Genomic DNA, 111145 nt, shown 5'->3' with positions numbered 1-111145 from the left:
GCTGGTAGCTGGCCTGGCTGCGCGCAGCCAGTGCGTTGGCATGGCCAGTCCAGGCGTAGACAGCAGCGATCGCCACCAGGCCCAGGCCGCAGATCCACAGTGTGGCCTTGAGCTTGTTGGCCACGCTGAGCCGATGTGGCTGCAGCCAGCGCAGCAGCCCAGGGGACGCCGAGTGCAACGCAGCAAGGCGCGTGCGCAGGGACCGGAGGTGGGGGACAACGGCCGACATGACAGACTCCAGGTGGAAAGACGCACCTGTATCGGCCGTATGCGAAGAAACTTTAGGTCTAATTTTCTTCTTCGCGGATCCGATCTCGCTTCTTGTACCGGCAACAAGCGACGATGCGATGACAGAGATCACCTCCATTTCTCATCTCCTGAGAATCCCGACTGATAGAACTACGTTTCACACAACTACCTTGGAGCAACTGCAGCCATGCTTAGCAGCACGGTACTGAATCAGATTCAGACGCTTGGCATCCCTGTCGGGATCGGTACTGTCATAGTTGTCCTCGCAACTATCGTGCGCTGGTTCTTCGGACCTCCTATGGACAGTTTCCACCGCTGGAGAGAGTCAAAGCATCGGGATCGCGAGTACTTGCTGAAGATCGCGGATCATTCAGAGGATGATCTGGAAGCAAGCTGGGTAAAGGAGTCCACGTTGCAGGAGGCATTTCGAGGGCGCTATGGCCTCCTGGTCGGGCGCGAGGAGCGCCGGGCCTACTTCAACCTCATGCGCTGCTACTCGCCAAGCGTAAAATGGCGCCATATCAGGGGCATAAGCACACTGGCACGGCGCAGCATGGATGGCGCCGGCATTGAATTTCACATGCCCAAGCGAGAGCGCCGCTGGCGATACGCTGCCGCTGCTACTGGCATGATCTTCTATCTGTTCGGCAGCGTGCTTTGGGTTGAAGGCCTGCTTTCCGCCATGCATGGCTCTTGGGCGGGAATTGTTCTGGGGGTTCCGGTCGCAGTAATGGGCGCTTTCACAACGCGCGTATCCCTGTTCCCTCTGCAGAGCTACGACGCAGTTGGAAAAGTTATCCAGCCTAATGAGCGTAATGAGTTTCTTTTGATTCCGATCCCCGAGGCAAAGAAGCCAGAGCCCTCCTCTCTCAAGCCGGCGCCAATTGACGCTATTCCGCGCCACCGCGCTTGACCTCAACCCCGGTTGGGGGAGCACAGTGGACATCCCTTCCCCGCCCGGTGTCTCCATGACGACGCTCGATGTCCCCCGCTACCTGCAACGCCTGCAGCTGGATGCACCGCCACCGCTGACGCTGGCGGGCCTGACCCTGCTGCAGCAGCGCCACAACGCACTGCTGCCGTTCGAAACCCTCAGCTGCCTGCTGCGCGATGCAGTACCGATCGACCTGGACAGCGTGCAGCGCAAGCTGCTCGACGACCGTCGTGGCGGCTACTGCTTCGAACTCAATGGCGGCCTGCTGGCACTGCTGCAGGCGCTGGGCTTCGATGCACAGCCGTTGAGCGCGCGCGTGCTGCTGGCCGCCCAGGACGGCGAACTGACCGCACGCACCCACCTGCTGCTGCGCGTGCAGGTGGACGGCGATGACTGGCTGGTGGATGCCGGTTTCGGCAGCCTGACCCCGACCGTGCCGCTGCGCCTGCATGATCCGCAGCCACAGGCCACGCCGCACGAGCGCTACCTGCTGCGCCGACTGCCTGGCAACGGTGATTTCGTGCTGTCGGCCGAGTCCCACGATGGCTGGCGGGCGATGTATCGGTTCGACCTGCAGGCGCCGGCACCAATCGACAACGTGGTGGGCAACTGGTACGTATGCACCCATCCCGATTCCAGCTTCCCCGGCCAGCTGCGCGCATCGCTGACCGGGCCGGACTGGCGCCGCACGATCGGCAGCGGCAACTACACCGAGTACTGCCCCGGGCAGGCACCGGACAAGCGTCCGCTGCACGATGTGGGCGACGTGCGCGAGGTACTGCAGCAACGCTTCGGCATGCAGTTGCCCGAAGACCCGCGGCTTGACCCGGCGATCAATGACTGGCTGGAGCGCTCGCGCGCCGCAACCTTGTAGCGCCGAGCCCATGCTCGGCTGAGCTTGGGCTGCTGGGTCAACAGCAGCCGAGCATGGGCTCGGCTCTACGCAACCGCGCGCGCCTGCAGCGCAATACGGTTGCCTTCACTGTCGAAGATCTCGGCCACGCGCCAGTCGCCCGCGTCGGCCGGTCCGAAGCGCAGCGCAGCGCCCGCTTGCAGTGCACGCTCCAGGCTCACCTCCAGGTCATCGACGCCGATGTAGATGCGCGCACCGTGGACGGAGGGCAGATAGTCGGCCCCCCGCACCAGCGCCATGCTGGCACCGGCGGCCTCATCGGAAAACGGCAGGTAGGCCATCCGGCAGTCGTGCTGCAGGATCGGTTCGTCCACCGCCACCTGCAGCCAGTGCTGGTAGAACGTGATGGCCCGGGCCAGGTCAGTGACCGGTATCTCGACGTGCAGGATGGGGTTCATGTCCGCAGCATAACCGGACACTGGTAGCCCCTTGCAGGGCAGCAATGGCATGCTGGGAGCGCCCTCAGCGCGGAGTCCTGCATGTCCCTGTCCGACCATCGACGTACGCTGGCACCGCACGGCTTCCTGCGCGTGGCGATCAACCTGGGCAACCCTGTGCTGGCACAGGGCGATGCGCGCTCACCGCGCGGTCCATCACTGGAACTGGCGACCGCGTTGGCGCAACGGATGGGCGTGCAGGCCCGCTTCACCTGCCACGACGCCGCAGCCTCGGTGGTTGCCGCGGCCGCCGAAGATGCCTGGGATCTGGCCTTCCTGGCGATCGATCCGGCGCGTGCCGACCGCATCGCCTTCAGCGCCCCCTATGTGGAGATCGAAGGCACCTACCTGGTGCGCGAGGACAGCCCTGCGCAGCAGGTGGCCGACCTCGACCGCGAGGGGCTGCGCATCGCGGTGGGCCGCGGTGCAGCCTACGACCTGTTTCTCAGCCGTGAACTGCGCCAGGCGATGATCGAGCGAGCTGAGACGTCGGCGGCGGCCATCACCCTGTTCGATCAGCAGCGCCTGGATGCCGCGGCCGGTGTGCGTCAGCCGCTGGCGGCCTGGGCGAAGGCACATCCCGGCCATCGGGTGCTGGCCGACCGTTTCACCGTGATCCAGCAGGCGGTCGCGGCGCCGGCCTCGCGCCCCGCCGATGCACTGCGGGCGCTGTTCGAGGAAGTGGAAGCGATCAAGGCGGGCCCGTTGCTGGAGGAAGCGTTCGCGCGTGGCGGGCAGGCGGTCACGCTGGTACGGTGACTGCGGGACACATGCAGTCGAGCATGGCTCGACTCTACAAATGCGCGTCTGCCATGTGTCGCACATGCTCAGCAGCCTGCGCGTGCAACCAGTCGCGGAAGGCGAGGAAGCCGCGATGGCTGGCCGAGCGCTGCGGGTACACCAACCAATGCGGCCACGCCGTCTTCAGGCGCTGGCTGGACAGTGCGACCAGCTGGCCGGAGTCGAGCAGCAGCCTCGCCCGCGTCACTCGGCCGAGGGCCACGCCGTCCAGAGCGGCGCGATGGTGCGCCTCCGAATCATCCAGCACCGCCACGAACCGCGCCGGCGCACTCTGCCCACTCAATGCAAACCACGCGCCCCAGGCGCCGTCCGGATCACCCAGCAGCGGCCACTGGTTCAGCGGCACGCGCTCGATCCCTCCCATGCGTTCGATCAGCGCCGGGCTGGCCATCGGCAGCAGCCATTCATCGAACAACGGTTCCACCACCAGGCCCGGCCATTGCCCGCTGCCCAGACGCAGCGCGGCGTCGAACTGGCGCTGCCGCTCGAAATCGACCAGTCGCTCGCTCGACTGCAGGTTGATCTCGATCTGTGGGTGCTCAGCCACGAAATGACCCAGGCGCGGTACCAGCCACGCCGACGCCATCGACGGCACCGCGCTGATCGTCAGCACGTGCTCGGCACGCGCCGCATAGGGCTGGAAGGCTTCGTTGATCGCATCCAGGTGCGGCCCCACCTGGTCGAGCAGGCGCTGTCCCTCCAGGGTGAGCGAGACACCCCGCGGCCGGCGGATCAGCAGCGGCTGCCCGAGCCGCTCTTCCAGTTGCCGCATCTGATGGCTGAGCGCGCTGACGGTCAGGTTCATCGACGCTGCCGCACGCGACAGGTTGCCCAGCCGGGCGGCAGCCACGAAGCCCTGCAGGGCATGGAGCGGAGCACGGGACATCAGGCTTGAAATCCTCTCACGTCACGCTTGCGGAAATGTCGCTTCTTGCCGCTTCATGCTGCCCGTATCGTGCAATCCACTCAAGTGGAGGCGCGCTCATGAACATCTTCGGCGGTTTGTTGTTCCTGCACGGCCACGTGGCCAGCGCCGAGCTGGCACGCCAGCTGGCCGGCCCGTCCACACCGGCTCCGCCGCGCGCGCCGCAACCGGCCACGCCGGTTCAGCGGCCGCGAACCCGTTGAACGCTCTTCAACCTGCATACCAGCGTTGGACGTGTTCAGGCAGCCACGGCATTGGATCGATATCCAATGCCCGACAACCGTCGAGGGTGTCCCGCAGCACACCCTCGCCGGGGCCGCCCGGCATCCGCAGGCCTTCCTCTTCCGGAAGCTGCACCGCCGCCCAGTCGTGCAGCCGGTCCATGCGCAAGCGCAGCGCAGCCCGCAGCCATGCCTTCAGCGGGAAACAGCGATAGCCCTGTTCGCCCAACGCATCAACCGCGAGCAACAACGCCTGGTTGGCACCACGTACCCACTCGGTGTGGCCTCCGGCCTTGTCCTGGACCGTCATCGGCGCCGGTGCGCGGTGCGCCTTGAACGGCGAACGCAGCTGCAGCTCCAGATCCCGCGCATCGCGCTCGCTTTCCGCTTCCACCAGTGCACCGGCGTCGAGGTCGAAGAACTCGAACCAGCGCCGGTGCAATGCGCTGATGCGTCCGAGCGGATCACGTGAAAAGCCGATCTTCGCGTAGTCTTCCCACGCACAGGGGAAGACATAGGCAAAGACACGACCGTCGATGCGGATATCCGATTGCATGTGCGCAGGCTGCCTCGTCAACAGCCCGGGCGCAACCGGGCGGTACCGTGTGCACTGCGGCGCTTGGGCAGTGCGGCTTCATGCAGCCGCTGCGGACTATCCTTGCTGGCTGTCGCTGTCACCACCGCCGCCATGCCCTCTGCTGCACCTGCCCCCCCTACCGGCCTCGTCCATCACTCTGGAAGCTGCCACCTTTGCGGTGATTCACCGGTACAACGCGGACATCGCCAGGCAACCGGCTTCGCTGACCAAGCTGATGACCGCCTATGCGGCTTACGAATGTGTGGAAGAGCGCGGGCGTTCGTGGGACGACGAAGTCCCCATCGCCGCCGACGACGTGCATGCGGTCGCCGACGATGAAACGCGCATGGGCCTGGTGCCCGGCGAGACAATCTCCCTGGCGCGCCTGCTGGAAGGGTTGATGGTGGTTTCCGGCAATGACGCTGCATTGGCGATCGCGCGCCACCTGGACGGATCGCAGGCGGCATTCCTGGAACGCATGAACCGGCACGCACGCCAGCTCGGGCTGGGCAGCACCTGTTTTGCCAGCGTGTCGGGCATCACCACACCGCACCATGCCTCCAGCGCGCGCGACATGGCGGTGCTGGCCGCCCGCCTGTTGAACGATCATCCGCAGATCCTGGCGATCACCGCGCAGCGCGCGTTCGCCCATGGCAGCTTCAACCGCAGCAACCAGAACGCCCTGCTCGGCGAAGACGGCGTGGACGGCTTGAAGACCGGCTACACCCAGGCCGCAGGCTTCTGCCTGGCCGCCACCGCGTGCCGGCCAGTACCCGGGCGGGACCAGCCGGTACGGCTGATCACCGTGGTGCTGGGCTCTGCAAGCCGCGACGCGCGCGACGCACTGGTGCGCGACCGGCTGGCCGCGGGATTCGCCGCTCTGGCCGGCGGCTGACCGCTCGTGCGGCTCAGCGCCGCTTGACCGTCGCCACGATCAGCCGCTGCAGCTCGGCCACGGCACCGGCCTTGTCCAACGCGCCGGCAACAACACCCTCTGAAAGGGCTTCAGCCGCACCGAGGATGGCCCAGCGCCCCGCCAGCGACACCGTGCCGCCGGTTGCGAACGGGCCCAGCCAGACCTGGCAGTTGTCGATGAAATCCTGCTGGTAGCGCCGTCGCACCTCATACAGTTCCGGCGCCCCCACCAGCGCGGCGAGGATGCCTTGCACTTCGCTGCCCTGGCTGAGGACGCAGTCGATGTAGCCGGAGGCGATGGCCGCCGCCCGATCGACCAGTTGCGCCCGGGCGCGGCCGATGCGCTCGTGGAAGACCACGGTCTGGCGTCCGTCATAGTCATCGTAGAGCGCCGCCAGCAAGCCATTGCGGGTCACGAAGTGATCGTAGGCCACAGGCTTGGTCACGCCCGCCGCCTCGGCCAGCCGCCCCAGCGTCAACGCTCCGGTACCTTCTCCGCGAACCAGTGCCCAGGCCACATCCAGCAACTGGCGGGTGCGTTGCTCCCGGGTCATTCGGCGGCGCGTGGGGGTGGCGTTGGCGGGCATCGGCGGAGCACGGCGATCAGCGCATCGGAACACCGATTTTACGGCCGATCGCCAGCGCGGTCTGCAGATGCGCTTCAGCGGCACCGGTATCGGCGTCCAACAGCAGGTCGGACGACAGCACGCGTGCGCCGCAATAGTCGAAGATGCCCATGTCGATCTGCGTCCTCATTGCCGCGTCGTAGCCACGACGTTCGACCATGGCTGCGTCGGCGCCGCCCAGCGCCACCAGATGCACATTCAGGCGCTGCAGCTTCTTCACCAGCCTGCCCTGCGCGTCCTGCGCGTAGGCCCAGTCGTTGGTGAACACACGGTCGATCCAGCCTTTCAGCAGCGCCGGGAACGACCACCAGTACAACGGGAACACCAGCACCAGCGTATCGGTGGCATCCAGCCTCGCGTGCTCGGCAGCGACATCGGCGGGTACCGCGCCTGTGCTGCGGAACAACGCCTGGTCCTGCGGGTTGAAGCGCGGATCGAAGCCTTCGGCCATCAGGTCGGCATAGGCCACGGTGTTGCCGGTGTCGGCCGCGGCAATGGCATCACCGATGCGACGCGCCATCGCGTGGGTCAGTGAACCGGGCTCAGGGTGGGCGATGACAATGAGGCTGTGCATGGGGATCTCCAGACATCAATACCTACCAATGGTAAGTATCGATTCCGGGGAAACCAGCGCCACCGATGGGACGCTGTTTTCGCGTCCAACGTATAGTGCGGCGGTTCCCGCTGAGCTGCCCGACGATGCACCGGTATCTGCTTGCCCTTCTGCTGGCCCTGCCGATGGCAATGGACGTTACGCCCGCGCTGGCCGGTGAACTCAGTCCGGAAGACTCGGCCGCATTGCGCAAGGAGGTGCAGGCGATGATGGGCGCCTTCGCCCGTGGCGATACCGAGCTGATCATCGCGCGTACCCATCCCAGCCTGAAGCAGCTGGCCGGTGGCGACGAGGCCTATGCGCGGGCGACCCGCGACACGGTGAAGGCGCTGCGCAAGGCCGGCGTCACCATCATCAGCGACGAGGCAGGCGTGCCGGGCCGCACCTATGCGGCCGGTGACGAGGAAGTCTGCTTCGTACCGCGCCAGTCACTGCTGCGCGTGCGCGAAGCGCCGATGCGCAGCACGTCATTCATGGTTGCTGTGCGACGCGTCGGTACAACGCAATGGCGCTCTCTGGACGGCGCGGCGATGCTGGACAACCCGGCACTGCTGCGGCAACTGCTGCCGGCACTGGAGCCGGGCGTGACGCTGCCCAGGGGTGGGATGGAAGCGCTGTAGTCGCAGGCGCGCGTCCATCCACGCCCGGGCTGGATCCATTGCAGGCCTGGGTGTGTGTCAGCGGAACAGCGCGTTCAACGCCGCGCCCGAAGCCGCCTGCTGCAGGCCATCGAAGCGTCCGTCCTGCACGATCGGCTGGGTCGCCTGCATCAACCCACCCCACGCAGCTCGCGCCAGCGCACCGCCCAGGCTGACCCGTCGCACGCCGAGTGCGGCGATGTCCTGCAGGCTCAGCGGTGTCGGTCCACCCACCAGCAGGTTCACCGGCTTCGCCCCCGCAGCGGCAACCACCGCGCTGATCTGTGCGCGCGTGCTGATGCCCGGTGCATACAGCACATCGGCGCCGGCCTCGGCATAGGCGCGCAGGCGCTGCAGGGTGTCCTCCAGATCCGGCACGCCGACGAAGAAATTCTCGGCCCGCGCGACCAGCAGCACATCGCCCCCCGCGCGGTCGATGGCCGCACGTGCTGCACACAGTCGCTCGACCGCCTGCCCGATCGGCCGCAGCGGCGCATCGGCCACGCCGCTGGCGTCCTCGATCGACAGCGCCGCGATACCGGTGTCGATGGCCGCCGCCACCGCCTCGCCCACTGCCTGTGGCGTGGCGCCGAAGCCATCACCGAAATCGGCGTTCAACGGCAGCGGTGTCGCGGCCGCCATCAGCCGCAGATGTTCCAGTGTGGCCTGCAGCGAAACCGCCCCATCCGGCCGCCCTTCACTCCAGGCGCAGCCGGCACTGGTCGTGGCCAGTGCCTGGAAGCCCTGCCGCTGCAGGTAGCGGGCGCTGCCCACGTCCCACGGATTGGGCAGCACGAAGCAACCCTGCGCGTGCAGCTTGCGGAAAAACGCGCGCTTTTGCTGTGTGTCGGCATCGGGCGAGATCATGGAAGGTCTCCGGGGCGGCAGACCTGCACCCTAGCCCGCCCAGCGGCCACGCTCAACGACAACGGGGCGCACCTGCATGAGGTGATGCCCCCTGCTTATTGGACGCTGTGGATGCGGGTGCCCGAGCGTGCTTGCCTGCCCACACGATGCCGCCACGGAGCCCTTCATGCACCCGGACCCGCAGACCCTCACCGATGACACCCACTGGGCCGACCTGCTCTCGCCCGCACGCCGACGCCTGATCGCTTCGGCGGGTCTGGCCGCTGGCGGCCTGGCCAGTGCCTCGACCGCCGCCGCAGCACCGCGCGGCAACGACGCGGTGAACACCACCGAGCCTGGCCGCCCCGGCTTCCGCGCCATCGTGCCGCCAGCACCGGAAGGGCGCAGCCTCTGGGGCCAGGCCACGGCCAGCGAGCCTACCCCGCGCCCGGCCAGCGTGCGTCCCGGCGAGGCCACGCTTCCCACGCGCCCGCGCGCCTACACCGACATCAAGAGCTACCACGCTCACATCTACTTCGATGAGGACAGCTTCGAAAAGGCCGCGCTGCTACGGCGCTGGGCCGCCGAGCGATTCCCGGTGGAGCTGGGCAACTGGAACCTTGAGCCGCGTGGGCCGCATGTCACGCCCTCGTTCTATTTCGGCTTTACCAACGACCTGCTCCCCGTGCTGGTGCCCTGGCTGCAGCTCAACAGCCTGGGCCTGACCATCCTGATCCATCCCAACACCGGCGACGGTCGCGCCGATCATCTGCATTACGCGTTGTGGGTGAACCGCGCGCAGCCGGTGAACGCGTACAACTGGCCGGCACCGAAGCCTGGGGAACGGGAGCCGCTGGAAGAGGTGTTCCCGAACGTGGTGCCGACGGTGCCGCTGGAGACCTGACCCGCCCTTCCGGTGGGTGCGTGGCTTGCTGCATATGGAACTTCCTTCATCCACGCATGGCGTGGATCTACTGACCGCCGGCCCCGTCGCCCGCGCTTGGCGCGGATCCCCCGGCGTGGCCCTTGCCGCCATCGTCGGCCTACGTGCATCCATCCACCGCCCGCACGGCATTCAGCGCGCCTTGATCCGCCGCCCCGCATAGGGCCGCAAGCGCTTCCGCAGATTTCAAACGGTCGATTGAAACGCTGCAAACTTCGCCGAACTGGACAGCATCCGCCGGTTCCGCCAGACTGCCGCCCTTTCCCGTCTTCCGGATCCCATGGCGAAGCTGCTGGTCCTGCACGGCCCCAACCTCAACCTGCTCGGCACCCGCGAGCCGGAGGTCTACGGCCACACCACGCTGGCCGACATCGACCAGGCCCTGGTTGCCCAGGCCTCGGCCGCCGGGCACGCCGTAGAGAGCCTGCAGTCCAACGCCGAGCATGTACTGGTGGACCGCGTGCAGGCCGCACGCAACGACGGCACTGCCTTCATCCTGATCAACCCCGCCGCGTTCACCCACACCTCAGTGGCCTTGCGCGATGCGCTGGCGGCGGTGGCGGTGCCGTTCATCGAAATCCACCTGTCCAACCCGCATACCCGCGAACCGTTCCGCCAGCACAGCTACTTCAGCGACAAGGCGGTGGGCGTGGTGTGCGGCTTCGGTGCCGACAGCTACCGCTACGCGATGGACGCGGCGCTGCTGCGGGTATCCGCCACCTGATTGTCGACCCGGGCGCCCACGGCGCTCTCCTCACCTAGAAGAAACCAAAGAGGCCCTCATGGATCTGCGCAAAATCAAGAAGCTGATCGACCTGCTGGAAGAGTCGAACCTGGCTGAGATCGAAATCAAGGAAGGCGAAGAGTCGGTGCGCCTGTCGCGCGCGCCGGTGGCCGGCTACGCCGCCCCGGTCGCCGCCCCGGTGTATGCCGCTCCGGCCGCTCCGGCGGCGCAGGCGATGCCGATGCAGTCGCCGACCGAAGCCTCCACCGGCGGCACCGCCAAGCCGGGCCCGGCACTGCCGGAAGGCCACGTGCTGCGCTCGCCGATGGTCGGCACCTTCTACGCCTCGTCCGCCCCGGACAAGCCGGCCTTCGTTACCGTTGGCCAGCAGGTCAAGGAAGGCGAGACCCTGGCCATCATCGAAGCGATGAAGATGTTCAACCCGATCGAAGCCGACACGTCCGGCACCATCGTCGCCATCCTCGGCGAGAACGGCCAGCCGGTCGAATTCGACCAGCCGCTGTTCGTGATCGGCTGAGGGGCACGCCATGCTCGACAAAGTCGTCATCGCCAACCGAGGGGAGATCGCGCTGCGCATCCTGCGCGCGTGCCACACCCTCGGCATTCGCACGGTGGCCGTGCACTCCACGGTCGACCGCAACCTCAAGCACGTGGCCATGGCCGACGAGTCGGTCTGCATCGGTCCGGCGCCGTCGCCGCAGAGCTACCTCAACATCCCGGCCCTGATCGCCGCCGCTGAAGTCACCGACGCCCAGGCCATTCACCCGGGCTACGGCTTCCTTTCGGAGAACGCCGACTTCGCCGAACGCGTGGAGGAGTCCGGCTTCATCTTCATCGGCCCCAAGGCCGACACCATCCGCATGATGGGTGACAAGGTCGAGGCCATCCGCGCGATGAAGGCCGCCGGCGTGCCGTGCGTTCCCGGCTCGGGCGGCCCGCTGGGTGAGGACATCGTCGCCAACACCAAGATCGCCCGCGAGATCGGTTACCCGGTCATCATCAAGGCGGCCGGCGGTGGCGGTGGTCGCGGCATGCGCGTGGTGCACGCCGAAGCCTCGCTGAAGACCTCGATCGAAACCACCAAGAGCGAGGCCAAGGCCGCGTTCGGCAATGGCGAGGTCTACATGGAGAAGTTCCTGGAGAATCCGCGCCACGTGGAAATCCAGGTGCTGGCCGACGGCCAGGGAAACGCCATCCACCTGGGCGAGCGTGACTGCTCGATGCAGCGCCGTCACCAGAAGGTGGTGGAAGAAGCGCCGGCACCGGGCATCACCGCCGAGCAGCGCGAGCAGATCGGCAAGGTGTGCGTGGAAGCCTGCATCCGCATTGGTTATCGCGGCGCCGGCACCTTCGAGTTCCTGTACGAGGACGGCCGCTTCTACTTCATCGAAATGAACACCCGCATCCAGGTGGAGCATCCGGTCACCGAAATGGTCACCGGCATCGACCTGGTGGCCGAGCAGCTGAAGATCGCCGCCGGCCAGAAGCTGTCGATCAAGCAGAGTGACGTGGTGCTGACCGGCCATGCCATCGAATGCCGTATCAACGCCGAGGATGCAGAAACCTTCGTGCCGAGCCCGGGCACCATCACCGGCTTCCATCCGCCGGGCGGTCCCGGCGTGCGCGTGGACACCCACATCTACAGTGGCTACCGCGTGCCGTCGAACTACGACTCGATGATCGGCAAGCTGATCGTGCACGGCCCGGACCGCGAAACCGCCATTGCCCGCATGCGCGTGGCACTGAGCGAAATGGTGGTCGATGGCATCAAGACCAACGTCGCCCTGCAGCAGCGGATCATGCGCGACAAGGGCTTCCAGGCCGGTGGCCAGAACATCCACTACCTGGAAAAGCGTTTGGCCGAACGCAAGAACAAGCCGATCGCGCTGACCTGATCGGCGCCGCGTGCTGGACATGAAAAGGGCGGGGATATCCCCGCCCTTTTCCATTGCTGCAGCGCCGAGCCCATGCCCGGTGCTACAGCAGGCGCATCAGCGCTTGTCGGCAGCTTCGGCCGGGATCTGCGAGTTCGCCAGCGGACGCACGCCGTTGGGCGAGGTCGGGTCGACGATCACCATGGTCTCGGTCGAACCATCCGGCCACACCACCTGGAAGGTGCTGCCCGCCGGCAGCGACGCAAACGGCATGCCGCTCTGCGCCCGATAGACCGCAGCCACCTGGCTGGCACCGGCACGGCGCACGTCTTCCTGCGCCTTCACAGTAGTCAGTTCCACCTTCGACAGATGCCGGTAGCGATCTTCATAGGTATCGATCATCAACAGGCCAACGGCGCCGGCCGAGTAGGCCACGAACAGGGCCACCCAGAACCAGAACTTGGCCCCGTGCAGGAATCGGCGGTAGTTCATTGCTCGTTCCTCTTTCCAACCAATCGCTTGATCCATTCCTTCATCTTCCCAGCGCCCTGCCGCGATACCGCAGCGTCATACACGAAATCCCGGAAATCCTGCGTACCATCCTGCGAACAGATCCCTCCGTTCGCACAAAAACTGTTGACCAGCACACTGTCTGCCCCACACGGTAGACCGAGTTCGCAGGCCGCGAGCCGCCATGCGAGTTCACTCAGCTGCTCGCCCGCCACCAGCCCGCTGAGCGCGCGGTCACCCGAGGCACGCACGCCCATCCCCGGTGCGATGGCCATGAAGGCCTCCGGGTCACGCGAGGTGCGCACCCGTTCAACCAGGTCACGGCGGTACTCGGGGCTGTCCTGCAGCGGTTCGCCCTCGGCGAACAGCGCAGCCTCGGCAGCCAGGTTGCCCTGTGCAGCCGCCTTGCGCCGTTCGGACAGCACCAGGGCCGTGCCCAGCTTGTCGCCCGGCACGAACCCGCCGCAACGCTGCGCGACGCGTTCGCGCGCCTGCACCATCGCCGGTGCGGCAGTCAGGCCCAATCCGGCCAGCACGTTGTTGTCCAGGCGGTAGCCACCCGGATCGACCGCATACTGCGCGCAATAGTCGTAGACACGGCTGAGCATCCAGCGCGCCTCGTGATTGCCTTCGTCCGCCTGCGCACGCAACCGCTGTGCATAGGCGTAGAGGTCGGTGGCCTCTTCGAGATCAGCGCGGATATCCAGGGGCAGCCCGGACGGCAATGCACCGCCACGCTCGAAGGGTGCCAGCCGGCGCGCGAGCGCCTCCGGCATCACCGGCAGCGGTGCCGCACTGTCAGTGGCCGCCCCTCCAGCCGCCACATCCGCCGAGGCTACCGAAGAAGCCGGAGCATGGCCGCTGGCCCGATAACCGGCCACGCCCAGCACGGCCACGGCCGGCAGCACGAGCAACCAGGTTTTCAGGGTAGGAGCGAAGGCCATCGGCGGCGGCGGGCGATACGGCACACAGGAAAGCACGAAGTTTAGCAAGGCCCGACGGGCCTGTCTGAACGGGCTTCGTTCATCCAGGCACAGCATCTCAGGCAATACGGAGACGCTCCGATGGTCTAGCATGGCCCCCTTTCCCGCGATTGCCCCCACCACCATGCCGTTCCTGGAACTGACCCTGCGCTGCACCGAAGCCACCCAGCCCCGCTATGAAAATGCGCTGGAGGACGTGGGTGCACTGGCCGTGACCCTGCTCGATGCCGAGGCCGATACCAGCAACGAACAGGCCATTCTCGAACCAGGCGTGGGCGAGACCCCGCTGTGGGACACCCTGGTGCTGAGCGCGCTGTTCCCCGCCGACAGCAACGCGCTGTTGCTGCTGGCCGCACTGGAATCCTTCGATCCAGAACTGGACTGGAGCAGCGGCAGCTTCCGCGCGGTCGAGGATGAAGACTGGGAACGCGCCTGGCTGGACCAGTTCCAGCCGATGGATTTCGGCAGCCGTACCTGGATCGTGCCGTGGAATCACGAACTGCCCGACGCCGCACAGGCCGCCGACGCCGCCGTGGTACGGCTGGACCCGGGCCTGGCGTTCGGTTCGGGTACCCACCCGACCACCGCACTGTGCCTGCGCTGGCTGGACCAGTTGGCCGTGGATGGCCTGCTGCAGGGCCAGCGCGTGCTCGACTTCGGTTGCGGCTCGGGCATCCTTGCACTGGCCGCGCTGAAGCTGGGCGCCGCTGAAGCCATCGGCGTGGACAACGATCCGCAGGCGCTGGTCGCCACCGCCGACAATGCCGAGCGCAACGGCGAACAGGCCCGCATGCACGTGTACCTGCCGCAGGACGAACCGGCCGCGACCTATCCGATCGTGGTCGCCAACATCCTCGCCTCGGCGCTGGATGCGCTGGCCGAACTGCTGGCCGCACGCGTCGCCGCCGGCGGCCGCATCGCCCTGTCCGGCATCCTGCATGGCCAGGAAGGCGAACTGCTGCAGCGCTACGCGGCCTGGTTCGATGATCTGCAGGCCACCCAGGACGGCGACTGGATGCGCATCACTGGCGTGCGCCGCGCCTGATCGTGGTTGAATGACCGCTGGATCCGAGCCCGCGCCCTGAGCATGTCCGAGCCGAACCCACCCCGCCGCCCCCTGGCCACCTTCCTGCGCAAGACCCCGGAAGGTGAGGTTGCGCCTGCGTCCGATCCGCGCATGCAGGATCAAACCGGGCAGACAACGCCTGTGGAGCAGGTGCAGGCCGAGCCCAGCAATCTGGCGCAACCACCGGCCACACAAATGCGACACGACGATGACGCTGTCATCGTTGCTGAAGCTGCAGCCATCGAACCGGCGCTGGCCGCGGTGCAGGCAACAGCGGTCGCCAGCGATGCCCCCAGCTTCCTCGGCAGCGCACGCCAGCGCACGCAGCCAGCCCCCCGCTGGCACTGGCTGCTGGTCGCCGGGCTGGCGTTGTTGCTGGTCCTGCAGAGTGTGCTGGCCGACCGTGCGCGGCTGGCTGCCGACGCCGGCAACCGCGCATGGCTGGGTGCACTGTGTGGCGTGCTGCGCTGCATCCTGCCCGCCTGGCACGAGCCCGCTGCGTTCACCATGACCAGCCGCGAGATCCGCCCCTTGCCAGGCCAGGCCGGCGTGCTGCAAGTGCAGGCCAGCATCCGCAATGATGCGCGCTGGGCACAGGCGTGGCCGGACCTGCGGCTGTCATTGTCCGATGCCGATGGCCGGGTGATCGGCAGCGGCGTGTTCACGCCCGCGCAATACCTGGGTGAGAACCCCGGCGCAGCCCTGCTGGAACCGGGCCAGAGCGCGCGCGTCGCGTTCCGGGTACAGGAGCCCGCTGCGTCCACCGTCGCATTCACCTTCGACTTTCTCTGACCGGGGGCAGGCGACCAGCCGTGGCAGGCTGGGCACGCTCGCGCTAGACTGGCCGCCACCACCTCGTCCGGCCGCGCGCTCCGCGCGCACGGGCCAACCGAATCGGGAACCCCCTTGAACGCTGTCCTTTCTCGTCCTGACAACAGTCGTGGCGCTCCCCGGCCACCGCTGCGTGAACACGTCGCCCAGTCCGTGCGCCGCTACCTGCGTGACCTTGATGGCTGCGATGCGGACGATGTCTACGAGATCGTGCTGCGCGAGATGGAGATCCCGCTGTTCGTGGAAGTGCTCAACCACTGCGAAGGCAACCAGAGCCGCGCCGCGGCGATGCTGGGCATCCACCGTGCCACCCTGCGCAAGAAGCTGAAGGAATACGGCATCAGCGCGTAAGCGCGCGCCTGGGTGGCGCCAGCCGCTGGCGGGCAATCCAATGATGCACGATGGCACGATGTTGCAGTTGCCGGCCAGCGGCCGGCACTACCGGTAGATCCACGCGATGCGTGGATGGAAGCCGGCAGAATCAACCGCCGCCGCCCGCCTTCCAGTAATACCGCACCACGTGGAAGAACACCGGCGCGGCAAAGCACACCGAATCCAGCCGGTCGAGCATGCCACCATGGCCCTCGATCATGTGGCCCCAGTCCTTGATGCCACGGTCGCGCTTGATCGCCGACATCACCAGGCCGCCCCAGAACCCCATCAGGTTGATCAGCAGCGACAGGCCGAACGCCTGCAGCGGCGTGAACGGGGTGATCCACCACAGCGCTGCGCCCAGCGCGCTGGCACTCAGCACGCCACCGACGAAGCCCTCCACCGTCTTCGATGGCGACAGCTTCGGCGCAATCAGATGCTTGCCCAGCAGCTTGCCCCAGATGTACTGCAGCACGTCCGAGGACTGCACCACGATCACCAGGAAAGCGAACAGCAATACGTTGCGCGCCGGATCGTAGCCCGGCACGTGCAGGTTCAGCAGCAGCGGCACGTGCGAGATGCAGAACACGCAGATCATCAGGCCCCACTGCACCTTCGCGGTCCGCTCCAGGTAGTGCGTGGTGTCACCGCCGATGGTCGACAGGATCGGCAGGAACAGGAACGCATAGACCGGAATCAGCAGCGTGTACATGCCGTACCAGTCGATCCACACCAGGTAGTACTGCCACGGCAGGACGATGTAGAACGCGGCCAGCAGCGCGTAGTAGTCGCCCGAGCGGGTCGGCGCCAGCGTGATGAACTCGCGCAACGCAAACAGCGAGATGATCGCGAACAGCACGATCACCCCGGCACGTCCGAAGAACAGCGCCAGCCCGACCACGATCGCCATCACCCACCAGGCGCGGATGCGTGACACCAGGTTGGCGATGACTGCACTGGGCTGGCCGCGCTGGCGCCAGCGCAGGGTCTCGGCCACCAGCGTGGCCAGCACCAGCACCGCCCCCACACCGGCAAACAGCAGGCCGGTCTGCTGGCCGACACTCTGCGTTGCCAGATCGCCAGATACATCCAGCACGAAACTCATGCACGACCTCCATTCGGCGCCAGGTCCAGCAGCGCCTGTCGGCTGCGGGCCAGGAAGGCGGCCTTGTCCTCGTCAGCCTGCAGCCGCAGCGGCGTACCGAAGGTGGCCGTGCACAGCAGCGGCAGCGGCAGGAACCGGCCCTTGGGCATCACCCGCTTCAGGTTGTCGATCCACACCGGCACGAACTCCAGTTCCGGTCGTTGCCGTGCCAGGTGGTAGATGCCGCTCTTGAACGGCAGCAGCGGCTCATCGCCCACATTGCGCGTGCCTTCCGGAAACAGGATCAGCGAGCAGTCTTCGTCCACGGCCTCGCGCAGTACCTGCAGCGGATCCTGCTGACGATGCCCGGCCTCGCGCTCGACCAGCACACCGTTGAACACCGCGTCGATCAGGTAGCGACGCAGGCCGTCGCGCTGCCAATATTCGGCCGCGGCCACCGGGCGCACCTGCCGTCGCAATGCCGGTGGCATCGACGACCAGATCAGCACGAAGTCACCATGGCTGGCATGGTTGCCGTAGTACACGCGACGCTCGCTGGACGGCGCACAGCCGATCCACAGCGCGCGGGCGCCGGTCACCACATGGATCGCGCCACTGCAGGCGCTGGCAATCAGTTCGGCAAGCATCGGTCCCTCCCGTTCACGTCTGCGGCCACAACACGGCCACCACCAGCAGTACGAACTGCACTGCGGTCAGCAGGTACTGGCGCAGCAGCAGGCGGCGCATGCCGGCCCAACGCGCATCCCAGCCGCGCAGTTGTGCAGCGGGCGAGGCACGGCGCAGGCCACTGTCGTGCAGCAGCTGATCGGTGCGGCGCGCGGCGGCTTCGTCGTGCAGGCCCTCATCGCGCAGCAGCTGCAGCAGATCGGCATCCAGCCCCACACGCCACGCGTGGTAGGCCTGTGCGATGCCCGCGGCAACACTGAGCAGCAACAGCCCGGCAGCGATCATCGCCAGCCCCGTCTCGATGCCGAGCAGCAGCAACGCCACCAGCAACAGGCCCAGCGACAGGCATGCCGGCCAACGCCCCTGCCGCAGCAGCAGCTGCATGGTCGCCAGATCGGGAACGGTGCTCATGCGCGCGCTCCTGCTGCAGCGGTGATGGCATGCAGATGCGCCGCGCCCAGCACGATGCCGGGGCGTGCCACACGCACGATCGCGACCGCAGCGTCAGCATCGGCCGCACGACCGCTGCGCAGCAGCCAGGTGGCCACGCTGGCCGCACTGCGCGAATAGCCCAGCGCACAGCACACCAGCAACGGTCCGTGCGCATGGAGCCGCTCGATGGCCTCGACTGCCTCGCGCAGCTGCTCCGGCGTGGGCACTACCAGGTCCAGCATCGGCACACTGGCGTACGCCGCGCCTGGCGCGCGGCAGGACAGCTCGGCACAGGCATCCACCACGCCCGACAGTGGCGGCGGCAACGCGCCGTCGGGAATGCGCCCCAGCCACACGCCGTCCATCACCGGCACCGGCTGCGGCACACGCCGCGTCCATAGCCGCGAATTGATCCAGGCTGCACCCAGGTACGGCGCCAGCAGCCAGCGCGCGGCCACGGTCAGGCGACCATCGGCGCGTTTCTGGAACACCGCCGTACCCAGCCCGGCATAGGCCAGCGCCACCAGCAGCAGCGACACCACCGGCCACAGCAGCCAAAGCGCCGTGCCCCCCAGCACCACCACCGGCACCAGCAGCACCCCCGCGCCCAGCAGGTAGAACGAGGCCAGACGCCAGCGCTTTGGATCACGCGCCGTGCGCCAGGCCCGCAGTGGCGGCGTGCCCTGCTCGGGCCACAGCCAGACGCACAGCCAGCCGGCCAGCAGGCCGGTCGGGATATCGATGAAATGGTGCTGGAACGTGGTCAGCACCGAGACGCCGATCAGCAGCGCCCACACATGCAGCACCCAACGCCACACGCCGTGCAGATACTGCGCGAACTTCACCCACAGCACGATCAGCAGCACGATGTGCAGCGATGGCGCCTGGTTGAACGGCTTGTCGAAGCCCAGCAGCACATCGAACAGCCAACCGAACACGCCGCCGATCTCCGGCCGCTCGAAACTGAAGCGCAGCGGCCACAGCAGGAAGCAGGTGACCGCGATCAGCTGTGCACTGAACAGCCGCAGCGCATGCCGGTCCAGTTCGAGGCGCTGACGGCACAGGAAGAACGAGACCGCATAGAACAGGTCGATCGACCAGTACGGCACGATCGTCCACGGCACGAACGGGATGCGCGTCTCCCAGGCGAACGCCATCACCGGCAGCGTAGCGTGGCGGCCGGCCATCCAGTTGGCGAAGCCGTAGCTGGCAAAGAAGAACGGACCCAGCAGCGCCAACCACAGCAGGGCGCGCCGCCAAGGGCGCCCTTCCACGGCCAACGGGGTTGCGGCCAGCGTCGCCATCACGCGGTCCGGCGCGCCAGCGACACGGTGAAGATGCCGAAGTCATCGATGCGCTGCGCCACCTTCTCGAACCCGGCCAGGCGCACCAGCTCATCCATTTCCTGCTGGGTACGGCGGCGCATCACCCACGCGGCGCCGCCTCGATGGCTGGTCAGCGCGCGGGCGATGAATTCCAGCTGCGGGTGCCAGGGCTGGCCGGTGTAGGCCAGGTAGCCGCCCACCGGTACGGTTGCGGCGATGCCCTGCAGCGAGCGCAGCACGGCGTCGTTGTCGGGGAATAGTTCGTACAGGCCCGATACCACCGCCAGCGTAGGCGCCGGGTCCACCGCCGCCAGTTGCGCCGGATCGAACGCATCGCCCTGCTCGAAGTGGGCGATGTCGGCTGCACCGAGGCGCTCGATCAAGGCCTGGCCCTGGGTCACGTTCAGATCGCTGAAATCACGCAGCACGATGCGGTCGGCGCGCTGTTCGCCCTGGCCCAGCGCTTCCAGCACATAGCGGCCATGGCCGGCGGCCACGTCCAGCACGCGCACCGGCGTGCCCTGCCCGCGCAGGCGCTGGGCAGCATCGCGCAGCAGTTCCTGCAGGTGCTGGCCACGGATGCGGATGCCGCGCCAGCCGATTGCGTCCAGGTAATTGCGGTCGACCATGCGGCCCAGCGGGCCCTTGCCGCGCGCTTCGTTGCGATAGATGTAGTCGAGCGTGCTGCCGGAATCGAAACCGGTCTGCAGGCCCAGCGCAATGCCTTCGGACAGCGTGCCACCGAAGCGCAGGCCGCCGCGCACCACGCGCCAGCGCAGGTCGGCCAGGCTGTTGCGTTCGGGTGGCCACGCCAGGATCTCTGATTCCTCGAAGGTCGGTCCATGACGGTGCGCGTCACGCCGCGGCAGTTCGCGCAGCGGCTCGGCAAAACGCGCCTGGATGAAGCTGCGGATGCGCGCCAGTGCTGGTGCCCGATCGCGCTCGCCCAGCGTGTCGTGGAAGAAGCCCGGCAGATGCACCCGCTCCTTGATCGGGCTGGACAGGCGTTCATAGAAGCGATCCTGCGGGCCACGGTGCACCACGAAGTCCGAACCGGACACCAGCAGCTGCACCGGCACGCTGATGGCCTGCGCATCGGCGACGATGCGGTCAGCCGCTTCGTAAAGGCCCAGCAGCACGCGCACCGAGATCGGCCGGGTGATCAGCGGATCGGTACGGTAGCTTTCCACCCGCGCCGGATCATGGGTCAGCCACTGCGGCTTGACATAGCTGTTGACGAAGAAGTTGCCGCGCAGCTTCTGCATCAAGGCCAGGCCCGGGCGCGCGAACGGCACGTACAGCTTCACCTTGAACGCCGGCGAAGCCATCACCAGCGCACGCAGGCGCGGCGCGTAATCGTGCACCCAGGTCGCGGCGACCACCGCGCCCACGCTCTGCGCGATCACCACGATATTTTCCACCGCGATGCCGTGCTCGGCACCGATATGGGCAATGAAGCTATCGAGGTCGCGCACCAGCGCCGGGAAGCCCGGTGCATCGCCACGTGCGCCCGGCGAACGGCCATTGCCGCGCGCATCCCAGGCGAAGAAGGCGGTGTCGGGCAGGTCCAGCTCATCGACCAGGTGGGTGACCCGGCCGGAGTGCTCGTGGCCGCGGTGCAGCAGCACGATGGCCTTGGTGGCCGGGGTTGCGGTGGTGCCCGCCCAGTACCGGTAGAACAGCGGTACCTGGTCGAAGCTGTGGAATTCCCGTTCCTGCGCCTGACGCATGCAATCTCCTGATTGTCTTTTTGTATCTGCTTGATTAATTCGGCGAAACCGCCGCTTCCCGCAGTCCGCGACGGACGCGGTTGATCATCGTCAGCACGCACAACACTGCCATGGCTGCAGCCACGCCGCTGGCCGTCAGTGCACTGCCCCAGCCGAAGGCCAGCAGCAAGCCCAGCGCACCGATCACGAAGGCGCGGTCGCTCTTGCCCATCGGGCCGTCATAGCGGCGGCTGGCACCGACCATCAGCCCCAGCACGCCGGCGTACTCGCTCAGCGCCGCCGTCCAGGCCAGCAGCCACAGCGCCTCCGGGCGCACGCCGGGTACGCTGAGCAGGCTCAGGTACAGCGCCGCATCGGCGATCACATCGCACAATTCGTTCAGATAGGCGCCCAGCCGCGATTGCTGGCCGAATTCGCGCGCCAGCATGCCGTCCACCGCGTTGAGCGCCATGCGCAGCAGCATCCACAACGGCAGCAGCAGGTACAGCAGAGGCTGGGCAGGCGCGCAGCACCACACGGCCGCGGCCACCAGCAGCGAGACCAAGGCAGCGGCCACGGTCACCGTATTGGCAGTGATCCCCATGCGGAACAGACCGCGTACGGCCGGACGCAACAGGTCCTGGAAACGTCCTTTCAATGCGTAGATCGACATGATCCGTACCCGCTGATCCTTGGCAGTGCGGGGCACAGCCTACCCCATCGTTGGCAGATTCCAACAACCCTGCTCCGGTCCGCAGCCCAGCCCCCGGATCGGGCCGGATCGATGTGCCCGACCCGCCTTTACGTCAACTGCCACGGCAAATCTGCCCCTGCGGCGCCCGCCACCGGCCCCCACCGCCTACAATATCGGCCCCGCTCCGCTGCCGATTCCGTCCCATGACTGCTGATCTGTTGCCCGTCCGCCGGGCCCTCCTCTCCGTTTCCGACAAGACCGGTCTGGTCGAGCTGGCCACTGCGCTGGCGGCACGCGGCGTGGAGCTGCTGTCCACCGGCGGCACCGCCAAGGCGATCCGCGAGGCGGGCCTGGCCGTGAAGGACGTGGCCGAGGTCACCGGTTTCCCGGAAATGATGGACGGTCGGGTCAAGACCCTGCACCCGATGGTGCACGGCGGCCTGCTGGGCCGCTCCGGCCTGGATGACGCGGTGATGGCCGAGCACGGCATCGGCGCCATCGACCTGCTGGTGCTGAACCTGTACCCGTTCGAATCGGTCACCGCCAAGGCCGACTGCACCCTGGCCGACGCGGTCGAGAACATCGACATCGGCGGCCCGGCCATGCTGCGTTCGGCGGCCAAGAACTTCGCCCGCGTGGCAGTGGCCACCGACCCGTCGCAGTACCCCGAGCTGCTGGCCTCGCTGGCGGCCAACGACGGCCAGCTGACGGCTGCAACCCGCTTCGCGTTCTCGGTGGCCGCGTTCAACCGCGTCGCCCAGTACGACGCGGCGATCAGCAACTACCTGTCGGCGGTCACCGCCACCGACGCCGCCGTGCCGGTGCGTGCCGAGTACCCGGCACAGATGAACTCGACCTTCGTGAAGGTGATGGACCTGCGCTACGGCGAAAACCCGCACCAGAGCGGCGCGTTCTACCGCGACCTGTACCCGGTGCCGGGCACGCTGGCCACGTTCCAGCAGCTGCAGGGCAAGGAACTGAGCTACAACAACCTGGCCGATGCTGACGCGGCGTGGGAATGCGTGCGCCAGTTCGATGCGCCGGCCTGCGTCATCGTCAAGCACGCCAACCCGTGCGGCGTGGCCGTCGGTGCCGGCAACGGCGATGCCTACGAGCTGGCCTACGCCACCGACCCGACCAGCGCCTTCGGCGGCATCATCGCCTTCAACACGCCGCTGGACGCCGCCACCGCCAAGGTGATCCTGGACCGCCAGTTCGTGGAAGTGCTGATTGCCCCGGACTACGAGCCGGCCGCGCTGGAGTACGCGCAGAAGAAGGCCAACGTGCGCGTGCTGCGCATCCCGCATGGCGATGGCCTGAACAACTTCGACAGCAAGCGCGTCGGCTCGGGCCTGCTGCTGCAGTCGTCGGACAACCGCGGCATGACCCGCGACGAGCTGAAGGTGGTCAGCAAGCTGGCGCCGACCGACAAGCAGTTCACCGACCTGCTGTTCGCCTGGAAGGTAGCCAAGTTCGTCAAGTCCAACGCGATCGTCTATGCCAAGGACAACCGCACCATCGGTGTCGGTGCCGGGCAGATGAGCCGCGTGTACTCGGCCCGCATCGCCGGCATCAAGGCCGCCGATGCGAACCTGGTGGTGGAAGGTTCGGTGATGGCCTCCGATGCGTTCTTCCCGTTCCGCGATGGCATTGATGCCGCCGCTGCCGCCGGCATCAAGGCGGTCATCCAGCCGGGCGGTTCGATGCGCGATGCCGAAGTGATCGCCGCCGCCGACGAACATGGCCTGGCCATGGTGTTCACCGGCGTGCGCCACTTCCGCCACTGATCCGCATCACCAAGCCGGGCCCTGCCCGGCTTTTCTTTTCCGCACCCGAGAACCCTGTCCCATGAAGATCCTCGTCATCGGCTCTGGCGGCCGCGAACACGCCCTGGCATGGAAGCTGGCCCAGTCCTCCCGTGTCACCGAAGTGATCGTGGCGCCCGGCAACGCCGGTACCGCCAGCGAAGACAAGTGCCGCAACGTGGCGGTGAAGGTGACCGATATCGAGGGCCTGCTGGCGCTGGCCCAGGCCGAAGGCGTGGCGTTGACCGTGGTCGGCCCGGAAGTACCGCTGGTGGCCGGCGTGGTCGACCGCTTCCGCGCCGCCGGCCTGCGCATCTTCGGGCCGACCGCCGCCGCCGCGCAGCTGGAAGGCAGCAAGGCCTACGCCAAGGACTTCCTGGCCCGCCACAACATCCCCACCGCGTTCTATGCCGTGCACACCGACGTGGACGCTGCCCTGGCCTACATCCGCGAGAAGGGTGCGCCGATCGTGGTCAAGGCCGATGGCCTCGCCGCCGGCAAGGGCGTGATCGTCGCAATGACGTTGGCCGAGGCCGAAGACGCGGTGCGTGACATGCTCTCCGGCAACGCGTTCGGCGATGCCGGCGCCCGCGTGGTGATCGAGGAATTCCTCGATGGCGAGGAAGCCAGCTTCATTTCGATGGTGGACGGCGTGCATGCGCTGCCGATGGCCACCTCGCAGGACCACAAGCGCGTCGGCGACGGCGACACCGGCCCCAACACGGGTGGCATGGGCGCGTACTCGCCGGCGCCGGTAGTGACGCCGGAGGTGCATGCACGCGTGATGCGCGAAGTGGTGAACCCGACCGTGCAGGGCATGATCGACGACGGCATCCCGTTCACCGGTTTCCTCTACGCCGGCCTGATGATCGATGCCAGCGGCGCGCCGAAGGTAATTGAATTCAACGTGCGCTTCGGCGATCCGGAAACCCAGCCGGTGATGCTGCGCCTGCAGTCGGATCTGGTGGACCTGGTGGAAGCGGCGATTGATGGCCGCCTGGACCAGATCGAGGCACAGTGGGATGCGCGCCCGTCGCTGGGCGTGGTGCTGGCGGCGAAGCCCTACCCGGAAGCGCCGATCACCGGTGACGTGATTTCCGGCCTGGACGACGTGCCGGCCACTGCCAAGGTGTTCCATGCCGGTACCGCATTGGATGCGCAGGGCCAGGTGGTCAGCGCCGGCGGCCGCGTGCTGTGCGTGGCCGCACTGGGCGACAGCGTGCGCGACGCGCAGGCCAATGCCTATGCCGGCGTGGCCAAGGTGACCTGGGCCAACGAATTCCACCGCAACGACATTGGTTGGCGCGCGATCGCACGCGAGGGGTGAGGCTCCCCCGCTCCCATGCATGGCGCGGATTGAATACCACGGTAAAGCAAAGGCCCGGCATTGCCGGGCCTTTGCTTTACAGGACTGCTTCGAGACCCTTCCGATCAATCAGGTTAAGCAATTTCAGTGACGGTCCGCTGGGTTTCTTTTCGCCCTGCTCCCAGCTGCGTACGGTCGAAACGCTGGTATTGAGAACCCCCGCAAAGACCGGCTGACTGAGCTGCAGTGACGTACGCAGGGCACGGATCTGGGCACTGCTGTACTCAGGGACCGGCTCAAGGCAAAGTGCTTCGTAGCTGCTCAACCGACGTTTATCGATGAAGCCATGCGCGTGCAGACTCACAGCAGCATCATGCACCGCTTCAAGAAGCGCACTTTTCGCGCGCCGTCGCTCAGGGGTCTTCGTCATGGCCGATCTCCTGTAGATCCCCGTACTCCACGGCGCGATTCAGCTGCGCCGTACTCATTCTCAGGAACTCCGATGCGTACAACTGCAGCGCATCCCGTTCCGCATTCGTGATCGCAGAACGTTCATTCTTCTCGTAGCCGAAAAGGAAGAACCAATGCCCGCCTCGCTGTGTGGCGACGATGATTCGAACGCTCCCACGCTTTCCTCGCCCCGGCAACGGAACGCGCTTCTTGAAGATTCCGCCGCCAAGATCAGCATCCACCAGACCCGCTTCCATTTCACGTACCGACCGGTACAGCGCAGCGTCAGACAGGGTGGTCCTACGCATACTGCGATTGAAACTTCGTGTGCGGAAGACGCGTGGCATGATCATACCGTGCCACTGGGTGGTACGGCGTGAACATCAGCATCCAGCACATGACCCGGTCGGCACAATCACCGCTCTGGCGTCAGAGTAGAGCCACGCCATGCGTGGCTAAGGCCCACAAACGAAAAAGGCCCGGCAGTGCCGGGCCTTTTCATTGCTTCAACGCCATCCCGCCTTACGCGGTGAACAGCGCCTTCATCTTCTTCAGCGCGTTCGCCTCGACCTGGCGGATGCGCTCGGCGGACACGCCGTACTCGTCGGCCAGCTCCTGCAGCGTCACCTTGCTGTCGGCATCCAGCCAGCGACGACGGATGATGTCACGCGAACGCGCATCCAATTCGGCCAGGCCTTCGCGCAGCAGCTGCATCTGGTTGTCTTCGTTGTCCTCGCGCTCGTAGGCCATCGACGGGTCTTCATCATCGGCAACCAGGAACGCAGCCGGCGACGGCGGTGCGTGTTCGTTGTCCTCGTCGGACGGCGCATCGAAACCGATATCGCGGCCGGACAGGCGCGACTCCATTTCCATGACCTCGCGCTCGGACACGTTCAGATCCTTGGCCACCGCGCTGACTTCCGCCGCGTTCATCCAGCCCAGGCGCGTCTTCGACTTGCGCAGGTTGAAGAACAGCTTGCGCTGCGCCTTGGTGGTGGCGACCTTCACGATGCGCCAGTTCTTCAGGATGAACTCGTGCATTTCGGCACGGATCCAGTGCACGGCGAAGGAGACCAGGCGCACGCCCATGTCCGGGTCGAAGCGCTTGACCGCCTTCATCAGGCCGATGTTGCCTTCCTGGATCAGGTCGCCCAGGGCGAGGCCGTAGCCGTTGTAGCCGCGGGCCACGTGCACCACGAAGCGCAGGTGCGAATGCACCAGCTCGCGGGCGGCGTCCAGATCGTTGCCGTCGCGGAAGCGACGGGCCAGGTCCTGTTCGTCATCGACCGACAGCACCGGAATCTGGTGCACGGCACCGATGTAGGCGTCCAGCGAACCGAGCGCACTGGGAATCGGGAGATTGTTTGCCACAAGGGCAGTAGAGGTGTTCTGGCTCATAGGCACCCATCTTAGCAGTCCGGGATTTGGACTGCTAAAGGAGGAAAAAGTTCCAGCATCCTATTGATGCAACACTGGTCCCAAACAGAACCCTACCGTAGCGCGATTTGATGACAGTGGCGAGCACGCTTTTCGGGATTCACAATCCCTTGGAATTCAAGCAATTACCCACTGAAAACCTGCCGATTCCGGTCAAGCGGAGCTGAACGCGCCGTTCCGGAGGCCCATTCAGGACGGGGAACGTTGCCCGGCGTTCAGGCCCGGCCACTCGCCGGCGCTCAGAGCGCCGAGCGCGGCGGCAGCGACCAGTCGATCGGGGCCTGGCCGCGGCGCTGCAGGTACTCGTTGGCCATGGAGAAATGGCGGCAGCCGAGGAAGCCACGATGGGCCGACAGCGGCGACGGATGCGGGGCCTTCAGCACGCGATGGCGGCGGGTGTCGATGACCTTGCCCTTCTGCTGCGCGTAGGCGCCCCAGAGCATGAACACCAGGCCTTCGCGCTCGCGGTTGAGCACGTCCACCACATGATCGGTGAAGCCTTCCCAACCACGGCCCTGGTGCGCGCCGGCCTTGCCCTCCTCCACCGTCAGCACGGCATTGAGCAGCAGCACGCCCCGTTGCGCCCACGGGATCAGGCAGCCGTGGTCCGGGCGCGGGATACCGAGATCGCTCTCGATCTCCTTGTAGATGTTCAGCAGCGACGGCGGCACCGGCACGCCGGGCGGTACCGAGAAACTCAGGCCGTGGGCCTGGCCGCGCCCGTGGTACGGGTCCTGGCCGAGGATCACCACCTTCACCTGCTCGAACGGCGTGGCGTCAAACGCTGCGAAGATCTGCGGCCCGGGCGGGAACACCGCCGCACCGCTGGCCTTGCGCTGGCGCAGGAAGGCCGACAGCTCGCGCATCTGCGGCTGCAACAGGTACTCACCGACGTGCTGCTTCCAGCTCGGTTCCAGCTGGATCGTCGGGGTGTCGGTTACTTCATCGATCATCGCAACAAAGGTCCATCATTCAATCGAGCCAGGCGCAGCTGGAACAGCACCTTGGTGACCAGCAGCCGCTCTTCGATCGGCTTGAGCACCAGGTCGTTGGCACCGGACTGCAGCAGCCCGGTCTGGTTGTGGGGGTTGCCGTCGCCGGTCATCACCAGCACGGGCAGGCGGCGCTTGCCGTAGCCGAAGTCCACGCGCACGCGCTGCACCACGTCGCGGCCGCTCAGCTCGCCCTTCAGGGTGACGTCGGTCAGCACCAGGTCGATGCGGTGGCGGCTGCGGCCCAGCGACTCGGCGGTGAGCAGGGTGAAGGCCTCTTCGGCGCTGACCACGTGCAGCACGTTCAACTGCTGCCGCTCGAGCATGCGCTTGGTGGCCTCGGCCACTACGCGGCTGTCCTCGATATAGAGGATGGTGGCGCCGGGGATGGTCTGCGGCTGCACATAGCCACGGATGAAGGTCGCCAGCGCTTCATGGCCCAGGGATTTGTCGAAATAGTCGGTGACGTACTCGGTGAAGCGGCGCTGCTCCAGGTGCTGCTGGGCATCGCCGGAAACCACGATCACCGGCACATAGGCCTGTCCGGCCGCTTCGCGGACCATGCGCGCCAGCGCCAGGCCGTCGCCATCACGCAAGGTCAGCGAGGTCGTCACCAGGTCCACCGGGCCCTGCGCCAGCGCCTGCTGCGCGTCTTCGATGCTGTCGCAGCCAATCACCTCCACGCCCGGCAGGTCGCGCTGCAGGACGTCGGCGATCAGCTTGCGGACCAGCTTCGAGCCATCGACCACCATCACCCGCGTCGCGGGCCCTTCAAGGTGCTTCAGCGCTTGCGGTTGCATGCCGGTCTCAGGTATCGGTCGGGCGGGTCTGGCGGAGGAAGTGGCCGGTCACCAGCCAGGCACCCAGCCAGCCCAGCAGCAGCGTGCCGAGCAGGACCAGGCCACCATGCAGCAGGTCCAGGCCATGCAGCACGAACGGGCTGCCGTAGCTGCGCGAGAGTTCGGCCAGCGGCACGCGCAGCGCGGCACCGGCGGCGCCGATCAGGGCCAATGCAACCGCGCCTGCGCCCAGGCCATACCACGCACCCAGATACAGGAACGGGCGGCGGATGAAGCCATCGCTGGCGCCGAGCAGCTGCAGCACGCCGATCTCTTCGCGGCGGGCCTGGATGTCCAGGCGTACCGTGTTGCCGACCACCAGCGCGGCCCCCGCGCCGAGCAGTACCGACAGCACCTGCACCAGCCGCGCGCCGAACGCCAGCCAGGCATCCAGGCGCTGGCGCCACAGCGCATCGTGCTGCACCAGGTCGGCCTCGGGCAGGCTTTCCAGCGCGCGCGCCAGGCGTGCGTCATCCTTGCCCTGGCCGGGGGTGATCACCAGCAGCGAGGGCAGCGGATTGTCGTTGAGTGCGTCGATCGCCTCACCGAGGCCGGCATCGCGCAGTTCCTGCAGGCCCTGCTCCGGCGTGCGCACGTTCACTTCGGCCACGTCGTCGCGGTCGCGCAGCTGGCCCGCCAGGCGCAGCGCGCCGGGACCATCGACGTTGCCCTTCAGGAACACGTTGATGTCGCGCGACTGCTGCACGCTGCCGGCGAACTGCTTGAGGTTGTCCAGCGCGATCGACAGCCCCAGCGGCAACGCCAGCGCCAGCGCCATGACCATCACCGTCAGCAGGGTCGCCCACGGCTTGCGGCAGGCACGGCCCAGGCTGAACACCACGCTGTGCACGTGGTGCTGGAACCAGACGCCCACGCGCGAGGGGGCGGCGGCTTCGCTGTTTTCGTTCTTCGCCATGGTTACTCCGCCAGGTCCTGCGGCGAGATGTCATCCACCAGCCGGCCGTGGTCAAGGATCAGCACGCGCTTGCGCATGCGGCGCAGCAGCGGCAGGTCGTGACTGACCACCAGCACGCTGGTGCCGCGCGCGGGCAGTTCGGCGAACAGGGCCATGATCTCCGCCGCCAGGGTCGGGTCGAGGTTGCCGGTCGGCTCATCGGCCACCAGCAGCTTGGGCTCGCCGACGATGGCGCGGGCGATGCCCACGCGCTGCTGCTCGCCGGCCGACAGCTGCGAGGGCAGCGCCTTCTCGCGATGGCCCAGGCCCATCCGCTCCAGCACCGAGCGCACGCGCTTGCTGATGTCGCCACGGCGGGTGCCGCGCAGGATCAGCGGCAGCGCCACGTTCTCGGCGATGGAGCGGTCCATCAGCAGGCGGTGGTCCTGGTAGACCGCCCCCACCGCGCGTCGGTGGCGCGGCACGTCGCCGCCGCGCACCTTCAGCAGGTTGCGCTCGTCGAACACCACCGCGCCGCGGCTGGGCCGCTCGTCGAGGTGGATCAACTTGAGCAGCGTACTTTTACCCGCACCGGAATGGCCGGTGACGAACAGCATCTCGCCCGGCGCGACCTCGAAGCTGACATCGGTCAGCGCCTCGTGGCCACCGGCGTACTGTTTGCTGACATTGTCGAAGCGCAGGACACTCATGCCCCGATTATGCAGGACCGGCGCGACGTCGTGGAGACGGTGGGTGCCACCGGCCCCGCCTGGTGGGTGCCGACCGTTGGTCGGCACACCTTTCAAAGCCACCCGACCAACGATCGGGTGCTACCCGCTGATCGGCAGCGCCGATCAGCTGCCCGACAGCATCCGGCGGATCTTGCGGCCGATGCGGGTCAGGAACGAGTCACCGGTATCGGCGGCGGTACGCACCGGCTTGGCCACCACCTGCACCGGGGTCACCGGGCTGGCGCCGTTGCCGGCGTTGGCCTGTACACCCTCGGTACCTTCGACCGGACGGCCGTGGCGACGACGACGGCGCTTGCGCGGCTTGTGCTCACCGTCCACCGTAGCTGCCGGTGCGCCTTCGGCACGCGGCGGGCGCGGCGGACGCGGGGCCTGGGCGGCGGCGCCTTCGGCACCGGCAACCGCGGCGGCTGCGCCCTGCTCGCCTTCCACGCGCGGCTTGCGCGGGCCACGCGCACGGCGTTCGCCGCTGCGTTCACCGTCGCGACTACCGCGGCCACCACCACTGCCTGAGCGGCCGCCGCTGCGGCCACCGCCCCGACGCTCTTCCTCGGCGGCGCGGGCTTCGCGCGCTTCGCGGAAGATCTGGCCGACGCTTTCGTTGTCCTCGCCTTCCTCGCCTGCCGCCGGCGCCGGGCGTTCCGGGCGCGGCAGCGGGGTCAGCAGTTCCTTGGTGACCGGTTCGGACGGAATCTTCTGCTCGATATAGGCCTCGATGTCCGGCAGGCCCATGGCGTAGCGTTCGCAGGCGAAGCTGATCGCATCACCCTCCTCACCCAGGCGCGCGGTACGGCCGATGCGGTGCACGTAGTCTTCGGCGTCGAACGGCAGGTCGTAGTTGTAGACGTACTTGATGCCGTCGATGTGCAGGCCGCGCGCAGCCACGTCGGTGGCCACCAGGATTTCCAGCTGGCCCTTCTGGAAGCGGTTGAGCAGGCTCTCGCGCTTCTTCTGCGGCACATCACCGGACAGCACGCCGACACGGTAGCCGGCCTTTTCCAGCGAACGCGCCACGCGCTCGACGAACACCTTGGTGTTGACGAAGACCATGGTGCGCGCGCCTTCGCTGCGCGACAGCAGGCCCAGCAGCAGCGGAATCTTTTCGTCGTCGGCCGGGAAGTAGATGCGCTGGCGCACGCGCGCGGCGGTGATGGTCTCGGCTTCGACCACCAGCTTCTGCGGTTCGTTCATGTGCTCGTAGGCCAGCTCCAGCACGCGATGGCTGAGGGTGGCACTGAACAGCAGGGTCTGGCGGGTGGTGCGCTCGGGCATGCGGCGGAGCAGGAAGCGGATGTCCTTGATGAAGCCCAGGTCGAACATGCGGTCGGCTTCGTCCAGCACGCAGATCTCGCAGGCGTGCAGCGACACCACCTTGTGCTGCTTCACATAGTCGATCAGGCGGCCCGGGGTGGCGATGATCACGTCCACGCCCTGCTGCAGCAGTTCGCGCTGCTTGTCGTAATCCACGCCGCCGTAGACCAGGGCGAAGCGCAGGCCCAGGTCGGAACCGAACTTCACCGCATCCTTGTGGATCTGGATGGCCAGTTCGCGGGTCGGGGCGAGGATCAGCGCGCGCGGATCTTCCGGCTTGCGGTCGGCCAGGGCCGGACGCGTCAGCAGGCGGTTCACGACAGCGACCAGGAAGGCCAGGGTCTTGCCGGTGCCGGTCTGGGCCTGGCCGGCAACATCACCACCGGGCAGCGCGACCGGCAGGGTCAGCGCCTGGATCGGGGTGCAACGGGTGAATCCGGCTCCTTCAAGGCCGGCCTGCAGGGCCGGATGCAGCTCGAAGGAGGAGAAGGTCAAATCGGTCAGCGGTTTGTCGCTCATGAGTCCGTCTTGGTATGGCCGCCGGCCCGTGGGGCGGCTGGCACTTCAGCGTCTGGGGGCACCGTCGCAAACTGCGGCCCCTGCGGCGGGTTGGCAGGCTGGGACCACCTGGTCCGCGCGCCGCACAATGCCCCAGTTTACCGCACTCGGGCAGGCAAACCGGAGTGCGGCGTCTCATGGCATCCAGAGACGCTACCTTCACCCAGCCACACCGGACTTGAACGGCCTGCCCGGGTTCGCTGGTGTCGCCCACTGCCAGCCCCATGTACAGGAAGACAGTGAAATCCGACACATACCGGCCATCGAAGCGATCACGATACGCTGGGTTCCAACCGGCGCCTGTCCCTGCCCTGCGATAGGGGTACACTGCCGGCCGTGAGCGTCCAGGCATCCCGCCGAACGCACCGCGGCAGTGCGCCGCGAGGCAACGACGAGGGTCGCGCCACCGGGCATGGCCCAGTTCACCCACCTCCGGCATGGCCGGGTGCAATCCAAGACGAGAAACCAAGATGAGCGACAAGGTTGTACATGTCGGCGATGCCGACTTTGATAGCGCAGTGCTGAATTCCAAGGAACCGGTGCTGGTCGATTTCTGGGCCGAGTGGTGTGGCCCGTGCAAGATGATCGCCCCGGCGCTGGACGAACTGGCCGATGCCTACCAGGGCCGCGCCAAGATCGCCAAGGTCAACGTTGACCACAACCGTGCGCTGGCCGCCAAATACCACGTGCGTTCGATTCCGTACCTGGTCGTGTTCAAGGACGGCGAGAAGGTCGGCGAGCAGATCGGTGCGGTGGGCAAGGCCCAGCTGGCCGGCCTGCTGGACAAGGCCCTGGCCTGATCCTGCGGTTCTCCGGCAGCCGCCGAACGCGGCTGCCGGCGGCGCCCCTGCGCCCATGATGAATGCTGTTCCCGGCGACCCTTGCATGGCGCCGCAGGCCGATGATAGTGTCGGCATATCCGGCCGCGTTCGCGTGCCGCACCCTCTGGACGCAGTTTCTTCCAGACCCATTCCCAACGTTCGCCGCCCCAGCCGGGCGCTCGCACCTTCAAGCGAGGAATAACGCTCTTGTCCGATAACACTTCCGAAACCGGCAGCGCCGATGCGCCCGCCGAAAAGCGTGTGCGCAAGCCCCGCGTGAGCAAGGCCGCCGCCCCGGCAGCCGCCGAAACCAGCGCCGCTCCGGCGCAGCCGACGCTGCCGTTGGCCTCCGCGCCCGAAGCTCCCGCGCCGGCGCCTGCCGCAGCACCTGCACCGAGCGCGCCCGCCGCCGAGGCCCCTGCCAGCAGTGGCGGTGGCGAAGGCAGCGAAGGCCGCGAATCCGGCCAGCCGCGCCAGCAGCACAACCATCAGGGGGGCGGCCAGAACCAGGGCCAGAACCCATACAACCAGAATGGCCAGCAGGGCCAGGGGCAGGGCAACCGCCGCGACCGCTTCCGCAACCGCCGCGACCGTGACCGCAACAACCGCTTCCGCGACGAGGGCATGCCCAACGACGGCGGCGAGCAGCAGCCGTTCGTGCCGCGCCCGCACGCCAACGTGCCCGAGGGCTTCCCGGTCTATTCGCTGAGCGACCTCAAGCGCATGCCGGCACAGAAGCTGCTGGAAATCGCCGAGCAGCTGCAGATCTCCGAAGGCGTGGCCCGCGCCCGCAAGCAGGATGTGATCTTCGCCCTGCTGAAGGTGCTGACCCGCCACGGCGATGGCGTTGCCGCCGACGGTGTGCTGGAAATCCTGCCGGATGGCTTTGGCTTCCTGCGCGCGGCTGAAGCCAGCTACCTGGCCGGCCCGGACGACACCTACATCTCGCCCAGCCAGATCCGCCGCTTCAACCTGCGCACCGGCGACCACATCTCCGGCCGCATCCGCTTCCCGAAGGACGGCGAGCGCTACTTCGCGCTGAACATCGTCGACACCATCAACGGCGAGCCGATCGAAGCGTCGAAGAACAAGGTGCTGTTCGAGAACCTGACCGCGCTGTTCCCGCGCCGCCGCTTCACCCTGGAGCGTGGCAACGGTTCGTCGGAAGACATCACCGGCCGCATCCTCGACCTGATGGCGCCGCAGGGCAAGGGTCAGCGCTCGCTCATCGTGTCGCAGCCGAAGGCCGGCAAGACCATGATGATGCAGCAGGTCGCCACCGCCATCACCACCAACCACCCGGACGTGCACCTGATCGTGCTGCTGATCGACGAGCGCCCGGAAGAAGTGACCGAAATGCAGCGCACCGTGCGCGGCGAGGTCATCAGCTCGACCTTTGACGAGCCGGCCGCGCGCCACGTGCAGGTGGCCGAAATGGTCATCGAGCGCGCCAAGCGCCTGGTCGAGCACAAGAAGGACGTGGTGATCCTGCTCGACTCGATCACCCGCCTGGCCCGCGCCTACAACAACGTGGTGCCGAGCTCGGGCAAGGTGCTGACCGGTGGTGTGGACGCCAACGCCCTGCACCGCCCGAAGCGCTTCTTCGGTGCCGCGCGCAACGTGGAAGAAGGCGGCAGCCTGACCATCATCGCCACGGCGCTGGTGGACACCGGTTCGAAGATGGACGAGGTGATCTACGAAGAGTTCAAGGGCACCGGCAACAGCGAAGTGCACCTGAGCCGTCGTATTGCTGAAAAGCGCGTGTTCCCGGCCATCGACATCAACCGTTCCGGCACCCGCCGCGAAGACCTGCTGATCGAGCCGGAACTGCTGCAGAAGATCTGGATCCTGCGCAAGCTGCTGCATCCGATGGATGAAATGGCCGCGATGGAATTCCTGCTGGACAAGATGAAGAACACCAAGTCCAACGACGAGTTCTTCGGTTCGATGAAGCGCTGATCCGGCGTTGCATCGGAAGAAGCCTGCCGCTCGCTGCGGCAGGTTTTTTTTTGCCTGCAGGGCGACCTGTTTCACTTTGCCGCCTCCGACTTTTGGCGATAATTCGCCCTATACCCTGCCCGGCCCCAAGGGCGTGGCCACCGATTCCCGCTGTCGCCCCTTCCGGAGAACCGGTCGGGTCCAGCCTCCTGCCGGATCCGTCGACGCATGCGAACGCTGTCTCCCCGCCTCAACCTGGGCAAGCTGATCCTCGCCCTGGCCCTGCTCAGCGCCATCATCGCCCTGGCCAATACCCTGCTGGCCAGCTACCGGGTGCAGCGCGACCAGCTGGTCGGCAATACCCTGGAAGCCAACCGCGTCTATGCCACCAAGCTGGCCGAGACCACCCAGAACTTCCTGCTGGCCGCGCAGCAGGAGTTGGCGTATGCGGCCACCCGGCTGGGCCAGAGCAATCTCGATCCGGCACAGGCGCAGGACGAAGCCAGCCGCCTGCAGTTGCAGACCAACAGCTTCAATTCCTCGCTGGTGGTCGATGCCGATGGCCTGGTGATCGCCACCTCGCCACAGACCCTGCAGTTGCAGGGCGAGATCCTGCACAGCGTCGGCAACAACGCGGCACTGGCCGCGCGCCAGCCGATGATCAGTGACCCGTACCAGTCGGCCACCGGCAAGCTGCTGGTCTCGCTGTCGCACCCGATCTTCGACCGCCAGGGCCGCTATCGCGGCTACGTCAGCGGCACCCTCTACCTGCGCCAGCGCAGTGCGCTGCACACGCTGCTGGGCAAGCACTACTACCGCGACGGCTCGTACCTGTACGTGGTGGACCGCCATGGCCGCCTGCTGTACCACGCCGATGGCAAGCGGGTCGGCGACTACGTGGTCGGCAACCCGGCGGTGAAGGCAGTGGTGCGCGGTGAACGCGGTGCGCAGCAGGTCCGCAACAACCTGGGCGTGTCGATGCTGGCCGGCTATGCGCCGGTACCGGCCACCGGCTGGGGCATCGTCGCCCAGCGGCCGACCGAGGCCACGCTGCAGCCATTGTCGCGGTTGATGACCGCGGTGATCTGGAACGCGATCCCGCTCGGCCTGCTGTCACTGCTGGTCACCTGGTGGTTCGCCCGCCGCATCTCGCTGCCACTGTGGCAGCTCGCACGCAACGTGCAGGGCGGCGAAGACACCGGCAATGCGATCAGCCACGTCAGCGGCATCCGCGCGTGGTACTTCGAGGTCGCCCAACTCAAGCAGGCAGTGCTGCACAGCTTCAATGCCCTGCAGGACCGTATCGGTACGCTCAACCGTGCCAGCCGTACCGACCCGCTGACCGGCCTGCTCAACCGCCGCGGCCTGCAGCAGGCACTGGACGCGCTGCAGGTGCAGGGCATCCCGTTCGCGATCCTGGCGCTGGACATCGACCGCTTCAAGTCGATCAACGACAGCCATGGCCACGACGTCGGCGACGCCGCCATCGTCCACATCGCCGACCAGATGCGCCGCTATTCGCGCGACAGCGACATCCTCTGCCGCGCCGGCGGCGAGGAATTCCTGCTGCTGCTGCCGGGCATCAGTACCGACTCGGCCCGCCAGGCCGGTGAACGCCTGCGCCAGCACATCGCCGATCACCCATTCGAACCGGTCGGCACCATCACCGTGTCGCTGGGCGTGGCTCACTTCCCCAGCTTCCATGTCGACGCCGAGCAGGCATTGCGGCTGGCCGACAAGGCGCTGTACATGGCCAAGGAACAAGGCCGCAACCGGGTGGTGATTTACCCTTACGCCGACTGACGCGGAGCCGGGCTGCCCGGCTCCGCAGCGGGTCTCAGCTCTGTTGCAGCGGGGTCAGCAGGCGCAGGCCGCGCTTGGCGCCGTCCACCATGTAGACGCCGCCTTCCGGCAGCAGATCGCTGCCGGCCTGCTCGACCGGGTCGGCCTCGTGCCACGGCACGCTCTGCCGCGGCCCCGGAATGAAAGCGCGCCAGCGGCCATAGCGTTCCGCCTCTGCATTGGGATCATGGTTCAGGGCGAAGTTCACCGGGATGCGAACCGTCCAGCTGTCCCGGGTGCTGTCCTCCCCGGTGGTCGGTGGCTTGAAGGTCCAGGTGCGGGCGGTGCTGACGCTGGCTCTGGCCAGGATGTCGCGCATCTTGGCCAGGGTCCGCTCGGACGCGACCACAGCCATGTTCACCTGCTCGGCGGCCACGTCGGCCACTGTTCCGTCGCGCGCCACCTTGACCAGCAGCAGCACCTCACCCTGGCCACCGTTTCGGTAGGCCGCCTCCGGGTAGCGCGGCGGTGTCATGTGCAGCGGGGTCACCGAATCAGTGGCCTTCGGATCGTACTCGCTGAAGTCGACACTGGTCATGCTGATTTCATAACCGCCATCGGCCGCAGCCTTGCCACGCAGGCGAACGCGCAAAGGGGCCCTCGTGGCCACCGCCTGGCCATCGCGCAGCGTGGGCTCGAAGCGCCAGCCACCGATGGTGCCTTCGACGAAGGAGGCGATGCCCGGGGCGACCATGGCTTTCTGGTCCAGCACCAGCGAACTGACCGCGCCCTCCGGCGTGACCTCGATATGACCGGACAGCACCATGCTCATTTCCGCAGTCGCACGTACAGCGCGTGCGGTCTGCGCAGTGGCGTCACCTGCAAGCAGGGGGGCGCCGGCACCGACGGCCAGCGCGAGGGCGAGAAACAGTGGAGAACGCATCATTGCCGGATCCTTGGTGATGAACAGCGAGCGTACCTCAGCCCAAGCGCCCAGGACAGCCGGCTCAGGCCAGCCGGTGCGCGCCCGAATAGGGCGGCGTGTCCGGATAGTCACCTCGGCCGAAGCGTTCCTGCAGGCCCTGCCACCAGCCCGGGTCGAACAGGTGCCGGTAGTGCTCGCGCACCGCTGCCAGCTCTGCAGCGGGCAGGCCCATGAACGGGCCGAAGCGCTCGGGAAACACATCGCGCGGACCAACATGGAACCACGGCTCGTCGGACATCGCCTCCTCCGGCGTACGCGGCTGCGGCCAGGCGCGGAACACGCAGTCGCTGACCAGGCACAGCTCGTCATAGTCGTAGAACACCGCCCGGCCGTGCCGTGATACACCGAAGTTCTTCGGCAGCATGTCACCGGGGAAGATGTTGTTGCGCGCCATGTCGGTGATCGCCTGCGCATAGTCGAGCACCGCCGCCCGCACCGCCTCCGCGCCCTGCTCGCGCAGGTACAGATTCAAGGGACGAAAACGACGCTGCACATAGCACAGTGCGACTTCGACCTCATCGCCATCGATGCGTACGCTCTGCGCGCACTGCTGCAGCAGTTCATCCAGCAGGGCCGGCGCGAAGCGCTCGCGCGGGAAGCGCAGATGACGATACGGCTGTGCATCGAGCAGGCGGCCGACACGATCGAGGTTGAACACCAGCGCGTACTTCTCTTCCACCTGCTGTCGCGACATCGCCTTGGGCCACGCGAAGCGGTCGCGGATCAGCTTGAACACCAGCGGGTAACTGGGCAGGGTGAACACCGCCATGACCATGCCCGGCGTGCCTTCGGCATGCACCAGCCGCTCCTGCGGGTGCTCGTTGAAGTGGCGGAAGAAGGTGCGGTAGCGCTCGGTCTTGCCCTGCTTGGCACGTCCCAGCACCGTGTAGATCTCATCGATGGGCTTGCCCGGCAGCAGGCTGCGCAGGAACACCACGGCATCGCCCACCGTACCCAGATCGGCCTGGAAGTAGCTGCGTGACACGCCAAACAGATGGGCAACATCACGGCGCCGGGTCAGCACCGCATCGGCTCGCAGCCCGCGCTCATCGTTGACCAGGGCAATCACGCAGGGTGAGAAGCGGTGCTCGCCGAATACACGTCCAACCAGATAGGCGCGGCGCTCGCGGTAGAACACGGTATCGAGCAGCTCGATGCTGCGCACCGGCGTGTCACCCCAGTGGGCCAGATCATCCTGCAGGCGCACGGCGATGGCCGCCGCGCAACGCAACTGGTGCGCGTAGGGAATGTCGAAGCGGTAGTCGGCCAGCACGCGTTGCAGGGCCTCCACCGGCCGCGTCGGCGACACCGCGTAGGTATGCCGCGCGACGGGATGGGTGATCGCATCGGACGGCTCGACGTCGAAAGCGATGAATTCCAGCGCCGGGTCCACGCCACGGGTGGAGAACAAGCGCCTCGACAGCGTGTTGTAGAACGTCTTGTACAGCTCGGCGTCAATCAGGCCCTGCAGCAGCGCGCTGTACCGCGCGTGCACCTGCAGCCACAGCGCACGCTCGCCGATCGCGTCACCGGCGAGCCGACGCAACGCATCCATCTGCTCGGCGATGCACAGATCGTAGAGGGCGATGCGCTCGACTGCATCCTGTCGCGCACCGGCCCAGTCGCGCTGCTCGAAGCGCTGCCGCGCCCGCGCGGTGATCGCCGCGAAGCGGGCATGGTACTGCTCGAAACCATCGCGGATGGCACCGGCGATACGCGGCGCCAGCTCGGTAGCGATGTCAGGCTTGGACATGCATGGCTCACCCGGGAAGACCGGCTTTACCATACGCTGGCGTGGGGTTGCTTGTGTAGAGCCGAGCCCATGCTCGGCTGATCCAGGCAGAAGCAGCCGAGCATGGCTCGGCTCTACAGTTGCAAAGAGCAGTCGGGCGGGCTCGACTCTACCAAAGCCAATGGCTCAGATCGCCAGTTCGGCCTCCACGTCCTGCACCTTGCGTCGGGCCAGTGCAAGGTTGGACTTGGTCCGGTCCAGCACGATGTAGAAGAACAGTCCCTTCTTCTTCGCGACCGGTCGCATGATGTGGTACGCCTTGCCCAGCGAGATCAGGATATCCTCGATGCTGTCATTGAGGTTCAACGAGGCGGCGGTCTTCATCTTGGCCCGGATCACTTCGGTGTTGCCGGCAGCGGCCACCTCCATGTCCATGCCGGCACCGGCTTCGCCCAGCAGCATGCCGCTTTCGTAGTCGACCAGCGCCACTGCCTGCGCGCCGTCGATGCCCATCAGTGCGTTCAACGATTCATTCAATCCAGCCACGTCGCACCCCTTGTCGATGTTGGTTCGAGCCCCTCGTTCCCCTGCGGCCGGGCTCACGATCCGCCGAGTTCGGCCAGGATCGCCTGGCCACATTCCCTGCTCTGCCACAGCACCTGGCCGATCACGCTGCGCTGGTCGCAGGCCGCCATCAGCAGCAGCGGTGCACGCCCTTCGGCCTGGATTGCCAGCATCAGCACCTTCCCGCCCATCGCTTCCAGCATCAGCGTCTGCAGATCGCCCAGCACCAGTTCGCGCCCGACCGCCGCGGCCAGCGCCAGCATCGCGCTGGTCATTGCCGCCAGCCGTTCGCCGCGCCCTTCGGCACCAGCGCTGACCAGGGCAAAGCCATCGACACTGGCCAGCACTACCGTGCGCACGCCTTCCACCCGCTGCTGCAGGTCCTGCAGCAGCGGCTGCAGGCGCGCACGCTGGCCGGCATCGGGCAGCACCGCCATCTGCCCGTCAGCCATGCGCGGCCACCAGTGCGTGCGCTTCCATTTCGCTCATCAGTACATCCATCAGCAGCAATCCCTGTTCGCGGTCGCGGGCATCCACCGCCAGCAAAGGCAGCGGTTGATCGTCCAGGCTGGCGCGTGCAGCCCAGTCGTCCAGCGCAGCGTGCGGCGCCTGGTCGAGATGGGTGACCGCCACCACCAGCGCCAATGACGCTGCGAACGGCTGCAGCACCTGCAGGTAGTCCTCCAGCTCGCCGGCCAACCCGGCACGGCGCGCGTCCAGCAGCAGCACCGCACCACGTGCCCCCTGCAGCAGGATCGGCCACAGGAAATCAAAGCGCTGCTGGCCGGGTGTCCCGTAAAGCCGCAGGCGTTCGCCGTTGGGCAGGTCGATGTCTGCGTAGTCCAGCGCGACGGTGGTGGAGGCCTTGTCGGCACCGAGGCGATCACTGTTGGCCACATCGGTGTCGATCACCGCGCCGGCCGCGATGCTGCGCACCAGCGTCGACTTGCCGCTGCCCATGCCACCGAGCACGACCACCTTGTGCTCACGCATTGCGCTCACTCCCACGCAGGTGGCGCCACAGGCGCGCAAGCAGGCCGTTGTCGGTGCCATTGCCGCGTAGGGCCGTCATCGGTGCCGCCGGGGCGCTCTGCAACTGCGCGTAACCGCAGAGATAGGCGGCATGGATGAAATCACGCACCGCCGCAGCCGGCAACTCGAGCAGCATCGCGCACTCTTCAACCGTGCACGCGCGCTTGAGCAGCAGCGAACACAGGCGGAAGCCATCGTGGTCGTGACCCAGCACGCGGAAATCCGGCCAGCGCAGCAGCTTCACCGAGGCGCCACGCAGGCGTTCGTCCAGTGCCTGCCAATGTCGGCTGCGCTGTGCCCACTGCCACAGCAGGGGCCGCAGTGGCTGGCGCGGCCGCTCACCGGCCAGGGCCTGCAGGCGAGCCGGCGTGAGCGCATCCAGCTGCAGGCGTTCGAAGGCATCGGCCAGGCGCTCTACCAGCGCGCTCGCGGGCTCCTGCAACAGCACCGCCTGGTCATGCTCGAGGTCCATCAGCAGGACGGGGTCACCCGCGTCACTCAGCAGTGCCTGCCCCTGGCGCAGGGGCAGCCGCTCGCGCAGCAGGCGGGTGATGGCGTGTGCACCATCGGCAAGACGGATCGGTGCGGGTGCGTGCATGGTCAGTGGCTCCACTGCCAACTGCATCCCGCGCAGGGCGCGGCCGATGGCACCGTCATCAAGTATGTCCTGAGGGCCATCGCCGTCGCGCAGCTGGGCCCCCAGATCCTCGATCCAGCACTGCAGTCGCGGGCGTTGCTGGCGCATGCGCAGGGCGGCGTTGCGCAGCGCCGGCGTATCGCGGATGACCAGCAGGTCGCAATCGTCCAGATCCTGGCTGCGGCGGATCTGGCCGTCCGGCAGCGCCGATGCTACGCGTAGCCGCTGCAGCAGGGCCTGCTCGCCCTGGATGTCGGTTCCCACTACCAGCACGCGTGCCATCCGTGTTCCCCGTGCGGCCACCTCCCCGGTGGCCTCGCGTCGCCAAGGCTAGGACATCGCCAGCGGCAGCCGTCGTGATCGACTGCTCAGATCGGGAGCGGTTGCAGACGGTGTCCGATCGGTTCTGCGACGGCCATCGCGGGCAAGTTTCATGCCGCTTTGACGGCATTCCGACGGCCAACGGATGTCACGGTTCTGGACGCGGGTCGAATGGGGCCGCCCAAAAAGAAACCCGCGCCGAAGCGCGGGTTCCGGGGTCACGACCGAACGGCGACGGATCAGCCGCGCAGCTGCTCCAGCGCGGCATTGAAGGTCGCGCTCGGGCGCATCGCCTTGCTGGCCTTGGCCACGTCCGGACGGTAGTAGCCGCCGATGTCCACGGCCTTGCCCTGCACCGCGACCAGCTCTTCGACGATCTTCTGCTCGTTGTCGGTCAGCGCCTTGGCCAGCGGGGCGAAGCGCGCCTTCAGGGCGGCGTCTTCGTCCTGCGCGGCCAGGGCCTGGGCCCAGTACAGCGCGATGTAGAAGTGGCTGCCACGGTTGTCGATGCCACCCAGCTTGCGCGACGGCGACTTGTCGTTGTCCAGGAACTGGCCGTTGGCTTCGTCCAGCGCCTTGGCCAGCACACGGGCAGCGGCGTTGTCGTAGCGGTTGCCCAGGTGTTCCAGCGACGCGGCCAGGGCCAGGAATTCACCCAGCGAATCCCAGCGCAGGTAGTCTTCCTCGACGAACTGCTGCACGTGCTTCGGAGCCGAACCACCGGCACCGGTCTCGAACAGGCCGCCACCGGCCATCAGCGGCACGATCGACAGCATCTTGGCGCTGGTGCCCAGCTCCATGATCGGGAACAGGTCGGTCAGGTAGTCACGCAGCACGTTGCCGGTCACCGAGATGGTGTCCTCGCCCTTGCGGATGCGGTCCAGCGAGAACGCGGTCGCTTCCACCGGCGGCAGGATGCGGATGTCCAGACCGGCAGTATCGTGGTCCTTGAGGTACTGCTCGACCTTGGCGATGACCTGCGCGTCGTGGGCACGGGCGGCATCCAGCCAGAACACGGCCGGGGTGCTGCTCAGGCGGGCGCGCTCGACGGCCAGCTTCACCCAGTCCTGGATCGGCGCGTCCTTGGTCTGGCACATGCGCCAGATGTCACCGGCTTCGACGGCATGCTCGAACACCACGGTGCCAGCATCGTCGGTGACCTTGACCACGCCATCGGCAGCGATCTGGAAGGTCTTGTCGTGCGAGCCGTACTCCTCGGCCTTCTGCGCCATCAGGCCGACGTTCGGCACCGAACCCATGGTGGCCGGATCGAAGGCACCGTGCGCCTTGCAGTCGTCGATGACGGCCTGGTACACGCCGGCGTAGCAGCGGTCCGGAATGACGGCCTTGGTGTCCTGCAGCTTGCCTTCGGCATTCCACATCTTGCCGGAGTCGCGGATCATCGCCGGCATCGAGGCGTCGACGATCACGTCGCTCGGCACGTGCAGGTTGGTGATGCCCTTGTCCGAGTTGACCATGGCCACGCCCGGGCGCTGTGCGTACTCGGCAGCCAGGTCGGCTTCGATCGCGGCACGGGTGGCTTCCGGCAGCGACGGCAGGCGCGCAGCCAGGTCACCGATGCCGTTGTTGGCATCGAAACCGGCCTGCTTCAGCACGTCGGCGTGCTTGGCCAGCACGTCCTTGTAGAACTCGTTCACCGCCACGCCGAACATGATCGGGTCGGAGACCTTCATCATGGTCGCCTTCAGGTGCAGCGAGAACAGCACGCCCTGGGCCTTGGCATCGGCAATCTGCTCGCCGATGAACGCGGCCAGTGCCTTGCGGCTCATCACGGCGGCATCGACGATCTCGCCGGCCTTGACCGCGGTCTTTTCCTTCAGCACAGCGGTGCTGCCGTCATTGCCGTGGAAGGTGATCTTCAGCGAACCGACATTGGCCAGGGTGGCCGACTTCTCGCTGCCGTAGAAATCACCGGCGGCCATGTGCGCGACATGCGACTTCGAATCCGGCGCCCAGGCGCCCATGCGGTGTGGGTGCTTGCGCGCGTAGTTCTTCACCGACAGCGGTGCACGGCGGTCGGAGTTGCCTTCGCGCAGCACCGGGTTCACCGCGCTGCCCTTGACCTTGTCGTAGCGCGCCTTGTAGTCGCGCTGCTGGTCGTCGGCCGGGGTTTCCGGGTAATCCGGCAGCGGATAGCCCTGGTCCTGCAGTTCCTTGATGGCCGCCTTCAGCTGCGGCACCGAGGCGGAAATGTTCGGCAGCTTGATGATGTTGGCGTCCGGGGTGGTCGCCAGCTGGCCCAGCTCGGCCAGGTCGTCGCTGACCTTCTGCGCGTCACTGAGCAGTTCCGGGAACTGCGACAGGATGCGGCCGGACAGCGAGATGTCACGGGTTTCCACCACGATGCCGGCTGTACCGGTGTAGGCGTCAACGATCGGCAGCAGCGACTGGGTGGCCAGGAACGGGGCTTCGTCGGTCAGCGTGTAGAGAATCTTGGACATGGGGGACTTGGACTCTGTAGCAGTGCTCAGGGGAAGGCCGGCGCCAGCGCCGGGCCACGTGCAACCGTGTCGCGCGCGGGGCGGAGCCCCACGCTTTCCCCGTCGCCGTCAGGGTGGGCGCGCGGCGGGGAAACCCCTGCATTGTCGCGTTTTCAGCCGCGCGGGGCAAAGCCACGCCATACGCGACGGTACTGCATGCCGGCAACGCTGTGATCCATCCACGCCTGGATGAAGCCCGCCCACAGCATCAGTGGATCCACGCCATGCGTGGATGAAGCCGACCATCGCACAACAAAAAAGGACGCAGCCTCGCGGCTGCGTCCATCGTGAGCCCTGCCGGGAGAGAGTCGGCTGGACTTACTTGACCTCGAACTCCTGCGGCGTTCCGGCCGCCTTGCCATCGACGGTGACTTCGGCGCGGTACTTGCCGGCCGGCCAGCCCTTTGCATTCTTGAACGTGACGTTGGTGGTTTCCGCACCACTGGTGTTCAGGGTGGCGGTCTGTTCGCCGGCCACCTGGCCGTCCTGATAGGTCAGCTTCGCGCCAACGTTGACATTGTTTGCCGCACCGTCGGTCTTGACCGAGACGATGATGTCGTCCTTCGGTGCGAACAGAGCCGTCGTCGCAACCGACTTGTCGGCGGCGGCGGTCTTTCCGACCGTGACCGACGAGACGCTGACAGCAGCGGCTTCGGCCATCGGCGGCGGCGCGCCGGTCATCGGGGCCGGTGCTGCCGGTTCGGCCGGAGCGGTCGCTGCCGGAGCGGCATTGTTGTCGGTCGACTCTTCTTTCTTCTTGCAACCGACCAGGGCGACGCTGCCCAGCAGGGCGGCGATCAGGGCGGTCTGGAGCGGGGTGGTCTTGATCATTCGGGGTTCCTCCCAGGGATTGTCGGACGGCGTTCTGGCCGGCTTACTTCGGCGGCAGTTTTAGGGTCTGGCCCGGGAAGATCTTGTCCGGGTCATCAAGCACATCGCGGTTGGCTTCGAAGATCTTCTTCCAGGCATTGGCGTCGCCCAGATGCTGCTTGGCGATCTTCGACAGCGAGTCACCCTTCTGCACGGTATAGGTGCCGCCGCTGACAACGTCTGCGGTGCTGTCCACCGAAGCGCTGACACCGGAGAAGTCCGCCTTCGGCACCTGCTCGGCGGTACTGTCGACACTGCCACTGACGCCGGAGAAATCGGCTTTCTTCTCGGTACTCATCCACAACTCCCGTCTGCATGACTACGTGATTGGCACGGTGCCATGGCGGTTGTTAAATGGGGATGGTGCAGATGTGAAGCCGCCCCCGGGGGCGGCTGAACAATCGGGGGAATGGACACTCGATAGTGCCGGCCGCTGGCCGGCTGTGCCACGGGATCCGGCCTTGGCCGATTGCCGGCCAGCGGCCGGCACTACCGGTAACCGCCTGCGGCGGTTACTGCCGCAGCTCGCGGTAGGTCGCGGCCGGGGCGACGATACCCGGGCTGGCACGCCAGGGGTTGATGTCCAGGCCACCACGGCGGGTGTAGCGGGCCTCAACCTCCAGCCAGTGCGGCTGGCAGCGCGCGGACACCTCGCTGAAGATCCGCTCAACACACTGCTCGTGGAACTCGGCATGCTCGCGGTAGCTGACCAAGTAGCGCAGCAGGCCGGCGCGGTCGATCTTCGACCCACGGTAACGCAGGCTGACCGTGGCCCAGTCCGGCTGGCCGGTAACCGGGCAGTTGGACTTCAGCAGCGCCGAGACCAGAGTCTCCTCCACCACCTCGCCCGCATCGGCGGCGAGGAAGTCCGCCTGCGGCGGGCCGTAGCAGTCGATCTCCACGTCCAGCCCGTCGATGGATTCGCCAAGCGGCGTCTCTCGCAGCTCCGGCAGGCCGAACTCCACCTGGACCGGCGCACCGGCGCAGGCCGACAGATCCGCCACGATGCGCGCGCGCAATGCCTCGGCGCTGTCGATACGGGTGCTGTTGAGGGAGTTGAGGTACAGCTTGAACGACTTCGATTCGATCAACCGCGGCGAGGTGCAGGGCACCTGGACGGTGGCCACGGCCACCTGCGGCTTGCCGCGCGGGTCGAGCCAGCTCAGTTCGAACGCATGCCAGCGGTCGTGGCCGACGAACGGCAGCGCGGCATCATCGAGGCCGATCTCGGCACGGGCGCCACTGCGCGGGATGGGAAACAGCAGGCCGGGATCGTACTGCGACGGGTAACTGACCTCGCGACCGAGGCTGGAATCCTGTGGGGTGTTCATGGGGGGCATTGTATCGCGCGGAGGGCGGGCCTTCGGCCGGGCCGGCCAACGGCGAAGCCCCTCCGTGGTGGTTGTATTGGGATGATCGCGAAAGGCGGTCTATCGGCTTGGCCGGGTGGGGAGGCGGGTGGGGGGACGCCGTAAACCCGTCCATGGAGGCCTGGCCGCGGCATCCATGCCGCAGACACCCCCGCCCCGCCTGCCCACCCGGCCCCTGACAGTTCCTTGCACGCGGCCACCACCACGGGAAAGATCAGAAAATCAAGATCAAAAGCCGATTCTTCAGACGTTCACGACGCCTGCCGTGTCGACCAAGGTCGACACCCACCAGAAGCAGAGTGTCGTTCCGACAGCCCGCGGGAAACTGTCGAAGGCGGGGCGGGTCCGGTGGCAGGGGCGTGAGCCGCATGGGCCCGAGGCATGCCTCGGGCGGGTTGGGCAGGACGCCCAACCCCGGTCTTGCCGTGTGCGCAGGACGGCGCACACGAGCAAGCGGCGACCGAGCTTACATGGACGTACTTGCAGCGTCCCCTGCCACCGGACCCACCCCGCCATCCCTCAGGAAACCAGCTTTTGCCGTTGACTTGGCTTTGGTCTCGGCGGGTGCAGGGCTGCAAGCCCTGCCAACACCCCTCACCCCGCAGGCGTACCGGTACCGTGCAGGTAATCCAGGCTCACCTGCAGCAGCGCACGCAGACCCACATCCAGCGCCTTCTCATCCAGCAGGAACTTCGGCGAATGATTGGCCGGCGCCGTCGCCGGGTCGATGCCCACGCTGGTGGAACCGACGAAGAAGAACATGCCAGGCACTTCCTTCGCGTACAGCGAGAAATCCTCCGCGCCCATCTGCAACGGTGGCTCGTATACGTTGTCCTTGCCCACCACCGCCTGCAGGCTCGGCAGCATCTTCGCGGTCAGCGCCGGGTCGTTCACCGTGGCCGGGTTGCCCTCCGATTCGTAGATGTCGGTCACCGCCTTGGCACCGTGCGCGGCGGCCGTGTGCTCGGCCACGTTGCGCAGGTCGGCGAAGATCTGCTGGCGCATCCCTTCGTCGAAGGTGCGGATGGTGCCGACCATCTCCACTTCATCGGGAATGATGTTGTAGCGGATGCCGCCGTTGATTGCGCCGAAGGTCAGCACCGCCGGTTGCTTGGACAGGTTGGCACGGCGGCTGACGATGGTCTGCGCGGTGCCGACCAGATCGGCGGTGGCGACGATCGGGTCAACACCGTTCCACGGTGCCGAGCCATGCGTCTGGCGCCCGATCACTTTGATGCCGAAACGGTCCGAGGCGGCCATCAACGGGCCACCACGCACCGCGATCTGGCCGGCCTGCACGCTGGAGAACACATGCAGGCCAAACACCGCCTCCGGCTTGAAATCGGCGAACAGCCCTTCCTTCAGCATGAGTGCGGCACCGCCCTCTTCCGGCGGCGGCGCGCCCTCCTCGGCCGGCTGGAAGATCAGCATCACCTGGCCCGGCAGGTCCTTCTTCATCGACACCAGTGCTTCGGCCACGCCGAGCAGCGTCGCGGTGTGCGCGTCGTGGCCACAGGCATGCATCACGCCCACGGTCTGCCCGCGGTACTGGTCAGTGACCCTGGAAGCGAACGGCAGGCCGGTCTGCTCGGTCACCGGCAGCGCGTCCATGTCCGCGCGCAATGCGATCTTCGGGCCCGGCTTGCCGCCTTCGATGATCGCCACCACGCCGTGGTGGGCGATGCCGGTCTTCGGCTTCAGGCCCATCGCCCGCAGGCGCTTGGCGACTTCGGCCGAGGTACGCACTTCGCGGTTGGACAGCTCCGGGTGCTGGTGGAAATCACGACGCCAATCGATCACCTTGGACTGCAGCCGCTGCGCGGCGGCGGTCACTTCCGGGCGCTGCCCGTCCTGGGCGTGGGCAAGGGCCGGCAGGGCCAGCAGCAGGGCGGACAGCAGCAGCGAACGGCGCATCACAATCTCCACGGCAGGGGGTTCCAGCTGAATGTAGGGCAACACTGCCGCCACGGGAACCTCCGGCGCGGCATCCGGTCTTAGCGCCCGTCCCATCCGTCATGCAGGAAACGTGATGTGGCACAGGTATGCTTTGCGCATTGCCCGCCGGGCTCCGCCCGGTCCAGCCCTCTTGGAGTCCTCGTAATGTCACGTGTTTGGAAGATCGTGCTGCTGGTCGTGGCAGTGCTGGTGCTGGCCGTGGTCGGCCTGCGCGTCATCGGCGGCGGCAAGGACAAGGCTGGAAAACCCGCTGCGGGCGCGCGCCAGGGCGGCGAAGACCCGGATGCCGGCCCGGTGCCGGTGACCGTGGTCGATGCCACGCGCCAGGACGTGCCGGTGTATGCCAGCGCGCTGGGCACGGTGACTGCGATGAACACCGTGACCGTCAGCCCGCAGGTCGGCGGCCAGCTGATGAGCCTGAATTTCCGCGAAGGCCAGGAAGTGAAGCAGGGCGACGTGCTGGCGGTGATCGACCCGCGCACCGCCCAGGCCAGCTACGACCAGGCCGCTGCGGCCAAGCGCCAGAACGAGGCGCTGCTGGCCACCGCGCGCTCCAACTACCAGCGCTCGAACGCACCGGAGTATCGCCAGTACGTCGCCAAGACCGATCTGGATACACAACGAAACCAAGTGGCACAGTACGAAAGCGCGGTGGCGGCCAACGAGGCCAGCATGCGCTCGGCGCAGGTGCAGCTGCAGTACACCAAGGTCACCGCACCGATCTCCGGCATCGCCGGCATCCGCGCGGTCGACGCGGGCAACGTGGTCAACGCCGGCACCGCGCTGGTCACGCTGACCCAGATCCATCCGATCCACGTGCTGTTCAACCTGCCCGAGCGCCAGCTGGGTGATGTGCGCCAGGCACAGGCCGCCGGCACGGTGCCGGTGGCCGCGCTGGACCGCGCCGACTCGCATGTTCTGTCCGGCGACGGCAAGCTGGACGTGGTCGACAACCTGATCAGTGCGGACAGCGGCACGTTCAAGGCACGTGCGGTCTTCGACAACACCGACAATGGCCTGTGGCCGGGCCAGTTCGTCAACGTCCGCATGCAGCTGCGCACGATTGCCGGTGGCGTGGTCATCCCGACCCAGGCCGTCCTGCGTGGGCCGGATGGCGAATACGTCTATGTCGTGCAGGGCGACAACACGGTGAAGATGCAGACCGTGCGCAGCGGCGTGGAAGTGGGCGACAGCCAGGTGCAGATTGCCGAAGGCCTGAAGGGCGGCGAGCGGGTGGTCAGTGAAGGCCAGTTCCGCCTGAAGCCGGGCAGCAAGGTCACCGCACTGAAGCCGGGCCAGACCCCGGCCGCACCGACCGAGGCCGAGCTGAAGGCGGCCGAACAGAAGAACGGTGGCGGCGGTGGCCGTCGCGGTGGTGGCCCGCGCTGAGCGCAGGCGACTGTTCTCCCTCGCGCCGGCATGCTCGTCGGCGCCGACATTGAAGTGCCAGCAAGGATCAGTCCGTGGGCTTTTCGACGATCTTCATCCGCCGCCCGATCGCCACCTCGCTGTTGATGGCGGGCCTGTTGCTGCTGGGCATCCTCGGCTACCGCAAGCTGCCGGTGTCGGCGCTGCCGGAAATCGATGCGCCCAGCCTGGTGGTCACCACCCAGTACCCCGGCGCCAACGCCACCACCATGGCCTCGCTGGTCACCACGCCGCTGGAGCGCCAGTTCGGGCAGATCTCCGGGCTGGAGCTGATGACCTCCGACTCGTCGGCCGGGTTGTCCACGATCATCCTGCAGTTCTCGATGGATCGGAACATCGACATCGCCGCGCAGGACGTACAGGCGGCGATACGCCAGGCCACCCTGCCCTCGTCGCTGCCCTACCAGCCGGTCTACAACCGGGTGAACCCGGCTGACGCGGCCATCGTTACCTTGAAACTGACGTCTGACACGCGTCCGCTGCGCGATGTCAACAACTACGCTGACTCCATCCTGGCCCAGCGCCTGTCGCAGGTGCAGGGCGTCGGCCTGGTCTCGATTGCCGGCAACGTGCGCCCGGCCGTGCGCATCCAGGTCAATCCGGCGCAGCTGTCGAACATGGGCCTGACCCTGGAACAGCTGCGCAGCGCGCTCACCCAGGCCAACGTCAATGCGCCCAAGGGCTCGTTGAACGGCAAGACCCAGTCCTACAGCATCGGCACCAACGACCAGCTGACCAGCGCCGCCGAGTACCGCGACACCATCATCAGCTACAAGAACGGCCGCCCGGTGCGGCTGTCGGACGTGGCCGAGGTGGTCGATGGCGTGGAGAACGACCAGCTCGCCGCCTGGGCCGATGGCAAGCCGGCGGTGCTGCTGGAAGTGCGGCGCCAGCCCGGTGCCAACATCGTGCAGACGGTCGAGCGCATCCGCGCGATCCTGCCGCAGTTGCAGGGCGTGCTGCCAGCCGACGTGCACCTGGAGATCTTCAACGACCGTACCGAGACCATCCGCGCCTCGGTGCACGAAGTGCAGTTCACCCTGATCCTCACCATCGGCCTGGTGGTGGCGGTGATCTTCGTGTTCCTGCGCCGGTTGTGGGCCACGATCATTCCCTCGGTGGCGGTACCGCTCTCGCTGGCCGGCACTTTCGCGGTGATGGCCTTTGCCGGCATGTCGCTGGACAACCTCTCGCTGATGGCGCTGGTGGTGGCCACCGGTTTCGTGGTCGACGATGCGATCGTGATGATCGAGAACATCGTGCGGTATATCGAACAGGGCAAGAGCGGCAAGGAAGCGGCCGAGATCGGTGCACGCCAGATCGGCTTCACCGTGCTGTCGCTGACCATCTCGCTGGTGGCGGTGTTCCTGCCGCTGCTGCTGATGCCCGGTGTGACCGGCCGCCTGTTCCATGAGTTCGCCTGGGTGCTGAGCATCGCGGTGGTGCTGTCGATGCTGATCTCGCTGACGCTCACCCCGATGATGTGTGCCTACCTGCTCAAGCCCGATGCCCTGCCCGAGGGCGAGGACGCGCATGAGCGCGCGGCGGCGGCCGGCAAGCAGAACCTGTGGACGCGCACCGTCGGCCTGTACGAGCACAGCCTGGACTGGGTGCTGGGCCACCAGCGCCTGACCCTGGCCGTGGCCGGCGGCGCACTGGTGCTGACCGTGCTGCTGTACGTGCTGATCCCCAAGGGCCTGCTGCCCGAACAGGACACCGGCCTGATCACCGGCGTGGTGCAGGCCGACCAGAACATCGCCTTCCCGCAGATGGAGCAGCGCACCAGGCAGGTGGCCGAAGCGCTGCGCCAGGATCCGGACGTGACCGGCGTGTCGGCCTTCATCGGCGCCGGCAGCATGAACCCCACGCTCAACCAGGGCCAGCTGTCGATCGTGCTGAAGGAACGCGGCGAGCGCGATGGCCTGGAGGAGATCCTGCCGCGCCTGCAGAAGGCAGTGGCCGGCATTCCGGGGGTGGCGCTCTACCTGAAGCCGGTGCAGGACGTAACCCTGGATACCCGTGTGGCCGCCACCGAGTACCAGTACTCGCTGTCGGACGTGGATTCGGCGACGGTGGCGACCCAGGCCACGCGCCTGACCGAAGCGCTGCGCAAGCGCCCGGAACTGGCCGACGTCGACAACAACCTGTCCAGCCAGGGCCGCGCCCTGGAGCTGAACATCGACCGCGACAAGGCCAGCGTGCTGGGCGTGCCGATGCAGACCATCGACGACACGCTCTACGATGCGTTCGGCCAGCGCCAGATCTCGACCATCTTCACCGAGCTCAACCAGTATCGCGTGGTGCTGGAAGTGGCACCGGAGTTCCGCACCAGCACCGCGCTGATGGAACAGCTGGCGGTCGCCTCCAACGGCGCCGGCGCATTGACCGGCACCAATGCCACCAGCTTCGGCCAGGTCACCTCCTCCAACTCGTCCACCGCCACCGGCATCGGCGCGCAGAACACCGGCATCACGGTCGGCGCCGGCAACATCATTCCGCTGTCGGCGCTGGCCGAAGGCAAGGTGAGCAGCGCACCGCTGGTGGTCAGCCACCAGCAGCAGCTGCCGGCGGTGACGGTGTCGTTCAACGTGGCGCCGGGCTATTCGCTGTCCGAAGCGGTGCGAGCGATCCAGGAGACCAAGGACAGCCTGGACATGCCGGCACACCTGCATGCCGAATTCATCGGCAAGGCCGCTGAATTCACCGGCAGCCAGACCGATGTGGTGTGGCTGCTGCTGGCCTCGCTGGTGGTGATCTACATCGTGCTGGGCGTGCTCTACGAGAGCTACATCCACCCGATCACGATCATCTCCACCCTGCCGCCGGCCGGTGTCGGCGCGCTGCTGGCGCTGATGCTGTGCGGGCTGAGCCTGTCGGTGGATGGCATCGTCGGCATCGTGCTGCTGATCGGCATCGTCAAGAAGAACGGCATCATGATGGTCGACTTCGCGATCGAGGCGCGCCGCGCCGGTGCCAACGCGCATGAAGCGATCCGTCGCGCCTGCCTGCTGCGCTTCCGCCCGATCATGATGACCACCGCTGCGGCAATGCTCGGCGCACTGCCGCTGGCGCTGGGCACCGGCATCGGTTCGGAGCTGCGCCGCCCGCTGGGTATCGCCATCGTCGGCGGCCTGCTGCTGTCGCAGCTGGTCACGCTGTACACCACGCCGGTGATCTACCTGTACATGGAGCGCTTCTCCGAGTGGCTGGCGCGCCGCCGCGAACAGCGCGCGCTGCGCAATGGTTCGCTGCAGGAGCCGCAGGCATGATCCACGCCCCGCTGCTGCGGGAGGCCGCACGATGAACCTGTCCGGCCCTTTCATCCGCCGCCCGATCGGCACCGCGCTGCTGGCCATCGGCTTGTTCATGGTCGGCCTGATCTGCTACCTGCGCCTGGGCGTGTCGGCGCTGCCGAACATCGAGATCCCCGTGATCTTCGTGCACGCCAGCCAGTCCGGCGCCGATGCGGCAACCATGGCGTCCACGGTCACCGCACCGCTGGAACGCCACCTCGGCCAGCTGCCGGGCATCGACCGCATGCGCTCGTCGAGCTCGGAAGGCAGCTCGCTGGTGTTCATGATCTTCCAGAGCGGCCACGACATCGATTCGGCCGCGCTGGACGTGCAGACCGCGATCAACTCGGCGCAGGCCGACCTGCCCTCGGGCATGGGCTCGCCGATGTACCAGAAGGCAAACCCGAACGACGACCCGGTCATCGCCATTGCGCTGACCTCGCAGACGCAGTCGGCCGACGAGCTCTACAACGTCGCCGATTCGCTGCTGGCACAGCGCATCCGCCAGATCAGCGGCGTGGCCTCGGTGGACATCGCCGGTGCCTCGACGCCGGCCGTGCGCGTGGACGTCAACCTGCGCCTGATGAACGCGCTGGGCCTGACTGCCGATGATCTGCGCAACGCCGTACGCGCAGCCAATGTCACCTCGCCCACCGGCTTCCTCAGCGATGGAAATACCACCACCGCGATCATCGCCAACGATTCGGTCGCGCGTGCAGCCGACTTCGCCGACCTGGTGGTGAAGACCCAGGGCGATGGCCGGGTGATCCGCCTGAAGGACATCGCCAACGTCTATGACGGCCAGCAGGATGCCTACCAGGCCGCCTGGTTCGACCACAAGCCGGCGGTGGTGATGTACGTGTTCACACGCGCCGGGGCCAACATCGTGGAGACCGTGGACCGGGTCAAGGCGCAGATTCCCGCGCTGCGCGACTACCTGCAGCCCGGCACCACGATGACGCCGTACTTCGACCGTACGCCGACCATCCGCTCGTCGCTGCATGAAGTGCAGATTACCCTGCTGATCAGCCTGGCGATGGTGGTGCTGACCATGGCGCTGTTCCTGCGCCGGCTGGCGCCGACGCTGATCGCCGCCGTAACCGTGCCGCTGTCGCTGGCCGGTGCGGCGCTGGTGATGTACGTGATGGGCTTCACCCTGAACAACCTGAGCCTGCTGGCGCTGGTGATCGCGATCGGCTTCGTGGTGGACGATGCGATCGTGGTGATCGAGAACATCATGCGCCATCTCGACGAGGGCATGCCGCGGATGCAGGCGGCACTGACCGGCGCGCGCGAGATCGGCTTCACCATCGTCTCGATCACTGCCTCGCTGGTGGCGGTGTTCATTCCGCTGCTGTTCGCCAGCGGCATGATGGGCGCGTTCTTCCGCGAGTTCACCGTCACCCTGGTGGCGGCCATCGTGGTCTCGATGATCGTCTCGCTGACGCTGACCCCGGCGCTGTGCAGCCGCTTCCTCAGTGCGCACGACCACAGCGCGCCGCCGTCGCGTTTCGGCCGCTGGCTCGATGCCGGCCACGAGCGGATGCTGCGCATCTACACCGTGTTCCTCGACTTCTCGCTGCGCCACGCGCTGCTGCTGTCGTTGACGCCGTTGCTGCTGATCGCCGCCACCATCTTCCTGTTCGGTGCAGTGAAGAAGGGTGCGTTCCCGCCGCAGGACACCGGCCTGATCTGGGGCCGGGCCAATTCCAGCGCCACCGTTTCCTTCGAGGACATGGTCAGCCGCCAGCGTCGCATCACCGACATGCTGATGGCCGACCCGGCAGTGAAGACCGTGGGCGTTCGCCTGGGCAGCGGCCGCCAGGGGTCGAGTGCGCAGTTCAACATCGAGCTGAAATCGCGCAGGGAAGGCCGTCGCGAAACCACCGCGCACGCCCTGGCGCGGCTGAGCGCCAAGGCCGACCGCTACCCCGACCTGCAACTGCGCCTGCGCGCTATCCAGGATCTGCCCAGCAATGACGGCGGCGGCTCAAGCCAGGGCGCGCAGTACCGCATCTCGCTGCAGGGCAACGACCTGGCATCACTTCAGGAGTGGCTGCCCAAGCTGCAGGCGGAGCTGAAGAAGAACCCGAAGCTGCGCGACGTCGGCACCGATGTGGACAACGCCGGCCTGCGCCAGAACATCCAGATCGACCGGGCCAAGGCTGCGCGCCTGGGCATCACGGTCGGCGCCATCGACGGCGCGCTGTACGGCGCCTTCGGCCAACGCCAGATCTCCACCATCTACTCCGACATCAACCAGTACAGCGTGGTGGTCAATGCCCTGCCCTCGCAGACCGCCACGCCGGCGGCGCTGGATGAGGTTTACGTGCGTGCGGGCAACGGCGACATGGTACCGATCACCGCGGTGGCCACCCAGGTGCCCGGCCTGGCACCGTCGCAGATCACCCATGAAAACCAGTACACGACGATGGACCTCAGCTACAACCTTGCTCCGAACGTGAGCATGGGCGAAGCCAAGGCGATCATCGACGCCACCGTAGCCGGCATGCGCATGCCCGGTGACATCCGCCTGGCCGACGACGCGGGCTTCGGCTTCAATTCAGATCCCAGCGACATGCTGATCCTGGTGTTTGCCGCGATCCTGACCGTCTACCTGGTGCTGGGCATGCTCTACGAGAGCCTGATCCACCCGGTCACCATCCTGTCCACGCTGCCGGCGGCGGGCGTCGGTGCGCTGCTGGCGTTGTTCGGCACCAACACCGAACTGTCGGTGATCTCGATGATCGCGCTGGTGCTGCTGATCGGCATCGTCAAGAAGAACGCGATCATGATGATCGACTTCGCGCTGGTGGCGCAGCGCGAGCATGGGCTGGCGCCGCGCGAGGCGGCACGCGAGGCCAGCATCGTGCGCTTCCGTCCGATCATGATGACCACGATGGTGGCGATCCTGGCAGCGGTTCCGCTGGCGATCGGCCTGGGCGAAGGGTCCGAACTGCGTCGTCCGCTGGGTATCGCGATGATCGGCGGCCTGCTGTTCTCGCAGAGCCTGACCCTGCTCAGCACGCCGGCGCTGTACGTGATCTTCTCGTGCCTGGCCGAACGCTGGCGGGCCCGTCGCGCGCGCAGGCGCGAAGCGAAGCTGCTCAAGCGCGCGCAGCGGGCGTAGAGCGGCCCATCCACGCATGGCGTGGATCTACGGGGGTAGAGCCGGCCACTGGCCGGCTTTCTCCGTACGGCGAATCTGCCGGCCAGCGGCCGGCACTACCGTGGATGCGAATGGTGGGTACGGACCGTGGGCGCGGACCGTTGGTCCGCACGCCTCCAGGTTTGACGTGCCGTAACGAAAAGAGAACAATTCTCATCCAGCCACGGTCCTGCGCCCCGTTGCGGCGCCCCGCTGCCTTCCCCGGCCAGCCTGCGTGATCCCAGCCACTGCCCCTTCCCCCACCCGTGGGCGGATGGCCTGTGGCCGTCCGTCGAGGACCACCATCGATGCTGCCTTCCCGTCTCCCCCGCCTGGCCCTGCTGGCCTCCGCCCTGTCCGCCGCCTGCGCTGCCCATGCCGAAGCGCCGGCCGTCAGCCGCAAAGCCACCGATCTGGATGCGGTGAATGTCACCGCCGAACGCCCCCATACCGACGCCGGCGCACTGGGCGACCGCGTCCTGCGCGACACTCCGTTTGCGATCACCGCTGTTGGCCGCGAGCAGATCGAGCAGCGCCAGGTGGTCTCGCTGGGCGAAGCCTTCCTGCTCGACCCTTCGGTCACCACCCAGGTCAGCGCCTACGCCAGCGGCTGGAGCTCACCCATCCGCAATCGCGGTATCGAACTGAATTTTGACAGCTATCGCGTCAATGGCCTGCAGGTCTCTTCCTGGGGTACCGAATGGCCGCTGGAAGTGATGGAACAGGTCGATCTGCTGAAAGGCCCGGGCGGCTTCCTGTACGGGTTCGGTGCACCCGGCGGCATCGTCAACTACATCACCAAGAAGCCGACGGACACGCCCACCTTCTCCGCCCAGCTGGGTTGGCGTGAACAGGGCATCGTCAGCGGCGGCATCGACGTTGGCGGACGTTTCGGCAACGAGCAGATGTTCGGCTACCGTTTCAACGCCTTCCAGGAAAAGGGCGAGACCTTCAATGGTGGGCACGTCGATCGCAAGGTTGGCGCACTCTCGCTGGATGCCCGTCTGAGCGATGTACTGACCTGGACCTTCGACGGCGTATTCCAGTCACGCGATCTGCGCGAAGAATCGCCGCAGTACTACTTCCGTGGCCTGACATCGCTGCCGCGACCGATTGCCGGGGATACCCACAACAGCGTGCCCGGCACCTACTACGACACCCGATCCAGCCTGCTGTCGACCGGCTTGAACTGGCAGATCAACAGCGACTGGAAAGCCAGCCTGAGTTACGGCGTCACCACCTCGTGGAACGACGTCAACAAGATCTTCGCCTACATCGACAATCCCAACGGCGACTATGACGTCAACGTCTACGAACTGGGCGGCAAGAGCGAGTGGAAGCTGGCCCAGGCGATGCTGCAGGGCAGCTTCCGCACCGGCCCGCTGCAGCATCAGGTGGTGGCGGGCATCAGCCACCAGACCGGGCTGGGCTGGGACCGCCCCTACGAATGGAACCTGATCGGCCGCGGCAACCTGTACCAGCGCCACGCCATCCGCCACGATGCCGTCGGTTCACGAGTGATGACCCGTGGCGACGAAGCCGTGCAGCAAGCGGTGTTCGCAAGCGATACCGTCGATCTCGGCAGTGGCTGGTCGGTATTGGCAGGCTGGCGTTACAACGACTACGAGACCAGGGGCCGCTACCACACCTACCCGGTCACACCGACCTACGCGGTGATGCTCAAGCCCCGCGAGGCCGTCACCCTCTACGCCAGCTACATCGAATCGCTGGAAGCGGGCAGCCGCGTGGGCAACAGCTACGTCAACGCCGGCGACGTGCTCGACCCGACCATCAGCACGCAGTACGAGATCGGCGCGAAGGTCGAGGGGGCACGCTGGAATGCGAACCTGGCGGCGTTCCGGCTGGAGCGTGGCGCCAACATCGATGAGCTCACGCCTGCCGGCAAGCGCCTGGTGCAGGACGGCATCACGCTGTACGAAGGCATCGAAGCCAGTGCCGACCTGCACCTCAACGATGCCCTGGAGGTCGGCGGTGGCGTCACCTGGCTGGACCCGACCTACGACAGGCTGTCGCCGGCCAGCGCCGCACAGGAAGGCAACCGTACCGCCGGTGCCGCGCGCTGGAGCGGCGTCATGCATGCCACCTACCAGCTGCCGTGGGTGGACGGCCTGGAAACGTATGCGGCCGTGCGCTACTACGGCGATGTCTGGTACGACGCCGACAACACCCTGAAGCTGCCCGACTACACGCTGGTGAATGCCGGCGTCGGCTACCGGCTGCTTGCCTCGGGCCACCCGGTGACCCTGCGTGCCAGCGTCGAGAACCTGGCCAACCGGAAGTACTGGTCCAACGCTGGCGCCGGCCTGCCGCGTACGTTCGCGGTGAGCGTTCGGTTCGACATGTAGGGTCCGGCAGCACCGTGGGTGCGGACCGTTGGTCCGCACTCCATATTTCACGCGCAGCCCGCAATAATGGTGGAAGACCCTTCCACCGAGCCTGCATGTCCGCCCGCCAATCCCGCCTCAGCCGCCTGTGGGCCCACGAGAAGGCCAGCTATGGCCTGCGGGTGTTCATCGCCCTGGCCGCAGCGCTTGCCGTGTGCTGGCAGCTGGACGCGCTCACCGCCCTGCCCGGCGTGTTTCTCGGCATCATCGCCAGCGCCATCGCCGAGACCGACGACAACTGGTGGGGCCGCACCAAGGCGGTACTGCTGTCGCTGCTGTGTTTCTGCCTTGCCGCAGCATCGGTGATCTGGCTGTTCCCGTGGCCGTGGATCTTCATTGGCGCGCTGGCGCTGTCCACCTTCGGCCTGACCCTGCTCGGTGCGCTCGGCGAGCGCTATGCGTCGATCGCCCAGGCGACGGTGACGCTGGCGATCTACACCATGATCGGCCTGGAGCAGCATGGCGCCGGCGACCTGCACAGCGCGCTGGACGCGGTCAGCCACCTGCTGGCCGGTGCGGTCTGGTACGGCCTGCTGTCGATCCTGTGGACCGCGCTGTTCGCCAACCGTCCGGTGCGCGAACGCGTAGCGCGGCTGTATCAGGAACTGGGCCGCTACCTGCAGCTGAAGGCCGCGCTGTTCGAGCCGGTGAGGGAAGCAGACCTGCAACGTCGCCAACTCGACCTGGCCGAACAGAACCGGCGTGTGGTCGGTGCGTTGAACGAGGCCAAGACAGCGATCCTGGCCCGCTTCGGCCGTTCCGGGCGGCCGGGCGTGAACTCCGGTCTGTACCTGCGTCTCTATTACATGGCACAGGATTTCCACGAGCGCGCTAGTTCCTCGCACTACCCCTATGGCGCGCTGGTCGACGCCTTCTTCCACAGCGATGTGCTGTACCGCTGCCAGCGCCTGCTCGACCTGCAGGGCCAGGCCTGCGCGCGCCTGGGCGAAGCGATCCGCCTGCGCCGTCCGTTCGTGTATGGCGAAAGCAACCAGCAGGCCGGACGCGATCTGGCCGATGCGCTGGCCTACCTGCGTGACCAGCAGCGCCCGCAGTGGCAGCGCCTGCTTGGTTCTCTGGACCTGCTGGTGCACAACCTGCGCAGCATCGAGCGCCGCCTGCTGGACGCGGAGCGCTCCGAGGCCAGTCTGGACAACGTCGACACCCGCCTGCGCGACAGCAACCCGCACACGTTGCGCGAGATGGGCGTGCGCATCCGCCAGCAGCTCACGCCCGGCTCGGTGCTATTCCGCCATGGCCTGCGCATGGCGCTGGCGCTGATCGCCGGCTTTGCCGCGATACGCCTGTTCAATGCACAGAACGGCTCGTGGGTGCTGCTGACCATCGTGTTCGTGTGCCGCCCCAACTTCGGTGCCACCCGCCAGCGCCTGGCGCAACGCATCGTCGGCACCGTGGCCGGCCTGGTACTGACCTGGGCGCTGTTGCAGCTGTTCCCACAGCTGCACGTGCAGCTGCTGATCGCACTGCTGTCGGCGCTGCTGTTCTTCTTCACCCGTACCGATCGCTACCTGGTGGCATCGGCGGCGATCACGGTGATGGCGCTGACCTGCTTCAACCTTATCGGCGACGGCTTCGTGCTGATCGTGCCGCGCATGGTCGATACGCTGCTGGGCTGCGCGATCGCCGCCGTCGCCGCATTCCTGATCCTGCCCGACTGGCAGGGCCGGCAGCTGCATCTCGTCCTGGCACGCGTGCTGGACACTGCGGCTCGCTACCTGGATTCGGTGCTGGGCCAGTACCGCAGCGGCATGCGCGATGACCTGGCCTACCGCATCGCCCGCCGCGACATGCACAACGCCGACGCCGCGCTGTCCACCGCATTGTCGAACATGCTGCGCGAACCCGGCCATGTGCGCCGCAATCTGGATGCCGGCTTCCGCTTCCTGGCGCTGTCCAACACGCTGCTGGGGCATCTGTCGGCGCTGGGTGCGCACCGCGACCAGGTGGACAGCTATGCTGGCGATCCACTGGCGCTGGCCGCGGGCGATCGCGTGCGCAAGGCACTTCAGCAGCTGGCGACGGCGCTGACCGCGCGGCAACCCGTTGCGGAAGATGACAACGACTCAGACCGCGCGGTGGCCGCCGAGCTGGAGCAGATCGACGAGGCGATGCCGCCGAAACTGCAGCTGATCCGTACCCAGATGGCGCTGGTGCTGCGGATGCTGCCGAAGCTGCGTGCAGCGGCCAATGAGGCAGTGACCAACCTGACCTGATTCCTTGTCGCTGGTCGGACATCCCATCCGCGCGTGGCGTGGATCTACTGCACCGTGTGCAACCGTGTGTTGCGCCTTGCGATGCATCCCGATCACGTTCCCGCGCGGATACTGGGTGATCCCCTGGTACTGGAATCCCCCATGAAGATCGAACTCGCCGGCCGCACCGCGCTGGTCACCGCCTCCACCGCCGGCATCGGCCTGGCGATCGCCCAGGGTCTTGCCGCGGCGGGTGCGCGGGTCATTCTCAACGGCCGCAGCACCGACAGTGTCGAACGCGCCCGCCAGCGCCTGCTCGCTACCGTTCCGGGTGCCGAGGTGATCGGCGTGGCCGCCGATCTCTCCGATGCGGCCGGCGTCGATACGCTGCTGGCCGGCCTGCCCAAGGTCGACATCCTGGTCAACAACGCCGGCGTCTTCGGCCCCGAGGACTTCTTCGAGACCGAAGATGCCACCTGGGAGCGTTACTGGCAGACCAACGTGATGTCCGGTGTGCGCCTGTCGCGGGCACTGCTGCCGGCGATGGTCGATGCCGGCTGGGGTCGCGTGCTGTTCATCTCCTCCGAATCGGCACGCAACATTCCCGCCGACATGATCCACTACGGGGTCAGCAAGACCGCGCAGCTGTCGCTGTCGCGCGGCCTGGCCAAGCGCGTGGCCGGCAGTGGCGTCACCGTCAACGCGGTGCTGCCCGGCCCGACCCTGTCCGATGGCTTCGCGGCGATGTTCGAGGATGAACGCCAGCGCAGCGGCAAGCCGCTGGAGCAGATCGGCCGCGAGTTCGTGATGGCACACAGGCCATCCTCGGTGATCCAGCGCACTGCCACGGTCGAGGAAGTGGCCAACATGGTGGTGTACCTGGCCTCGCCGCAGGCTTCCGCCACCTCCGGCGCGGCGCTGCGCGTGGACGGCGGCGTGGTCGACGATATCGTCTGAGGGTGCTGGCAGGTGTGCGGACCAACGGGTCCGCACCCACAGGTCCGTACCCACAGCAGATGGGCAGGAATGCTAGGCTGCGCCGGTCAAGGAGGCTCCATGTCCGGTCACAACCAGTTCGCCCTGCTGCGCCAGCGCCGTTTCCTGCCGTTCTTCGTGGTCCAGGCACTCGGCGCGTTCAACGACAACGTGTACCGGCAGGCGATCATCAGCATGTTGCTGTTCATGGCCGTGCCGGAGGAGGAGCTGGGGCTGTACGCCACGCTGGCACCGGCCATCTTCATCCTGCCCTACTTCCTGTTCTCGGCACTGGCCGGGCAGATCGCCGACAAACTTGAGAAATCGCGACTGATCGTGATCACCACCACCATGGAGATCGTGATCATGTCGCTGGCGGCCGTCGGCTTCCTGACCCAGAGCCTGCCGGTGCTGCTGGTGGCCCTGTTCTGCACCGGCATGCAGTCGACCCTGTTCGGCCCGGTGAAGTACTCGGTGCTGCCGTCGGTGCTCAAGCCCGAGGAACTGACCGGCGGCAACGGCCTGGTCGAGATGGGCACCTCGATGTCGATCCTGTCCGGCATGATCGTCGGCGGCCTGGTGTTCACCGTGGCCGGCAGCCACGGCACCGTGGTGGCGGCCTGCGCGATCATCGCGCTGGCGATCTGTGGCAACATCGCCGCGCGCCTGATTCCCAAGGTCGATGCCGGCGACCCGAACCTGAAGATCAACTGGAACCCGCTGCCGGAATCACTGGCGGTGCTGCGCATGGCGCGCCAGCAGAAAGCCGTGCGCAATTCGATCCTGGGCGTGTCCTGGTTCTGGTTCGTCGGCACCGTGCTGACCTCGCAGCTACCGGCCTATGCGGTGACCAACCTGGGCGGTGAGCCAACCCTGTACATCTTTGCGCTGGCCCTGTTCTCGGTTGGCACCGGCATCGGCTCGCTGCTGTGCGAGAAGCTGTCGGCGCGCACGGTGGAAATCGGCCTGGTGCCGCTGGGCGCGTTCGGCATGACCGCGTTCCTGCTCGACCTGTACTTCGCCCGCAGCGGCGAGGCGACCGTGCAGGGGCTGGCCATCGGGCCGTTCCTGCAGCAGCCGGGCAGCAGCCGCATCGTCATCGACCTGGTCGGCATCGGCCTGTTCACCGGCATCTTCGTGGTGCCGCTGTTCGCGCTGATCCAGAGCCGCACGCCGAAGGCGCAGATGTCGCGCGTGTTCGCGGCGCTGAACATCCAGAATTCCGGCTTCATCGTCGCTGCGGCCCTGCTGTCGCTGGCCGCGCACACGCTGCTGCACTGGACCATCCCGCAGCAGTTCCTGGCGCTGGCCATCGCCAACGCGCTGGTGGCGATCTACATCTTCACCATCGTCCCCGAATTCCTGATGCGCTTCCTCAGCTGGCTGATGGTGCGCACGCTGTACCGGCTGCGCCCGCACGGCATCGAGGCCAACGTGCCCGACGAAGGCGCCGCGCTGCTGGTCTGCAACCATGTCAGCTACATGGACGCGCTGATCCTGTCGGCGACGATTCCACGCCCGGTGCGCTTCGTCATGTACTACCGGATCTTCAACATCCCGGTGATGCGCTGGATCTTCCGCACCGCCAAGGCGATCCCGATCGCCGGCGCGCGCGAAGACCCGGCGCTGATGCAGCGCGCGTTCGACGAGATTGACGCCGCGTTGGCCGAAGGTGAGCTGGTCTGCATCTTCCCGGAAGGTGCGCTGACCAGGGATGGTGCGATGGCCCCGTTCAAGTCGGGCGTTGAGAAGATCCTCCAACGGCGGCCGGTGCCGGTGGTGCCGATGGCCCTGCGCGGCATGTGGTCGAGCATGTGGAGCCGGCGCGACAGCCGCCTGGGCCGCATGCGGGTGCCGCGCCGTTTCCGTGCCACCGTCGAAGTGGTCGCGGCGCCGGCCGTGGATGGCCACAGCACCAGCGCCCCGGTGCTGGAGGCCCAGGTGCGGGCACTGCGCGGCGATCACGCCTGACGGACCCGGCCCGCCAAGCGGGCCCGGCAGCCTCCCCCGCATAGGCCACCGTCCGGTGACGTACGCGACATGTCGTGACTGTAAACGCATACATGCAACGTCGGTTGCGGTAGATTACGCACCCACAGGGGGGAGGTCCGGCCGATACATCACGGCTGGCCACCAAGGAATGGAGTCTTGCTTTGAATCAACCACCACCGCTCAGCCGTCCGGTCTACATCCCCAACCATCTGGTCTGGGCGATCCTGACGACGCTGTTCTGCTGCCTCCCGTTGGGCGTGGTGTCGATCGTCTATGCCTCCCAGGTCGATGGCCGCCGCGCGGCCGGCGACCTGCCGGGGGCCTACAGTGCGTCGCGCAAGGCGGGCTGGTGGGCGGTGGCTTCGGCCGTGGCCCTGCCGGTCCTGTTGCTGTTGTGGTTCGGGCTGTTCGGCGGCTTGGCCGTGCTGGGCGCTCTTTCCGACCAATGATCTACCACCACCACCCATCAAGGAGCTTGAACCCATGAATACCGCCACTCCGCAGGTCCCGAACAACCTGGTCTGGGCGATCCTGACCACCCTGTTCTGCTGCCTGCCGGCCGGCATCGTGTCGATCGTCTATGCCGCCCAGGTCAACGGCAAGCTGGCCGCTGGCGACATTGCCGGCGCCCAGGACTCCGCCGCCAAGGCCAAGAAGTGGGCCATCTGGTCGGCCATCGCCTGGGCCGTCGTGGTCGTGCTGTACGTGCTGTTCTTCGTTGTGCTCGGCGGCATGGGCGCGATGAGCAACAGCGGCTACTGATACGCCTGGACGGATCCGGCGCCTGCGCCGGATCCGTTGTTGCATGTCCGCGCTTCCTGCTCGTTCCCGGTTCGCCCGCTGGGCGCCGCTGCTGGTTTCCGCCGGCCTGGCCGCGGGCGCCACGGTGCTCCTGCGCAACGTCAATCCGTATGTCGCCGGCAATCCCTTGCCGAGCTGCCCGCTGTACGCGCTGACGGGCCTGTACTGCCCGGGATGTGGCAGCACGCGCTGCCTGTATTCGCTGGTCCACTTCGACCTGCCCGGCGCGATGGCGATGAACCCGCTGCTGGTCATCAGCCTGCCGTTCCTGTTGCTGATGCTGCTGAACATCGCCGGCATCCGCCCACGCCTGCTCGACCCGCTCATGCGGGTGCTGGCCAATCCTGTGTTCTGGCTCTGGGTGCTGCCTGGGTATGCGCTGCTGCGCAACCTGCCGTGGGCACCGTTTACCGCGCTGGCGCCGATCTAGGTTTCCAGCCAACGGCGCAGCCCCTCGTGGTGGGCGGCGTTCGTCGATCATGGGGTTGGCCGGGCGGGATGGGTTTGCGGGGGACGCCGTGAATCCGTCCGTGGAGGCTTGGCCGCGGCTTGCTCGTGTGCGCTGTCCTGCGCGCACGGCAAGACCAGGGTTGGGCGTCCTGCCCAACCCGCCCGAGGCATGCCTCGGACCCATGCCGCGGACACCCCCTCAAACCCATCCCGCCCGGCCACGGACAGTTTCCGTGCGCGTCCGCCACGGAAAAGAAAGAGAAGATCAAAAGCGGATAGCTTCGCTGCGCTCGCTCGGAGCCGAGCATGGCTCGGCTCTACAGAACGTCAGTGCACGGAAAACTGTCGAAGGCGGGGTGGGTCGGATGGCGGGGGTGTGAGCCGCATGGATGCGGCGACCAAGCCTCCATGGACGGATTCACGGCGTCCCCCGCCATCCGACCCACCCCGCCAACCCGCAGCAATCCTGCCGTTGCTGTTGCTGTTGCTGTCGCCTCTGCAGGTGCAGGGCTGCAAGCCCTGCCAGAACACCTACGTCACCCAGCCTGCAATCACCAGCAACGCGAGGATCGCCAGCCACAGCAGCAGCATCCGCCACACCAGGCTCATCGCATCACGCAGGTCCGGCAGCCGCTGCCACACCGGCAACAGCCCGGCCTCGGTGTAATCGTGCGCATCTTCGCGCAGCTCGGCGTTGACGCTGGCCCGCGCCACCGCGCCCAGGAACCCGATGGTGCCGGCCAGCCGCTCGCCATGCGCCTGGCGCCACGCCTTCCACGCCGTATCGAAGTTGCCCACCAGCGCCATCGAAAACGCCATCAGCTGCGCCACCGGCCACTCGATCCAGCCCAGCAGGCGCTGCGCCAGCGCCAGCGGCTCCACCGGCACGCGGGCACGCATCGGGCTTTCCGCCATCAGCGCCAGCAGCCGGTACCCCAGCGCACCGGCCGGGCCCAGCAGCAGGAACCAGAACAGCACCGCGAACCAGCGCCGCAGCGCGTTGAGCACGGTGGCCTCGACCAGCGACGGCACGTCTTCGCGCAGGCTGCCACCGGCCGCCTGCAGGTTGCGCACGGCGGCCTGACGCGTTGCGGCGTCGTCCGCATCGATGATCGCTTCGATATCACGATCCAGATCACGCGGCCCCCAGCACCAGGCCAGCACCGCCACGCCCAGCATCAGCGACGGCAGCCCGAACAGCACCCCGCGCAGCAGCCATGCCAGCAGCGCCATCAGCAGCAGCGGCGGCAGCAGTGCCAATGCAACACCGGCCGGTCCCTGCCACGCCTTTCCGCCATGCGCGTCCAGCCAGCCCAGCCAGCGCCGGAAGCCGTCGAAACGGCGCAGCGAGGCGGCAGCGGCCGGGGCAACATGGCCCAGGGCCAGTGCCACCAGCACGGCGGCCAGAGTGGTGAACATGGCAGGTCTCCCTACGAAACGGAACGCTCGGCGCCGTTACCTTACCTGTCGCAGCGGCGCCCCTCAGCGGTGAACCGGACTGTAACCCGGGCCGTGTTCAGGTGGCGGCAATACAGCGGCCACAACCGGCCCGGCCGCAGGCCGGTTCAGCCCTGCTGCTCGCGGTACCAGTGTTCGATCAGGCCGCGCGAAATCGAGATCGGCGGCGACAGGCGGATGCCTTGGCCATCGTCGTCCACATCGCGTGCCAATGCTGCGCCAACCTCATCGGCAGTGAACCAGCGCGCGTCTTCCAGTTCGCCATCCACAGTCGGCAGGTCATCCTGCGCCTGTGCACGGAAACCGATCATCAGCGCGCCGGGGAACGGCCACGGCTGCGAACCGAGGTACTGGCAGGCGGTCACCCGCACCTTGCTCTCCTCGTGCACTTCACGCACCACGGTCTGCTCGAACGTCTCGCCGGGTTCGACGAAGCCGGCCAGCACCGAGTAACGACGCGGGGCCCAGTTCGACTGCCGGCCCAGCAGCAGCCGGCCCTGGTTCTCCACGGCGACGATCACGGCGGGATCGACACGCGGGTAGTGCTCGGTGGAACACTGCGCGCAACGGCCGACGAAGCCGCCTCGGGCAAACGCCACGGCGCCGCCGCACACACCGCAGAAGCGGGTGCGCGAGTGCCAGTAAGACATGCCGCGGGCATAGCTGAAGGCGGTCGCATCGGCCATCGACCACAGCAGCGCGGCCTGGCGCAGGTCGAGGCGACGTGGTGCGGTGACGGTGACGCTGGCGGCTTCAACCGAGAACCATGCTTGTTCCCCGCGCAGGCCGAGGAAGATCGCGGAGCCGGGCCCCCCCCCGATGTCGGCGCCGGCCAGCGCCAGCGGCTGGTCGTCATCGCCGGTAAAGGCGCTGCCGTCCTGATCGAGCACGAGAATGCGCGCGCCCGGCCACAGGCGCGCCAGTGCATCGGCATCGTCGCGCAGGGCATCGGCGCGCTCCAGCGGTTCGCCAACGAACGCGAAACCGGAAAGCGGCGAAGAAGTATTGGGCATCCGGCAAGCGTGCCGCCAATCGATGCGGGTGGCAAGGTCGGCGCTGTGCGCAATCTGCTGTTGTGTGCATGGAGGCACAGAGCATCCACGCACGGCGTGGATCTACTGATCCGCTCTGGTGGGTGCCAACCGTGGTTGGCACATCCTGGCCACAGGGCTCTTACATGCTGAAGCTGCTGCCGCAGCCGCAGGTGGTCTTTGCGTTCGGGTTGCGGATCACGAACTGGGCACCGGTCAGGCTCTCGGTGTAATCCACCTCGGCGCCCATCAGGTACTGCAGGCTCAGCGGATCGACCAGCAGGGTCACCCCGCTGGTCTGTACCGCCAGGTCATCCTCGGCACGGTTCTCGTCGAACTCGAACCCGTACTGGAAGCCCGAACAGCCGCCGCCCTCGATGTACACACGCAGGGCCAGGTCGGGGTTGCCCTCTTCCTGGATAAGGGATTTGACCTTGGCGGCCGCCGACTCGGTGAAGTTCAGCGGGCGCTCCAGCGATTGGTAATCGGGCGCGGCAACCGGAGTGGCGCCGGGCAGGGAGACTAGCGTGCTCATGATGCCAGCATGGGGGTGCCGGGGATGGCTTTCAAGCCATCGCCTCGGCCAGCTTGCGGCGTGCAGCAGTGTCGCCCTTGCCGCCATTGGCCTCATCGCCTTCCGGCGCCGGCAGGGCCGCCATCGGGGCGCTGGCATGGATCAGGCGGCCGTTCAGCTGGGCGCCCGCATTCATCTCCACCACCTGGTAATGGACGTTGCCATTGACCCGTGCGCTCGGGGTCAGTTCGACCTTCTCGGTGGCGTGTACATCGCCGTCCAGGCGGCCGCTGATGACCACCACCTGCGCGCGGATCTCGCCCTCGATCACGCCATGCTCGGCGACCGTCAGGGTCGCGCCACTGGCGCCTTCGGCGGCGATCACCTTGCCATGGATGCGGCCTTCCACGTACAGGCCACCACTGAATTCCACATCACCGCGGATCACCACCTGGTTGCCGATCAGGGCATCCACCACCAGCTGGCCTTCACGGTTGGATTTGCTGCTTCCGAACATCTGCCTACTCCCCTTTGACGGCCGGCGCACCGGCCTGTTTCCAGTCGAATACCTGGGTGGTACCCCCCGTACCACTCCCCAATGTCACCCGCACGCGTTGCGGGGTGAAGTCAGCCGGCAGCATCACGCTGCCGGTGAGCTGCTGGAAGTACCGGAACGAGTAATCCTGTCCCGGTACCTTGCTGCGCTGGTGCAGATCATCCCAGCTGATCGTGGCCAGCTTGCCGTTCCTGACGCCTTCCACGGTGAAGCGCATCTGCCCCTGGCTGATGGCGCCGCGGTTGAGGTTCTGGGTCAGCACGGCGGTGTACTGCCAGGTGCCGGCCGCTTCCGGGCTGAACTCGATCGAATGGGTGTTCAGGCCCTTGCGCTGGCTGGTCGAACCCACCAGGCGCTCATAGAAGGCAACGTCGGCACGCAGGCCGGCGATTTCCTCATCGCGCTCGGCCAGCGAGGACTGCACCTCGGTGTTGGCAGCGCGGCTGATGCGGTCGGAGGCTTCCAGCGTGGCCTGCTTCTGGCGCAGTTCGGTCAGCTGCGCCTGCAGCGTCTCGGCACGCTTCTCGGCGGCCTGCAGGCGCTGGCCCTGGGCATCGCGCGGGGTGGCCATCCAGCAGCCACCGAGCACGGCCAGCACCAGGCTGAGCAGCCAGATGCCGCCGATCACCAGCAGGCGGCGACGGTCGGCAGGCGGTTGCGGCGCGCCGGGCAGGCGGACCTGCACGCGCATGGGAGGACGGTTGGTCATGGGTGGTTTCCGGGGTATCGCAAGGGCGACACCGGTACGGCCCCTGTGGCAAACGACGGGCTAGTGTATGACAGGACGGGTGGGTTTCCTGCGCAGCAGCGAGCCACGGTCTGTGGCGTTCAGGCATGCCATCGTCGATAGTGTGGTCCCCTGCACAGTTCCGTCGCCGGAGCATCGCCATGACCGAAGCCCACCTGTTCGTGATCGGCATCCTGCTGGCCTGGCTGGCCGGCATCCGCGTCTACCTCACCGTGTTCGGTGTCGGCCTGGCCGGCCTGCTCGGCTGGGTCGACCTGCCACCGGCCCTGCAGGCTACTGAATCGTGGTGGGTGCTGGGCACTTCGGCGGCGCTGGCGGTGACCGAATTCTTCGCCGACAAGATTCCCGGCGTGGACTCGGCGTGGGACCTGGTGCAGACCCTGGCACGTGTACCCGCAGGTGCCTTCCTTGCCGCAGCCACGCTGTCGCCGGATGGGCAGCTGGGTACCGGCGCACTTGCTGCCGGTGCCGGTGTCGCGCTGGCCAGCCATGGACTGAAAGCCGGCACCCGTGCCCTGCTCAATACCTCGCCCGAGCCTGCCAGCAACTGGGTGGCCTCCGCCGCCGAGGACACCGTGGTGGTCGGGGGCCTGGCCCTGGCCCTGGCGCACCCGTGGATCGCGCTGATCGTGGTGCTGGCCTGCAGCCTGGCGGGCGCGCTGCTGGTGTGGCTGGTCTGGCGCACCTTGTGGAAGGGCGTGCGCTGGCTGGCACGCAGTGCGTCGCCGGACGGTCCGCGCCAGCCGGGTACCGGTTGAACCTCGGGCTTGTCGCATAATGGACGCGAACACCAGGAGCACCGATGGCCGCAAACGAATCCCCCGCGGGCGCCCGCCCGGGACGCGCTGAATCCCCTCCGGCCGATCATTGGCAACGCTGGGCCGCGGAGCCGGCGAGCGCGGTCGCCGCAGTACCCGCAGTGGTTCCGCCGTTGGCCAGCTCCGACATGCCCGCATCGATCGGCAGCGCGCCACCGCCTCTGCCGGGCCCGGCCTTCCTGGCCGAGGCTGGCAACAACGACCAGGCGCCGTTGGCCTCCGATTCGCCCTACCGCGTGCTGATCGTCGAGGACGACCGCGCCCAGGCCCTGTTCGCGCAGAGCGTGCTGCACGGCGCCGGCATGCAGGCAATCGTGCACAGCGACGCCGATGGCGCGCTGCAGGCGATCAAGGAACACCGTCCCGACCTGATCCTGATGGATCTGCACCTGCCCGGACTGGATGGCATGCGACTGACCGCACTGATCCGCCAGCAGCCCGGCCTGCAGCTGCTGCCGATCGTGTTCCTCAGCGGCGATCCGGATCCAGAGCGCCAGTTCGAAGTGCTCGACAGCGGCGCCGACGATTACCTGAGCAAGCCGATCCGCCCGCGCCACCTGATCGCCGCCGTGGCCAACCGCATCCGCCGCGCACGTGCGCAGGCCGCGACCCTGCCCGGTGCCAGCGGCGTACCGGCCACCAGCAATCCGGAAACCGGTCTGCCGACGCGCCATCACGTGCTGCAGCAGCTCAACACCGCACTCGCCCACCGCGACCGGGGCGGTGTGTTCTTCATCGAAGTGGCCAGCGCGCTGGGGCTGCGCGAACGCTATGGTTATGCCGCCTTCGAGCGCCTGATGGTACAGGCCGGGCAGCGCCTGGCCGAGGCCGGCCATCCACACCTGCTGGCACGCCTGAACGACAACAGTTTCCTGCTGCTGGCCCGCAACGCCGACGAAGATGCCCTGGAAGGCATCGCCGCTTCCCTGCGCGAGCAGCTGTCGGCGCGTGCCTTCGTGATCCGCGACGACGAATCGGTGCACCTGCGCGGCGTGGTGGGTTATGCGCCGCTGTCGCCGGGCTTCGACGATGCCAACGCTGCACTGGAAGCGATCGAGCGCACCACCCTGCAGGCACGCCTGCTCAGCGCCGGTGTGGCGGGCCATGTGCACCGCCAGGCCGTCACCGAACAGGAGCACCTGGCACTGCTGGAAGGCCAGCTGGAGCTGGCCTATCAGCCGATCGTCGCCGTCGCCGGTGGCAACACCGCGCAGTACCAGCTGCTGCTGCGCCTGCGCCAGGCCGATGGCACGGTGCTGGCGGCCGGCCAGGTTATTCCGGCCGCCGAAGCGGCAGGCCGTATCGCCGACCTCGACCAGCAGGTGATGGAGCACGCGCTGGGCCTGCTGGATCTCTACCGGCACGCCACGCCGCCGCTGAACCTGTTCGTCTCGCAGTCGCTGCGCACCCTGCAGCGCGACGCCTTCGCCGACTGGCTGCTGGAATCGCTGCAGCAGCGTGACCTGCCGGGCAGTGCGCTGGTGATCGACGTGCGCCTGCCCGACGCACTGATCCACACCGTGCCGCTGCAACAGTTCTGCCAGCGCATGGCCGGCCCCGGGGTGCGATTCTGCCTGAGCCAGTTCGAGCCCAGCGGCGAAGCCGACGCCCTGCTGACCCAGCTGCCGCTGTCGTTCGTGCGCATGGCCGCGCGCTTCTCCAGCAGCCATGCCAACCCGGCCACGCGCGAGGAACTGCGCAAGGCGATCGAACAGGCACATGCGGCCGGGCTGCAGATCATCGGGCAGCAGATCGAGGACCCACAGGCCGCCGCGGCGATGTGGGTCGGCGGCGTCGACTACATCCAGGGCAACATGGTGCAGTCGGCCGGCAGCGACCTGAACTTCGACTTCCACAACGCGGTGCTCTGACGTGCCGCTGTGGGGCGTGCTGCTGGTTGCCCTTGCCGCGGCCGCCGTGGCGCTGCTGTTGGGCCTGCGCCTGCGCGCACGCAGCCGTGCACTGGCCCGGCTGCAACGCGCACACGATGCGCTCGCCGTCGAACGCGACCAGCTGCGCCGTACCACCGAACGCCAGGGCCAGCTGGAACAGCAGCTGCTGCAGGCCAAGCAGGCCGCCGAAGCAGCGGTGCTGGCCAAGGGCGAGTTCCTGGCCACCATGAGCCACGAGATCCGCACCCCGCTCAACGGCATCCTGCCGATGCTGGAGCTGATCGCGCACGGGCCGCTGGGCGAGGACCAGCGGCAGATGCTGGCCACCGCTTCGGCCAGTTCACAGCAGCTGCTGCGCATCGTCGATGACATCCTCGACTACTCACGGCTGGAAGCACAGGCGCTGGAACTGGAAATCACCAGCTTCAACCTGCGCGATCTGCTGGATGGCGTGGTGCAGCTGATGCAGCGCGCCGCCGACGCCAAGGGCCTGTCCCTGACCCTGCAGCTTGACCCGTCGGTGCGCCTGCCGGTGCGCGGCGACCCGGTACGCCTGCGCCAGGTGCTGAGCAATCTTCTGGCCAATGCCATCAAGTTCACCGCGCGCGGCCAGGTACAGCTGCGCGTGCAGCGGCTGGGCGAAGGCGCGGCCCAGCACCAGCTGCGCTTCGAGATCATCGACACCGGCATCGGCATCGATGAGGCACTGCAGGCACGCCTGTTCCAGTCCTTCAGCCAGGCCGATGCCTCGACCACGCGCATCTACGGCGGCACCGGCCTGGGCCTGGCCATCTGCAGGCGCATCATCGACCTGATGCACGGGCAGATCGGCGTGCAGTCCACGCCCGGCCAGGGTGCTACGTTCTGGTTCGAGATTCCGCTGCTGAAGGTGCCCGGCGACCTGCCGGCGATGGCCCGCGCGCCGACAGCGCTGCTGCTGTTCAGTGCCGATGCAATGCTGCAGAAACGCATCGAGCGCATCGCCGCCCACCATGGGCTGCAGGTGCAGATGCTGAGCCAGCTGGACGCCGTGGTCGAACAGCTGCGCACCGCGCCGCAACCCGGGCAACCGGCACCGGCGTGGCTGCTGGTCGATGCACGCGCGCGGCGCAGCGGCGAGGCGATGCTGCAGCAGGCACTGGCCGAGCGCGGTGACGACGACGCACTGCAGGTGCTCTGGCTGCAGGATGATGCACCAGCGCAACGACCGCGCCAGCGCCAGCTGCCCACGCACTTCGACGATGCCGCACTGCATGCACTCCTGGCCGCACCTGTCACGCCTGCCCGTCCTGCCGCCCTGCTTTCCAGTGCCGGAGATGGGGTACCCGCGCCGGTGCTGCCGCCACTGCACCTGCGCGTGCTGCTGGTGGAAGACAATACGGTCAACCGGATGGTGGCCGAGCAGCTGCTGCGCGTATTCCAGTGCGAGGTGCGCAACGCCGTCGATGGCGAGCAGGCATTGGCCGCACTTCGCGAAGGCGGCGTGGACATCGTGCTGATGGATTGCCAGATGCCGGTGCTGGACGGCTACGCCGCCACGCGCCACTGGCGTGCGGAAGAAGCGGAAACCGGGCGAGCGCGCCTGCCGATCATCGCGATGACCGCCAATGCCATGGCCGGCGACCGCGAGCGCTGCCTGCAGGCTGGCATGGACGATTACCTGTCCAAGCCGATCGCCCGCGCCACGCTGCATGCGCTGTTGAAGCGCTGGGGTGGCGGTAAAGCCGCATCACCTGCACGGCCTTCTGCAGAGCCGAGCATGGCTCGGCTGACGGCCAACAGCAGTGGGGCTCCATCAGCCGAGCATGGCTCGGCTCTGCAGGACGATGACAGCCGAGTGGGCTCCAAGCCACAACCGGTACTCGACCGCGATGTGCTGGACGAACTGCACGCGGTGATCGGCGACGCCGCCATCCAGATCGTGTCGGTCTTTCTTGACGATGCGCCAGCGATGGTGCAGCAGCTGCAGCAGGCCGCGCAGAGCGGCGACGAGCCCCGCCTGCAGGCGGTCGCGCACAGCCTGAAATCGTCGAGTGCGAACGTGGGAGCCCTGTCGCTGTCGGCGGTCGCGCAGCGCATCGAACGCGAGGCCCGTGGTGGCAGCCTGCAGCGCCCCGCGGTGGCGGTCGCGCTGCTGGTTGCCGAATTCGCCCGGGCACGTGTGGCCCTGACGGGCTACCTGGCGCAGCATCGTGCGGGCCAGGACAGCTGACTCACTCTTCCAGCTTGCTCAGCAGGTACTTGGGCTCGCCGATGCGCTCGATCAGGTCGAGCTGGGTTTCCAGCCAGTCGATGTGTTCTTCTTCCGAATCGAGAATCTTCACGAACAGCTGGCGACTGACATAGTCGCCGACCGAATCGGCATAGGCGACGGCCTCGCGCAGGGTGACCACGCCGTCGCGCTCCAGCGACAGGTCGCACTGCAGGATCTCGGTCGGGTTCTCGCCGATGCGCAGCTTGCCCAGCGCCTGGAAGTTCGGCAGGCCTTCGAGGAACAGGATGCGGTCGGCGAGCATGTCGGCATGCTTCATCTCGTCGATCGATTCCTTGTACTCGTGCTCGGCCAGTTCCTTGATGCCCCAGTTCTTCAGCATCTTGGCGTGCAGGAAGTACTGGTTGATCGCGGTCAACTCGTTGTAGAGGACCTTGTTGAGGAATTCGATGACCTTGGTGTCGCCCTTCATGGGATGCTCCTGCACGCTGAAAACGCAGGCACTTTAACGCCTTGTCTGCGGCCGTGAAGGAACGCGAATCGTGCGCATTGGCCTGTGCGGCCGCGCGTGAAGGATGCGAAAGCGCGGCGTCAATGCGCCGCGAAGAAACGATCAGGCAACCTGGGCCAGGCCCAATACCGGCAGCGGCAGATCGTGGGTCGCACGCGCCTTGGCCAAGAGGTCCGCGGCCATGTCCAGGCAGGAACCGCAGGTCGCACCACAGCCGGTCCGCATGGTCAGTTCGGCCACCGTGCTGACACCATGGCTGGCGGCTTCGCGGATCTGGTGGTCGGTGACTCCGTTGCAGATGCAGACGTACACAGGCGGGAACCGGGCTGACAGGCCAGGAGCGGCCTGATGGCTATTCCAATGGAAACGAGAATGGTTGTCAATCAGAGACCTGAACCATTCTCGATACCGTTCAGCCCGTCAGCTGGCTGGGCCATCACCCGTGGCCTTCTTCGGCCAGTAGCCGCGCGTCCGCGGGCGCTTGCGCGGGCGGTCGTGGCCGGCCGTGTGGCCGGGCATCCAAGCCTCGGCGGCGCTCTTGGGCATGGCGGTTACGCCCTGCCCGGCGACCCCGCGCGCCAAAGGCGCCAGATGACGCAGTGCGCGCGCATAGACGCCGCGCTTGAACACCACCACATGCTCCACCGGGTACCAGAAATCGACCCAGCGCCAATGATCGAACTCGGGCGAGTCAGTGTGGTCCAGCTTCACATGGGATTCGTCGCCGGTCAGGCGCAGCAGGAACCAGACCTGCTTCTGGCCGATGCAGACCTGCCGCTCGTTGCGGCGGATGGCCCGCGCCGGCAGCTTGTAGCGCAGCCAACCGGGCGTGGCCCCGAGCACTTCCACATGCTCAGGCAGCAGGCCGGTTTCTTCCTGCAGTTCACGATACATGGCCTCGACGGGCGTCTCATCGGTGTTCATGCCCCCTTGCGGGAACTGCCAACCATCCCGGCGCACGCGTCGTGCCCAGAACACCTGGCCGTCCTGCCGCATCAGCACAATGCCGACGTTCGGTCGATAGCCGTCCGGATCGATCACGATGCGGACTCCTAAGAAAATCTACTGCCCGGGACTATCCCACGCCCTCTGTCGGCCCACAAGCACGGCACAAAAGTGTTGACAGGGACGGTACACATCCGCAGAATAGCGGGCTCACCAAGGCTATGTAGCTCAGCCGGTTAGAGCACAGCACTCATAATGCTGGGGTCGGTGGTTCGAGTCCACCCATAGCCACCACACTGAAAATGAAGTTGTTTTTCAGCGTGATAAGTGAGAAAATCGTTGTACGTTTTGCCCCGTCGCCAAGCGGTAAGGCACCTGACTCTGACTCAGGCATTCGGTGGTTCGAATCCATCCGGGGCAGCCAAATTAAAAGCAAAAGGCCAGATCGAAAGATCTGGCCTTTTGCTTTTAATTTGGTCACGCATTCCACCTTATCCCCGCGCCTGTCGGCGCACCCCCTTGAACAACAAGGGGGCTCTTCTCCAGAGAGAGGCCCGGGGTCGGACATGCAAAAAGACGGGTAGTGCCGGCCGCTGGCCGGCAACCACGAAATGCCTGACTCCAAAACGACAAAAGCCCGGCCGAAGCCGGGCTTTTGCTTTTCCATCCAGCGGGCCCCCGAAGGAGCCCAACCAGGCGCAGCAGATCAGCGCTTGGAGAACTGGGTGGCGCGGCGGGCCTTGTGCAGACCGACCTTCTTACGCTCGACTTCGCGGGCGTCGCGGGTCATGAAGCCAGCCTTGCGCAGCTCGGACTTCAGGCTTTCGTCGTACTCGACCAGCGCACGGGCGATACCCAGACGGATCGCACCGGCCTGGCCGGTGGTGCCGCCGCCAGCGGCGGTGACCAGGATGTCGAAGCTTTCGGTGTTCTTGGTCAGCTCGAGCGGCTGGCGCACGATCATGCGCGCGGTCTCACGACCGAAGAACTCGTCCAGCGGACGACCATTGACGGTGATGTTGCCCGAACCCTTGCGCAGGAACACGCGAGCGGTGGAGGACTTGCGGCGGCCAGTGCCGTAGTTTTGAGTGATAGCCATGATTAGATATCCAGAACCTGCGGCTGCTGTGCGGCGTGCGGATGCTCAGTGCCGGCGTAGACCTTGAGCTTGCGGTACATCTGGCGACCCAGCGGGCCCTTCGGCAGCATGCCCTTGACGGCGATCTCGATCACGCGCTCCGGGTGGCGCTCCAGCGCCTGGGCCAGGGACTCGGTCTTCAGGTTGCCGATGTAACCGGTGAAACGGTGATACATCTTGTCCTGCAGCTTCTTGCCGGTGACGGCAATCTTTTCTGCATTGATGACGACCAGGTAGTCGCCGGTATCAACGTGCGGGGTGTAGACCGGCTTGTGCTTGCCACGCAGACGGCGGGCCAGCTCGGTGGCGAGACGGCCCAGGGTCTTGCCCTCGGCGTCGACGAGGTACCAGTCGCGCTGGACGGTCTCGTTCTTGGCAGTGAAAGTGCTCATGAAGAACTCTAGGTTAGGTCGGGCTCATTGCGGCGAAAGGCTCGCCGGAACTCTGCCACGCGTTGTGAAAAGGTGAAGCGCAAGAGGCGGGATTGTACTGGCCTTGCCAGCCACTTGCAAGTGGACCGTCAGGCCGGGTTGGCACGGACGCAGGGCCGGGCGAGAATCGGGGGGACTTCCGCCCCACCGCGTACTGCCATGACCGTGCTCCGCCAGACCACCCCGCTGGACCACCTGCTGACCGAGGCGCAGCGCGCCCTGGACACGGTGTTCGGCAACCCACCGGCGGCCCGCCCCTACCCGGCTGCGGAGACCGACGAGCCCGGCATGGGCAGCGCCGAGCGCCGCCATGCAGCCGGCCTGATGCGGATCAACCACGTCGGCGAAGTCTGCGCGCAGGGCCTGTATTTCGGCCAGGCCGCCGTGGCCCGCGACCCGGCCACGCGTGAACACCTGCTGGAAGCGGCCCAGGAAGAGACCGACCATCTGGCCTGGTGTGCCACCCGGCTGGCCGAACTGGACAGCCGTCCCAGCCTGTTCAACCCCCTGTGGTACGCCGGCAGCTACACGATCGGCACCCTGGCCGGGCTGCGCGGCGACGGCTGGAACCTGGGCTTCGTGGTCGAGACCGAGCGCCAGGTGGAAGCCCATCTGGACGAGCACCTGGTCAATCTGCCGCCCGGCGATCTGCGCAGCCGCGCGGTCATCCAGGTGATGAAGGAGGACGAGGCCCGCCATGCCGAGCACGCCGAGCAGGCCGGCGCACGCCGCCTTCCGTTCCCGATTCCGGGCGCGATGGCACTGGCCTCCAGGGTGATGAAGACCATCGCTTACCGCATTTGAACGGCCGCCCGCACCAACCGTGCGGGCCTACCAGGAGGTGCGGGGGGGGGCCGACGGTGGGGGCCGACGGTGGGGCCCGACCGTTGGTCGGGCCATCAATCAGTTCGGCGAGACCAGCTTCAGGCCGATCACGCCGGCCACGATCAGGCCCACGCAGGCCAGGCGCGCCGGCGATGCGCTGTCGTTGAACAGGTAGATGCCCAGCACCGCCACACCCATGGCACCGATGCCGGTCCAGATCGCATAGGCCGTGCCGACCGGGATGCTCTTCATCGACTGGCTCATCAGGTACAGGCTGATCAGGGCGGAGACCACCGTAGCAACGGTGGGCAAGGGTTTGCTGAAGCCTTCCGAGTACTTCATTCCGAGGGCGAAACCGATCTCGAACAGGCCGGCCAGCAGCAGGTAGATCCAGGGCATGGGTGGGGGCTCCTTACCTTTTTGGGAAAAAACGAAACGGCCCGGTGTTTTCACACCGGGCCGTGGGTCGGTACATCACCATGGAGCAAATCGCGCGTGCGACGCCAGTTCCACGGGGCGGGTCGTCCCGCCTGGGTGGCGATGCCTGCGGGCATCGCACATGGGGCTTACTCGGACAGGTTCCGGCCGTGGAACAACTCTTCGATCTCGCGCTTGAGCAGCGCCTCGATCTTCATGCGCTCCTTGAACGACAGGTTCCTGGCCTTTTCCTCGAACAGGTACTGGTCCAGGTCGAAGTCCTTCAGGTGCATCTTCGTGTGGAAGATGTTTTCCTGGTAGACGTTGACGTCGAACATCTCGTAACGCGACTTGATGTTCTTGGCCAGGAAGTTCTGGATCGAGTTGATCTTGTGGTCGATGAAGTGCTTCTTGCCCTTCACATCACGGGTGAAGCCACGGACGCGGTAGTCCATGATCACGATGTCCGATTCCAGGCTCTCGATCAGGTAGTTCAGGGCCTTCAGCGGGGAAATGACGCCACAGGTGGCCACGTCGATGTCCGCGCGGAACGTCGCGATACCTTCCTGCGGATGGGTCTCCGGGTAGGTATGGACCGTGATGTGGCTCTTGTCCATGTGCGCGACCACGGCGTCGGAGATCAGCTCCTTGCCGGCCAGCTTCTTGTCGATCACCGGTTCTTCGGAGATCAGGATGGTCACCGAGGCACCCTGCGGGTCGTAGTCCTGGCGGGCCACGTTCAGGATGTTGGCGCCGATGATCTCGGCGACATCGGTCAAGATCTGAGTCAGCCTGTCGGCGTTGTACTCTTCATCGATGTATTCAATGTAACGCTGACGCTCCTCTTCGGTGCGCGCGTAACACACGTCATAGATGTTGAAGCTCAGCGCCTTGGTGAGGTTGTTGAAACCCTGCAGCCTCAGGCGAGGCAACGGCTTGACCACGGCGGTCGATTCCTGTGTAAGAAGGGAAAGGGGGAATTATGGGGCAAACTGCCCCCGGGGGGAACGTGAAGAGCGCTCACATCTGGCACACTGTTTGCCCTTAACAATTGCGCTGGTTAAGCTCCGCTATCGACCCCGTGAATCCGTTCATGCGCAGAGGGAGCGCTCCTATCGTGTCAACCGTGCGCCTAGCTAGCAGTCCACTGGCCCTGGATATCGCCACAATCGATCGTTTCCTGGCGCACAGCCACAGGCGGCGATACCCCACCCGTACCGACGTCTTCCGGCCCGGGGACCCGGCGGGAACCCTGTATTACGTCATCAGCGGCTCGGTTTCGATCATGGCCGAGGAAGATGACGATCGCGAGCTGGTGCTGGGCTACTTTGGTGCCGGCGAATTCGTCGGCGAGATGGGCCTGTTCGTCGAATCGGACCGCCGCGAGGTGATCCTGCGGACCCGCACCGCCTGCGAGCTGGCTGAAATCAGCTACGAGCGCCTGCATCAGCTGTTCCTCGGCCCGCTGTCGGCCGATGCCCCGCGCCTGCTGTATGCGCTGGGCCAGCAGATTTCCAAGCGCCTGCTCGACACCAGCCGCAAGGCCAGCCGCCTGGCGTTCCTGGACGTGACCGACCGGATCGTGCGCACCCTGCACGACCTGGCGCAGGAACCGGAGGCGATGAGCCATCCGCAAGGCAGCCAGCTGCGTGTATCGCGCCAGGAGCTGGCGCGCCTGGTCGGCTGCTCGCGCGAGATGGCCGGCCGCGTGCTGAAGAAACTGCAGACCGACGGCCTGCTGCATGCCCGCGGCAAGACCGTGGTGCTGTACGGCACCCGTTGACCGTTGAGCACCCGGTGGGTGCGGACCTTGGTCCGCACTCCCTGGCGCGCTAGGCTCGGTGCATGGAGCTGAGCAGCGAATTCTGGTGGTTCATCCTCATCGGCCTGGGCGCACAGCTGGTCGACGGCGCGCTGGGCATGGCGTTCGGCCTGGTGTCCTCGTCGGTGATGCTGAGCATGGGCCTGCCGCCGGCGCAGGTCAGCGCCAGCATCCACACCGCTGAAGTGTTCACCACGGGCGCCTCGGGGGTGTCGCACCTCGCAGCCGGAAATGTCGATAAACGCCTGTTCCTGCGCCTGGCCCTGCCCGGCGCAGTGGGCGGCGCCCTGGGCGCGTACGTGCTCACGCAGCTCCCGGGCGAGATCATCCGGCCACTGATCTACCTGTACCTGCTGGTGCTGGCGATCATCATCCTGGCCCGCGCCGCTGGGCGCTGGATGCCCAAGGGCGAGATCCGCCGGGTGCCGGTGCTGGGCTTCTTCGCCGGCCTGCTCGACGCCAGCGGCGGCGGTGGCTGGGGGCCCATCGCCACGTCCACCCTGCTCGCCCGGGGCGGCCAGGCGCGCACCACCATCGGAACAGTCAACGCGGCCGAGTTCGTGGTCACGTTGACGGTGTCAGCGACCTTCCTGTTGTCGATGGGCGTGCAGCACCTGCAGATCGTCGCCGGCCTGCTGATCGGCGGCATGATGGCCGCGCCGGTGGCGGCGATCCTGGTCAAGCGGGTGAAGGAGCGCTGGGTGCTGGTGGCCGTGGGCGTGCTGGTGCTGGGCATCAGCCTGTTCCAGATCGGCCACGCGGTGTACGGGCACCTGGGGCGCTGAGCGCTTGCCGGCCAGCGGCCGGCACTACCGGACGGAGAAGCGCCGGCACAACCGCGACGGAGAAGGGTAGTGCCGGCCGCTGGCCGGCAGATCCGTCATCGTGCGATGGGGTCGGAGGCCCTACGGGGATCTGACCCCGGGCTACGCCTTGTCACCGCCGCGGTCAGCGCAGCCCCAGTTGAGGATGCGGGTGCCGGCGGGCAGCACGCGGCGGAAGAACGCCACCCGGCCCGGCTTCGGGTTCACCACCACCGGTGCCTTGGCCGCCAGCAGCAGCGGCAGGTCGGCGGTGCTGTCGGAGTAGGCGATATCGATATCGCCGTAGCCGCGCTCGCGCAGCATGCGCATTTTCTCTTCGTTGTGGCAGTGACGGGTTGGACCGACGCCGCCCAGCCGTGGGCCGACCTCGGTACCGATCACCGGCACATCCTGATGGGCCACGAAGGCCAGGATCGCGCGTGCAAGCTCCGGCGGCGCACCTGTGGCAACCACCACGCGGTCGCCCTTGGCCCGGTGCGCGGCGAACACCTCCAGCGCCTGCGGCAGCAGCTTGGCGCGCATCTGCGCCTCGTTGCGCAGCACATAGGCGTCGATCACCTTGTTGAAATCGCGCGCACGGTGCAGGCCGAAACTGCCGATCCACACGTAGACCGAAATGCCGGCACGACGGGTCGGCAGCAGCGCCACCATCGGCCCGGCGATCGGCGTGACCAGCAGCGCCGCCAGCATGCGCAACGGGTTGCGCCTGATCAGCGAGGCGAACAGATGGGTGCCCGAATCGCCGTCGTAGAGGGTGTGGTCGAAGTCGAAGACCACCAGCGGCGCATCCTCGCGCGGCGTCGGATAGTGCGTTTTCATGCCGCGAAGAATAGCTGACGCAGGCCCTCGCCCGGCTCTTCCACGCGCATGAAGGCCTCGCCCACCAGGAACGCGTGGATGCCGGCATCACGCATCAGCGCCACGTCCTGCGGCCCCAGGATGCCACTCTCGGTGACCAGCAGGCGGTCGCGCGGCACGGCCTGCTGCATGTCCAGCGTGGTCTGCAGCGACACCTCGAAGGTGCGCAGGTTGCGGTTGTTGATGCCGATCATCGGTGCCGGCACCTGCAGCGCACGCTCCAGTTCGTCGATGTCGTGCACTTCCACCAGCACGTCCATGCCCAGCGACAGCGCCAGTTCGGACAAGGTGGCCAGCTGGGTGTCGTCCAGCGCGGCCACGATCAGCAGGATGCAGTCGGCGCCCAGCACGCGCGCTTCGTACACCTGGTAAGCGTCGATCACGAAGTCCTTGCGCAGCACCGGCAGCGTGCAGGCCTCGCGGGCCTGCTGCAGGTAGGCGTCGGCACCCTGGAAGAAGTCCACGTCGGTCAGCACCGACAGGCAGCTGGCACCGCCGAATTCGTAGCTGACGGCGATGTCGGCCGGGCGGAAGTCCGGGCGGATCACACCCTTGGATGGGCTGGCCTTCTTCACCTCGGCGATCACCGCCGGGTCGCCATTGGCCACCGCCGCCTGCAGCGCGCGCACGAAGCCGCGTACCGGCGGGGCGCTGGCCGCGGCGGCCTGCAGCTCCTCAAGCGGGCGCTGGGCGCGGCGCTGGGCCACTTCTTCGGCCTTGCGGGCCAGGATCGTCTGCAGGATGTCGCTCATCGTCTTCGGGTCGGTGCGGGGGCGGTGAGGACGGCCATTATCGGGCCATCGACGGGGTCAGGCTGAACCGCGCGCTCAGGCAACCAGCGCGCGGGTGGTTTCAATGTACTGCTGCAGGCGCTGGCGGGCGCTGCCATTGGCGATGGCGGCACGGGCACGGGCCAGGCCATCGCCGATATCGCTGGCCACGCCGGCAACGTACAGGGCGGCACCGGCATTGAGCGCCACGATGTCCAGCGCCGGGCCCGGCTCGTTGTCCAGCACCGCGCGCAGCATCTGGATGGACTGTTCCGGGCCGTCCACGCGCAGGTTGCGGCTGGCCGACATGGCGATGCCGAAGTCTTCCGGGTGGATCTCGTACTCGCGGACCTTGCCGTCGCGCAGCTCGCCCACCAGGGTGCCCGCCCCCAGCGAGATCTCGTCCATGTTGTCGCGGCCCCAGACCACCATCGCGCGCTCGGTGCCCAGTTCGCGCAGCACGCGGGCCTGGATGCCCACCAGATCGGGATGGAACACGCCCATCAGCACAGACGGCGCGCTGGCCGGATTGGTCAGCGGGCCGAGGATGTTGAAGATGGTGCGCACGCCCATCTCGCGGCGTACCGGCGCGACCACCTTCATCGACGGATGATGGATCGGCGCGAACATGAAGCCGATGCCGGTCCGCTCGATGGCCGCGGCCACCTGATCCGGCTGCAGTTCGATCACCGCGCCCAGCGCTTCCAGCGCATCGGCACTGCCGGACTTGGACGACACGCTGCGATTGCCATGCTTGGCCACGCGCGCGCCGGCGGCGGCCGCGACGAACATCGAGCAGGTGGAGATGTTGAAGGTGTGCGAGCCATCGCCACCGGTACCGACGATATCAACCAGGTTGGAGGTATCGGCCACCGGCACTGGCCGGGCGAATTCACGCATCACGGTGGCCGCCGCGGCGATTTCGTCCACGGTCTCCTTCTTCACGCGCAGGCCGGTGAGGATCGCGGCGGTCATCATCGGAGACACATCGCCGCGCATGATCTGCCGCATCAGGTCGACCATTTCGTCGAAGAAGATTTCGCGGTGCTCGATGGTGCGATGCAGGGCTTCCTGGGGGGAGAAGCTCATGGGTATGCTCCTTGGATCAGGCCGCCGGGCGCTGGAGGAAATTGCGCAGCAGCGCGTGGCCGTGTTCGGTGAGGATGGATTCGGGATGGAACTGGACGCCTTCCACCGGGAACTGGCGGTGGCGCAGGCCCATGATCTCTTCGATCGAGCCGTCCTCGTTCTCGGTCCAGGCGGTCACTTCCAGGCAGTCGGGCAGACTGTTCTTGTCCACCACCAGCGAGTGGTAGCGGGTGGCCTGGTAGCGGTCCGGCAGGCCGGCGAACACGCCCTTGCCTTCATGTCGGATCGGCGAGGTCTTGCCGTGCATGATGTTGCCGGCGCGGATGACGGTGCCGCCGTAGACCTGGCCGATGCCCTGGTGGCCCAGGCACACGCCGAGGATCGGCGTGGTCGGGCCCAGGCGTTCGATCAGCTCCAGCGAAACGCCCGCTTCGTTGGGGGTGCACGGGCCGGGCGAAATGACGATGCGCTCGGGCTTCTGCGCGGCGATCTCGTCCACGCTCATCACATCGTTGCGCACCACCTTCACTTCGGCGCCCAGCGTCTGCAGGTACTGCACGAGGTTGTAGGTGAAGCTGTCGTAGTTGTCGATCATCCACAACATGGTCAGGTTCCGTCGCTTATCAGGAAAATGGCGTACACGTTTTCGGTGTAGGTGATGGGGCCGGCTTCAATGGATTCGGGCTCAGCGGGCGCGGGCGCGGAGGCGGGCGCGTAGCTGCCGGTCACCGAGATCCTGTCGAGGTCCCCGCCGTCCTCGCCCTGCTGGGGCCATTGCCCGGCCCGGATGCCGTAGGCGAAGTCCGGCGCCACATCGGAGATGCTGTACAGGCCACGCACTCTTGTTCCATAGGCCTTGGCCAGGCCCTGCGCGGACTCGCGGGTCTGGGCCGCTGCCTCGCCCTTGAGTTCGCGGCGCAGCGCCACTTCGCCCGAATAGGTCGGCGCCAGGCTGCTCACCTGTACGTTCTCGTTGGCCTTCAACGCCCCCAGCACATCCTGCATCGCCTTCACGCTGGCGAAGCTGGCACGCAGCTGGCGCGATACGCGGGTACCGATGAAGACCTGCCGGTTCTGCTCATAGCGCGTGGCCGGGCCGATCCGCAGGTTGTCCGCACGCACGCTGCCGTCCACCGCCTTGTGCTGCTTGAACAGTGCCAGCACGCGGGCAACGTTGTCCTGCACGCGGCGGCGCGCGGCGTCGGCGTCCATGTCGGTCTCTTCGATGTTCAACTGCAGGCCGAACCGGTCCGGCATCACCGTGCGGCTGCCCTGCCCCTTCACCAGCAGGTGCGGCTGCGAGGGAATCGTGTTGGCCTGCGCCCACGCAGACGGGGCCATCGTGGCCAGCAGTGACGACCACAGCAATGCGCTCAGCAGCTTCATCATCTACTCCTCACTGGAAACGGGTTCAGGCAGGCCGGCAGCAACCAGGTCGGCGGCATGCCGCTTGGCCAGCCGCTGGCCCAGGAAGCGCGCGTAGCCTAGGGACAGGTGATGCTGGTCGTAGAAGGCCGGCTCGCCGTTGGCCTCCATCACGCAGCCCTCCATAGCATTGCCGCCGCACAGCAGTTCGTACTTGCTGATGTAGAGGTACGGCAGCGACTTCACCTGCGGAATGGTCGACTTGGCGCGCTCATCCGGGTTGAAGTAATTCACCAGGTCCGGGCGTTTGCATGCATCGAAGCTTCCGTAGCGGTTGTACAGCGACGCGCAGTCGGAGGTGGTTTGCAGGAAGGAGCCGATCGCGATGATCTTCAACCGCGGGTTGCGCGTCTTCAAGATCTCGAGGATCCGCCACAGGTCAGCGGCAACAGGGTCAAATCCCTGGTGCGTGTTGTAGACAATCACGTCCAGCGCCTGCACCAAGCGTTCGTCGTCCAGCGCCGCGAAGCGGGCATCGCATGCCAGCTCCGGCGTGGGCGATGCAATGCGGCCCCGCTCCAGCACCACCTTGCAGTCGTTGACGGTACCGAAATTGACCAGGTTCACGCGGCGGTCTCGCCCGTAGATCTGCGCGAAGGCGTTGAAGCCGTCGGGCTCATGCGAGTTGCCGAACAGCAGCACCTGCACCGGCCGATCCATGGGGCAGCGCGCTGGATCCCGCAGCGACTGCACATTGCAGGCTGCGGCGAGGCCTTCGAATCGGCGCCCCTTGCCGGCCTCGATGTCGGCGGCCCCCAGCGGCTGGAACACCGGCACTTCGGCGCGTGCCGCTGCATGCTGGACGGGGGCGCTGGCCGCCGTGCCCGGCCCGACCATGCCAGGGGTAAAGTACTGGTAGCGCCAAACCATGCCGTTGGATGCCAGCACCGCCACGCCCAGCGCACAGCAGAACAGCGAGGCGGCCAGCGTGCGGCCCACCAGCGCCCCCTTGGGCGCGGCCGGATCGACATAGCGGAATCGCACTTCCACCCAATGATGCAGCGCCACGGCCGTCACCAGGGACATCACCACCATCAGACTGAACTGTACCGCCCACGACCAGTGCGGCATGAACTGGGTGACGAATACCACTACCGGCCAATGGGTCAGGTACAGCGAGTAGCTGATCTTGCCGAACCAGACCGCCAGGGGATTGGCCAGCAGCAACGTGGTCGCGCGGGAGCGGCTCGATGCGATGACCAGCAGCGCGCCCACGCACGGCGCAATGGCGTTGGTGTACGGGAATACGTCGCCTTCCACCAGGGTGGCGATCGAATACACGATCAGGGCAGCGCCGACGGCAAACATGCCTTCGTGGAGCCAGCGCGATGCCGGCAGCCGCGCGGCGATGAAGCAGCCGGCTGCGCCGATGGCGAACTCGAACACACGGAAGTGCGGCAGGAAGAAGAGATCCGAAGCAAAACCCACGCTCTGCCTGGCCACCACCAGGTGGTTGGCAAGGAAACTGGCTGCTGCAGCGGCGACGATGCCCCAGGCGATACCGCGGCGGCCGCCGAACCGGTAGCAGAGGAACAGGAACGCAGGCCACACCAGGTAGAACTGCTCCTCCACGCTCAGCGACCAGGTGTGCAGCAGGGGCTTAGTCTGCGAGGCCGCATCGAAGTAGCCGCTTTCCGACCAGAACAGCAGGTTGGATACCGACAGCGCCGAGGCCAACAAAGACTTGCCGTACGCGACCAGATCGGCTGGCGTAAGGCTGAGCACGGCCAGGACCGTGGTAGCCAGCAGGGTGGCGATCAGTGCGGGCAGGATGCGCCGGACCCGACGCGTGTAGAAGTTGGCGAAGCGGAAACCACCGGTCTCCACCAGCTCACCTCGGATGATGGAGGTGATCAGAAAGCCGCTGATCACGAAGAAGATGTCGACGCCGACATAGCCACCGCCGAGCCCAGGCACCCCGAAGTGGAAGAGCAGGACCGCGAGCACCGCGACGCAGCGCAGTCCATCAATGTGCGGCATATACCGGGAGGTGGCGCTTTTCATGATCTGCAAGAACCCATTCAAGTGGGCGCGGCGCATCCCTTGCACCGCGCGACGGACAGCCTTCGACAATGGGGAAGGTTACAGGCCCTTGGCGGCCTGGGCGACGGCGCGGAACAGCGCGCGGCCCTTGTTCATCGTCTCATCCCATTCCTTGTCCGGGTCCGAGTCGTAGACGATGCCGGCGCCGGCCTGCACGTACAGGCGGCCGTCCTTGATCACCGCGGTGCGGATCGCGATCGCGGTATCGGCATCGCCGTGCCAGCCGATGTAGCCGATGCTGCCGGCGTAGACATTGCGCTTGATCGGTTCCAGCTCGCGGATCACTTCCAGCGCGCGGATCTTCGGCGCGCCGCTGACCGTGCCGGCCGGGAAGGTGGCACGCAGCACGTCGGCATAGCTCAGGCCCGGCTGCAGCTGCCCGGTCACTTCGCTGACGATGTGCATCACGTGGCTGTAGCGTTCGATCACGAACTGCTCGCCCACCTCCACGGTACCTGCCTTCGAGACGCGGCCGGCATCGTTGCGGCCCAGGTCGATCAGCATCAGGTGCTCGGCGCGTTCCTTCGGATCGGCCAGCAGCTCGGCTTCCAGCGCCAGGTCCAGCTCGGGCGTGGCGCCACGCGGGCGGGTGCCGGCGATCGGGCGCACGGTGACTTCGCCGTCCTGAAGGCGTACCAGGATTTCCGGCGATGAACCGACCACCTGCAGGTCGCCGACATCCAGGAAGTACATGTACGGCGACGGGTTCAGTGCACGCAGCGCGCGGTACACATCCACCGGGCGCGCCTTGAACGGCACGCTCAGGCGCTGGCTGAGCACCACCTGGAAGATGTCACCGGCGCGGATGTATTCCTTGCTGCGCTGGACCGCATCGACGAAGCCTTCGCGGGTGAAGCCGGAGACGAAGTCGGACTCGTCCAGCACGTCGCTGTTGAGCGGTGCGGGATAACCGGCGCCGGGCGCGCGCAGCTTGGCAGTCAGCGCATCCAGGCGTGCCTGGGCCTGCTCGAAGGCGCCCTCGACCCGTGGGTCGGCGTGCACGATCAGGTACAGCCGGCCCTTGAGATTGTCGAACACGGCCAGCTCGTTGGAATCCAGCAGCAGGATGTCGGGCGTGCCCAGCTCATCGCGGCCGGCCGGCGGGGCCAGGCGTGGTTCGATGTAGCCGATGCACTCGAAGCCGAACCAGCCGACCAGGCCACCGGTGAAGCCCGGCAGGCCTTCCAGCTTCGGCACCGAGTGGGCGCTGCGCAGCGCCTCGACTTCGGCGAACGGGTCGGCCACCTCGCGGGTGTCCACCACCTGGCCGTCTTCGCGCACAGTCAGCGTGTGGCCATGGAAGGCGTACACGCGACGCGCCGGCAGGCCGATGATCGAGTAACGACCAAAGCGCTCGCCGCCTTCGACGGATTCAAACAGGTAGGTATTGGGGCCGTCGGCGAGCTTCAGATAGACCGAAAGCGGCGTGTCCAGGTCGGACAGCACTTCACGGACGACGGGAATGTGGGTGTGGCCTTCAGCGGCCTGCTGCTGAAACTGAGCGTGCGAGTTCAAGACGACTTTCCTTCCGGGACACAGCGTTATGGGGGCGGACGACGGCAACGGGCCACCATCGCCACCAACGGCGTGCGGAAGAAAGGGTATGCGGGGTCGTCAGGCTGGACACCCCCTGACTGTATCGCAGCCGGGGCGGGAGGGGAACCCTGGGAAACTGAACCACGGGAAAGCACAGGGCTCATGGCGGGGACCGGTGGGGGACCGGCGCGGGAACCGGTAGAGTCGACTGTTAGTCGACTTGCGCGCGTAGCGCGGGATTTTACGCCGTCGGAACGAAAAGCAGTCGACTAACAGTCGACTCTACCCCGCCTACCCAGCCAGCAACGGGCAACCGACCGGCAGGTGCATGCGCACCCTGCCCGGCACGCACGCGATGCGGAACTGGCGGGCCTGGACTGGTTCGCCGTCCAGGTTGAGGGTCAACGGGCGCTCGGACTCCACCTGCAGCCACGGCAGCCGCGCACGCGTGGCCAGCTGTTCCAGCGCCGCCTGGGTGCCCGACTTCAGCATCTGGCCGAGCGTGGCGGTGACCTCACCCTCCAGTTCCGGAAGCACGGTGACATCCAGCAGCCCATCGTCGATCACGGCCTGCGGGCACAACTGCTGGCCACCGCCGGCCTGGCGACCATTGCCGATGCCCAGGGCGATGAAGTCGCCTTCCCAGGCGAAATCCGGGCCGGACAGGCGCGCGGTGATCGGCTCGATGCGGCCCAGCTTGGCGATGCCGGTGATCACATAGGCCAGCCCGCCCAGCATCTTCTTCAGGCCGGCATCGGTCTCCACCGTCACCTGGGTGCCGAAGCCACCGCTGGCGAGATTGGCGCACCACCATTGCGTGCCATCGGCGTCCACGCGCAACAGGTCAATGGCGTGCGGCGTCGCCTGCCCGATCAAGGCGAAGGCCTCCTTCGGCTCAGTGGGAATGCCGGCAGCAGTCGCGAAATCGTTGGCGGTCCCCATCGGAATCAGCGCCAGCGAGGGCAGCGCATCTGCCGGCTCCTCACGATGTGCCAGTGTCTCGGCCACCGCACTGAGCGTGCCATCGCCACCGGCGGCCACGATCACGTCCACGCCATGATCGATCGCCTCGGCCACGTAGCGTTCGGCGTCACCGTCTTCCCAGGTCACCCGCACTTCCAGCTGCACGCCCTGTCCGCGCCAATGGCCGACGGCGTCGCGCAACTCATCGTTGCCGGCGGATTTGCCGTTGAGGATCAGGCGCCAGCGCGGGGTGGTCATGCAGAGCTTCCAGGGATGCGGTGGCACAGGCTAGCAATGCGCTGTTTTCCCGCGGTGAATGTCACGCAGATGTCATTCAGCTACCGGAGAATGGGAGTCCATAGCAGGGACGACGGATGGAGGCAGGATCAGCCTCCCACGCATGCAGCGAGGCCACGCCAGTGATTGGCGTGGCCTTTTTTTTGCCGGCCGTAGATCCACGCCATGCGTGGATGCATTTCACGTCAACCGTTGGCGAAATCGTGCAGCGCCTGGCCCTGCAGCCGGTACACGGTCCACTCGTCCTGCGGCTTTGCGCCGGCGGCGGTGTAGAACTCGATGGCCGGGGTGTTCCAGTCCAGCACCGACCATTCGAAACGACCGCAGCCTTCGGCCACGGCCTGGCGGGCGATGTACTTCAGCAGTGCCTTGCCGGCGCCGCCGCCGCGCTTCTCCGGGCTGATGTAGAGGTCTTCCAGGTAGATGCCCTTGCGGCCCAGCCAGGTGGAGTAGTTGTAGAAATACACCGCATAGCCGATGGCCTCACCGTCGGCTTCGCAGATCAACGCGCGGGCAGTCGCATCGGCACCGAACAGGCTTTCGGCAATACCGATCTCATCGGTCTGCACCGAATGCTCGGCCTTCTCGTAGATGGCCAGTTCGCGGATGAAGCGCAGGATCAGGCCAGCGTCGGCCACGGTGGCCGGGCGGATGTTCAACACGGCCACCGTACCCATGGCTCAGCCCCTTGCCGCAGCAACGTTCGCGCGCATCTGCGCGATCACGTCCTGGTAGCTGGTCCTGGCGTTGAAGATGGCCGAACCGGCAACGAAGGTGTCAGCGCCGGCGGCGGCGATCTCACCGATGTTGTCGGCTTTCACGCCACCGTCGATCTCCAGGCGGATGTCCTTGCCGCTGGCATCGATCATCTTGCGCACCACGCGCAGCTTGTCCAGCGCCGAGGGGATGAAGGCCTGGCCGCCGAAGCCCGGGTTGACCGACATCAGCAGCACCAGGTCCAGGTCATCCAGCACCCAGTCGAGGATGTCCACCGGGGTGGCCGGATTGAGCACGATGCCCGGCTTGCAGCCCAGCGAGCGGATCAGCTGGATGGTGCGGTGCACGTGGCGGCTCGCCTCCGGATGGAAGCTGATGTAGGTGGCACCGGCCTCGGCGAAGTCCGGGATGATGCGGTCCACCGGCTCGACCATCAGGTGCACGTCGATCGGCGCGGTCACGCCGTGCTTGCGCAGCGCCTGGCAGACCATCGGGCCGATGGTCAGGTTCGGCACGTAGTGGTTGTCCATCACGTCGAAGTGGACCCAGTCCGCGCCAGCGGCGAGGACGTTGTCGACTTCCTCGCCGAGACGGGCGAAGTTGGCAGAGAGAATGGACGGGGCGATGAGGCAGTTGGACATGGCCGGGGCCTTCGGAACGGGGAAAGGATTCTCCCGCCCGCAGGCGGGACTGTCGGATCAGCGCTTGCGCAGGGTCTTGATGCGGTCGTAGGCGGCGTTGATGCGCCGCGACTTCTGCTCGGCCTGCTGCTGCAGCTCGGGGGCGGCGCCGCCAAGCTTGTCGGGGTGGTACTGCGAGATCAGCTTTCGGTAGGCGCGCTCGATCTCGGCATCGGTGGCCTCGGAGGTCAGCCCCAGCTCCCGGTACGGGTTCTCCTTGTTCAGGCGGAACCAGTCCGAATCAAAGGCATGGCCGATCAACAGGCCGACTACCGCGCCGAACAGCGGATTGGGCCGGAACAGCAGGGCCCCGGCGATGAAACCGAGCAGTTTTCCGTACCAGCGCATGGCGCCCCAGGGTCGACCGGCGAAATGGATGCTCATTTTACGTCACAGCGGGCCCGGACCGCTTTACACTAGGCCGCCCGCTGGTCAGCGGGCCCGCCGGGTCCGCTGGGCAGCCGTATCGACAACGCCCCAGGAGTGCCCGTGCCAACCACGCTGTTGCAATCCGATCTCCCCGGCCTGCCCTTGCGCCATCGCGGCAAGGTGCGTGATGTGTTCGATATCCCGCGCGAGCGGCTGCCTGCAGGGACCCCGCCGGGCGACTACCTGCTGATGGTGGCCACCGATCGCCTGTCGGCGTTCGACGTGGTCCTGCCCGACCCGATCCCGGGCAAGGGCGAGATGCTCTGCCAGGTCTCCAACTTCTGGTTCGCCAAGACCGCGCACCTGATGCCCAACCACCTGACCGGCATCGACGTGGCCAGCGTGCTGCCCGAAGGCGTGGACCCGGCCCTGTATGCCAAGCGCGCGGTGGTCACCCGCAAGCTGAAGCCGGTGCCGGTGGAAGCGATCACCCGCGGCTACCTGATCGGCAGCGGCTGGAAGGATTACCAGCGCACCGGCAAGGTCAGCGGCATCGATCTGCCCGACGGCCTGCGCCAGGCCGAGCAGCTGCCCGAGCCGATCTTCACCCCCTCGACCAAGGCCGCCGTCGGCGACCACGACGAGAACATCGATTTCGACGCGATGGTGAAGCAGGTCGGTGCGGACCTGGCCGAGCGCGTGCGCGACGCCACCCTGCGCATCTACAAGTTCGCCGCCGATTACGCCCGCGAACGCGGCATCCTCCTGGCCGATACCAAGTTCGAGTTCGGTACCGACGCCGATGGCCGCCTGTACATCATGGACGAGATGCTGACGCCGGATTCCTCGCGTTACTGGCCGGCCGACGAGTACGAAGTGGGTACCAGCCCGCCGAGCTACGACAAGCAGTTCGTGCGCGATTACCTGGAGACGCTGGACTGGGGCAAGACCGCCCCGGGCCCGACCATCCCGGCCGAGATCATCGAGCGCACCCGCGCCAAGTACGCCGAGGCGCTGCAGCGCCTGGCCGGGATCAGCGTCGACTGATCCGCCTGCGCCCCCGGCCGGAAAGGCGGGGGCACTCTGAAGGGGTAGTGCCGGCCGCTGGCCGGCTACCTCGGCGAATCCGCAGCCAGGCATGGCCTGGCTCTGGTAGTGCCGGCCGCCGGCCGGCAACCTCATGAACTCGGCTATGCTCTGGAGTGCCGGCCAGCGGCCGGCACTACCGTTGTCCGAGGAAGCAACGCAGCATGCAGACATCCACCGAGCTTGCGCGGCCGATCGACCGCTATTTCGCCAGCTACTCCGACGACCACCGCAATGTGATCAACCAGCGCATCCACGTGGTGGCGGTTCCGGCGATCCTGTGGTCGGTGGTGGCCCTGCTGTGGTGCCTGCCGCCGCTGATCACCTGGTTCCAGTACGGCATCTGGTCGGCGTTCGCGATGTTCAGCGCCTGGTGCTTCTACAACAAGCTGTCGCGCCCGCTGGGCATCGGCATGCTCATCCAGTTCTTCGTGTTCGGCTGCCTGTGCCGCCTGCTGGAAGCCGAAATCGGCCTGCAGGCCCTGCGCTGGCTGGCGGTGGGCGTGTTCGTGGTGGCCTGGATCGCGCAGTTCATCGGCCACAAATTCGAGGGCCGCAAGCCCAGCTTCCTGACCGACCTGACCTACCTGCTGATCGGCCCGGCCTGGGTGATGGCCAAGTTCTACCGCAAGCTGGACTGGCGCTACTGACCTGGCGGCGGCCGACAGCGGCCGTCGTTTCCTGAACGGGCAGATTCCGTCACCCGTAGTCCACGGGAGCCCTGCCAGCCTGCGACGGTGATCCGCTCCCCATTGCCCGCCCGTCGACGTCAGCCCCTGTGCGACAGGGCCTGCGGTCTCCCTGCGGGGGCGTAGGGCGTCCCCAGAGGGCAAGCGAGGAGAACACGCAGGAACGCGATGTTGCGTCGCAGAAAATATGAATCACCGGACGTTACATGCAATTGATCGCTGTTCGATGGGTTTCAGCGACATTTCGCAGCCTGTTATCCTCCCTGACCTGCTCGTGAATCATGGATTCCCTGCATGCTCCCCAGCCTGCCCCTGCTGCTGGCCCTGCCGTTCCTGATGGCAGCGGCTGTTGCGGCCTTCCCCCGTAGTTCGCGCTCGACTGCTGCCTGGCTGGCGGCGCTGGCGCCGTTGGGCGGGCTGGCCATACTCGGCTGGCTCACGCCGTCCGTGCTCGATGGCCAGGTGGTCCGCACCCTGGTGCCCTGGCTGCCGCAGATCGGGCTGGACTTCACCCTGCGCCTGGACGGGCTGGCCTGGATGTTCGCCGGGCTGGTGCTGGGCATCGGTGCGCTGGTGGTGCTGTATGCACGCTACTACCTGAGCCAGCAGGACAACGCGCACCGCTTCTACTGCTACCTGCTGCTGTTCATGGGCGCCATGCTGGGCATGGTGCTGTCGGGCAACCTGCTGTTGCTGATGATCTTCTGGGAAATGACCAGCATCAGCTCGTTCCTGCTGATCGGTTTCTGGTCACATCGCCAGGACGCCCGCGAGGGCGCGCGCATGGCGCTGGTGATCACCGGCGGCGGCGGCCTGGCCCTGCTCGGTGGCGTGCTGCTGATCGGCCGCATCGTCGGCAGCTTCGACCTGGACGTGGTGCTGGCCGCTGGCGAGCAGATCCGCGCCAGCGCGCTGTACCCGTACGCGCTGTTCCTGGTGCTGGCGGGCATCTTCACCAAGAGCGCGCAGTTCCCGTTCCATTTCTGGCTGCCGCACGCGATGGCCGCGCCCACTCCGGTCTCTGCCTACCTGCACTCGGCCACCATGGTGAAGGCCGGTGTGTTCCTGCTGGCGCGCCTGCATCCAGCGCTGGCCGGCAGCGACCTGTTCTTCTACACGGTCAGCGGCATCGGTGCGATCACCCTGTTGATCGGCGCCTGGAACGCGATCTTCCAGCACGATCTGAAAGGCCTGCTGGCTTACTCGACCATTTCCCATCTGGGCCTGATCACCCTGCTGTTCGGCCTGTCCACGCCGATGGCGGTGGTGGCCGGTGTGTTCCACATCCTCAACCACGCCACCTTCAAGGCCTCGCTGTTCATGGCCGCCGGCATCATCGACCATGAGACCGGCACCCGCGACATGCGCAAGCTGGGCGGCCTGCGCAGGCTGATGCCGTTCACCAGCGCGCTGGCGATCATTGCCTCGCTGGCGATGGCCGGCATCCCGCTGCTCAACGGTTTCCTGTCCAAGGAAATGCTGTTTGCCGAGGCGATCACGGCCGGAGGCCCGGGGATCATGCGCACGGCGGTGTCGATCGCCGCATTGCTGGCTGGCGTGTTCGGCGTGGCCTACAGCCTGCGCTTCGTGCACGACACCTTCTTTGGCCCCGGCCCGCAAGACCTGGATCGCGTGCCGCATGAGCCGCCGCGCTGGATGAAGGTACCGGTGGAACTGCTGGTGGTGATCTGCGTGGCAGTAGGCATCGCCCCGGCACTGACCGTGGCGCCGGTGCTGCATGCCGCTGCGGCGTCGATCCTCGGCAGTGCCATGCCCGAGTACAGCCTGGCGGTATGGCACGGCTTCAACCTGCCGCTGGCGATGAGCGCGATCGGCGTGATCGGCGGCGTGGCGCTGTACTTCGGCCTGCGCAAGCTGATCAACCTGCACGCCGTGACCAACATCAGCACTGGCCGCAATGTGTTCCATGCGCAGCTGGACGCGATCTCCGCGCTGGCCATGCGCCTGACCAACGGCATCGCCAATGGCAGCCTGCAGCGCATGCTGCTGGGCCTGGTGCTGGTGGCCATCACCGTGGCCGCCGCGCCCTACATCGTCAACCCGGCCTCGCCGAACTGGACCAAACCGCAGCCGATCCCGCTGCTGGGCTGGGCGCTGTGGCTGGTGATGATGGCCTGCGCCGTTGCCACCCTGCGCATCTACAAGCAGCGCCTGCTGGCGGTGCTGCTGGTCGGCGGCGTCGGCCTGATGGTGGCGCTGACCTTCGTGTTCCTGTCCGCACCCGACCTGGCCCTGACCCAGCTGCTGGTGGAGATGGTCACCCTGGTGCTGATGCTGCTGGGCATGAACTACCTGCCGGCGCAGTCCGGGCCGGAACGTCCGCGCTGGCGCAAGCGCCGCGATGCGGTGATCGCGATCATCGCCGGCGCCGGCCTGGGTGCGCTGGCCTATTCGGCGATGACCCTGCCGCCGAACACCATGGCCGGCGAACTGCTCGCCCGTGCCCTGCCCGAGGCCTATGGCCAGAACGTGGTCAACGTGATCCTGGTCGACTTCCGCGGCTTCGATACCTTCGGCGAGATCACCGTGTTCGGCATCGCCGCGCTGGTGGTGCATGCCCTGCTGCGGCGCACGCGGATGGCACCGGAGCAGATCATGCCCGGCCCTCCGATCAAGCTGCCGGTACCAGCCGACCTGGCCCAGATCATGTTCCCGCTGACCCTGACCGTATCGATCTTCCTGTTCCTGCGCGGCCACAACGCGCCGGGCGGTGGCTTCATCGCCGGCCTGGTGCTGGCGGTGCCGCTGCTGATTCAGTACGTGATCCAGGGCACCGCATCGGTGGAGTCGCGCTTCGGCTTCGACTACATCCGCTGCATCGGCATGGGCCTGCTGATCGCCCTGCTCAGCGGCAGTGCCTCGATGCTGTTCGGCGTGCCGTTCCTCACCAGCGGCCACCTCGATCTGCACCTGCCGCTGATCGGCGACGTGCCGCTGGCCAGTGCGATCGGTTTCGACATCGGCGTCTACCTGGTGGTGTTCGGCGGCGCGATGCTGATGCTGTCGATGATGGGCACGATCAAGCCGTCGCGTACCCGCACCGCCCGCAAGGGCGAGATCGACCTGCAACGCCGTTCGGCCCGCACCGGGGAGATGCACTGATGGAACTGGCCCTTGCGACCGCGATCGGCGTGCTGACCGCCATCGGCATCTACCTGCTGCTGCGCGCGCGCAGCTTCGATGTGATTCTCGGCATGACCTTCCTGTCCTACGCCACCAACCTGCTGATCTTCGCCGGTGGCCGCGTGGTGCTGGGCAAGGCGCCGGTGCTGCAGGAGGGCGTGGACAGCCACCTCGGCAACTACACCGATCCGCTGCCACAGGCGCTGGTGCTGACCGCGATCGTGATCGCCTTCGCGATGACCGCAGTGAGCATCGTGCTGGCCATGCGCAGCCGCAGCGACAACCACAGCGACCATGTGGACGCCCACGAGCCCGACGATGACCTGCAGGATGAGCGCGTGCCGCCGCGCCAGGGCGAGGACCGCGCATGAACCACCTGGTGATCCTGCCGATCCTGATTCCCCTGCTGGGTGCTGCACTGTCGCTGTTCGTCGAACACCGTCGCTACGGCCCCAGGGTGCAGCGCGCCGTCGCGTGGACCGCGCTGTCGGCGCTGGCGCTGGCGGTGGGCCTGCTGTTCGCGTCGACCGCGGGCGGTGACATCAATGTCTACCTGCTGGGCGACTGGCCGTCGCGGCTGGGCATCGCGCTGGTGGCCGACCGGCTGTCGGCGTGGATGCTGCTGACCACCCTGCTGCTGGCCATTCCCTGCCTGCTGCACGCCTGCTCGGGCTGGGACCGCCGCGCACCGCACTTCCATGCGCTGTTCCAGTTCCAGCTGGTCGGCCTCAACGGTGCGTTCCTGACCGGCGACATCTTCAACTTGTTCGTGTTCTTCGAGGTGATGCTGATCGCCTCCTACGGCCTGCTGCTCAGCGGTGGCCGCGGCCTGCGCATGCGCATCGGCCTGCACTACGTGGTGTTCAACGTCACCGCCTCGACCCTGTTCCTGATCGCGCTGGGCCTGCTGTACGCCACGCTGGGTTCGCTGAACATGGCCGAGCTGTCGCAGCGCATCGCGCAGGTGCCGCCGGCACAGCTGACCCTGGTGAAGGCGACGATGGGCCTGTTGCTGCTGGTGTTCTGCGCCAAGGCCGCGCTGATGCCGCTGTACCTGTGGCTGCCGGAAGCCTATTCGCGTGCGCCAGCAGCGGTGGCTGCGCTGTTCGCGATCATGACCAAGGTCGGCCTGTACTCGGTGCTGCGCATCCAGATGCTGTGGTTCGGCGATGACGCAGGCGCGATGGCCGGCTATGGCCGCGACTGGCTGCTGTGGGCCGGCGTGGCGACGCTGGTGCTCGGTGGCCTGGGTGCACTGGCCGCGACCCGCCTGCGCGTCCTGATCTCCTACCTGGTGATCGTGTCGGCGGCCACGCTGTTCATCGCCTTCTCGGTGGGCACGCCGCAGGTACTCTCAGCGGGCCTGTACTACCTGCCGCACAGCAGCTTCGTCGCCGCCGCGCTGTTCCTGATCGCCGACCTGATCCGCCGCCGCCGTGGTGGCGCCAGCGATCGCAAGGAAGTGGTGGCACCGATGCCGGGCAAGGAAACCCCAGCGGTGCTGTTCCTGATCGGGGCAGTGTCGGTGGCCGGCCTGCCGCCACTGTCCGGCTTCCTGGCCAAGGCCGCGCTGCTGGCCGGCATGCCGGCGCAGTACACCGGGCCGGTCTGGACCGCCGTGCTGGTCAGCAGCCTGCTGGTGATCATGGGCCTGACCCGCGGCGGCATCCGCCTGTTCTGGCGCGTGCCGCCGGTCGATCCAGAAGCACCGAAGCCGCGCAAGGCTCCCCTGCGCCGGGTAGAGCTCTACGCCGCCTGCCTGCTGCTGGCCTACGGCATCGGCATGACCCTGGCCGCTGCACCGTTGATGCGCTACACCGACGCCACCGCCGCACAGCTGCTGCATCCCAGCGAGTACGTGCAGCAGCTGCGCGCGACCACGCCGGAGATCCGCCAGCCATGACTGCCCAGCACTCCCTGTTCCGTCGCCTGATTCCCTCGCCGATGCTCAGCATCATGGTGGTGGCGTTCTGGCTGCTGATGTCCGACAGCTTCACCCTCGGCCAGATCGTGCTGGGGCTTGTGCTGGGCGTGGTGGTGCCGCTGTTCGCCGCGCGCCTGGACCGCGAGTTCGCGCGCATCGGCACCCTGCGGCCGCTGCCCAGACTGGTGTGCGTGACCCTGTGGGACATCCTGATGTCCAACATCCGCGTCGCCCTGCAGGTGCTGGGCCCGGAAAAGAACATCCACCCGGGCTTCATCTGGCTGCCGCTGGACATCGCCAACATCCACGGCATCGCCGCGCTGACCAGCATGATCACCCTGACCCCGGGCACGGTCTCGGCCGCGCTCAGCGACGACCGCAAGTTCCTGCTGGTGCATGTGCTGCACCTGGAGGATCCACAGGACCTGATCGATACGATCAAGCGCCGTTACGAGGCGCCGTTGATGGAGATCTTCCCATGACCGGTTTTGAAGTCATCCAGACCACCCTGGTGGTGTGCATGCACGTGGTCGGCCTGGCCATGCTGCTGGCCACCTGGCGCCTGCTGCGCGGGCCGACCGTGCCCGACCGCATCCTCGCACTGGACACCCTGTCGGTGACCGCGATCGCCGAGCTGATGCTGTTCGGCATGTACCTCAATTCACCGATCTACTTCGAGGCGGCGTTGATCATCGCCATGCTCGGCTTCGGCAGCACCGTGGTGCTGAGCAAGTTCGTGCTGCGCCGGGACATCGTCGAATGATCACTGCCATCCAGATCGGCCTGTCGATCCTGCTGCTGTTCGGCTGCTTCTTCATCCTGGTGGGCGCACTGGGCCTGGTGAAGCTGTCGACCTTCTTCAAGCGCCTGCACGCGCCGACCAAGGCCAGCACGCTGGGCGTGGGCTGCGTGTTGGTGTGCTCGGTCTGCTACCACATCTTCCTCGGCCAGGACCCGCAGCCGCGCGAGCTGCTGATCACCGTGTTCCTGTTCATCACCGCACCGATCAGCGCGCACATGATGGCCAAGGCCGCGCTGTCGCTGCTGATGGAGACCCGCCCCACCCTGCCGGGCAACGAACGTGCCGCCGAGGAGCAGCTGCCACCGCCGGAGCCGGTGCGGGAAGAAGAAACCACGCAGAACCGGTAGAACCGGCCGCTGGCCGGCAATGTGACGCCCCGTAGGTGCCGACCGCTGGTCGGCACGAACAGCAGCCAAGCATGGGCTCGGCTCTACAGCGCCGGTGCGCCGACCAGCAGCAGTTCCAGCACGAACCAGCCGACAAACGCGACCAGCAGGATCACACCTTCGCCGCGGCTGATCTTCAGGTCGCCACGCAGCATCGGGTACAGCACCAGCGCGAACGCCAGCAGCGCCGGCAGTTCCAGGCGCACGAACGAGGCCGGCAGCGCCAGCGGCTGCAGCACGGCCATCGCACCGATCACCAGGAGCAGGTTGACCACGCTGGAACCCAGCACGTGGCCCAGCACCATGTCGCCATGCCCGCGACGCGCGGCGGCGATGGCGGTGGCCACTTCCGGCAGTGCGGTACCGATCGCCACCGGCAGCAGGCCGACCAGCAGCGGCGTCCAACCCAGGGCGACGCCAAAGTCGGCGGCGGCGCCCACCACCAGGCGCGCGCCCCAGTACAGCGTCAACGCGGCAATCAGCACGCGCAGCACGTTCAACGGCAGGCTGGTGCGGCTCAGTGCGGACTCGGCGATGGCCACCTGCACCTCCGCGCTCTCGCTGCGACCACGGCGCAGCAGCAGCACCTGCACCACGATGAAGCCGGCCAGCAGTATGCCGCCCTCCCAACGTGCCAGGCCGCCATCAAGCCCGAACAGGATCAGCAGCACACCTGCCGCCAGCAGCGACCACCACAGCACCGTCTGCAGGCGCGCGCGCAGCAGCAGGGGCGCAGCCATGGCCGCCACGGCCAGGGTCAGGCCCAGGTTGGTGATGCTGCTGCCGACCGCATTGCCCAGCGCCAGTTCTGGCTGGCCCACCGCCAGCGCGCGCGCGTTGACTGCCAGCTCCGGCAACGAGGTGGCCACCCCGAGCAGCAGCAGCCCGGCAGTGAATGGGCTGGCCCCGAAACGCTGGGCCAGGCCGGACACGGCCTTGACGATGGAGTCCCCGCCCAGCGCCAGCAGCAGCAGGCCGAGCAGGAACCAGGCAATGGCAATGGCGATCATCGAGCACTCCCCCAGCAATGGTGGCGCGATTCTACGCGTGGCCCGAGCGCATGGCTGGGCGGTGGATCAAGGATCAGCCACAGCCTTCGGCGTAATCGACCTGTGGGGTCTTGCCGACGCGCCAGGCACTGACCCGACCATCAGCGCCGAGCGCGAAGTCGATCACCGCCCCCCCCTCCTGCGCCGGGCGCACGCGCAGGTGCTGGGCCTTCTCGTCGTACTTGTCAGGGCCGACATCGGCCCGCTCCGGGTACAGCACCTGCAGCTCACCCAGGGTCATGCCGACCTTGCCGCCGCCTGGTGCGGTGATGGCGGCGCTGCGCACGTCGTAGCGCACCAGCTTGCGGCCTTCGATCATCAGGCGCGGCTCTTCGGCATCCTGCGGGCGCAGGAAGTAGCAGCCGTCGTTGCTGTCGTCAGCCGGCAGCGGCTTGCCGGCCGCATCGGTGCCCAGACCCTGCAGCGGCGTGCCGAAGCCACTGCGGACCTCGGCGATGCCGGCGCCCAGCGCGGCGCCGCCGAAGCCATCCAGGCGCGCGGGACTGTCCTCGCGACGGTCGTTGGCGGGGCGGGTTGCCAGATCAGGATCGGCCGACTGCGCAGGCCCGGTCGCCGAGGCGGTTTCCGCCGGGGTGTCGCTGCCGCTACCGGCCGCCCCCTGCTTGTCGGGGCCCGCACTGCAGGCGGCGAGCGAAAGGAGCAACAGACCAGCAATCGGGAGGTGCTTCATCGGTGCGGTTCCCTGGCACGAAGATGGCTGCACGCTAACCCATCCGGTGTGCAGGCGCTGCATTGTCATCGCGGTTTCATCGCCCTCGTTCAGGCTCGGCGAGCACCGATCTGGCCGTCCCTTCCATGCAACCGCGCAAGACCGATCTCGCCCGAACCGCGCTGCAGGCCCACCGCGCGCCGCTGGACATGCGCCAGCGCCGGCTGCTGATCCTGTGCGACGGCCAGCGTACCGTCGCCGACCTGACCGGTCTGCTTGGACAGGATGCGCCGGCGATGGTCATCCAGCTGGTGCAGGCGGGCTATCTGGCGACCGGCACGGCAACGGCGGCGGCACCCCCTCACGCCGCTGCCGAACCGGTCAATGCGGCGCTGGTGAAGGTGCCAACGAACGCCAGCGCCACGCCGGTCGAACGTCGCCGTTCGCTGGTGGCAGCGCGCATCTACCTGCTGGGTATCCTGGAAATGCAGCGGCATCCGCAGGCAGCGGCGCTGTTCCGCGATCTGCAGCAGGCGCGTGCGGAGGATGAGGTGCTGCAGCGGCTGCAGTCGGCGATGCAGCTGCTGCCCGCGTTGACTTCGGATGGCTATTGCCAGCGCGTGCGCCAGCGCCTGCTGGAGGCGTTGCCGCTGGAGCATTGCGACGCCTTCGCCGAGGTGGCGTAAGCGCAGGTTCCGGCGCATCGTGCCGACCAACGGTCGGCACCCACCACGCTAGCGGGACGACCGGAAGTTGTTGCGCAGGCCGTTCCAGCACTGCTGGTAGTCGCCCTGGCGGTGGCCGGCGGCCAGTGCCTGTGCGGTCGGGTGGATCACCGCGCGGGTCTCGAACATGAAGGCCATCGTGTCCTTGATGACATCGGCCTTGGAAAGGTCGGCATTGGACGCCTTGTCGAAGGTCGGTGCATCCGGGCCGTGGCCGCTCATGCAGTTGTGCAGCGATGCGCCACCCGGCACGAAGCCTTCGGCCTTGGCGTCGTAGGCGCCATGCACCAGGCCCATGAACTCGCTGGCGATGTTGCGGTGGAACCACGGCGGACGGAAGGTGTTCTGCGCCACCAGCCAGCGCGGCGGGAAGATCGCGAAGTCCATGTTGCTGGTGCCCGGGGTGTCGCTGGGCGAATGCAGCACCAGGAAGATCGACGGATCCGGGTGGTCGTAGCTGACCGAACCGATGGTGTTGAAGCGACGCAGGTCGTAGCGGTACGGCGCGTAATTGCCGTGCCAGGCCACCACGTCCAGCGGTGAATGGTCGATCGGTGCACGCCACAGGCGGCCTTCGAACTTGGCGATCAGTTCGAAGTCGCCATCCACATCCTCGAACGCCGCATGCGGGGTCTCGAAGTCGCGCGGATTGGCCAGGCCGTTGGAACCGATCGGGCCGAGGTCGGGCAGCTTCAGCAGCGCACCGTAGTTCTCGCAGATGTAGCCACGGCTCGGGCCATCGGGCAGTTCAACGCGGAAGCGCACGCCGCGCGGGATCACCGCGATCTGCTGCGGCTCGATCTCGATCACGCCCAGCTCGGTCAGCAGGCGCAGCGCGCCCAGCTGCGGCACGATCAGCAGCTCGCCGTCGGCGTCGTAGAAGTAGCGGCCGACCATGTCGCGGTTGGCAGCGTACAGGTGGATGCCCACGCCGGCATGCGCATCGGGCGAGCCGTTGCCACCCATCGTGTACAGGCCTTCGACGAAGTCCGTCGGCAGCTCCGGCAGCGGCAGCGGGCTCCAGCGCAGCTGGTTTGGCGAGGCCGGCTGAGCGCCGAAATCACACTGCAGCTGCGACTGCGCGAAGGGGGTGAACTCGCCATGGGCCACCGCCGGGCGGATCCGGTACAGCCAGCTGCGGCGGTTGCTGCCGCGCGGCGCAGTGAAGGCGGTGCCGGTCAACTGTTCGGCGTACAGGCCGTGGGCCACCTTCTGCGGTGAGTTCTGTCCGACCGGCAGCGCGCCGGCGACGGCCTCGGTGGCGAATTCGTTGCCGAAGCCGGACTGGTAGCCGCGGGCGGTGATGGCGGGGGACATGGGAACTCCAGAGATTGCCGGCCAGCGGCCGGAACTACCATTCGGACAGGCAATGTCGACCGGAAGCCGACATTGCCTGCAGACCTTACAGCACGCCGCGTCGGATCTGGTCGCGCTCGATGCTCTCGAACAGCGCGGTGAAGTTGCCTTCGCCGAAGCCTTCGTTGCCCTTGCGCTGGATGATCTCGAAGAAGATCGGGCCGATGCAGTTCTGGGTGAAGATCTGCAGCAGCTTGCGCTGGTGGGTTTCCGGATCGGCATCGATCAGGATCTTGTTCTTGGCCAGGCGCGGCACGTCTTCACCGTGGTTCGGCACGCGCTGGTCGATCACCTCGAAGTAGGTCTCCGGCGTATCCAGGAAGTCCACGCCCTGCGCGCGCATTGCTTCGACGGTCTCGTAGATGTTCTCGGTGAAGCAGGCGATGTGCTGGATGCCCTCGCCCTTGTACGCGTCCAGGTACTCGTTGATCTGGCTCTTCGGGTCCGAAGATTCGTTCAGCGGAATGCGCACGATGCCATCGGGCGCGGTCATCGCCTTGGACACCAGGCCGGTCTTCAGGCCCTTGATGTCGAAGTAGCGGATCTCGCGGAAGTTGAACAGGCGCTCGTAGTAATCCGACCACTGCTGCATGTTGCCGAAGTACAGGTTGTGGGTCAGGTGGTCGATGAAGGTCAGGCCGAAGCCCACCGGGTGCAGGTCGGCGCCGGCGATCGGCTCGTAGTCGCCGTCGTAGATGCTGCCGGCCGCGCCGTAGCGGTCGACCAGGTACAGCATGCAATCGCCGATGCCCTTGATGACCGGGGCGCTGACCGCCTTGCTGTCCGCCTTGAAGGCGATGGCTTCGGCACCGTTGCCCAGCGCGGTCTGGTAGACCTCCTGGCCCGGCTTCTTGAAGCGGATGGCGAAGCCGCACGCGCACGGACCGTGCTTCTCGGCGAAGTCGGCGGCGAACGAATCGGGGTCTTCATTGACCAGGAAGTTGACGTCGCCCTGGCGATAGACGGTAATCGGACGCTGCTTGTGCTTGAGCACCGCGCTGAAGCCCATCTTCCGGAAGTACTCGTGCAGCTCCTGGCCACGGCCGGCCGGGGCGGCGAATTCGACGAACTCGAAGCCGTCGATGCCCATCGGGTTCTCGAAGGTGGTGACCTGCATGCCGGGGTTGGGGTGCGAGGCGGTCGGGACTGCGGTATTCATGGCGTGGCTCCGAATCGGTACCGCATCGGTACAAACCAGGTGCGGGCAGGTAGGGACCCGGCGAGAATGCAGGGTCTGGACCCACCCCTTATAGTTACACTTGAAACCACCAGCAAGGTGCACCGCAACATGAGCCCCGATCCCGCCTCGACCCGCCTGCGTGCCTCGCACGTCCTGCTCGACCTGGAACAGTTCCTGCCGTACCGGCTGAGCGTGCTGTCCAACCGGGTCAGCGGCAACATCGCCAAGCTATACGGCGATCGTTACGGTCTGGCGATCCCCGAGTGGCGGGTCATCACTATCCTGGCGCTGTACCCGGGTTCCTCGGCCAGCGAGGTCTCCGACCGCACGGCGATGGACAAGGTGGCGGTCAGCCGCGCCGTGGCCCGCCTGCTGGAGCGCGGCTTCATCAAGCGCGAGACCCACGGCGATGACCGCCGCCGCTCGGTGCTGGCGCTGTCCGCGGCCGGTTTCGAGGTGTACGAGACCATCGCGCCGATGGTGATCGAGATCACCCGCAAGCTGATGTCGGTGCTGAGCGAGGAGGAGGAACAGCTGCTGGAAAAGCTGATCCTGCGCCTGGCCGGTGACGGCCTGGAGCGGATGGGCGAAGGCGTCTGAAAGAAAAAGGGGACGGAGGGGATTAAGTCGTAATGAGTACAGGTGTGCCTGAAACGACTTAATCCCCTCCGTCCCCTTTTTTCAGCTCAGGTGCTTGCGCCGCGCGTGGATCCACGGCACCGCCAGCGCCGCGATGGCACCACCGGCGAAGCCAAGTGATGCAGCAACCGTGGCCGCCTCGACCGCACCGGGCAGCGCCAGCGCCGCCGCCACCAGCAGCAGCGACGGCAGGCCGACGAAGGTGCCCAGGAAGAAATGCCAACGCGGTGACCAGGTGTTGAGCTGCAGCAGGCTGACCGGTTGCCAGGCTTCGGATGCGGCCTCTTCGGCGATCTTCGCCACGGCCTTGCCCAGATCCACTTCCGGCAGCGCGCGCCCCTGCCGTGCGGTTGCCAACAGCTCGGCCACGGCCTCCACAGGCGGGAAACTGGACGGCCACGCGACCGGCGCCGGCACGCCATACGCGGTCAGCAGCGGCACGCTCAGCCACGGCGCCACCAGCGGGCGCATGCGACGGCGACCATGCACGCACCAGATCTGCGACTGGCCGTGCGCGGTGACGCTGTACAGCGCCAGTTCGTTGGCCGGCGGGTAGCCGAGCATGGTCACCCGTGCCGCCAGGCTGTCCTGGCCCATCGCGCGCAGGAAACCGGGGCGGCTACGCCCCTCCTGCATCCACGCCAGGCCGAGTGCACCCACCAGATAGGCCTCGGCCACGTCCTTGCTGCCGGCGGTGGCGCGTTCGTCGCTAGCCAGGTACCAGGCCAACGATTTCGGTTCGGCGACATCGTCCAGGCCCCAGCGGCTGTCGTCACCCAGCACATGGCGCACCGGCAGGCGCGCCGGCGCGGTTTCGCCACGTTCGCCGGGTTGCAGGAACGGCAGCACGCCTTGGATGAAGGTGGACAGTTCAATCGCGCGCACGCCATGGCCCTGCCACTCCGGTGGCAGCAGCCCGGCCAGCTGGCCATCGGCGGCCAGTGCATCGAGCCGCGATTTCTGCTCGACCAGTTTCTGCACCGCACCCTTCAGCACCACGTTATCGGGCAGCGCGATCTGCGGCAGGCGATGGCGCGGCGGTGCCAGATCGACGGTGGCCTCGCCGGTACCGGCGTCATCCAGCAGCGCCTCCTGCGGCGGCAGGGTCACGCCCTCGCCTGCTCCACCCTCGGCCAGCTCACTGGCGGGTCCGGGCAATCGTTCGGCGTGGTCGCTGTGCATGGGCGTTCCGGAAGGTTGCATCGACGGGATGTCGACTGAGGTCCTTGCCGGTAACGGCGAGCGCGTTGCGATATTGAGATGCCGATTCCGGGAATGTGACCGCAACCACAGTAGATCCACGCCATGCGTGGATGCACTTCTGTGCCGACCAACGGTCGGCCCCCACCGGGGATGGCGGTCAGCGGTCGGCATCCGCCGGGGTTGGCGGTCAGCGGTTGGCACCCACCCCCCCCCCCCTGCCGGCCAGCGGCCGGCACTCCCCTATTCCGGTTTGTCGGGTGCCCACTGCTTGAGGAACGCGCTCACCCGCGCAGGCTGGAACGCCTCGCCCCTGCGCAGCTCAGCGGTCGCCTGCGACACCAGCAGGCCACCATCGGCGTCCAGCACCAGCAGATGCGGATAGTCGCGTTCCATCACCGGGAACTGGGCAAGGAACGCGGTGTTGGGCTGCTCGTCGCTGGCGTTGACCTTCACCCACACGTAGTGGGCATCGCGGAAGCGACGCAGGTCGCCGTTGCCTTCCACCACATCGTCCAGCGCCCGGCAGCGCTCACAGGCGGCGTTGCCGATCTCCAGCAGGATGCGCTTCTTGCCCCGCTGGGCTTCCACCTTGGCGGTGGCCAGGTCATCGGCGGGGTTGCGGGCCGGGTCGAACTGCGCACCGAGCCCGGCGATGGCGGCGATGTCCGCCGCCACCGGGGTGTTGCCCGAGGCCACCGGTTCGCTGGGGTCAGCGACCGGTGGCTCGGTGGGTCGGGTATCCAGGGGCTGCGTGGGCTCGGCGGTCGCAGGTGGTTGCGGTTGGGAACAGGCGCCTATCAGCGCCGCACAGACCACCACTACCGCAGTACCGAGCTTGCTACGCATGCCTTCTACCCTCTCATCATCATTTGACGCCGTGCATCAGCTTGTTGATCAGCGGGGCGATCAGGAACAGCACCACGCCGGAGCCGATCAGGGCCCAGAACCCGAAGGTATACCCCTTCAGGGCCGACTCGACCGTCATGCCGCCTTCACCACTGACCACGCCAGCGAAGATGCCCGACAGGTTGTTGCCGATGCCGGTGGACAGGAACCAGCCACCCATGCCGAAGCCGACCAGGCGCACCGGGGCCAGCTTGGTCACCATCGACAGGCCGATCGGCGACAGGCACAGCTCACCCACCGACTGGATGACGTAGACCATGAACAGGGTCCAGAACGGGATCTTGCCGTCCACCACCATCTGCGACAGGGCGAACATCAGCAGCGCGAAGGCGGCGCCGTTGAACAGCAGGCCCAGGCCGAACTTGCGCGGGATGGACGGATTGGCGCGGCCCATCGCCACCCAGATCCAGGCGATGACCGGGGCCAGGGTGATGATCGCCACCGAGTTGACCGACTGGAACCACGCGGTCGGGAAGGTCCAGCTGCCGAACTGGCGGTTGACGATGTTCTCGGCCAGGAAGGTGAACGAGCTGCCGGCCTGCTCGAAGAACATCCAGAACATCACGTTGAAGGCGAAGATGATCAGCATGGCGATCACGCGGTCGCGCTGCACCTTGCCTTCGCGGATGCCCTCGACCAGCAGCAGGATGGCCAGCGCGGTGAACATCGCGCCGAGGATCCAGGCCAGCGCGGTGGCGCCGGTGGCCAGCAGGAAGTACGCGACCGGGATGGCGACCACGGCACCGGCCAGCACCATGATGATGCGGCCGAAACCTTCCGCGCCGGCCGGCGGTGCGCCGATGCCCTTCAGGCCGGCACGACCGATGTAGAACCACACCAGCGAGATCAGCATGCCCACGCCCGAGGCGATGAACACGACCTTGTAGGACGGCATCGCATCGGTACCGAACACCTTGCGGGCCAGGTACTCGGTCAGCACCGGGGCGATCATCGCGCCGATGTTGATGCCCATGTAGAAGATGGTGAAGCCCGAATCGCGGCGCTCGTCCTTCAGGCCGTACAGCTTGCCGACCATGGTCGAGATGTTGGGCTTGAACAGACCGTTGCCGACGATGATCGTGGCCAGGCCGAGCTTGAAGATGTGCTCCTGCGGAAGCGAGATCATGAACAGGCCGGCGGCCATGATGATCGCGCCGGTCAGGATCGAGCGCTGGTAGCCCAGTACCCGGTCGGCCACGTAGCCGCCGAAGATGGCCGCGGCGTACACCAGGGCCAGGTAGGCGCCATAGATGCGGCTGGCGTCGCCTTCACCGGCAGCGCTGCCGTTGTAGAACTGGGCAACGATGTAGAGCACCAACGCCCAGCGGATGCCGTAGAACGCAAAGCGTTCCCAGAACTCGGTCATGAACAGCATCCACAACGGGCGCGGGTGGCCCAGCGTGGTCTTGAAGTCCGGCAGTGCCGGCTCTGGGGTGTTCGCAGTGGCGTTTACGCTCATGCGGATTTCCTGGTTCGGTGGATGACGAGCACGTCCGCTGTGCAGTTGGAGCAACGCGCGAGGATCACCGACTTCTGGCGTTCACGTCAAATACACGCCGTTTGAGGCAGGTGGCAGCCTGCTCCCTGAACTTGCATCTGAAACGATCCAGCCGCGGGCGGGGAACCAAGCTGAATGGGGATCAGCCCAGCGCTGCCGGGGGCGCGGCCTGCAGGCTGGTGCGCACCTGGAACAGCTCGGGGAAGAAGGTCAGTTCCAGCGCCTTGGCCAGGAAGCCCACGCCGGACGAACCGCCGGTGCCACGCTTGAAGCCGATCACCCGCATCACGGTGCGCATGTGTCGGAATCGCCACAGCTGGAAAGCCGTCTCCAGGTCCACCAGGTCCTCGCACAGCGCATACTCGCGCCAGTAGCGGTCGGTGTCCTGGTAGATGCGCTCGAAGACCGGCTGCAATGCGTCGTCGGCCACGTGCGGCTGGGTCCAGTCGTGGGCCTCGTAGACCGCCGGCACGGCATGGCCGAAGCGGGCCAGGTACTTCAGGAATTCCTCGTACAGGCTGGGCGCCTCCAGCACGGTGCGCAGCTGCGCCTGCCCGGCCGGGTCATGCTCGAACACCTGCAGCATCTGCGCGTTCTTGTTGCCCAGCAGGAACTCGATGTAGCGGTACTGCAGCGACTGGAAGCCCGACGACGGGCCCAGCACGTCGCGGAAGCCCATGTACTCGGACGGGGTCAGCGTTTCCAGCACCGACCATTGCTCGGTCAGCTGGCGCAGCACCTGCTTGCTGCGCGCCAGCACCTTGCGGCACTGCCAGACTTCATCGCGCTGCAGGAAGCCGATTGCGGCACGCAGCTCATGGCCCAGCAGCTTCAGCCACAGCTCCGAGGTCTGGTGCTGGATGATGAAGAGCATCTCGTCATGGTGCGGCGGGCTGGACAGCGGCTGCTGCGCGCTGAGCAGCTGGTCCAGCCGCAGGTAGCCGCCGTAGGTCAGGCGTCCCTGCAGGTCGGTGTGGATGCCGGCTTCGAGATCGCGTTGGTTGTTGTCGACGGACATGGGCGGGACCAGATCGGGGGCGGCAAGGGTAGCGCGTTGCCGCCGCGCTGGCAGCCGCCCGGTCCATACCGGGGCGTGCGGCTGGCCGTGGAGCATCGGCCGACCACCGGCCTGCGCGTGGAACCGTCCGCGCCGTTGTACCGGCAGTCAGCCAGAGGCGTATTCTGATGCTTTGCAGCAACGACTGAATACGTTGTTGTTATTGGCCCCCCACCCGCCGGCAGGGGTAAAACGGGGAATCTCCGTGTTGCGGCGCAGGAAGGCTATTCCGTACGCGTTCCTTAACATGGCGATTCATATCATTTGTAACTTCTCTGTCGAAGGTGCAGTACGCAATGACGGTTGCCGCTGAATTCAAGATCGAATACCTGCAGTACCTGGACACGGACGGCACGCTCGTCCGTGACGACCTGCCCGTGTCGCTGCGCGACCCCAAGGTCCTGGTACCGCTGTTCAAGCAGATGCTGTTCGTACG

110 protein-coding genes and 2 tRNA genes (2 of these 112 cut by a window edge) are annotated in these 111145 nt (G+C 66.9%); 47 read left to right on the top strand and 65 right to left on the bottom strand.

Features of this window, described 5'->3' with window-relative positions; genetic code table 11:
• Window positions 1–229: the 5' portion of a methyl-accepting chemotaxis protein gene (locus AC5P65_RS01820; RefSeq protein ID WP_111097638.1), read on the bottom strand. Its footprint begins 2312 nt before the window's first position; the window shows 229 of its 2541 coding nt (coding positions 1–229); its start codon is at window positions 227–229; its stop codon lies beyond the left edge, outside the window.
• 207 nt (window positions 230–436) lie between these two features.
• On the opposite strand from AC5P65_RS01820, the gene AC5P65_RS01815 reads away from it, so the two are divergent.
• Together AC5P65_RS01815 and AC5P65_RS01810 are read left to right on the top strand one after the other, a co-directional pair.
• Window positions 437–1162 (top strand): hypothetical protein, encoded by a 726-nt coding sequence (locus tag AC5P65_RS01815; RefSeq protein ID WP_111097637.1) that lies wholly within the window; start codon window positions 437–439, stop codon window positions 1160–1162.
• A 55-nt stretch (window positions 1163–1217) separates the two neighbouring features.
• Window positions 1218–2057, top strand: a complete 840-nt coding sequence (locus AC5P65_RS01810) for an arylamine N-acetyltransferase family protein (RefSeq protein ID WP_111097636.1) — start codon at window positions 1218–1220, stop codon at window positions 2055–2057.
• Between the two features lie 65 nt (window positions 2058–2122).
• On the opposite strand, the gene AC5P65_RS01805 is transcribed toward AC5P65_RS01810, so the two are convergent.
• Window positions 2123–2494 (bottom strand): VOC family protein, encoded by a 372-nt coding sequence (locus tag AC5P65_RS01805; protein ID WP_031270116.1) that lies wholly within the window; start codon window positions 2492–2494, stop codon window positions 2123–2125.
• 81 nt (window positions 2495–2575) lie between these two features.
• On the opposite strand from AC5P65_RS01805, the gene AC5P65_RS01800 reads away from it, so the two are divergent.
• On the top strand, window positions 2576–3292 hold the full coding sequence (locus AC5P65_RS01800) for a transporter substrate-binding domain-containing protein (protein WP_111097635.1): 717 nt from the start codon (window positions 2576–2578) through the stop codon (window positions 3290–3292).
• A 34-nt stretch (window positions 3293–3326) separates the two neighbouring features.
• Here the strand turns inward: AC5P65_RS01800 and AC5P65_RS01795 are convergent, their stop codons facing one another.
• Window positions 3327–4220: a LysR substrate-binding domain-containing protein gene (locus AC5P65_RS01795; protein ID WP_111097634.1), complete on the bottom strand. Its 894-nt coding sequence runs from the start codon at window positions 4218–4220 to the stop codon at window positions 3327–3329.
• A gap of 98 nt (window positions 4221–4318) precedes the next feature.
• Here AC5P65_RS01795 and AC5P65_RS01790 point away from each other — a divergent pair, with 98 nt between their 5' ends.
• Window positions 4319–4462 carry a hypothetical protein gene (locus tag AC5P65_RS01790; RefSeq protein ID WP_019660816.1) on the top strand — a complete coding sequence of 48 codons (144 nt, stop codon included), beginning with the start codon at window positions 4319–4321 and terminating at the stop codon, window positions 4460–4462.
• Window positions 4463–4469: 7 nt separating this feature from the next.
• Here AC5P65_RS01790 and AC5P65_RS01785 read toward each other — a convergent pair whose 3' ends face one another.
• Window positions 4470–5036: a GIY-YIG nuclease family protein gene (locus tag AC5P65_RS01785; protein ID WP_111097633.1), complete on the bottom strand. Its 567-nt coding sequence runs from the start codon at window positions 5034–5036 to the stop codon at window positions 4470–4472.
• 199 nt (window positions 5037–5235) lie between these two features.
• On the opposite strand from AC5P65_RS01785, the gene AC5P65_RS01780 reads away from it, so the two are divergent.
• Window positions 5236–5952 carry a D-alanyl-D-alanine carboxypeptidase family protein gene (locus tag AC5P65_RS01780; protein WP_258391425.1) on the top strand — a complete coding sequence of 239 codons (717 nt, stop codon included), beginning with the start codon at window positions 5236–5238 and terminating at the stop codon, window positions 5950–5952.
• A 13-nt stretch (window positions 5953–5965) separates the two neighbouring features.
• On the opposite strand, the gene AC5P65_RS01775 is transcribed toward AC5P65_RS01780, so the two are convergent.
• Complete coding sequence (locus tag AC5P65_RS01775) at window positions 5966–6559, bottom strand: TetR/AcrR family transcriptional regulator (RefSeq protein WP_021203264.1); 594 nt, start codon at window positions 6557–6559, stop codon at window positions 5966–5968.
• Window positions 6560–6575: 16 nt separating this feature from the next.
• Window positions 6576–7172, bottom strand: coding sequence for an NAD(P)H-dependent oxidoreductase (locus AC5P65_RS01770; RefSeq protein WP_019660820.1), 597 nt, complete (start codon window positions 7170–7172; stop codon window positions 6576–6578).
• Between the two features lie 125 nt (window positions 7173–7297).
• Between AC5P65_RS01770 and AC5P65_RS01765 the strand changes: the two genes are divergently transcribed.
• Window positions 7298–7831 carry a hypothetical protein gene (locus AC5P65_RS01765; RefSeq protein WP_111097632.1) on the top strand — a complete coding sequence of 178 codons (534 nt, stop codon included), beginning with the start codon at window positions 7298–7300 and terminating at the stop codon, window positions 7829–7831.
• A 57-nt stretch (window positions 7832–7888) separates the two neighbouring features.
• Here AC5P65_RS01765 and AC5P65_RS01760 read toward each other — a convergent pair whose 3' ends face one another.
• The gene (locus AC5P65_RS01760; protein ID WP_111097631.1) at window positions 7889–8716 is read right to left on the bottom strand and encodes an isocitrate lyase/PEP mutase family protein; all 828 of its coding nucleotides are present in this window, start codon (window positions 8714–8716) and stop codon (window positions 7889–7891) included.
• A 166-nt stretch (window positions 8717–8882) separates the two neighbouring features.
• On the opposite strand from AC5P65_RS01760, the gene AC5P65_RS01755 reads away from it, so the two are divergent.
• From AC5P65_RS01755 to accC, 4 genes are all read left to right on the top strand, one after another.
• Window positions 8883–9599, top strand: coding sequence for a DOPA 4,5-dioxygenase family protein (locus AC5P65_RS01755; RefSeq protein ID WP_111097630.1), 717 nt, complete (start codon window positions 8883–8885; stop codon window positions 9597–9599).
• Between the two features lie 319 nt (window positions 9600–9918).
• Window positions 9919–10362, top strand: a complete 444-nt coding sequence (gene aroQ / locus AC5P65_RS01750; protein WP_111097629.1) for a type II 3-dehydroquinate dehydratase — start codon at window positions 9919–9921, stop codon at window positions 10360–10362.
• Between the two features lie 58 nt (window positions 10363–10420).
• The gene (accB, locus tag AC5P65_RS01745; protein ID WP_019660824.1) at window positions 10421–10900 is read left to right on the top strand and encodes an acetyl-CoA carboxylase biotin carboxyl carrier protein; all 480 of its coding nucleotides are present in this window, start codon (window positions 10421–10423) and stop codon (window positions 10898–10900) included.
• 10 nt (window positions 10901–10910) lie between these two features.
• Entirely contained in the window at window positions 10911–12278 is a 1368-nt protein-coding gene (gene accC, locus AC5P65_RS01740) for an acetyl-CoA carboxylase biotin carboxylase subunit (RefSeq protein ID WP_019660825.1), read from the top strand.
• 96 nt (window positions 12279–12374) lie between these two features.
• Here accC and AC5P65_RS01735 read toward each other — a convergent pair whose 3' ends face one another.
• Both AC5P65_RS01735 and AC5P65_RS01730 read right to left on the bottom strand, forming a co-directional pair.
• Complete coding sequence (locus AC5P65_RS01735; RefSeq protein WP_010481078.1) at window positions 12375–12749, bottom strand: hypothetical protein; 375 nt, start codon at window positions 12747–12749, stop codon at window positions 12375–12377.
• Entirely contained in the window at window positions 12746–13711 is a 966-nt protein-coding gene (locus AC5P65_RS01730) for a hypothetical protein (RefSeq protein WP_111097628.1), read from the bottom strand. Before AC5P65_RS01730 ends, AC5P65_RS01735 begins: the two co-directional genes overlap by 4 nt.
• A 163-nt stretch (window positions 13712–13874) precedes the next feature.
• Here AC5P65_RS01730 and prmA point away from each other — a divergent pair, with 163 nt between their 5' ends.
• From prmA to fis, 3 genes are all read left to right on the top strand, one after another.
• Window positions 13875–14795, top strand: a complete 921-nt coding sequence (gene prmA, locus AC5P65_RS01725) for a 50S ribosomal protein L11 methyltransferase (RefSeq protein WP_026347109.1) — start codon at window positions 13875–13877, stop codon at window positions 14793–14795.
• A gap of 42 nt (window positions 14796–14837) precedes the next feature.
• Window positions 14838–15608, top strand: a complete 771-nt coding sequence (locus tag AC5P65_RS01720) for a DUF3426 domain-containing protein (protein ID WP_495215392.1) — start codon at window positions 14838–14840, stop codon at window positions 15606–15608.
• Window positions 15609–15722: 114 nt separating this feature from the next.
• Window positions 15723–15998, top strand: a complete 276-nt coding sequence (gene fis, locus AC5P65_RS01715) for a DNA-binding transcriptional regulator Fis (RefSeq protein ID WP_005419706.1) — start codon at window positions 15723–15725, stop codon at window positions 15996–15998.
• 130 nt (window positions 15999–16128) lie between these two features.
• Here fis and AC5P65_RS01710 read toward each other — a convergent pair whose 3' ends face one another.
• The 6 genes from AC5P65_RS01710 to AC5P65_RS01685 are packed head-to-tail and all read right to left on the bottom strand — an operon-like array spanning window position 16129 to window position 21929.
• On the bottom strand, window positions 16129–17124 hold the full coding sequence (locus AC5P65_RS01710; protein ID WP_021203256.1) for a phosphatidate cytidylyltransferase: 996 nt from the start codon (window positions 17122–17124) through the stop codon (window positions 16129–16131).
• Window positions 17121–17750 (bottom strand): lysophospholipid acyltransferase family protein, encoded by a 630-nt coding sequence (locus AC5P65_RS01705; RefSeq protein ID WP_111098616.1) that lies wholly within the window; start codon window positions 17748–17750, stop codon window positions 17121–17123. Before AC5P65_RS01705 ends, AC5P65_RS01710 begins: the two co-directional genes overlap by 4 nt.
• A gap of 13 nt (window positions 17751–17763) precedes the next feature.
• Entirely contained in the window at window positions 17764–18201 is a 438-nt protein-coding gene (locus tag AC5P65_RS01700; protein ID WP_021203254.1) for a hypothetical protein, read from the bottom strand.
• Window positions 18198–19526 (bottom strand): phosphatase PAP2/dual specificity phosphatase family protein, encoded by a 1329-nt coding sequence (locus AC5P65_RS01695; protein WP_111098615.1) that lies wholly within the window; start codon window positions 19524–19526, stop codon window positions 18198–18200. Before AC5P65_RS01695 ends, AC5P65_RS01700 begins: the two co-directional genes overlap by 4 nt.
• Window positions 19526–21277: a bifunctional alpha/beta hydrolase/class I SAM-dependent methyltransferase gene (locus AC5P65_RS01690; protein WP_021203252.1), complete on the bottom strand. Its 1752-nt coding sequence runs from the start codon at window positions 21275–21277 to the stop codon at window positions 19526–19528. Before AC5P65_RS01690 ends, AC5P65_RS01695 begins: the two co-directional genes overlap by 1 nt.
• Before the next feature lie 34 nt (window positions 21278–21311).
• Complete coding sequence (locus tag AC5P65_RS01685; protein ID WP_111098614.1) at window positions 21312–21929, bottom strand: CDP-alcohol phosphatidyltransferase family protein; 618 nt, start codon at window positions 21927–21929, stop codon at window positions 21312–21314.
• Between the two features lie 224 nt (window positions 21930–22153).
• Here AC5P65_RS01685 and purH point away from each other — a divergent pair, with 224 nt between their 5' ends.
• On the top strand, window positions 22154–23737 hold the full coding sequence (purH, locus tag AC5P65_RS01680; RefSeq protein ID WP_021203250.1) for a bifunctional phosphoribosylaminoimidazolecarboxamide formyltransferase/IMP cyclohydrolase: 1584 nt from the start codon (window positions 22154–22156) through the stop codon (window positions 23735–23737).
• A 61-nt stretch (window positions 23738–23798) separates the two neighbouring features.
• Window positions 23799–25082: a phosphoribosylamine--glycine ligase gene (gene purD, locus AC5P65_RS01675; RefSeq protein WP_111098613.1), complete on the top strand. Its 1284-nt coding sequence runs from the start codon at window positions 23799–23801 to the stop codon at window positions 25080–25082.
• 76 nt (window positions 25083–25158) lie between these two features.
• Here purD and AC5P65_RS01670 read toward each other — a convergent pair whose 3' ends face one another.
• From AC5P65_RS01670 to rhlB, 8 genes are all read right to left on the bottom strand, one after another.
• Window positions 25159–25491, bottom strand: a complete 333-nt coding sequence (locus AC5P65_RS01670; protein WP_019338970.1) for a helix-turn-helix domain-containing protein — start codon at window positions 25489–25491, stop codon at window positions 25159–25161.
• Window positions 25475–25858 (bottom strand): type II toxin-antitoxin system RelE/ParE family toxin, encoded by a 384-nt coding sequence (locus AC5P65_RS01665; RefSeq protein ID WP_111098618.1) that lies wholly within the window; start codon window positions 25856–25858, stop codon window positions 25475–25477. Before AC5P65_RS01665 ends, AC5P65_RS01670 begins: the two co-directional genes overlap by 17 nt.
• Before the next feature lie 175 nt (window positions 25859–26033).
• The gene (gene rpoH / locus AC5P65_RS01660; RefSeq protein ID WP_099559904.1) at window positions 26034–26909 is read right to left on the bottom strand and encodes an RNA polymerase sigma factor RpoH; all 876 of its coding nucleotides are present in this window, start codon (window positions 26907–26909) and stop codon (window positions 26034–26036) included.
• Window positions 26910–27187: 278 nt separating this feature from the next.
• On the bottom strand, window positions 27188–27901 hold the full coding sequence (ung, locus tag AC5P65_RS01655) for a uracil-DNA glycosylase (RefSeq protein ID WP_099559903.1): 714 nt from the start codon (window positions 27899–27901) through the stop codon (window positions 27188–27190).
• The gene (locus tag AC5P65_RS01650) at window positions 27898–28740 is read right to left on the bottom strand and encodes a response regulator (RefSeq protein ID WP_019660837.1); all 843 of its coding nucleotides are present in this window, start codon (window positions 28738–28740) and stop codon (window positions 27898–27900) included. The genes ung and AC5P65_RS01650 overlap by 4 nt, the downstream gene beginning before the upstream one ends.
• Window positions 28741–28747: 7 nt before the next feature.
• Entirely contained in the window at window positions 28748–29695 is a 948-nt protein-coding gene (ftsX, locus tag AC5P65_RS01645) for a permease-like cell division protein FtsX (RefSeq protein WP_019660838.1), read from the bottom strand.
• 2 nt (window positions 29696–29697) lie between these two features.
• Window positions 29698–30384: a cell division ATP-binding protein FtsE gene (gene ftsE / locus AC5P65_RS01640; RefSeq protein WP_005411273.1), complete on the bottom strand. Its 687-nt coding sequence runs from the start codon at window positions 30382–30384 to the stop codon at window positions 29698–29700.
• 144 nt (window positions 30385–30528) lie between these two features.
• Window positions 30529–32253 carry an ATP-dependent RNA helicase RhlB gene (rhlB, locus tag AC5P65_RS01635; protein WP_019660839.1) on the bottom strand — a complete coding sequence of 575 codons (1725 nt, stop codon included), beginning with the start codon at window positions 32251–32253 and terminating at the stop codon, window positions 30529–30531.
• A gap of 509 nt (window positions 32254–32762) precedes the next feature.
• On the opposite strand from rhlB, the gene trxA reads away from it, so the two are divergent.
• The 3 genes from trxA (at window position 32763) to AC5P65_RS01620 (ending at window position 36854) form a co-directional block, all read left to right on the top strand.
• The gene (gene trxA / locus AC5P65_RS01630) at window positions 32763–33092 is read left to right on the top strand and encodes a thioredoxin (protein WP_005411275.1); all 330 of its coding nucleotides are present in this window, start codon (window positions 32763–32765) and stop codon (window positions 33090–33092) included.
• A gap of 228 nt (window positions 33093–33320) precedes the next feature.
• Complete coding sequence (gene rho, locus AC5P65_RS01625; protein WP_019660840.1) at window positions 33321–35072, top strand: transcription termination factor Rho; 1752 nt, start codon at window positions 33321–33323, stop codon at window positions 35070–35072.
• A 207-nt stretch (window positions 35073–35279) separates the two neighbouring features.
• Complete coding sequence (locus AC5P65_RS01620) at window positions 35280–36854, top strand: sensor domain-containing diguanylate cyclase (protein ID WP_111098612.1); 1575 nt, start codon at window positions 35280–35282, stop codon at window positions 36852–36854.
• Window positions 36855–36888: 34 nt separating this feature from the next.
• Here the strand turns inward: AC5P65_RS01620 and AC5P65_RS01615 are convergent, their stop codons facing one another.
• From AC5P65_RS01615 to AC5P65_RS01565, 11 genes are all read right to left on the bottom strand, one after another.
• Window positions 36889–37779: an energy transducer TonB gene (locus AC5P65_RS01615; RefSeq protein WP_111098611.1), complete on the bottom strand. Its 891-nt coding sequence runs from the start codon at window positions 37777–37779 to the stop codon at window positions 36889–36891.
• Window positions 37780–37840: 61 nt separating this feature from the next.
• Entirely contained in the window at window positions 37841–39571 is a 1731-nt protein-coding gene (gene aceK / locus AC5P65_RS01610; protein ID WP_111098610.1) for a bifunctional isocitrate dehydrogenase kinase/phosphatase, read from the bottom strand.
• 165 nt (window positions 39572–39736) lie between these two features.
• Window positions 39737–40096, bottom strand: coding sequence for a hypothetical protein (locus AC5P65_RS01605; RefSeq protein ID WP_005419760.1), 360 nt, complete (start codon window positions 40094–40096; stop codon window positions 39737–39739).
• 53 nt (window positions 40097–40149) lie between these two features.
• Window positions 40150–40566 carry a roadblock/LC7 domain-containing protein gene (locus AC5P65_RS01600; RefSeq protein WP_111098609.1) on the bottom strand — a complete coding sequence of 139 codons (417 nt, stop codon included), beginning with the start codon at window positions 40564–40566 and terminating at the stop codon, window positions 40150–40152.
• Window positions 40559–41107 (bottom strand): GTP-binding protein, encoded by a 549-nt coding sequence (locus tag AC5P65_RS01595; RefSeq protein ID WP_010481027.1) that lies wholly within the window; start codon window positions 41105–41107, stop codon window positions 40559–40561. The genes AC5P65_RS01600 and AC5P65_RS01595 overlap by 8 nt, the downstream gene beginning before the upstream one ends.
• A complete protein-coding gene (locus AC5P65_RS01590; RefSeq protein ID WP_111098608.1) occupies window positions 41100–42065 on the bottom strand; it encodes a hypothetical protein in 966 nt (321 codons plus the stop codon). The genes AC5P65_RS01595 and AC5P65_RS01590 overlap by 8 nt, the downstream gene beginning before the upstream one ends.
• 278 nt (window positions 42066–42343) lie before the next feature.
• Complete coding sequence (locus AC5P65_RS01585; RefSeq protein ID WP_111098607.1) at window positions 42344–44566, bottom strand: NADP-dependent isocitrate dehydrogenase; 2223 nt, start codon at window positions 44564–44566, stop codon at window positions 42344–42346.
• Window positions 44567–44923: 357 nt separating this feature from the next.
• Window positions 44924–45436 (bottom strand): hypothetical protein, encoded by a 513-nt coding sequence (locus AC5P65_RS01580; RefSeq protein WP_019660848.1) that lies wholly within the window; start codon window positions 45434–45436, stop codon window positions 44924–44926.
• Between the two features lie 43 nt (window positions 45437–45479).
• On the bottom strand, window positions 45480–45773 hold the full coding sequence (locus AC5P65_RS01575) for a LysM peptidoglycan-binding domain-containing protein (RefSeq protein ID WP_005419771.1): 294 nt from the start codon (window positions 45771–45773) through the stop codon (window positions 45480–45482).
• Window positions 45774–45987: 214 nt separating this feature from the next.
• Window positions 45988–46806 carry an NADPH-dependent 7-cyano-7-deazaguanine reductase QueF gene (queF, locus tag AC5P65_RS01570; protein ID WP_111098606.1) on the bottom strand — a complete coding sequence of 273 codons (819 nt, stop codon included), beginning with the start codon at window positions 46804–46806 and terminating at the stop codon, window positions 45988–45990.
• 633 nt (window positions 46807–47439) lie between these two features.
• A complete protein-coding gene (locus AC5P65_RS01565) occupies window positions 47440–48759 on the bottom strand; it encodes a M20 family metallopeptidase (protein WP_495215389.1) in 1320 nt (439 codons plus the stop codon).
• Between the two features lie 186 nt (window positions 48760–48945).
• Between AC5P65_RS01565 and AC5P65_RS01560 the strand changes: the two genes are divergently transcribed.
• From AC5P65_RS01560 to AC5P65_RS01515, 10 genes are all read left to right on the top strand, one after another.
• Entirely contained in the window at window positions 48946–50190 is a 1245-nt protein-coding gene (locus tag AC5P65_RS01560) for an efflux RND transporter periplasmic adaptor subunit (protein WP_021202129.1), read from the top strand.
• Between the two features lie 74 nt (window positions 50191–50264).
• Window positions 50265–53498, top strand: coding sequence for an efflux RND transporter permease subunit (locus tag AC5P65_RS01555; RefSeq protein ID WP_495215388.1), 3234 nt, complete (start codon window positions 50265–50267; stop codon window positions 53496–53498).
• Between the two features lie 31 nt (window positions 53499–53529).
• Complete coding sequence (locus tag AC5P65_RS01550; protein WP_021202131.1) at window positions 53530–56652, top strand: efflux RND transporter permease subunit; 3123 nt, start codon at window positions 53530–53532, stop codon at window positions 56650–56652.
• Window positions 56653–56978: 326 nt separating this feature from the next.
• Window positions 56979–59036, top strand: coding sequence for a TonB-dependent siderophore receptor (locus tag AC5P65_RS01545; RefSeq protein ID WP_111098933.1), 2058 nt, complete (start codon window positions 56979–56981; stop codon window positions 59034–59036).
• A gap of 95 nt (window positions 59037–59131) precedes the next feature.
• On the top strand, window positions 59132–61309 hold the full coding sequence (gene yccS, locus AC5P65_RS01540; RefSeq protein ID WP_111098932.1) for a YccS family putative transporter: 2178 nt from the start codon (window positions 59132–59134) through the stop codon (window positions 61307–61309).
• A gap of 141 nt (window positions 61310–61450) precedes the next feature.
• Window positions 61451–62245 carry an SDR family NAD(P)-dependent oxidoreductase gene (locus tag AC5P65_RS01535; RefSeq protein ID WP_111098931.1) on the top strand — a complete coding sequence of 265 codons (795 nt, stop codon included), beginning with the start codon at window positions 61451–61453 and terminating at the stop codon, window positions 62243–62245.
• A gap of 99 nt (window positions 62246–62344) precedes the next feature.
• A complete protein-coding gene (locus AC5P65_RS01530) occupies window positions 62345–64234 on the top strand; it encodes an MFS transporter (protein WP_111098930.1) in 1890 nt (629 codons plus the stop codon).
• A 182-nt stretch (window positions 64235–64416) separates the two neighbouring features.
• Window positions 64417–64704, top strand: coding sequence for a CD225/dispanin family protein (locus tag AC5P65_RS01525; protein ID WP_005419784.1), 288 nt, complete (start codon window positions 64417–64419; stop codon window positions 64702–64704).
• 34 nt (window positions 64705–64738) lie between these two features.
• Entirely contained in the window at window positions 64739–65017 is a 279-nt protein-coding gene (locus AC5P65_RS01520; protein WP_019661492.1) for a CD225/dispanin family protein, read from the top strand.
• A gap of 43 nt (window positions 65018–65060) precedes the next feature.
• Window positions 65061–65486, top strand: a complete 426-nt coding sequence (locus AC5P65_RS01515; RefSeq protein WP_111098929.1) for a DUF2752 domain-containing protein — start codon at window positions 65061–65063, stop codon at window positions 65484–65486.
• Between the two features lie 551 nt (window positions 65487–66037).
• On the opposite strand, the gene ampE is transcribed toward AC5P65_RS01515, so the two are convergent.
• The 5 genes from ampE to AC5P65_RS01490 form a co-directional block, all read right to left on the bottom strand.
• Window positions 66038–66925, bottom strand: coding sequence for a regulatory signaling modulator protein AmpE (gene ampE / locus AC5P65_RS01510; protein WP_021203729.1), 888 nt, complete (start codon window positions 66923–66925; stop codon window positions 66038–66040).
• Window positions 66926–67071: 146 nt separating this feature from the next.
• Complete coding sequence (nudC, locus tag AC5P65_RS01505) at window positions 67072–67977, bottom strand: NAD(+) diphosphatase (protein WP_134735180.1); 906 nt, start codon at window positions 67975–67977, stop codon at window positions 67072–67074.
• Between the two features lie 160 nt (window positions 67978–68137).
• On the bottom strand, window positions 68138–68530 hold the full coding sequence (gene erpA / locus AC5P65_RS01500) for an iron-sulfur cluster insertion protein ErpA (RefSeq protein ID WP_005419789.1): 393 nt from the start codon (window positions 68528–68530) through the stop codon (window positions 68138–68140).
• Between the two features lie 31 nt (window positions 68531–68561).
• Window positions 68562–69026, bottom strand: a complete 465-nt coding sequence (locus AC5P65_RS01495) for a bactofilin family protein (RefSeq protein ID WP_006398829.1) — start codon at window positions 69024–69026, stop codon at window positions 68562–68564.
• A gap of 4 nt (window positions 69027–69030) precedes the next feature.
• On the bottom strand, window positions 69031–69774 hold the full coding sequence (locus AC5P65_RS01490) for a DUF6776 family protein (protein WP_111099168.1): 744 nt from the start codon (window positions 69772–69774) through the stop codon (window positions 69031–69033).
• 179 nt (window positions 69775–69953) lie between these two features.
• Here AC5P65_RS01490 and AC5P65_RS01485 point away from each other — a divergent pair, with 179 nt between their 5' ends.
• The 3 genes from AC5P65_RS01485 to AC5P65_RS01475 are packed head-to-tail and all read left to right on the top strand — an operon-like array spanning window position 69954 to window position 74735.
• On the top strand, window positions 69954–70571 hold the full coding sequence (locus AC5P65_RS01485; RefSeq protein ID WP_019661497.1) for a DUF4126 domain-containing protein: 618 nt from the start codon (window positions 69954–69956) through the stop codon (window positions 70569–70571).
• A 44-nt stretch (window positions 70572–70615) separates the two neighbouring features.
• Window positions 70616–72502 carry an EAL domain-containing protein gene (locus AC5P65_RS01480; protein WP_180832201.1) on the top strand — a complete coding sequence of 629 codons (1887 nt, stop codon included), beginning with the start codon at window positions 70616–70618 and terminating at the stop codon, window positions 72500–72502.
• A 1-nt stretch (window position 72503) separates the two neighbouring features.
• On the top strand, window positions 72504–74735 hold the full coding sequence (locus AC5P65_RS01475; RefSeq protein ID WP_111099170.1) for an ATP-binding protein: 2232 nt from the start codon (window positions 72504–72506) through the stop codon (window positions 74733–74735).
• A gap of 1 nt (window position 74736) precedes the next feature.
• Here AC5P65_RS01475 and bfr read toward each other — a convergent pair whose 3' ends face one another.
• The 3 genes from bfr to AC5P65_RS01460 form a co-directional block, all read right to left on the bottom strand.
• Entirely contained in the window at window positions 74737–75207 is a 471-nt protein-coding gene (bfr, locus tag AC5P65_RS01470; protein ID WP_005414691.1) for a bacterioferritin, read from the bottom strand.
• Between the two features lie 141 nt (window positions 75208–75348).
• Window positions 75349–75558: a (2Fe-2S)-binding protein gene (locus AC5P65_RS01465; RefSeq protein WP_019661500.1), complete on the bottom strand. Its 210-nt coding sequence runs from the start codon at window positions 75556–75558 to the stop codon at window positions 75349–75351.
• Window positions 75559–75666: 108 nt separating this feature from the next.
• Window positions 75667–76287, bottom strand: a complete 621-nt coding sequence (locus tag AC5P65_RS01460) for an RNA pyrophosphohydrolase (protein WP_019661501.1) — start codon at window positions 76285–76287, stop codon at window positions 75667–75669.
• A 121-nt stretch (window positions 76288–76408) separates the two neighbouring features.
• On the opposite strand from AC5P65_RS01460, the gene AC5P65_RS01455 reads away from it, so the two are divergent.
• Together AC5P65_RS01455 and AC5P65_RS01450 are read left to right on the top strand one after the other, a co-directional pair.
• Window positions 76409–76485, top strand: a tRNA-Met gene (locus tag AC5P65_RS01455).
• A 55-nt stretch (window positions 76486–76540) separates the two neighbouring features.
• Window positions 76541–76615 (top strand) — tRNA-Gln (locus AC5P65_RS01450).
• 282 nt (window positions 76616–76897) lie between these two features.
• Here the strand turns inward: AC5P65_RS01450 and rpsI are convergent.
• Window positions 76898–77290 (bottom strand): 30S ribosomal protein S9, encoded by a 393-nt coding sequence (gene rpsI / locus AC5P65_RS01445; protein WP_019661502.1) that lies wholly within the window; start codon window positions 77288–77290, stop codon window positions 76898–76900.
• 2 nt (window positions 77291–77292) lie between these two features.
• Window positions 77293–77721 (bottom strand): 50S ribosomal protein L13, encoded by a 429-nt coding sequence (rplM, locus tag AC5P65_RS01440; RefSeq protein ID WP_005414692.1) that lies wholly within the window; start codon window positions 77719–77721, stop codon window positions 77293–77295.
• 198 nt (window positions 77722–77919) lie between these two features.
• Here rplM and coq7 point away from each other — a divergent pair, with 198 nt between their 5' ends.
• Window positions 77920–78564: a 2-polyprenyl-3-methyl-6-methoxy-1,4-benzoquinone monooxygenase gene (gene coq7, locus AC5P65_RS01435; protein WP_058978875.1), complete on the top strand. Its 645-nt coding sequence runs from the start codon at window positions 77920–77922 to the stop codon at window positions 78562–78564.
• Window positions 78565–78663: 99 nt separating this feature from the next.
• Here coq7 and AC5P65_RS01430 read toward each other — a convergent pair whose 3' ends face one another.
• A complete protein-coding gene (locus tag AC5P65_RS01430) occupies window positions 78664–78984 on the bottom strand; it encodes a DMT family transporter (protein ID WP_495215386.1) in 321 nt (106 codons plus the stop codon).
• A 167-nt stretch (window positions 78985–79151) separates the two neighbouring features.
• Window positions 79152–79946: an adenosylmethionine decarboxylase gene (gene speD, locus AC5P65_RS01425; RefSeq protein WP_019661504.1), complete on the bottom strand. Its 795-nt coding sequence runs from the start codon at window positions 79944–79946 to the stop codon at window positions 79152–79154.
• 149 nt (window positions 79947–80095) lie between these two features.
• On the opposite strand from speD, the gene crp reads away from it, so the two are divergent.
• Both crp and AC5P65_RS01415 read left to right on the top strand, forming a co-directional pair.
• Window positions 80096–80785, top strand: a complete 690-nt coding sequence (gene crp, locus AC5P65_RS01420; RefSeq protein ID WP_010482649.1) for a cAMP-activated global transcriptional regulator CRP — start codon at window positions 80096–80098, stop codon at window positions 80783–80785.
• A gap of 62 nt (window positions 80786–80847) precedes the next feature.
• Window positions 80848–81609: a sulfite exporter TauE/SafE family protein gene (locus AC5P65_RS01415; RefSeq protein ID WP_019661505.1), complete on the top strand. Its 762-nt coding sequence runs from the start codon at window positions 80848–80850 to the stop codon at window positions 81607–81609.
• Window positions 81610–81750: 141 nt separating this feature from the next.
• On the opposite strand, the gene AC5P65_RS01410 is transcribed toward AC5P65_RS01415, so the two are convergent.
• The 11 genes from AC5P65_RS01410 to AC5P65_RS01360 all read right to left on the bottom strand — a co-directional run bounded on the left by AC5P65_RS01410 (window position 81751) and on the right by AC5P65_RS01360 (window position 92374).
• Window positions 81751–82467, bottom strand: a complete 717-nt coding sequence (locus AC5P65_RS01410) for a haloacid dehalogenase-like hydrolase (protein ID WP_111098432.1) — start codon at window positions 82465–82467, stop codon at window positions 81751–81753.
• Window positions 82464–83258, bottom strand: coding sequence for an indole-3-glycerol phosphate synthase TrpC (gene trpC, locus AC5P65_RS01405; RefSeq protein ID WP_019661507.1), 795 nt, complete (start codon window positions 83256–83258; stop codon window positions 82464–82466). Before trpC ends, AC5P65_RS01410 begins: the two co-directional genes overlap by 4 nt.
• Before the next feature lie 75 nt (window positions 83259–83333).
• Complete coding sequence (gene trpD, locus AC5P65_RS01400; protein WP_019661508.1) at window positions 83334–84365, bottom strand: anthranilate phosphoribosyltransferase; 1032 nt, start codon at window positions 84363–84365, stop codon at window positions 83334–83336.
• A 16-nt stretch (window positions 84366–84381) separates the two neighbouring features.
• The gene (locus AC5P65_RS01395; RefSeq protein WP_019661509.1) at window positions 84382–84969 is read right to left on the bottom strand and encodes an anthranilate synthase component II; all 588 of its coding nucleotides are present in this window, start codon (window positions 84967–84969) and stop codon (window positions 84382–84384) included.
• Window positions 84970–84971: 2 nt separating this feature from the next.
• Window positions 84972–85751 (bottom strand): SIMPL domain-containing protein, encoded by a 780-nt coding sequence (locus AC5P65_RS01390; RefSeq protein ID WP_021202668.1) that lies wholly within the window; start codon window positions 85749–85751, stop codon window positions 84972–84974.
• A gap of 3 nt (window positions 85752–85754) precedes the next feature.
• The gene (locus AC5P65_RS01385; protein ID WP_180832200.1) at window positions 85755–87794 is read right to left on the bottom strand and encodes an acyltransferase family protein; all 2040 of its coding nucleotides are present in this window, start codon (window positions 87792–87794) and stop codon (window positions 85755–85757) included.
• 78 nt (window positions 87795–87872) lie between these two features.
• On the bottom strand, window positions 87873–89348 hold the full coding sequence (trpE, locus tag AC5P65_RS01380) for an anthranilate synthase component I (protein WP_014648670.1): 1476 nt from the start codon (window positions 89346–89348) through the stop codon (window positions 87873–87875).
• 312 nt (window positions 89349–89660) lie between these two features.
• Window positions 89661–90590: a lipid kinase YegS gene (yegS, locus tag AC5P65_RS01375; protein WP_019661512.1), complete on the bottom strand. Its 930-nt coding sequence runs from the start codon at window positions 90588–90590 to the stop codon at window positions 89661–89663.
• A 224-nt stretch (window positions 90591–90814) separates the two neighbouring features.
• Window positions 90815–91297, bottom strand: coding sequence for a GNAT family N-acetyltransferase (locus tag AC5P65_RS01370; protein WP_026347198.1), 483 nt, complete (start codon window positions 91295–91297; stop codon window positions 90815–90817).
• 12 nt (window positions 91298–91309) lie between these two features.
• Complete coding sequence (rpe, locus tag AC5P65_RS01365; RefSeq protein ID WP_006474082.1) at window positions 91310–91987, bottom strand: ribulose-phosphate 3-epimerase; 678 nt, start codon at window positions 91985–91987, stop codon at window positions 91310–91312.
• 57 nt (window positions 91988–92044) lie between these two features.
• The gene (locus AC5P65_RS01360; protein ID WP_008265098.1) at window positions 92045–92374 is read right to left on the bottom strand and encodes a J domain-containing protein; all 330 of its coding nucleotides are present in this window, start codon (window positions 92372–92374) and stop codon (window positions 92045–92047) included.
• Window positions 92375–92515: 141 nt separating this feature from the next.
• Here AC5P65_RS01360 and AC5P65_RS01355 point away from each other — a divergent pair, with 141 nt between their 5' ends.
• From AC5P65_RS01355 to AC5P65_RS01320, 8 genes are all read left to right on the top strand, one after another.
• Window positions 92516–93442 (top strand): phosphoribosylaminoimidazolesuccinocarboxamide synthase, encoded by a 927-nt coding sequence (locus AC5P65_RS01355; protein ID WP_495215384.1) that lies wholly within the window; start codon window positions 92516–92518, stop codon window positions 93440–93442.
• A 203-nt stretch (window positions 93443–93645) separates the two neighbouring features.
• Window positions 93646–94131, top strand: coding sequence for an Mpo1 family 2-hydroxy fatty acid dioxygenase (locus AC5P65_RS01350; protein WP_021202665.1), 486 nt, complete (start codon window positions 93646–93648; stop codon window positions 94129–94131).
• 333 nt (window positions 94132–94464) lie between these two features.
• On the top strand, window positions 94465–97293 hold the full coding sequence (locus AC5P65_RS01345) for a monovalent cation/H+ antiporter subunit A (RefSeq protein ID WP_111098429.1): 2829 nt from the start codon (window positions 94465–94467) through the stop codon (window positions 97291–97293).
• Window positions 97293–97685 (top strand): Na+/H+ antiporter subunit C, encoded by a 393-nt coding sequence (locus AC5P65_RS01340; protein WP_005419863.1) that lies wholly within the window; start codon window positions 97293–97295, stop codon window positions 97683–97685. Before AC5P65_RS01345 ends, AC5P65_RS01340 begins: the two co-directional genes overlap by 1 nt.
• Entirely contained in the window at window positions 97682–99217 is a 1536-nt protein-coding gene (locus AC5P65_RS01335; RefSeq protein WP_021202663.1) for a monovalent cation/H+ antiporter subunit D, read from the top strand. The genes AC5P65_RS01340 and AC5P65_RS01335 overlap by 4 nt, the downstream gene beginning before the upstream one ends.
• Complete coding sequence (locus AC5P65_RS01330; RefSeq protein ID WP_021202662.1) at window positions 99214–99720, top strand: Na+/H+ antiporter subunit E; 507 nt, start codon at window positions 99214–99216, stop codon at window positions 99718–99720. The genes AC5P65_RS01335 and AC5P65_RS01330 overlap by 4 nt, the downstream gene beginning before the upstream one ends.
• Window positions 99717–100001 carry a K+/H+ antiporter subunit F gene (locus tag AC5P65_RS01325; RefSeq protein ID WP_005411334.1) on the top strand — a complete coding sequence of 95 codons (285 nt, stop codon included), beginning with the start codon at window positions 99717–99719 and terminating at the stop codon, window positions 99999–100001. The genes AC5P65_RS01330 and AC5P65_RS01325 overlap by 4 nt, the downstream gene beginning before the upstream one ends.
• Window positions 99998–100387, top strand: a complete 390-nt coding sequence (locus AC5P65_RS01320) for a Na+/H+ antiporter subunit G (RefSeq protein ID WP_012481450.1) — start codon at window positions 99998–100000, stop codon at window positions 100385–100387. Before AC5P65_RS01325 ends, AC5P65_RS01320 begins: the two co-directional genes overlap by 4 nt.
• An 83-nt stretch (window positions 100388–100470) precedes the next feature.
• On the opposite strand, the gene AC5P65_RS01315 is transcribed toward AC5P65_RS01320, so the two are convergent.
• Entirely contained in the window at window positions 100471–101436 is a 966-nt protein-coding gene (locus AC5P65_RS01315; RefSeq protein ID WP_021202661.1) for a sodium:calcium antiporter, read from the bottom strand.
• Between the two features lie 73 nt (window positions 101437–101509).
• Window positions 101510–102166 (bottom strand): hypothetical protein, encoded by a 657-nt coding sequence (locus AC5P65_RS01310; RefSeq protein ID WP_180832198.1) that lies wholly within the window; start codon window positions 102164–102166, stop codon window positions 101510–101512.
• Between the two features lie 125 nt (window positions 102167–102291).
• Between AC5P65_RS01310 and AC5P65_RS01305 the strand changes: the two genes are divergently transcribed.
• Entirely contained in the window at window positions 102292–102831 is a 540-nt protein-coding gene (locus AC5P65_RS01305; RefSeq protein ID WP_134735169.1) for a hypothetical protein, read from the top strand.
• Between the two features lie 48 nt (window positions 102832–102879).
• Here the strand turns inward: AC5P65_RS01305 and hmgA are convergent, their stop codons facing one another.
• Both hmgA and hppD read right to left on the bottom strand, forming a co-directional pair.
• Window positions 102880–104187 (bottom strand): homogentisate 1,2-dioxygenase, encoded by a 1308-nt coding sequence (gene hmgA / locus AC5P65_RS01300; RefSeq protein WP_180832197.1) that lies wholly within the window; start codon window positions 104185–104187, stop codon window positions 102880–102882.
• A gap of 85 nt (window positions 104188–104272) precedes the next feature.
• Entirely contained in the window at window positions 104273–105385 is a 1113-nt protein-coding gene (hppD, locus tag AC5P65_RS01295; protein WP_021202657.1) for a 4-hydroxyphenylpyruvate dioxygenase, read from the bottom strand.
• Between the two features lie 129 nt (window positions 105386–105514).
• Between hppD and AC5P65_RS01290 the strand changes: the two genes are divergently transcribed.
• Window positions 105515–106006 carry a MarR family winged helix-turn-helix transcriptional regulator gene (locus AC5P65_RS01290; protein ID WP_026347199.1) on the top strand — a complete coding sequence of 164 codons (492 nt, stop codon included), beginning with the start codon at window positions 105515–105517 and terminating at the stop codon, window positions 106004–106006.
• Between the two features lie 81 nt (window positions 106007–106087).
• On the opposite strand, the gene AC5P65_RS01285 is transcribed toward AC5P65_RS01290, so the two are convergent.
• The 4 genes from AC5P65_RS01285 to AC5P65_RS01270 form a co-directional block, all read right to left on the bottom strand.
• Complete coding sequence (locus AC5P65_RS01285) at window positions 106088–107227, bottom strand: hypothetical protein (protein ID WP_021202656.1); 1140 nt, start codon at window positions 107225–107227, stop codon at window positions 106088–106090.
• Window positions 107228–107488: 261 nt separating this feature from the next.
• Window positions 107489–108094, bottom strand: a complete 606-nt coding sequence (locus AC5P65_RS01280; protein ID WP_019661528.1) for a thioredoxin family protein — start codon at window positions 108092–108094, stop codon at window positions 107489–107491.
• 19 nt (window positions 108095–108113) lie between these two features.
• The gene (locus AC5P65_RS01275; protein WP_065178867.1) at window positions 108114–109613 is read right to left on the bottom strand and encodes a peptide MFS transporter; all 1500 of its coding nucleotides are present in this window, start codon (window positions 109611–109613) and stop codon (window positions 108114–108116) included.
• 181 nt (window positions 109614–109794) lie between these two features.
• Window positions 109795–110670, bottom strand: coding sequence for a tryptophan 2,3-dioxygenase (locus AC5P65_RS01270; RefSeq protein WP_005419892.1), 876 nt, complete (start codon window positions 110668–110670; stop codon window positions 109795–109797).
• A gap of 335 nt (window positions 110671–111005) precedes the next feature.
• Here AC5P65_RS01270 and pdhA point away from each other — a divergent pair, with 335 nt between their 5' ends.
• On the top strand, window positions 111006–111145 hold the start of the coding sequence (gene pdhA, locus AC5P65_RS01265) for a pyruvate dehydrogenase (acetyl-transferring) E1 component subunit alpha (RefSeq protein WP_065186527.1). The gene runs 943 nt beyond the window's last position; 140 of the gene's 1083 nt are visible here — the first part of the coding sequence; the start codon lies at window positions 111006–111008; the stop codon falls past the right edge of the window.

This window comes from Stenotrophomonas sp. YJH_SMC_48-3, from assembly GCF_059369375.1.
Note: the sequence above shows the minus strand (reverse complement) of the source record. Positions and strands in the feature narration are given on the sequence as shown.

What these genes read in the sequence shown, in the direction of transcription:
- AC5P65_RS01390 (WP_021202668.1), bottom strand. Translation starts at nt 85,751, where the DNA reads ATGAAGCTGCTGAGCGCATTGCTGTGGTCGTCACTGCTGGCCACGATG.
- AC5P65_RS01595 (WP_010481027.1), bottom strand. Translation starts at nt 41,107, where the DNA reads ATGCGTGAGCACAAGGTGGTCGTGCTCGGTGGCATGGGCAGCGGCAAG.
- ampE (WP_021203729.1), bottom strand. Translation starts at nt 66,925, where the DNA reads ATGTTCACCACTCTGGCCGCCGTGCTGGTGGCACTGGCCCTGGGCCAT.
- AC5P65_RS01800 (WP_111097635.1), top strand. Translation starts at nt 2,576, where the DNA reads ATGTCCCTGTCCGACCATCGACGTACGCTGGCACCGCACGGCTTCCTG.
- AC5P65_RS01395 (WP_019661509.1), bottom strand. Translation starts at nt 84,969, where the DNA reads ATGTTGTGGATGATCGACAACTACGACAGCTTCACCTACAACCTCGTG.
- nudC (WP_134735180.1), bottom strand. Translation starts at nt 67,977, where the DNA reads ATGCCCAATACTTCTTCGCCGCTTTCCGGTTTCGCGTTCGTTGGCGAA.
- AC5P65_RS01480 (WP_180832201.1), top strand. Translation starts at nt 70,616, where the DNA reads ATGGCCGCAAACGAATCCCCCGCGGGCGCCCGCCCGGGACGCGCTGAA.
- AC5P65_RS01430 (WP_495215386.1), bottom strand. Translation starts at nt 78,984, where the DNA reads ATGCCCTGGATCTACCTGCTGCTGGCCGGCCTGTTCGAGATCGGTTTC.
- rhlB (WP_019660839.1), bottom strand. Translation starts at nt 32,253, where the DNA reads ATGAGCGACAAACCGCTGACCGATTTGACCTTCTCCTCCTTCGAGCTG.
- coq7 (WP_058978875.1), top strand. Translation starts at nt 77,920, where the DNA reads ATGACCGTGCTCCGCCAGACCACCCCGCTGGACCACCTGCTGACCGAG.
- AC5P65_RS01705 (WP_111098616.1), bottom strand. Translation starts at nt 17,750, where the DNA reads ATGCTTGCCGAACTGATTGCCAGCGCCTGCAGTGGCGCGATCCATGTG.
- AC5P65_RS01350 (WP_021202665.1), top strand. Translation starts at nt 93,646, where the DNA reads ATGCAGACATCCACCGAGCTTGCGCGGCCGATCGACCGCTATTTCGCC.
- AC5P65_RS01330 (WP_021202662.1), top strand. Translation starts at nt 99,214, where the DNA reads ATGACTGCCCAGCACTCCCTGTTCCGTCGCCTGATTCCCTCGCCGATG.
- AC5P65_RS01765 (WP_111097632.1), top strand. Translation starts at nt 7,298, where the DNA reads ATGCACCGGTATCTGCTTGCCCTTCTGCTGGCCCTGCCGATGGCAATG.
- AC5P65_RS01670 (WP_019338970.1), bottom strand. Translation starts at nt 25,491, where the DNA reads ATGACGAAGACCCCTGAGCGACGGCGCGCGAAAAGTGCGCTTCTTGAA.
- AC5P65_RS01585 (WP_111098607.1), bottom strand. Translation starts at nt 44,566, where the DNA reads ATGTCCAAGATTCTCTACACGCTGACCGACGAAGCCCCGTTCCTGGCC.
- AC5P65_RS01495 (WP_006398829.1), bottom strand. Translation starts at nt 69,026, where the DNA reads ATGTTCGGAAGCAGCAAATCCAACCGTGAAGGCCAGCTGGTGGTGGAT.
- AC5P65_RS01615 (WP_111098611.1), bottom strand. Translation starts at nt 37,779, where the DNA reads ATGATGCGTTCTCCACTGTTTCTCGCCCTCGCGCTGGCCGTCGGTGCC.
- AC5P65_RS01360 (WP_008265098.1), bottom strand. Translation starts at nt 92,374, where the DNA reads ATGCGCTGGTACGGAAAACTGCTCGGTTTCATCGCCGGGGCCCTGCTG.
- AC5P65_RS01700 (WP_021203254.1), bottom strand. Translation starts at nt 18,201, where the DNA reads ATGAGCACCGTTCCCGATCTGGCGACCATGCAGCTGCTGCTGCGGCAG.
- rpsI (WP_019661502.1), bottom strand. Translation starts at nt 77,290, where the DNA reads ATGGCTATCACTCAAAACTACGGCACTGGCCGCCGCAAGTCCTCCACC.
- AC5P65_RS01735 (WP_010481078.1), bottom strand. Translation starts at nt 12,749, where the DNA reads ATGAACTACCGCCGATTCCTGCACGGGGCCAAGTTCTGGTTCTGGGTG.
- prmA (WP_026347109.1), top strand. Translation starts at nt 13,875, where the DNA reads ATGCCGTTCCTGGAACTGACCCTGCGCTGCACCGAAGCCACCCAGCCC.
- AC5P65_RS01690 (WP_021203252.1), bottom strand. Translation starts at nt 21,277, where the DNA reads ATGCGTCAGGCGCAGGAACGGGAATTCCACAGCTTCGACCAGGTACCG.
- AC5P65_RS01335 (WP_021202663.1), top strand. Translation starts at nt 97,682, where the DNA reads ATGAACCACCTGGTGATCCTGCCGATCCTGATTCCCCTGCTGGGTGCT.
- AC5P65_RS01575 (WP_005419771.1), bottom strand. Translation starts at nt 45,773, where the DNA reads ATGAGTACCGAGAAGAAAGCCGATTTCTCCGGCGTCAGTGGCAGTGTC.
- AC5P65_RS01695 (WP_111098615.1), bottom strand. Translation starts at nt 19,526, where the DNA reads ATGGCGACGCTGGCCGCAACCCCGTTGGCCGTGGAAGGGCGCCCTTGG.
- AC5P65_RS01760 (WP_111097631.1), bottom strand. Translation starts at nt 8,716, where the DNA reads ATGATCTCGCCCGATGCCGACACACAGCAAAAGCGCGCGTTTTTCCGC.
- purH (WP_021203250.1), top strand. Translation starts at nt 22,154, where the DNA reads ATGACTGCTGATCTGTTGCCCGTCCGCCGGGCCCTCCTCTCCGTTTCC.
- AC5P65_RS01755 (WP_111097630.1), top strand. Translation starts at nt 8,883, where the DNA reads ATGCACCCGGACCCGCAGACCCTCACCGATGACACCCACTGGGCCGAC.
- AC5P65_RS01550 (WP_021202131.1), top strand. Translation starts at nt 53,530, where the DNA reads ATGAACCTGTCCGGCCCTTTCATCCGCCGCCCGATCGGCACCGCGCTG.
- AC5P65_RS01580 (WP_019660848.1), bottom strand. Translation starts at nt 45,436, where the DNA reads ATGATCAAGACCACCCCGCTCCAGACCGCCCTGATCGCCGCCCTGCTG.
- AC5P65_RS01490 (WP_111099168.1), bottom strand. Translation starts at nt 69,774, where the DNA reads ATGACCAACCGTCCTCCCATGCGCGTGCAGGTCCGCCTGCCCGGCGCG.
- AC5P65_RS01795 (WP_111097634.1), bottom strand. Translation starts at nt 4,220, where the DNA reads ATGTCCCGTGCTCCGCTCCATGCCCTGCAGGGCTTCGTGGCTGCCGCC.
- crp (WP_010482649.1), top strand. Translation starts at nt 80,096, where the DNA reads ATGCGCAGAGGGAGCGCTCCTATCGTGTCAACCGTGCGCCTAGCTAGC.
- hppD (WP_021202657.1), bottom strand. Translation starts at nt 105,385, where the DNA reads ATGAATACCGCAGTCCCGACCGCCTCGCACCCCAACCCCGGCATGCAG.
- AC5P65_RS01520 (WP_019661492.1), top strand. Translation starts at nt 64,739, where the DNA reads ATGAATACCGCCACTCCGCAGGTCCCGAACAACCTGGTCTGGGCGATC.
- AC5P65_RS01285 (WP_021202656.1), bottom strand. Translation starts at nt 107,227, where the DNA reads ATGCACAGCGACCACGCCGAACGATTGCCCGGACCCGCCAGTGAGCTG.
- AC5P65_RS01310 (WP_180832198.1), bottom strand. Translation starts at nt 102,166, where the DNA reads ATGAAGCACCTCCCGATTGCTGGTCTGTTGCTCCTTTCGCTCGCCGCC.
- AC5P65_RS01410 (WP_111098432.1), bottom strand. Translation starts at nt 82,467, where the DNA reads ATGAAAACGCACTATCCGACGCCGCGCGAGGATGCGCCGCTGGTGGTC.
- AC5P65_RS01600 (WP_111098609.1), bottom strand. Translation starts at nt 40,566, where the DNA reads ATGGCTGACGGGCAGATGGCGGTGCTGCCCGATGCCGGCCAGCGTGCG.
- AC5P65_RS01415 (WP_019661505.1), top strand. Translation starts at nt 80,848, where the DNA reads ATGGAGCTGAGCAGCGAATTCTGGTGGTTCATCCTCATCGGCCTGGGC.
- accC (WP_019660825.1), top strand. Translation starts at nt 10,911, where the DNA reads ATGCTCGACAAAGTCGTCATCGCCAACCGAGGGGAGATCGCGCTGCGC.
- AC5P65_RS01810 (WP_111097636.1), top strand. Translation starts at nt 1,218, where the DNA reads ATGACGACGCTCGATGTCCCCCGCTACCTGCAACGCCTGCAGCTGGAT.
- AC5P65_RS01720 (WP_495215392.1), top strand. Translation starts at nt 14,838, where the DNA reads ATGTCCGAGCCGAACCCACCCCGCCGCCCCCTGGCCACCTTCCTGCGC.
- AC5P65_RS01290 (WP_026347199.1), top strand. Translation starts at nt 105,515, where the DNA reads ATGAGCCCCGATCCCGCCTCGACCCGCCTGCGTGCCTCGCACGTCCTG.
- AC5P65_RS01590 (WP_111098608.1), bottom strand. Translation starts at nt 42,065, where the DNA reads ATGGCACGCGTGCTGGTAGTGGGAACCGACATCCAGGGCGAGCAGGCC.
- ftsX (WP_019660838.1), bottom strand. Translation starts at nt 29,695, where the DNA reads ATGGCGAAGAACGAAAACAGCGAAGCCGCCGCCCCCTCGCGCGTGGGC.
- ftsE (WP_005411273.1), bottom strand. Translation starts at nt 30,384, where the DNA reads ATGAGTGTCCTGCGCTTCGACAATGTCAGCAAACAGTACGCCGGTGGC.
- AC5P65_RS01315 (WP_021202661.1), bottom strand. Translation starts at nt 101,436, where the DNA reads ATGATCGCCATTGCCATTGCCTGGTTCCTGCTCGGCCTGCTGCTGCTG.
- accB (WP_019660824.1), top strand. Translation starts at nt 10,421, where the DNA reads ATGGATCTGCGCAAAATCAAGAAGCTGATCGACCTGCTGGAAGAGTCG.
- AC5P65_RS01385 (WP_180832200.1), bottom strand. Translation starts at nt 87,794, where the DNA reads ATGAAAAGCGCCACCTCCCGGTATATGCCGCACATTGATGGACTGCGC.
- queF (WP_111098606.1), bottom strand. Translation starts at nt 46,806, where the DNA reads ATGAACACCCCACAGGATTCCAGCCTCGGTCGCGAGGTCAGTTACCCG.
- erpA (WP_005419789.1), bottom strand. Translation starts at nt 68,530, where the DNA reads ATGAGCACGCTAGTCTCCCTGCCCGGCGCCACTCCGGTTGCCGCGCCC.
- rpe (WP_006474082.1), bottom strand. Translation starts at nt 91,987, where the DNA reads ATGTCCAACTGCCTCATCGCCCCGTCCATTCTCTCTGCCAACTTCGCC.
- AC5P65_RS01560 (WP_021202129.1), top strand. Translation starts at nt 48,946, where the DNA reads ATGTCACGTGTTTGGAAGATCGTGCTGCTGGTCGTGGCAGTGCTGGTG.
- AC5P65_RS01775 (WP_021203264.1), bottom strand. Translation starts at nt 6,559, where the DNA reads ATGCCCGCCAACGCCACCCCCACGCGCCGCCGAATGACCCGGGAGCAA.
- AC5P65_RS01530 (WP_111098930.1), top strand. Translation starts at nt 62,345, where the DNA reads ATGTCCGGTCACAACCAGTTCGCCCTGCTGCGCCAGCGCCGTTTCCTG.
- AC5P65_RS01545 (WP_111098933.1), top strand. Translation starts at nt 56,979, where the DNA reads ATGCTGCCTTCCCGTCTCCCCCGCCTGGCCCTGCTGGCCTCCGCCCTG.
- AC5P65_RS01790 (WP_019660816.1), top strand. Translation starts at nt 4,319, where the DNA reads ATGAACATCTTCGGCGGTTTGTTGTTCCTGCACGGCCACGTGGCCAGC.
- AC5P65_RS01620 (WP_111098612.1), top strand. Translation starts at nt 35,280, where the DNA reads ATGCGAACGCTGTCTCCCCGCCTCAACCTGGGCAAGCTGATCCTCGCC.
- AC5P65_RS01815 (WP_111097637.1), top strand. Translation starts at nt 437, where the DNA reads ATGCTTAGCAGCACGGTACTGAATCAGATTCAGACGCTTGGCATCCCT.
- AC5P65_RS01730 (WP_111097628.1), bottom strand. Translation starts at nt 13,711, where the DNA reads ATGGCCTTCGCTCCTACCCTGAAAACCTGGTTGCTCGTGCTGCCGGCC.
- AC5P65_RS01805 (WP_031270116.1), bottom strand. Translation starts at nt 2,494, where the DNA reads ATGAACCCCATCCTGCACGTCGAGATACCGGTCACTGACCTGGCCCGG.
- AC5P65_RS01345 (WP_111098429.1), top strand. Translation starts at nt 94,465, where the DNA reads ATGCTCCCCAGCCTGCCCCTGCTGCTGGCCCTGCCGTTCCTGATGGCA.
- AC5P65_RS01770 (WP_019660820.1), bottom strand. Translation starts at nt 7,172, where the DNA reads ATGCACAGCCTCATTGTCATCGCCCACCCTGAGCCCGGTTCACTGACC.
- rpoH (WP_099559904.1), bottom strand. Translation starts at nt 26,909, where the DNA reads ATGAGCCAGAACACCTCTACTGCCCTTGTGGCAAACAATCTCCCGATT.
- AC5P65_RS01710 (WP_021203256.1), bottom strand. Translation starts at nt 17,124, where the DNA reads ATGAGTTTCGTGCTGGATGTATCTGGCGATCTGGCAACGCAGAGTGTC.
- AC5P65_RS01565 (WP_495215389.1), bottom strand. Translation starts at nt 48,759, where the DNA reads ATGCGCCGTTCGCTGCTGCTGTCCGCCCTGCTGCTGGCCCTGCCGGCC.
- AC5P65_RS01320 (WP_012481450.1), top strand. Translation starts at nt 99,998, where the DNA reads ATGATCACTGCCATCCAGATCGGCCTGTCGATCCTGCTGCTGTTCGGC.
- aceK (WP_111098610.1), bottom strand. Translation starts at nt 39,571, where the DNA reads ATGTCCAAGCCTGACATCGCTACCGAGCTGGCGCCGCGTATCGCCGGT.
- bfr (WP_005414691.1), bottom strand. Translation starts at nt 75,207, where the DNA reads ATGAAGGGCGACACCAAGGTCATCGAATTCCTCAACAAGGTCCTCTAC.
- AC5P65_RS01785 (WP_111097633.1), bottom strand. Translation starts at nt 5,036, where the DNA reads ATGCAATCGGATATCCGCATCGACGGTCGTGTCTTTGCCTATGTCTTC.
- purD (WP_111098613.1), top strand. Translation starts at nt 23,799, where the DNA reads ATGAAGATCCTCGTCATCGGCTCTGGCGGCCGCGAACACGCCCTGGCA.
- AC5P65_RS01340 (WP_005419863.1), top strand. Translation starts at nt 97,293, where the DNA reads ATGGAACTGGCCCTTGCGACCGCGATCGGCGTGCTGACCGCCATCGGC.
- AC5P65_RS01650 (WP_019660837.1), bottom strand. Translation starts at nt 28,740, where the DNA reads ATGCAACCGCAAGCGCTGAAGCACCTTGAAGGGCCCGCGACGCGGGTG.
- yccS (WP_111098932.1), top strand. Translation starts at nt 59,132, where the DNA reads ATGTCCGCCCGCCAATCCCGCCTCAGCCGCCTGTGGGCCCACGAGAAG.
- AC5P65_RS01325 (WP_005411334.1), top strand. Translation starts at nt 99,717, where the DNA reads ATGACCGGTTTTGAAGTCATCCAGACCACCCTGGTGGTGTGCATGCAC.
- aroQ (WP_111097629.1), top strand. Translation starts at nt 9,919, where the DNA reads ATGGCGAAGCTGCTGGTCCTGCACGGCCCCAACCTCAACCTGCTCGGC.
- trpC (WP_019661507.1), bottom strand. Translation starts at nt 83,258, where the DNA reads ATGAGCGACATCCTGCAGACGATCCTGGCCCGCAAGGCCGAAGAAGTG.
- ung (WP_099559903.1), bottom strand. Translation starts at nt 27,901, where the DNA reads ATGATCGATGAAGTAACCGACACCCCGACGATCCAGCTGGAACCGAGC.
- AC5P65_RS01270 (WP_005419892.1), bottom strand. Translation starts at nt 110,670, where the DNA reads ATGTCCGTCGACAACAACCAACGCGATCTCGAAGCCGGCATCCACACC.
- hmgA (WP_180832197.1), bottom strand. Translation starts at nt 104,187, where the DNA reads ATGTCCCCCGCCATCACCGCCCGCGGCTACCAGTCCGGCTTCGGCAAC.
- rplM (WP_005414692.1), bottom strand. Translation starts at nt 77,721, where the DNA reads ATGAGCACTTTCACTGCCAAGAACGAGACCGTCCAGCGCGACTGGTAC.
- AC5P65_RS01515 (WP_111098929.1), top strand. Translation starts at nt 65,061, where the DNA reads ATGTCCGCGCTTCCTGCTCGTTCCCGGTTCGCCCGCTGGGCGCCGCTG.
- trpD (WP_019661508.1), bottom strand. Translation starts at nt 84,365, where the DNA reads ATGAGCTTCTCCCCCCAGGAAGCCCTGCATCGCACCATCGAGCACCGC.
- trxA (WP_005411275.1), top strand. Translation starts at nt 32,763, where the DNA reads ATGAGCGACAAGGTTGTACATGTCGGCGATGCCGACTTTGATAGCGCA.
- yegS (WP_019661512.1), bottom strand. Translation starts at nt 90,590, where the DNA reads ATGACCACCCCGCGCTGGCGCCTGATCCTCAACGGCAAATCCGCCGGC.
- AC5P65_RS01280 (WP_019661528.1), bottom strand. Translation starts at nt 108,094, where the DNA reads ATGCGTAGCAAGCTCGGTACTGCGGTAGTGGTGGTCTGTGCGGCGCTG.
- AC5P65_RS01485 (WP_019661497.1), top strand. Translation starts at nt 69,954, where the DNA reads ATGACCGAAGCCCACCTGTTCGTGATCGGCATCCTGCTGGCCTGGCTG.
- AC5P65_RS01275 (WP_065178867.1), bottom strand. Translation starts at nt 109,613, where the DNA reads ATGAGCGTAAACGCCACTGCGAACACCCCAGAGCCGGCACTGCCGGAC.
- AC5P65_RS01685 (WP_111098614.1), bottom strand. Translation starts at nt 21,929, where the DNA reads ATGTCGATCTACGCATTGAAAGGACGTTTCCAGGACCTGTTGCGTCCG.
- AC5P65_RS01305 (WP_134735169.1), top strand. Translation starts at nt 102,292, where the DNA reads ATGCAACCGCGCAAGACCGATCTCGCCCGAACCGCGCTGCAGGCCCAC.
- AC5P65_RS01665 (WP_111098618.1), bottom strand. Translation starts at nt 25,858, where the DNA reads ATGCCACGCGTCTTCCGCACACGAAGTTTCAATCGCAGTATGCGTAGG.
- AC5P65_RS01535 (WP_111098931.1), top strand. Translation starts at nt 61,451, where the DNA reads ATGAAGATCGAACTCGCCGGCCGCACCGCGCTGGTCACCGCCTCCACC.